Annotated in this window: 99 protein-coding genes, 4 pseudogenes and 1 riboswitch (1 of these 104 running past the window's edge); of the genes and pseudogenes, 71 read left to right on the top strand and 32 right to left on the bottom strand. The window is 37.9% G+C overall.

Features of this window, described 5'->3' with window-relative positions:
- Positions 1 to 105 precede the first annotated feature (105 nt).
- The 3 genes from cas2 to G440_RS0117410 form a co-directional block, all read right to left on the bottom strand.
- Positions 106 to 435, bottom strand: a complete 330-nt coding sequence (gene cas2 / locus G440_RS0117400; protein WP_026452462.1) for a CRISPR-associated endonuclease Cas2 — start codon at positions 433 to 435, stop codon at positions 106 to 108.
- On the bottom strand, positions 426 to 1310 hold the full coding sequence (gene cas1, locus G440_RS0117405; protein ID WP_026452463.1) for a type II CRISPR-associated endonuclease Cas1: 885 nt from the start codon (positions 1308 to 1310) through the stop codon (positions 426 to 428). The genes cas2 and cas1 overlap by 10 nt, the downstream gene beginning before the upstream one ends.
- Positions 1311 to 1776: 466 nt before the next feature.
- On the bottom strand, positions 1777 to 2580 hold the full coding sequence (locus tag G440_RS0117410) for a hypothetical protein (protein ID WP_157418063.1): 804 nt from the start codon (positions 2578 to 2580) through the stop codon (positions 1777 to 1779).
- 1009 nt (positions 2581 to 3589) lie between these two features.
- On the opposite strand from G440_RS0117410, the gene G440_RS0117420 reads away from it, so the two are divergent.
- From G440_RS0117420 to G440_RS0117435, 4 genes are all read left to right on the top strand, one after another.
- Positions 3590 to 4102: an inorganic diphosphatase gene (locus tag G440_RS0117420; RefSeq protein ID WP_026452466.1), complete on the top strand. Its 513-nt coding sequence runs from the start codon at positions 3590 to 3592 to the stop codon at positions 4100 to 4102.
- Positions 4103 to 4855: 753 nt separating this feature from the next.
- A complete protein-coding gene (locus tag G440_RS0117425) occupies positions 4856 to 7363 on the top strand; it encodes a sodium-translocating pyrophosphatase (RefSeq protein WP_026452467.1) in 2508 nt (835 codons plus the stop codon).
- A 122-nt stretch (positions 7364 to 7485) separates the two neighbouring features.
- Positions 7486 to 8751, top strand: coding sequence for an MgtC/SapB family protein (locus G440_RS0117430; protein WP_026452468.1), 1266 nt, complete (start codon positions 7486 to 7488; stop codon positions 8749 to 8751).
- A gap of 80 nt (positions 8752 to 8831) precedes the next feature.
- A complete protein-coding gene (locus tag G440_RS0117435) occupies positions 8832 to 9833 on the top strand; it encodes an App1 family protein phosphatidate phosphatase (RefSeq protein ID WP_026452469.1) in 1002 nt (333 codons plus the stop codon).
- A 113-nt stretch (positions 9834 to 9946) separates the two neighbouring features.
- Here the strand turns inward: G440_RS0117435 and G440_RS0117440 are convergent, their stop codons facing one another.
- From G440_RS0117440 to G440_RS20325, 8 genes and pseudogenes are all read right to left on the bottom strand, one after another.
- Positions 9947 to 10219 (bottom strand): DUF2442 domain-containing protein, encoded by a 273-nt coding sequence (locus tag G440_RS0117440; RefSeq protein WP_034259922.1) that lies wholly within the window; start codon positions 10217 to 10219, stop codon positions 9947 to 9949.
- A gap of 10 nt (positions 10220 to 10229) precedes the next feature.
- Positions 10230 to 10511, bottom strand: a complete 282-nt coding sequence (locus G440_RS0117445) for a DUF4160 domain-containing protein (protein WP_245574888.1) — start codon at positions 10509 to 10511, stop codon at positions 10230 to 10232.
- Positions 10512 to 10674: 163 nt separating this feature from the next.
- Positions 10675 to 12711 (bottom strand): polyphosphate kinase 1, encoded by a 2037-nt coding sequence (gene ppk1, locus G440_RS0117450; RefSeq protein WP_026452472.1) that lies wholly within the window; start codon positions 12709 to 12711, stop codon positions 10675 to 10677.
- A gap of 125 nt (positions 12712 to 12836) precedes the next feature.
- On the bottom strand, positions 12837 to 13193 hold the full coding sequence (locus G440_RS0117455) for a helix-turn-helix domain-containing protein (protein WP_034259924.1): 357 nt from the start codon (positions 13191 to 13193) through the stop codon (positions 12837 to 12839).
- Positions 13194 to 13203: 10 nt separating this feature from the next.
- Positions 13204 to 13497 carry a type II toxin-antitoxin system HigB family toxin gene (locus tag G440_RS0117460; protein WP_026452474.1) on the bottom strand — a complete coding sequence of 98 codons (294 nt, stop codon included), beginning with the start codon at positions 13495 to 13497 and terminating at the stop codon, positions 13204 to 13206.
- A gap of 84 nt (positions 13498 to 13581) precedes the next feature.
- Positions 13582 to 13770 (bottom strand): annotated as a pseudogene (locus tag G440_RS21060) (hypothetical protein); the annotation flags it as partial.
- Positions 13771 to 13913: 143 nt separating this feature from the next.
- Positions 13914 to 14528: a deoxynucleoside kinase gene (locus tag G440_RS0117465; protein ID WP_026452475.1), complete on the bottom strand. Its 615-nt coding sequence runs from the start codon at positions 14526 to 14528 to the stop codon at positions 13914 to 13916.
- 2 nt (positions 14529 to 14530) lie between these two features.
- Entirely contained in the window at positions 14531 to 15331 is an 801-nt protein-coding gene (locus G440_RS20325) for a hypothetical protein (protein WP_051285453.1), read from the bottom strand.
- Between the two features lie 162 nt (positions 15332 to 15493).
- Here G440_RS20325 and G440_RS0117475 point away from each other — a divergent pair, with 162 nt between their 5' ends.
- The 3 genes from G440_RS0117475 to G440_RS0117485 all read left to right on the top strand — a co-directional run bounded on the left by G440_RS0117475 (position 15494) and on the right by G440_RS0117485 (position 20064).
- A complete protein-coding gene (locus tag G440_RS0117475) occupies positions 15494 to 16360 on the top strand; it encodes a GLPGLI family protein (protein WP_026452476.1) in 867 nt (288 codons plus the stop codon).
- Between the two features lie 156 nt (positions 16361 to 16516).
- A complete protein-coding gene (locus tag G440_RS0117480; RefSeq protein WP_026452477.1) occupies positions 16517 to 19276 on the top strand; it encodes a TonB-dependent receptor in 2760 nt (919 codons plus the stop codon).
- 173 nt (positions 19277 to 19449) lie between these two features.
- Complete coding sequence (locus G440_RS0117485; protein ID WP_026452478.1) at positions 19450 to 20064, top strand: DUF4230 domain-containing protein; 615 nt, start codon at positions 19450 to 19452, stop codon at positions 20062 to 20064.
- Here the strand turns inward: G440_RS0117485 and G440_RS0117490 are convergent.
- Positions 20059 to 20364: a rhodanese-like domain-containing protein gene (locus G440_RS0117490; RefSeq protein WP_026452479.1), complete on the bottom strand. Its 306-nt coding sequence runs from the start codon at positions 20362 to 20364 to the stop codon at positions 20059 to 20061. The two genes, G440_RS0117485 and G440_RS0117490, sit on opposite strands and share 6 nt — an antisense overlap.
- A 68-nt stretch (positions 20365 to 20432) precedes the next feature.
- A complete protein-coding gene (locus G440_RS0117495) occupies positions 20433 to 22256 on the bottom strand; it encodes an aromatic amino acid hydroxylase (RefSeq protein ID WP_026452480.1) in 1824 nt (607 codons plus the stop codon).
- A 677-nt stretch (positions 22257 to 22933) separates the two neighbouring features.
- Between G440_RS0117495 and G440_RS0117500 the strand changes: the two genes are divergently transcribed.
- The 16 genes and pseudogenes from G440_RS0117500 (at position 22934) to paaZ (ending at position 36343) form a co-directional block, all read left to right on the top strand.
- The gene (locus tag G440_RS0117500) at positions 22934 to 24007 is read left to right on the top strand and encodes a 2Fe-2S iron-sulfur cluster-binding protein (protein WP_026452481.1); all 1074 of its coding nucleotides are present in this window, start codon (positions 22934 to 22936) and stop codon (positions 24005 to 24007) included.
- A gap of 69 nt (positions 24008 to 24076) precedes the next feature.
- A complete protein-coding gene (gene paaA, locus G440_RS0117505; protein WP_026452482.1) occupies positions 24077 to 25033 on the top strand; it encodes a 1,2-phenylacetyl-CoA epoxidase subunit PaaA in 957 nt (318 codons plus the stop codon).
- A 95-nt stretch (positions 25034 to 25128) separates the two neighbouring features.
- Positions 25129 to 25422, top strand: a complete 294-nt coding sequence (gene paaB, locus G440_RS0117510) for a 1,2-phenylacetyl-CoA epoxidase subunit PaaB (RefSeq protein ID WP_026452483.1) — start codon at positions 25129 to 25131, stop codon at positions 25420 to 25422.
- 25 nt (positions 25423 to 25447) lie between these two features.
- Positions 25448 to 25669, top strand: a complete 222-nt coding sequence (locus G440_RS20330; RefSeq protein WP_245574889.1) for a four helix bundle protein — start codon at positions 25448 to 25450, stop codon at positions 25667 to 25669.
- Positions 25670 to 25912: 243 nt separating this feature from the next.
- A complete protein-coding gene (paaC, locus tag G440_RS0117520; protein ID WP_026452484.1) occupies positions 25913 to 26668 on the top strand; it encodes a 1,2-phenylacetyl-CoA epoxidase subunit PaaC in 756 nt (251 codons plus the stop codon).
- Between the two features lie 200 nt (positions 26669 to 26868).
- Positions 26869 to 27084 (top strand): annotated as a pseudogene (locus G440_RS21545) (four helix bundle protein); the annotation flags it as partial.
- Positions 27085 to 27101: 17 nt separating this feature from the next.
- Entirely contained in the window at positions 27102 to 27602 is a 501-nt protein-coding gene (gene paaD, locus G440_RS0117530; protein ID WP_034259927.1) for a 1,2-phenylacetyl-CoA epoxidase subunit PaaD, read from the top strand.
- Between the two features lie 169 nt (positions 27603 to 27771).
- Positions 27772 to 28548 carry an enoyl-CoA hydratase-related protein gene (locus tag G440_RS0117535; protein ID WP_026452486.1) on the top strand — a complete coding sequence of 259 codons (777 nt, stop codon included), beginning with the start codon at positions 27772 to 27774 and terminating at the stop codon, positions 28546 to 28548.
- 66 nt (positions 28549 to 28614) lie between these two features.
- A complete protein-coding gene (locus G440_RS0117540; protein WP_034259929.1) occupies positions 28615 to 29793 on the top strand; it encodes a 3-hydroxyacyl-CoA dehydrogenase NAD-binding domain-containing protein in 1179 nt (392 codons plus the stop codon).
- A 67-nt stretch (positions 29794 to 29860) separates the two neighbouring features.
- Positions 29861 to 30271 carry a PaaI family thioesterase gene (locus G440_RS0117545; protein ID WP_026452488.1) on the top strand — a complete coding sequence of 137 codons (411 nt, stop codon included), beginning with the start codon at positions 29861 to 29863 and terminating at the stop codon, positions 30269 to 30271.
- Between the two features lie 185 nt (positions 30272 to 30456).
- Positions 30457 to 31308, top strand: coding sequence for a KPN_02809 family neutral zinc metallopeptidase (ypfJ, locus tag G440_RS0117555; protein WP_026452489.1), 852 nt, complete (start codon positions 30457 to 30459; stop codon positions 31306 to 31308).
- A 161-nt stretch (positions 31309 to 31469) separates the two neighbouring features.
- Positions 31470 to 32675: a 3-oxoadipyl-CoA thiolase gene (pcaF, locus tag G440_RS0117560; protein WP_026452490.1), complete on the top strand. Its 1206-nt coding sequence runs from the start codon at positions 31470 to 31472 to the stop codon at positions 32673 to 32675.
- 123 nt (positions 32676 to 32798) lie between these two features.
- A complete protein-coding gene (locus tag G440_RS0117565) occupies positions 32799 to 33044 on the top strand; it encodes a ribbon-helix-helix domain-containing protein (protein WP_026452491.1) in 246 nt (81 codons plus the stop codon).
- A 167-nt stretch (positions 33045 to 33211) separates the two neighbouring features.
- Complete coding sequence (locus G440_RS0117570; RefSeq protein ID WP_026452492.1) at positions 33212 to 33457, top strand: CopG family transcriptional regulator; 246 nt, start codon at positions 33212 to 33214, stop codon at positions 33455 to 33457.
- Positions 33454 to 33786, top strand: coding sequence for a type II toxin-antitoxin system PemK/MazF family toxin (locus G440_RS0117575; RefSeq protein ID WP_026452493.1), 333 nt, complete (start codon positions 33454 to 33456; stop codon positions 33784 to 33786). The genes G440_RS0117570 and G440_RS0117575 overlap by 4 nt, the downstream gene beginning before the upstream one ends.
- Positions 33787 to 33847: 61 nt before the next feature.
- Entirely contained in the window at positions 33848 to 36343 is a 2496-nt protein-coding gene (gene paaZ, locus G440_RS0117580) for a phenylacetic acid degradation bifunctional protein PaaZ (protein ID WP_026452494.1), read from the top strand.
- Positions 36344 to 36608: 265 nt separating this feature from the next.
- On the opposite strand, the pseudogene tnpA reads toward paaZ, so the two are convergent.
- A pseudogene (gene tnpA / locus G440_RS21655) lies at positions 36609 to 37047 on the bottom strand (IS200/IS605 family transposase).
- Positions 37048 to 37230: 183 nt separating this feature from the next.
- A complete protein-coding gene (locus tag G440_RS0117600) occupies positions 37231 to 38199 on the bottom strand; it encodes a bile acid:sodium symporter family protein (protein WP_026452495.1) in 969 nt (322 codons plus the stop codon).
- A 328-nt stretch (positions 38200 to 38527) separates the two neighbouring features.
- Here G440_RS0117600 and G440_RS0117605 point away from each other — a divergent pair, with 328 nt between their 5' ends.
- The 9 genes from G440_RS0117605 (at position 38528) to G440_RS0117650 (ending at position 51175) form a co-directional block, all read left to right on the top strand.
- Complete coding sequence (locus tag G440_RS0117605; RefSeq protein WP_026452496.1) at positions 38528 to 39280, top strand: enoyl-CoA hydratase/isomerase family protein; 753 nt, start codon at positions 38528 to 38530, stop codon at positions 39278 to 39280.
- Positions 39281 to 39359: 79 nt separating this feature from the next.
- Complete coding sequence (locus G440_RS0117610; protein ID WP_026452497.1) at positions 39360 to 39959, top strand: acyltransferase; 600 nt, start codon at positions 39360 to 39362, stop codon at positions 39957 to 39959.
- Positions 39960 to 40068: 109 nt separating this feature from the next.
- Positions 40069 to 41358, top strand: a complete 1290-nt coding sequence (locus G440_RS0117615; protein ID WP_026452498.1) for a dihydrolipoamide acetyltransferase family protein — start codon at positions 40069 to 40071, stop codon at positions 41356 to 41358.
- Between the two features lie 134 nt (positions 41359 to 41492).
- Positions 41493 to 43508: an alpha-ketoacid dehydrogenase subunit alpha/beta gene (locus G440_RS0117620; protein ID WP_051285469.1), complete on the top strand. Its 2016-nt coding sequence runs from the start codon at positions 41493 to 41495 to the stop codon at positions 43506 to 43508.
- Positions 43509 to 43526: 18 nt separating this feature from the next.
- Positions 43527 to 45146 (top strand): tetratricopeptide repeat protein, encoded by a 1620-nt coding sequence (locus tag G440_RS0117625; protein WP_026452500.1) that lies wholly within the window; start codon positions 43527 to 43529, stop codon positions 45144 to 45146.
- Positions 45147 to 45472: 326 nt separating this feature from the next.
- Positions 45473 to 47074, top strand: coding sequence for a T9SS type A sorting domain-containing protein (locus G440_RS0117635; RefSeq protein WP_026452502.1), 1602 nt, complete (start codon positions 45473 to 45475; stop codon positions 47072 to 47074).
- 175 nt (positions 47075 to 47249) lie between these two features.
- Positions 47250 to 47687, top strand: a complete 438-nt coding sequence (locus G440_RS0117640; RefSeq protein ID WP_026452503.1) for a VOC family protein — start codon at positions 47250 to 47252, stop codon at positions 47685 to 47687.
- Between the two features lie 91 nt (positions 47688 to 47778).
- Positions 47779 to 48828, top strand: a complete 1050-nt coding sequence (locus tag G440_RS0117645; RefSeq protein ID WP_026452504.1) for a hypothetical protein — start codon at positions 47779 to 47781, stop codon at positions 48826 to 48828.
- On the top strand, positions 48803 to 51175 hold the full coding sequence (locus tag G440_RS0117650) for a hypothetical protein (RefSeq protein ID WP_026452505.1): 2373 nt from the start codon (positions 48803 to 48805) through the stop codon (positions 51173 to 51175). The genes G440_RS0117645 and G440_RS0117650 overlap by 26 nt, the downstream gene beginning before the upstream one ends.
- Positions 51176 to 51208: 33 nt before the next feature.
- Here the strand turns inward: G440_RS0117650 and G440_RS0117655 are convergent, their stop codons facing one another.
- The 5 genes from G440_RS0117655 to G440_RS21380 all read right to left on the bottom strand — a co-directional run bounded on the left by G440_RS0117655 (position 51209) and on the right by G440_RS21380 (position 55778).
- Positions 51209 to 51820, bottom strand: a complete 612-nt coding sequence (locus G440_RS0117655) for a hypothetical protein (protein ID WP_026452506.1) — start codon at positions 51818 to 51820, stop codon at positions 51209 to 51211.
- 96 nt (positions 51821 to 51916) lie between these two features.
- The gene (locus tag G440_RS0117660; RefSeq protein ID WP_026452507.1) at positions 51917 to 52828 is read right to left on the bottom strand and encodes a hypothetical protein; all 912 of its coding nucleotides are present in this window, start codon (positions 52826 to 52828) and stop codon (positions 51917 to 51919) included.
- Between the two features lie 87 nt (positions 52829 to 52915).
- Positions 52916 to 53455 (bottom strand): DUF4136 domain-containing protein, encoded by a 540-nt coding sequence (locus G440_RS0117665; RefSeq protein WP_026452508.1) that lies wholly within the window; start codon positions 53453 to 53455, stop codon positions 52916 to 52918.
- Positions 53456 to 53523: 68 nt separating this feature from the next.
- A complete protein-coding gene (locus G440_RS0117670) occupies positions 53524 to 55506 on the bottom strand; it encodes a urocanate hydratase (protein WP_026452509.1) in 1983 nt (660 codons plus the stop codon).
- Positions 55507 to 55607: 101 nt separating this feature from the next.
- Positions 55608 to 55778, bottom strand: a complete 171-nt coding sequence (locus G440_RS21380; protein ID WP_169718975.1) for a C1orf53 family protein — start codon at positions 55776 to 55778, stop codon at positions 55608 to 55610.
- A 270-nt stretch (positions 55779 to 56048) separates the two neighbouring features.
- Here G440_RS21380 and era point away from each other — a divergent pair, with 270 nt between their 5' ends.
- A complete protein-coding gene (gene era / locus G440_RS0117675) occupies positions 56049 to 56939 on the top strand; it encodes a GTPase Era (protein WP_026452510.1) in 891 nt (296 codons plus the stop codon).
- A complete protein-coding gene (locus G440_RS0117680) occupies positions 56936 to 57724 on the top strand; it encodes a M90 family metallopeptidase (protein ID WP_026452511.1) in 789 nt (262 codons plus the stop codon). The genes era and G440_RS0117680 overlap by 4 nt, the downstream gene beginning before the upstream one ends.
- Before the next feature lie 40 nt (positions 57725 to 57764).
- Here the strand turns inward: G440_RS0117680 and G440_RS0117685 are convergent, their stop codons facing one another.
- On the bottom strand, positions 57765 to 58256 hold the full coding sequence (locus G440_RS0117685; RefSeq protein ID WP_026452512.1) for a hypothetical protein: 492 nt from the start codon (positions 58254 to 58256) through the stop codon (positions 57765 to 57767).
- Between the two features lie 103 nt (positions 58257 to 58359).
- On the opposite strand from G440_RS0117685, the gene der reads away from it, so the two are divergent.
- Positions 58360 to 59667: a ribosome biogenesis GTPase Der gene (gene der / locus G440_RS0117690; protein WP_026452513.1), complete on the top strand. Its 1308-nt coding sequence runs from the start codon at positions 58360 to 58362 to the stop codon at positions 59665 to 59667.
- 140 nt (positions 59668 to 59807) lie between these two features.
- Here der and G440_RS0117695 read toward each other — a convergent pair whose 3' ends face one another.
- Positions 59808 to 60440, bottom strand: coding sequence for a YczE/YyaS/YitT family protein (locus tag G440_RS0117695; RefSeq protein ID WP_051285454.1), 633 nt, complete (start codon positions 60438 to 60440; stop codon positions 59808 to 59810).
- 618 nt (positions 60441 to 61058) lie between these two features.
- Here G440_RS0117695 and G440_RS0117700 point away from each other — a divergent pair.
- Together G440_RS0117700 and G440_RS0117705 are read left to right on the top strand one after the other, a co-directional pair.
- Positions 61059 to 63833 carry an outer membrane beta-barrel protein gene (locus tag G440_RS0117700; protein ID WP_026452515.1) on the top strand — a complete coding sequence of 925 codons (2775 nt, stop codon included), beginning with the start codon at positions 61059 to 61061 and terminating at the stop codon, positions 63831 to 63833.
- 211 nt (positions 63834 to 64044) lie between these two features.
- Positions 64045 to 65007 (top strand): YheT family hydrolase, encoded by a 963-nt coding sequence (locus G440_RS0117705; protein ID WP_026452516.1) that lies wholly within the window; start codon positions 64045 to 64047, stop codon positions 65005 to 65007.
- 121 nt (positions 65008 to 65128) lie between these two features.
- Here the strand turns inward: G440_RS0117705 and G440_RS0117710 are convergent, their stop codons facing one another.
- The 5 genes from G440_RS0117710 to G440_RS0117730 form a co-directional block, all read right to left on the bottom strand.
- Positions 65129 to 65929, bottom strand: coding sequence for a TPM domain-containing protein (locus tag G440_RS0117710; RefSeq protein ID WP_026452517.1), 801 nt, complete (start codon positions 65927 to 65929; stop codon positions 65129 to 65131).
- 58 nt (positions 65930 to 65987) lie between these two features.
- A complete protein-coding gene (locus G440_RS0117715) occupies positions 65988 to 66449 on the bottom strand; it encodes a TPM domain-containing protein (protein WP_026452518.1) in 462 nt (153 codons plus the stop codon).
- Between the two features lie 73 nt (positions 66450 to 66522).
- Complete coding sequence (locus G440_RS0117720; RefSeq protein WP_026452519.1) at positions 66523 to 67134, bottom strand: LemA family protein; 612 nt, start codon at positions 67132 to 67134, stop codon at positions 66523 to 66525.
- 13 nt (positions 67135 to 67147) lie between these two features.
- Entirely contained in the window at positions 67148 to 67477 is a 330-nt protein-coding gene (locus G440_RS0117725) for a MerR family transcriptional regulator (protein WP_026452520.1), read from the bottom strand.
- Positions 67478 to 67543: 66 nt separating this feature from the next.
- Positions 67544 to 68521, bottom strand: a complete 978-nt coding sequence (locus G440_RS0117730; RefSeq protein ID WP_026452521.1) for a M23 family metallopeptidase — start codon at positions 68519 to 68521, stop codon at positions 67544 to 67546.
- A 258-nt stretch (positions 68522 to 68779) separates the two neighbouring features.
- Here G440_RS0117730 and alaS point away from each other — a divergent pair, with 258 nt between their 5' ends.
- The 7 genes from alaS to G440_RS0117765 all read left to right on the top strand — a co-directional run bounded on the left by alaS (position 68780) and on the right by G440_RS0117765 (position 77963).
- Complete coding sequence (alaS, locus tag G440_RS0117735) at positions 68780 to 71392, top strand: alanine--tRNA ligase (protein ID WP_026452522.1); 2613 nt, start codon at positions 68780 to 68782, stop codon at positions 71390 to 71392.
- Positions 71393 to 71469: 77 nt separating this feature from the next.
- Positions 71470 to 72477, top strand: coding sequence for a GSCFA domain-containing protein (locus tag G440_RS0117740; RefSeq protein WP_026452523.1), 1008 nt, complete (start codon positions 71470 to 71472; stop codon positions 72475 to 72477).
- A gap of 131 nt (positions 72478 to 72608) precedes the next feature.
- Positions 72609 to 73133: a Riean_0653 family protein gene (locus tag G440_RS0117745; RefSeq protein ID WP_157418065.1), complete on the top strand. Its 525-nt coding sequence runs from the start codon at positions 72609 to 72611 to the stop codon at positions 73131 to 73133.
- Between the two features lie 288 nt (positions 73134 to 73421).
- The gene (locus G440_RS0117750) at positions 73422 to 73658 is read left to right on the top strand and encodes a hypothetical protein (RefSeq protein WP_026452525.1); all 237 of its coding nucleotides are present in this window, start codon (positions 73422 to 73424) and stop codon (positions 73656 to 73658) included.
- A 9-nt stretch (positions 73659 to 73667) separates the two neighbouring features.
- Complete coding sequence (locus tag G440_RS20345) at positions 73668 to 75443, top strand: tetratricopeptide repeat-containing sensor histidine kinase (RefSeq protein ID WP_026452526.1); 1776 nt, start codon at positions 73668 to 73670, stop codon at positions 75441 to 75443.
- A 148-nt stretch (positions 75444 to 75591) separates the two neighbouring features.
- A complete protein-coding gene (locus G440_RS0117760) occupies positions 75592 to 76239 on the top strand; it encodes a response regulator (protein ID WP_026452527.1) in 648 nt (215 codons plus the stop codon).
- A gap of 173 nt (positions 76240 to 76412) precedes the next feature.
- On the top strand, positions 76413 to 77963 hold the full coding sequence (locus tag G440_RS0117765; RefSeq protein ID WP_026452528.1) for a M20/M25/M40 family metallo-hydrolase: 1551 nt from the start codon (positions 76413 to 76415) through the stop codon (positions 77961 to 77963).
- 102 nt (positions 77964 to 78065) lie between these two features.
- On the opposite strand, the gene metK is transcribed toward G440_RS0117765, so the two are convergent.
- The gene (gene metK / locus G440_RS0117770; protein ID WP_026452529.1) at positions 78066 to 79319 is read right to left on the bottom strand and encodes a methionine adenosyltransferase; all 1254 of its coding nucleotides are present in this window, start codon (positions 79317 to 79319) and stop codon (positions 78066 to 78068) included.
- Between the two features lie 411 nt (positions 79320 to 79730).
- A riboswitch (SAM riboswitch) is annotated at positions 79731 to 79852 on the top strand.
- Positions 79853 to 79974: 122 nt separating this feature from the next.
- Between metK and G440_RS0117775 the strand changes: the two genes are divergently transcribed.
- From G440_RS0117775 to G440_RS0117820, 10 genes and pseudogenes are all read left to right on the top strand, one after another.
- Complete coding sequence (locus tag G440_RS0117775; protein ID WP_026452530.1) at positions 79975 to 81270, top strand: O-acetylhomoserine aminocarboxypropyltransferase/cysteine synthase family protein; 1296 nt, start codon at positions 79975 to 79977, stop codon at positions 81268 to 81270.
- Between the two features lie 35 nt (positions 81271 to 81305).
- Entirely contained in the window at positions 81306 to 82334 is a 1029-nt protein-coding gene (locus G440_RS20350) for an alpha/beta fold hydrolase (RefSeq protein WP_034259937.1), read from the top strand.
- A 40-nt stretch (positions 82335 to 82374) separates the two neighbouring features.
- Positions 82375 to 83454: pseudogene (locus G440_RS0117785) on the top strand (homoserine dehydrogenase family protein); the annotation flags it as partial.
- 178 nt (positions 83455 to 83632) lie between these two features.
- Positions 83633 to 84067 (top strand): OsmC family protein, encoded by a 435-nt coding sequence (locus G440_RS0117790; RefSeq protein WP_026452532.1) that lies wholly within the window; start codon positions 83633 to 83635, stop codon positions 84065 to 84067.
- A gap of 355 nt (positions 84068 to 84422) precedes the next feature.
- A complete protein-coding gene (locus G440_RS0117795; protein WP_026452533.1) occupies positions 84423 to 85436 on the top strand; it encodes a homocysteine S-methyltransferase family protein in 1014 nt (337 codons plus the stop codon).
- On the top strand, positions 85433 to 86374 hold the full coding sequence (locus G440_RS0117800) for a threonine ammonia-lyase (protein WP_026452534.1): 942 nt from the start codon (positions 85433 to 85435) through the stop codon (positions 86372 to 86374). The genes G440_RS0117795 and G440_RS0117800 overlap by 4 nt, the downstream gene beginning before the upstream one ends.
- 163 nt (positions 86375 to 86537) lie before the next feature.
- Entirely contained in the window at positions 86538 to 89264 is a 2727-nt protein-coding gene (metH, locus tag G440_RS20355) for a methionine synthase (protein ID WP_084426903.1), read from the top strand.
- Positions 89265 to 89403: 139 nt separating this feature from the next.
- Positions 89404 to 90360 carry a methylenetetrahydrofolate reductase [NAD(P)H] gene (metF, locus tag G440_RS0117810; RefSeq protein ID WP_026452535.1) on the top strand — a complete coding sequence of 319 codons (957 nt, stop codon included), beginning with the start codon at positions 89404 to 89406 and terminating at the stop codon, positions 90358 to 90360.
- A gap of 71 nt (positions 90361 to 90431) precedes the next feature.
- Positions 90432 to 91541 (top strand): acyloxyacyl hydrolase, encoded by a 1110-nt coding sequence (locus G440_RS0117815; RefSeq protein WP_026452536.1) that lies wholly within the window; start codon positions 90432 to 90434, stop codon positions 91539 to 91541.
- A 59-nt stretch (positions 91542 to 91600) separates the two neighbouring features.
- On the top strand, positions 91601 to 92353 hold the full coding sequence (locus tag G440_RS0117820; protein WP_245574892.1) for a head GIN domain-containing protein: 753 nt from the start codon (positions 91601 to 91603) through the stop codon (positions 92351 to 92353).
- Here the strand turns inward: G440_RS0117820 and gldA are convergent.
- Complete coding sequence (gene gldA, locus G440_RS0117825; RefSeq protein ID WP_026452538.1) at positions 92340 to 93260, bottom strand: gliding motility-associated ABC transporter ATP-binding subunit GldA; 921 nt, start codon at positions 93258 to 93260, stop codon at positions 92340 to 92342. The genes G440_RS0117820 and gldA overlap by 14 nt on opposite strands.
- Before the next feature lie 245 nt (positions 93261 to 93505).
- On the opposite strand from gldA, the gene G440_RS20360 reads away from it, so the two are divergent.
- The 12 genes from G440_RS20360 (at position 93506) to rlmN (ending at position 107334) form a co-directional block, all read left to right on the top strand.
- Positions 93506 to 94378, top strand: a complete 873-nt coding sequence (locus tag G440_RS20360) for a prephenate dehydratase (protein WP_051285455.1) — start codon at positions 93506 to 93508, stop codon at positions 94376 to 94378.
- Positions 94368 to 95450: a bifunctional 3-deoxy-7-phosphoheptulonate synthase/chorismate mutase type II gene (locus tag G440_RS0117835; RefSeq protein WP_026452539.1), complete on the top strand. Its 1083-nt coding sequence runs from the start codon at positions 94368 to 94370 to the stop codon at positions 95448 to 95450. The genes G440_RS20360 and G440_RS0117835 overlap by 11 nt, the downstream gene beginning before the upstream one ends.
- A gap of 65 nt (positions 95451 to 95515) precedes the next feature.
- Positions 95516 to 96463 (top strand): ribosome small subunit-dependent GTPase A, encoded by a 948-nt coding sequence (gene rsgA, locus G440_RS0117840; RefSeq protein WP_026452540.1) that lies wholly within the window; start codon positions 95516 to 95518, stop codon positions 96461 to 96463.
- An 89-nt stretch (positions 96464 to 96552) separates the two neighbouring features.
- Positions 96553 to 97005 carry a D-aminoacyl-tRNA deacylase gene (gene dtd, locus G440_RS0117845; protein ID WP_026452541.1) on the top strand — a complete coding sequence of 151 codons (453 nt, stop codon included), beginning with the start codon at positions 96553 to 96555 and terminating at the stop codon, positions 97003 to 97005.
- A gap of 62 nt (positions 97006 to 97067) precedes the next feature.
- A complete protein-coding gene (locus G440_RS0117850) occupies positions 97068 to 98969 on the top strand; it encodes a DUF3857 domain-containing protein (protein WP_051285456.1) in 1902 nt (633 codons plus the stop codon).
- A gap of 10 nt (positions 98970 to 98979) precedes the next feature.
- Positions 98980 to 100998 carry a DUF3857 domain-containing protein gene (locus tag G440_RS0117855; RefSeq protein WP_084426891.1) on the top strand — a complete coding sequence of 673 codons (2019 nt, stop codon included), beginning with the start codon at positions 98980 to 98982 and terminating at the stop codon, positions 100996 to 100998.
- The gene (locus tag G440_RS0117860; RefSeq protein WP_026452544.1) at positions 100998 to 101324 is read left to right on the top strand and encodes a nucleotide pyrophosphohydrolase; all 327 of its coding nucleotides are present in this window, start codon (positions 100998 to 101000) and stop codon (positions 101322 to 101324) included. Before G440_RS0117855 ends, G440_RS0117860 begins: the two co-directional genes overlap by 1 nt.
- Positions 101325 to 101567 carry a hypothetical protein gene (locus tag G440_RS0117865; protein WP_026452545.1) on the top strand — a complete coding sequence of 81 codons (243 nt, stop codon included), beginning with the start codon at positions 101325 to 101327 and terminating at the stop codon, positions 101565 to 101567. It begins immediately after the preceding gene.
- Positions 101564 to 102838 (top strand): 3-phosphoshikimate 1-carboxyvinyltransferase, encoded by a 1275-nt coding sequence (locus G440_RS0117870; protein ID WP_026452546.1) that lies wholly within the window; start codon positions 101564 to 101566, stop codon positions 102836 to 102838. The genes G440_RS0117865 and G440_RS0117870 overlap by 4 nt, the downstream gene beginning before the upstream one ends.
- A 320-nt stretch (positions 102839 to 103158) precedes the next feature.
- Positions 103159 to 104214: a tRNA preQ1(34) S-adenosylmethionine ribosyltransferase-isomerase QueA gene (gene queA / locus G440_RS0117875; protein WP_026452547.1), complete on the top strand. Its 1056-nt coding sequence runs from the start codon at positions 103159 to 103161 to the stop codon at positions 104212 to 104214.
- 337 nt (positions 104215 to 104551) lie between these two features.
- The gene (locus tag G440_RS20365; RefSeq protein WP_051285457.1) at positions 104552 to 106210 is read left to right on the top strand and encodes a T9SS type A sorting domain-containing protein; all 1659 of its coding nucleotides are present in this window, start codon (positions 104552 to 104554) and stop codon (positions 106208 to 106210) included.
- Positions 106211 to 106293: 83 nt separating this feature from the next.
- Positions 106294 to 107334: a dual-specificity RNA methyltransferase RlmN gene (gene rlmN, locus G440_RS0117885; protein ID WP_026452548.1), complete on the top strand. Its 1041-nt coding sequence runs from the start codon at positions 106294 to 106296 to the stop codon at positions 107332 to 107334.
- A 52-nt stretch (positions 107335 to 107386) separates the two neighbouring features.
- On the opposite strand, the gene G440_RS0117890 is transcribed toward rlmN, so the two are convergent.
- Positions 107387 to 108193, bottom strand: a complete 807-nt coding sequence (locus tag G440_RS0117890; RefSeq protein WP_026452549.1) for a T9SS-dependent choice-of-anchor J family protein — start codon at positions 108191 to 108193, stop codon at positions 107387 to 107389.
- A 319-nt stretch (positions 108194 to 108512) separates the two neighbouring features.
- Here G440_RS0117890 and G440_RS0117900 point away from each other — a divergent pair, with 319 nt between their 5' ends.
- The 5 genes from G440_RS0117900 to dnaG all read left to right on the top strand — a co-directional run bounded on the left by G440_RS0117900 (position 108513) and on the right by dnaG (position 114463).
- A complete protein-coding gene (locus tag G440_RS0117900; protein ID WP_026452550.1) occupies positions 108513 to 109490 on the top strand; it encodes a polyprenyl synthetase family protein in 978 nt (325 codons plus the stop codon).
- 288 nt (positions 109491 to 109778) lie between these two features.
- Positions 109779 to 110345, top strand: coding sequence for an RNA polymerase sigma factor (locus G440_RS0117905; RefSeq protein WP_026452551.1), 567 nt, complete (start codon positions 109779 to 109781; stop codon positions 110343 to 110345).
- On the top strand, positions 110332 to 111105 hold the full coding sequence (locus G440_RS0117910; protein ID WP_026452552.1) for a hypothetical protein: 774 nt from the start codon (positions 110332 to 110334) through the stop codon (positions 111103 to 111105). Before G440_RS0117905 ends, G440_RS0117910 begins: the two co-directional genes overlap by 14 nt.
- 83 nt (positions 111106 to 111188) lie before the next feature.
- The gene (locus tag G440_RS0117915; protein WP_026452553.1) at positions 111189 to 112271 is read left to right on the top strand and encodes a hypothetical protein; all 1083 of its coding nucleotides are present in this window, start codon (positions 111189 to 111191) and stop codon (positions 112269 to 112271) included.
- Positions 112272 to 112504: 233 nt separating this feature from the next.
- Positions 112505 to 114463 (top strand): DNA primase, encoded by a 1959-nt coding sequence (gene dnaG / locus G440_RS0117920; protein ID WP_026452554.1) that lies wholly within the window; start codon positions 112505 to 112507, stop codon positions 114461 to 114463.
- On the opposite strand, the gene G440_RS0117925 is transcribed toward dnaG, so the two are convergent.
- Both G440_RS0117925 and nadE read right to left on the bottom strand, forming a co-directional pair.
- The gene (locus G440_RS0117925; RefSeq protein WP_026452555.1) at positions 114464 to 115093 is read right to left on the bottom strand and encodes a response regulator; all 630 of its coding nucleotides are present in this window, start codon (positions 115091 to 115093) and stop codon (positions 114464 to 114466) included.
- A 202-nt stretch (positions 115094 to 115295) separates the two neighbouring features.
- A protein-coding gene (gene nadE, locus G440_RS0117930; RefSeq protein ID WP_026452556.1) for an NAD(+) synthase crosses the window boundary here: on the bottom strand, positions 115296 to 115343 show its 3' end. 741 nt of this gene lie beyond the right edge of the window; the window shows 48 of its 789 coding nt (coding positions 742-789); its start codon lies beyond the right edge, outside the window — the gene reads right to left on this strand; its stop codon occupies positions 115296 to 115298.

Here is a 115343-nt window from a genome sequence, read left to right on the forward strand (position 1 = left end):
TTCTTCATAATGTGTAAAAATTTAAAGTTAATAAATAAATAGCGGGGGCCGGCCCCCGCTATTTATTTAACTTACACACTTTATGAGATAGTCCCTTTTTTTGTTTTAAAACAGTTCTAATTGTGCAGGTGGCGGCTCTTTGGGCACTGCGGTCTTGCCCCAAAAATTCATTATATTGCCAAACTGTTTATCGGTAATTCTTAAAATACTCACTTTTCCAAGTGGCGGTAATTGCCTATAAACTCTTTTTTCGTGTACATCTGCACTTTCACTGCTTGCACAATGTCTTATATAAACGGAATATTGCATCATGGCATATCCATCTTTTAAAAGGTTTTTTCTAAAAAGTCCAGCATTGCGTCTATCTTTTTTTGTTTCGGTTGGTAAGTCAAAAAATACAAATAACCACATAATCCTATAGGCATTTAATTCCATAATTTTGGATAGCTAATTTTCTTTGCAGTACCATTATAACATTGCTGTAGAGAAGTTGTAGTTCTAGTAATTGCGACCATCAACGGGCTTTTGGTTGTTTTGAAATATACTGTTTCCGTAAGTATACCCAGCAATGCCAGTTTGATATCTGTGGTAAGCTCCTTTTCTTTAAAGTCGATCATTATCTGCAATACCTTTGCATCCACTATTGGTCTATAAGGCTCCATAATATCGTCTGCCAAACAGAATGCATTGTATTTATTGTGATGATGTATTCCCAAAGTGCAAAGGAGTCCGCTTGCCGCAAGGGAGCGCGCTACCGCGGCTCTCAAAATTATATAGCCGTAATTTAGAAAGGAGTTTGGGTATTCGCCAAAACGTTCTCTTTTGAAATCGAAATCAAAGATATGTTTCCAATAATGTGCAGCTGCAGCACCTTCACGGTTATCGGTGTCACCGCTCAATACTTTTGATTCGTGAAATTTCATTACTTCAAAAGATTTGTCTGATTTTTTCAAAAGTTGGGCTTGGTACTTTATTTTCCTTTTTATTATTTGTTGCCACAACTGTTTTTTTAAAGGTTCGGAAGCTTTTATTTGGTTGCTAAACAATTTTTGTTGGGTGTGATGTCCTTCCAGATTTAAAAGCATGCTTGAGGGCATGTGTTTGGCATCGCAAAAAATCACTGCCACATTATTATCAATAAGTTTATTTAAAGCGGGAATGGAAATATAGATTTCTTGGTTTTCGATCACGACAAACCCGACATCCTCAATGGGAACAGTTTTTTCTCCAGTTTCAATCTTGACCACTAATTGCTCCCATTTTGTGGTAATGGATGTTTTGTTGGTAAAAAAGAGTGTTCGTTTTAACATGCCAGCAAATTTTTCCATTTACAAAAAAGTAACTTCTTTGTTTTGTATGGGATGTGTCTATAAAGGTTAGTCCCCAAATCCAATCCTAAAATTCGTTTCATAATCTTTATGCTTAATTATTTGAAGTTCTAAACTTATAAAAAAATAAATTCATCTCTTTACGGAATCCCGTAAAGACCATTAAATATTTTTTATATATCTTTGGATTACAATTTTGAAAGCAATTCACAATAAGGATTATTCCGTTGTGAAAACATTTAAGCCGCCTCACCTTCCAATGTGGGGCATTTTTTTTGGTTAAATGTTTCACAAGCTCCATAATCTATAATAGATACAGTAACGAGCCAAAACAGTTAGGTTGGTTTTACCACCTACGCTTTAGATTAACGGAATTCAATTCTCTTTCAGTTTTTAGTTCCTAGAAATCCCAGAAGTTCCATTTTCGGTTTCGATTTCGATTTCATTTTCACCCAACCCCCAAAACCCGCATCCCCCTAGCATCCTTCATCTCCAACAACTCCCCGTTCACATTCCTATAAAAAACAACCCCAACCGCACTAACCACCGCCACCGCTTGAGGCATAGCATTAGCTTCAGCCAATCTTAAGCTAAGAGTTACGGACGCAATCATCTTTTGCTTCAAATCAATTGGCTCACTTTCCACAAGGGCGCTAAGGCTTCTGTGTTTTGGCTCCAAGGGCACATATTTGTTTTCATCTGGGCTGTATTCATAATTACTTACGGTAGCAGCACACAAGATAAACTTAAAGTGGGTAGCCTCTTTGGGCGCCGTTATTTGTTCCTTAGGCTTTAGGTTAGGAGAGGTCCAAGAAACCTCGTTTCTGCCTGGGTTTAATGTGGCTTTGTTTTTTATACCACCAATGCTATAGACCAAAGGCCGGGCATTTACAAATTCAAACCCTTCTAGCAAACTGCCGTTTTTACGTATATCCAGCTTCCGTTGTCCACGAATGCCAGTGCCCAAGCCAACAACCAAACGCATCGCGCCACTCAACCTGCCAGAAAAATAGCGATCGCCAAGCTCTTTCTTATTGCGCAAAAAGGCCATCCGCAAAACCTTGGCCGCCATACTTGCCCCGCCAAGTTCCATCATATTGTCCCGCGTACCTTTACTTTTTGGGTGCGTCAAGATGTGATTCTTGCTCACCGTGGCTTTTTGTTTTACGATGGTTCCCTTTTCGTCCTGGCTAAAGCTCAATCCGCCCATGCTGCCAGATAGTTTAAAAAAATCATTCTTTATCCGTGCCATATCAAAGTTTTTTATAAACCGACTCGTGTTACAAAATAGCAGCCACAAGCCGATAATGGGTTCAACAACAAATATAAAATCATACACTCAGATCATCGAGATCCTATGTCTAGCAATTGGGGAGAATAACTTTGGAGATTCAAACGAGCAGATGCAACGTTCTATAATACAACAATTTACTAAAATAACTCAATTTCAGTTGATAAGCAAATCCCAGTTCCAAAAACACCTAAATATCCCCTCGTCAAACGAAAGGACTAATAGAATAGGAAATTAGTATTTAAAGCCAAAATAAAGCCATTCCTTTTAGAAACAAGAAGAAGTTAAACTGGAAATATTAAACCCAAGGTAGCGATTTTTACAACTACAGAAATCTCCATAAACACCGGTGGTTTAATAAGACGATAAGGAATCTTTACAGCAACGAAGGTCCAGGTCAGGTCCGGGTGAGGTGCGGGTAAAGTCCAGATGGGTTAAGGGTGAAATTGCTAAAAAAATGAGGATAATTAAAAAAGCCAAGTGATTTTGACCATATCTATGATAGAACTACTAATATACAAAAAAATCTAATGTTGAACATCTCACATCTAAAATTTCACCTCTACTCTTCACATTCCCCATCCACTCAACAAGTAACCCTCGCTCTCCCAGCAACGCAAGCCTTGATTTAAGTTTTTACATCACAACCGTCTTTGGATTGTATTCCATAGTGCAAAGCCCATAGCCCATAGCCTATCTTGGAGATATCAATCCATTCCGGAAGGAGGCTCTAGGCGCGCGATGTAAGCACCAACCCTTCAAAAAAACAGCATAGACAAAATGAATGAAATCTTTTTTATGATCTCGATTAAGTTAATTGTTTAGACAACATAGATATAAGCCCATTTTAACCGAAAATTACAAAACCCGCAAAATTTTCCAACAACTACCGGCTACCGACTACCAACTACCGACTAAAAATAGTACTTTTGCACCCTCAAAATAAATTACATATTACATAAAAATTATCATGAAGAAGACATTCGACGTACTTATAGAAATTCCAAAAGGAAGCCGTAACAAATACGAATACGATTTTGAATTAAAGAAAATCCGTTTTGACCGTATGCTTTTCAGCAGTATGATGTATCCAGCTGATTACGGTTTTATACCTGAAACCTACGCCCGCGATGGTGATCCATTAGACGTATTGGTGTTGGGTCACGAGCCTACATTCCCAATGTGTGTGATGGAAGTAAAGGCTATTGGTGTTTTCCATATGGAAGATGAAAAAGGACCGGATGAAAAAATTATCTGTGTTCCAGTATCAGACCCAGTTTGGAACCAATTAGACGACTTACAGGATCTGAACCCGCACTTGATAAAAGAGATTGAACATTTCTTTAAAGTATATAAAGATCTTGAAAAGAAACGCGTAGATGTTGGTGGTTGGGGAGATGCAACAGAGGCCATTGAAATTTTTGACCAGTGCATAAAGCGCTATGAAGACACTCCGGAAGTACACGGGCGTTTTAGTATTTAGATTTTAGACGTTAGACTTGAGATGTGAGACTTGAGATTTCAGTCGTTTCATCTTAGGTAATAAAAAGGACATAAGCCGAAGGACGTAAGACGTATGACCCATTCAGGGTTTCGTCTTACGACCTTTCTATTTGTGGGATTGAAAAAATACCTCGCTTCCGTGTGTCCTTCCAATAATTATAAGTCACGAGATTGCGTCTTAACTTTTTATTATATGATGTAGTTTGTTGTAGGGAATTGATATTTGGTCGGTTATATTTATAAAGGTAAAGATATAACTAAACCATTCTTTACTGTTGTTACAAGGTATTCAAAACAGATTGAAAGTCTGTTCCATTCGTGAAGTCTATAGTGCCCTGTTTGCGCCATCAGTTTCAAGAAAAGAATGAACCTACCCAGTTAGCCTAAGGAAGGCAGAGGGGTTCGTGTAAATTAGTGCAATTCGTGGCGGTACTTTGAATGCAAGTAAATCACAACAATACTTTAAAAAAGCTTCTTTGCTTTAAGAGTTATGGACGTTGGAGGCTAGACGAGATTAAAGCTCGATTTTTTACAACTTTTCATATATAACTCAATTTCATTTTTCAAATAACTTTAACTAGTTTGTTCTGTTTTATATTGAAGGAGCTTAGGTCTCAGGGCGCAACAAAATAATTGATTTAACAAACTCGGTGATTTCCTGTTTCATATCCCAATGCATTTCCTTATTTTTGGAATCGAAAATTTACAACCAACCCTTAATCTAAAGAAATTTATGGAATCAATGATGATATACGCGCCAATTGCTATGGCGATACTAGGCTTAATCTTTATGGCCGTTAAACGTTCTTGGGTACTGAAACAAAACCCGGGCGATGGTAAAATGAAAGAAATAAGCGATCACATTTACGAAGGGGCTTTGGCCTTTCTTAATGCGGAATACAGGCTACTTGCCGTGTTTGTGGTTATCGTGAGCGTCGCTTTGGCAGTGGTATCATACATTGTTCCAACAACACATCTATTAATCGTAGTAGCCTTTATTTTCGGAGCTGTTTTCTCTGCCTTGGCGGGAAATATGGGGATGAAAATAGCAACTAAAACAAATGTTCGTACTACGCAGGCTGCGCGTACAAGTTTACCTAACGCTCTTAAAGTATCTTTTGGTGGTGGTACCGTAATGGGCCTTGGTGTTGCAGGTCTTGCAGTATTAGGATTAACAGCCTTCTTTATTTTCTTCTTTCATTACTTTATGGGAGGGGTTTGGACAAACACAATGGATATGACCATTGTTCTTGAAACGCTGGCAGGATTCTCTCTTGGAGCGGAGTCCATTGCCTTGTTTGCAAGAGTAGGTGGTGGTATCTACACAAAAGCTGCCGACGTAGGTGCCGACCTTGTAGGTAAAGTGGAAGCAGGAATTCCAGAAGACGATCCGCGTAACCCAGCAACTATTGCTGATAACGTAGGTGACAACGTAGGGGACGTTGCCGGTATGGGCGCCGATTTATTTGGTAGTTATGTAGCAACAGTATTAGCAGCGATGGTTTTAGGTAACTACGTTATAAAAGATATGGGCGGTGCAATTACCGACGCATTTGGCGGTATAGGCCCAATTTTATTGCCAATGGCAATTGCGGGTGTTGGGATTATTATTTCCATTATTGGAACTCTTTTAGTAAAGATCAAAAGCAACGATGCGAAGGAATCACAGGTTATGGGTGCCTTAAATATTGGAAACTGGACCTCCATTATTTTAGTGGCAATTTCTTGCTTTGCACTATGTCGTTATATGTTGCCAGAAACGATGCAAATGCGTTTCTTCGGTTTGGTTGAGCCGGTTCAAATTACTTCAATGCGCGTGTTTTATGCTACATTAGTAGGTCTTGTGGTAGGTGCCACCATTTCATCGGTAACGGAATACTACACAGGACTAGGTAAAAAACCAATTCTTAAAATAGTTCAACAATCATCAACAGGTGCCGGAACCAATATTATTGCAGGTTTAGCGACAGGGATGATTTCTACCTTCCCTTCGGTATTACTTTTTGCAGGTGCTATTTGGGCGTCCTATGCTTTTGCTGGCTTTTACGGAGTTGCCCTTGCAGCTTCCGCAATGATGGCTACAACGGCTATGCAGCTTGCCATTGATGCATTTGGCCCAATTAGCGATAACGCGGGTGGTATTGCCGAAATGAGCGAGCAGGAACCAATTGTTCGTGAACGTACTGATATTTTAGATTCTGTGGGTAACACCACCGCGGCTACGGGTAAGGGTTTTGCCATTGCTTCTGCTGCATTGACTTCCTTGGCACTTTTTGCCGCTTATGTAACCTTTACAGGAATTGATGGGATCAACATCTTTAAAGCGCCAGTTTTGGCCATGCTTTTTGTAGGGGGTATGATTCCCGTTGTATTCTCTGCCTTGGCGATGAATGCCGTGGGGAAAGCTGCGATGCAGATGGTAAATGAAGTGAGAAGACAGTTCCGTGAAATTCCAGGGATTATGGAAGGTACAGGGAAACCAGAATACGATAAATGTGTGGCTATTTCAACTAAAGCTTCTTTAAAAGAAATGTTATTGCCGGGAGTACTTACAATCGGTTTTCCCTTGGTAATTGCATTTGTACCCATGATTTTTGGAATGAACAATATGGAAATCGCAGAAATGCTGGGTGGCTATATGGCCGGCGTTACCGTGAGTGGGGTGCTTTGGGCGATTTTCCAAAACAACGCTGGTGGTGCTTGGGATAACGCTAAGAAGTCTTTTGAAGCTGGTGTACTGATTGATGGCGAAATGACCTATAAAGGAAGTGAGGCCCATAAAGCTGCCGTTACTGGCGATACGGTTGGAGATCCTTTTAAAGATACTTCAGGACCTTCTATGAATATCCTGATTAAACTTACGTGTTTGATCGGACTTGTGATCGCACCGATTCTTGGAAACCACGATGGTGCTGTGATGGCGGCAGAAACATCTTCCGAAGAAGTTTACTTTATTGACGCCGAAGGAAACAAAACCATTTTGACCGAAAAGCAAATTCAATATATTGAAACTGGAAAGACTATCACAGAAGGTGATAACCTAAAAGATAAGACAGAAACAATGGTTGAAATGTTGAAAAATGACAACAACGATCGAGTAACTGCGAATGTGACTATCACTAAAACAGTTGATGGCGTTGAAACTACTGAAACCAAAACTTTCACCGGCACCGAAGAAGAAGTTCGAAGCCAGTTAAAAGATGTGGAAGGAATGAAAATTAAAATAAAGGATAAAGAGTAGACCCGAAGATAACTTATAATAAACTGTAAATATCCACCTGTTAGGTTTTAAGAATCTAACAGGTTTTTTTATTTTCTTGCCGTAGATTAAAAGCTTCCCATTTTTACTATCTTAGCTGGGCTATGAACTATCCCGATTTAATCACGCTAGGTATTGCCTTTGGTTTGGGTCTTCTCGTTGGTCTCCAGCGTGAAAAAACCGATCATGAAATGGCTGGTGTCCGCACTTTTACCCTTATAGCCATCTTGGGGGTTCTTGCGGGTTTTCTTACAAGAGACTTCGAAAATCCGTTTATTCTGCCTGTTTTTGGTCTTTCCATAACCGGACTTATGTTAATGTCCAATTTTTTAAAAGCGAGAAAAGATCCCGGAACCAGCGTCGGTTTAACTACGGAAGTGGCCGTCTTACTTATGTTTGCCATAGGATCTTATTTGGTTTTGGGAAATCAGATTATCGCGGTAGTAGTAGGCGGATCACTCGCGCTTTTGCTCTATATAAAAGAAACCTTACATAATTTTATTGATAGGTTAAAAGATAAGGATCTTTCAGCGATAATGACTTTTGTTGGAATTTCACTTGTAATTCTTCCCATTCTGCCCGACAAAACTTATGGTCCTTACAATGTTTTAAACCCGCAGGACATTTGGTTAATGGTGACCCTTATTGTTGGCATTAGCATCTTGGGCTATTTTATCTATAAATGGGTAGGGAAAAAAGTGGGGATGGTCTCTAATGGAATTTTAGGCGGAATTATAAGTAGTACCGCAACTTCGGTTAGTTACTCGCGAAATTCCAAGAGCAATAAATCCCTTGGTAAGATTTCAGCTTTTGTAATTCTAACGGCGGTAACGGTTTCAATTATTCGGGTAATTATTGAAATAGGAGTTGTTGTTCCCGAAAAATTAAACGCGGTAATAAGCCCATTTTTGGTTCTCTTCGTCTTTATGGCGCTTTTATCAATTATACTTTTTTATACGACTTCAAAAGATAAAAATTTAGAGGAAATGCCCGAACCTAAAAATCCCGCGCAATTTAAAAGTGCATTTGTATTCGGAATTCTTTATGGACTTATCTTACTGGCCGTTGCATTTACCGAAGAGGAATTTGGCAATAGCGGACTATATATCGTTTCCATTATAGGGGGATTGGCGAAAAAGGATGCTATAACCCTTTCTTTGGCGCAGTCGATAAAGAGCGGACTTGACACAGAATTGGGATGGCGATTGATCATGACTGGAATGCTTGCAAATTTTGCATTCAAAATTGTAATTGCTGCCGCATTAGGATCTAAGCATCTTTTAAAATGGTTGGGAGCTACTCTGTCAATTTCAATTGTTGCGGGACTTTTAATGATGTGGTTATGGCCGGCTTCATGGCATTTTTACTAACTTTATTAGGTTGTCTTCCTAAAGGAATGAATGATTTACCCAAGATTTTCAGAAATATAGGCCTATAATTTATATGCGAAATGAGTATTTTTAAAAAAGACCCCATCCAGATTATTACATTTCGAAGTTATGGCACACAAAATCATTTGTATGCCAAAGGAAGGGCTTTGGAAGATGAAAATATTGATCTTTCAAAAAAGGGGTTTTTTAATTTGTTGTGGAACACTTATAAACGTTTTGAAACAGACCTTATCACGGATGCACAATTAATTCTGACACTTCCTGACGGACGTAAAATTGAAACCGAAACAGATAGCCAAGGTTACTTTTTAATAGATCAAGCCATTGAAAACATCCTTCCTCTGATAGATAAGAATGGCTGTTTGCAATACGAGATTTCTTTTGCTGAAACTTTTCCAAAAAGAAAGATACAGAGCGAAAATAGGTTTAAGGGAGAAGTTTTTATTCCTTCGGAAACAGCTAAATTTGGGGTAATCAGCGATGTTGATGATACCATAATGCATACAGGGCTAACCTCCCGTTTTAAATGGAAGGTGATTAAAAACACCATCTTTAAACGAGCCGAAAAAAGAGTTCCCTTGGAAGGCGCCGCAGATTTTTACCAAATGTTGAAAAAGGGAAAGTCTGCCGATGAAAGCAATCCAATTTTCTACGTTAGTCATGGCCCTTGGAATCTTTATCGTTACTTGGAAGTATTTCTAGAGACGAATAATTTTCCAAAAGGCCCCATTTTGCTTCGCGATTTTGTCAATCCATTTGCCAAAAAATATAAGCCGGAAAAGCCACAGAAACAAAAGGAAATAATCAATATTCTTAAAACATATCCGCAACTCAACTTTATTTTAATAGGAGATAGCGGAGAACACGATCCAGATATTTACACCGAAATCGCCGAAGCCCACCCAGAACGCATCTTGGCAATCTACCTGCGAAACGTAAAACATAAAAAGAAAATGATCCGTGTAAAAGGGCTGTTTAAAGATTATGAAACCGTTCCGGTACTTCTAGTGGAAGATAGCGAAGCCGCGATTATGCATGCAAAAGAGATGGGATTTATTTGAATATAAAACTTTGTGTCCATTGTGCCTCCATCGTGTTCTATGTGGTTTTCAATCATGCTACGATGGCAAATCAAATATATTTTTCAGGAAGTCTTCAGATGTAATTGTAGAAACTATATAGTTGCTTTTTCAAGCTTTTTATTCTGACTGAGCGCAAGATCGTATAAAAACTCTGGTGCGAACCCAAAATCATTTGGCCAAACAATAGTCCAGCTATCTAAGCTGAAATTTTTAAAATAATCTCTATTCTTTAAGGGTTCGAATATTTTTCTAGGATCTTTTAAAATCACACTTTCTAAATCCACAACCCCGCTTTCCCCATTATCGAACTGAATATGAAGTTTAAAATCTTTTAATAATTTTGCATTTACTACGCTAACACTCATGGGTTTAATTTTATTTAAGAGGTTCTATTTTTGAATATTCTCCTGAGTCTTCCATTGAAAGCCAATTTTTCATTAGTTCTTCTCGATGAATCTCTAACCATTCAAAGATTAAGTTCAAAACTCTTTTAGGCATTTTGCCTTCCACAATACCAGCCTCAATAGATACTGTAGCTTTGTAGCCTAGATATTCTGTATGAAAATGAGGTGGATTATGGTCATTGAAGTACATTTTTATAATAATCCCATAAAATCTACAAATCTCAGGCATTATCAAATTTACAGATATTTTCAATAATACATAGAAAGTTTTATAAATCTTGTTGTGTTCGGTCAAAATACACTTATAGCTAAAATATTTTGAACCAATACTTTAGCGAAGCGACCCTTGGTCATTTTCCTTCTATATTCATATTTCAAGTCGTGACTCCAAATAGTCGTGTTTCAAAAAGTCCTTCTTACTGTCTCTCCATAAAATATTCATAAATCGCCAACTGCGACTGCACCGGTTCTTCAGAATTACTCACATATTCATTCCGTTGCTCCGAATCTACAATCCGAGCTTTTACATTATCGGCCAATTCAATGTCTATTAGATCACGAATTGTTTGTTTATGATCCTCGTCCAAAATAGGCGTTACCACTTCAATTCTATGGGTAAGGTTTCGCGTCATCCAATCGGCAGAACCGACGAATATTTTTGTATCGCCATCATTTCCGAAGAGATAAACCCTTCCGTGTTCCAGAAAACGATCTACAATACTGGTTATATAGATATTTTCACTCTGTCCTTCAATTCCCGGAACTAAGGAACACATGCCTCGAATTAATAAACGAACCTCAACCCCTGCATTGCTGGCTTTATAAAGCTCTTTGATCATCCCCTTATCTTGTAGACTATTCATTTTTAGAATAATCAATCCTTTTTTGCCTTCATTGGCGAGTGCAATTTCGCGTTCCACCAAAGCCGTAAAACGTTCACGGGTAGAAAAAGGGGAAACTAAGAGTTCTTTGGTTTTAGGCACAATCATATCGCGCTCCAAAACCATAAACACCTTTTTTAAGTCTTTGGTAATTTTTTTATAACTCGTCATTAGACCAAAATCTGTGTAAAGCGTGGCAGTGTTTTCATTAAAGTTTCCGGTTCCAATATAAGCGTAACGCTTAATTTTATCTTCCACTTCACGTTCGATATAAAGTATCTTGGAATGCACTTTTATATCAGGATAACTATAAATTACCCGCGCCCCGTTTTCTCGGAAAATTGCGCCCCATTTCAAGTTGTTATGCTCGTCAAAACGAGCTTTTACTTCAATAAAAATAGTTACATCTTTTCCATTTTTTGCAGCCAAGGCGATGGCATCGTTTAAAGGCGACTCGGCCGCAGCGCGATAAATGGTCATTTTTATGGTTGTTACCAAAGGATCGCTGGCAGCTTCCTGCATCAGCTTTATCACTGGGTCAAAACTCTGATAAGGATAATGCAACAATTGGTCTTTCTTGTCTATTTCGGCAAAAATGGAATCGCAATTGCTAAGAACAGGATGGGGTAGTGGCGGTAGTTTTTCGTTAGTAAGTTTCTTAGTCGTAGGATTTGGAAACTTCATAAAATCCTTGAAATTATGATAGCGTCCACCCAAAACCACATCCGTGTGATTTACGTCTAATGCCTTTTTTAAAATCTCGCGAAAACTCTCGGGCATTTCGGGATCTATTAAAATCCGTGTCGCTTGCCCTGTATCGCGTTTAGGAAGCGCCGCCTTAATTTTTTCCATTAAGTTACCCGAAAATTCATCTTCAATATAAAGCTCGGCATCTCTTGATATTTTCAGGGAATAGAAAGCTATTTCTTCTTCATTGGAAACTTCTTTCTGCAGATTATACTTCAAAATATCATCAATAAAAGTGATGTGGAACGTCTTTTCATCTTCCGAAGGAAATATAAAAAAACGAGGCTCCGTTTCAGGAATTTCTACCAAAAGGAATTCATCTTTTGCCGTTTGGGCTGCAAGATAAAGCCACTCATTTTCAACAAAAACAGAATGTTTTTCGGTGGTGGAATAGCGTTTAGTTCTGGTAATTGGTTTTAAGCTTTCTTCATAATAGTTTGTCGCGATTTCTTTTTGTTCTTCTGAAAAGTCTTCGAAACCAATTAGATGAATGCCTTCCGAAGCTAATTGTGGAATTATCTCAAGATTAAAGATTTCTCCAAACTCATTTTGCTGAATATCAACCTGCTTTTTTATTTCCTTTAAAACCTTGTTCGGTTTGGTAATGAGTTTTTTTCGAAGTGGTTTTTCTAAATGCTTTATCTGCCGAATATCCGACACCCGAACCCGAAAGAACTCGTCTAAATTCGAGGAAAAAATCGCTAGAAATTTGATGCGTTCGTACAGCGGATTGCGTTGGTCCGCTGCTTCCTGTAAAACACGATGGTTAAAGCGAAGCCACGAAATATCGCGGTGGTAAAATTTATTGTTGTAGAGTGAAGCCATTTTTTTTCTTTAGAAATGCGAGTAAATTTTTAAGTTACTCAGTATTCTTCAAAGAAAACGATTTACGCTAAGAAGTTGCGTTTGTGAAATGTTAAGGTTTCCAGGTATAGACTTTAAAACGAAAACTAACTGTTGAGAATTAGATCTGCATCAATGTTTAGTTTTTTGTGTAAATTTTTAGCCAATTCAATGGTAAGGCTTCTTTTACCATTGAGTATTTCACTAATCCGCGAAGGTGTTGTGCCTAAAATTACCGCTAAATCTTTTTGTTTCAATTTCCGTTGATACATTCTTAGCTCGATCATTTCTTTTAAAGTTTCCGCTTCAAAAGGAAAATTCGCCTCCTCGTAATCTGCAATTTCTGAAGAGATTTTGTCAAGTTCCAAAGCGTCTTTTTCAGCTAAACTTTCAGCCTCTGTCAGTTTTTTAAGCAGAGATTCCATCCGTGAATTTGTAATTTTATATTCTATTGAAGATAACATAACTAAAAATTTAAATGTTTTTTGCGTCTATTTTATCGTAGTCAGCATGAGTACCCAAGAAACGAATATATATTTTCTTCGATACAAAAATGATAATGCATATTAATCTAAAGTCATTTCCCTTGATATTAAAAACATATCTGTTGTTGCCTACATAGTCAACTGAATTAAAATCCATTCTTCCATCATTTAATGACTGCCAATCGGCGTGTTTTGCTATATCATACCAATGCAATAAGGGAATTTTGGCTAGCGGATAATCTTTAGAAAATTCTTTGAGTACTTTTACAGTTACTATTCTCATAACCCAAGTAGTTATAATTCACAAATATAGAATATTATTCTATTAAATAGAAGTTAATTGTCAAATTGGTAATTACTTGGAATGCTTTATCTGCCTAATATCTGAAATGCGTACAGGAAAGAACTCATCTAGATTTGAAGAGAAAATTGCCAGAAATTTGATGCGTTCGTACAGCGGATTGCGTTGGTCCGCTGCTTCCTGTAAAACACGATGGTTAAAGCGAAGCCACGAAAGGTCGCGGTGGTAAAATTTATTGTTGTAGAGTGATGCCATAATTGCCCGCGAAGGCGGGTATCTCTTTAAGTTAAACCTAATTTTCCAAAGAAAACGATTTACACTTAGAAATTGCGTTTGTGAAATGTTAAGGTTTTAGATCAGGCGTCTTAAGTCTCACATCTTAAATCTCACGTCTCATTTTAAAACAACCCGTGCAACTCCGCGTCAATCTTATTGATCACCTCACCCAAATGTTCTGGATCGTCCACAAAATTGATATTGTCCACATCAAAAATAATAAGGTTTCCCTTATCATAGCCGTGTATCCAAGCTTCGTAGCGCTCGTTTAGCCTACTTAAATAATCAATGCTAATTGAGTTTTCGTATTCTCGGCCGCGTTTGTGTATTTGGCTGACCAAATTTGGAATAGAACTTCTTAAATAAATAAGCAAATCGGGACCTTCGGTAACGCTTTCCATAAGATCAAAAAGCGAACGGTAGTTTTCAAAATCGCGATTGGTCATTAAACCCATGGCGTGCAGGTTTGGCGCAAAAATGTGTGCATCCTCATAAATGGTTCGGTCTTGAATAACATTCTTGCCTTTTTCGCGAATATCGAGAATTTGGCGAAAACGACTGTTCAAAAAGTAGATTTGAAGGTTAAAAGACCAACGCTCCATTTGGTTGTAAAAATCGTCTAAATACGGGTTGTCATCGACCTCTTCAAAATGGGGCTGCCATTTGTAATGTTTTGCCAATAAACGGGTAAGAGTAGTTTTTCCAGAGCCTATGTTTCCTGCAATTGCAACGTGCATATTTATTCTTTCTTTGGGATGGTTAGTGTAAAAGTGTGCAAATTTTTGCCGTCATAAATATACAGGAAATCATTGCTAAGCTGCAAATCTTTAATTTCCATTTTTGGTAATTCAAGTTTTGTGGTTTCCCGTAAAGTTTCTTCATTGCGCTTTGCGAAATCGGGAAGGTAATAAAGCGTGTTTTCCTTAAGTGCGATTAAGTTTTCGTTCTGCTGAATTATTTTTTCATAGCCTTCTGAATCAACTTCATTTAAAATACTTCCGTATATATTGAACGCCCGGAGTTTTTTTTCTGTTAAGGTAAAGCAGTAGTTGAAATTGCTAGCCTGCGAAATTAACTTCCCCGGAAAAGGTTGTGAAACCACAGTTTGCAATTTAGCGCCATAATTGTATAATTCTAGCTGTTGGGTATCTACATTAAATAGCCATAGACTTTTATTGCCGGCGTTGGTGGCCGTGCTCACATTCATAAACTGCGGCAGATTGTTGAAGTTGATCCGTTCAATCTCACTGAGCTTATTATCCAACATTACCACGGTATTGGTATCCTGAAAAAACGCAATAACCTTCAACGGATTTATAATATCTACGGAAGTTATCCGCCCCAACTGAAGATCGTTAAAAAGAAAATTACCGTCAGGGCCTTGCTTATTGATAACTCTGTCTTTTATAAAATAGGTGTTTTTATAATTGTCTTTTCCAAGAAACCGGTCCGCATCAAATGCAACTGTACTCACAGGAGTAAGGCTTTGCGCAATGCCGAATTGGCAAATAAGCAGAAAAAGAATGAAAAAATGTTTCATATATTCCAAGTTACAAAATGCGAAGATACCCTTAAACGGAAATTAATGTAACAGATTGTAATTTAATTCGTCTTAGTTGTAAGATCTAATTTTGTTCAATCAAGTTAGATAAATTTTAAACAAATTGATCAATTCATTTTTGGCCTTAACTTTAAATTTTTTATGAAACGATATATCTTAATTTTTATTTTACTTTTCTCTTTAGGAGGTAACGCACAAAACATCAGCGGAAAAGCCTACTACGAATCCAAAACCACGGTAGATTTAGATGCGTTTGATGGCGGTCGTGAAATCCCTGAGGAGATGAAAAAAATGTTGATGAGTCAAGTAAATTCCGCACTTGAAAAAACCTATATTCTCACCTTTAATAAAGACGAATCTATATATAAGGAAGAGGAAAAACTAGATGCCGGCCCGGTAAATCCCGCCATCAAAATGATGATGGGCAGTTTTATTCCGGGGGCTCAATATAAAAATCTTAAAACGGGAGAAATAGTTGAAGAAAATGAATTCTTCGGAAAGCCATTTTTAGTGACGGATTCCATCCAAACCTTGGACTGGAAAACAACCAATGAATCTAAACAAATTGGGCAATACATCGTCTTTAAGGCCACCGCAATGAAAAAGGTAGATCCTAATGATTTCAGTATGGCGCGTCCAAAAAAGAAAAATGACTCTGAGAATTCCGCCGTAAAACAAGATTCTACCCAACTGCAAGACCCGATGGATATGATTGAAATTCCGAAGGAAATTGAGGTGACCGCTTGGTTTACGCCACAAATTCCTGTTAGCAGCGGACCTGGGCAATACGCAGGATTACCGGGACTTATTCTGGAATTAAATGTTTACAGAACTACGCTTTTGTGTTCCAAAGTGGTGATGAATCCAAAAGACTCCGATAAAATTGAACCTCCAAAAAAAGGCAAAGAAGTAACTCGGGCAGAATACATAAAAATAGTAAAAGACAAAACAGAAGAGCTACGTGAAAACTTTCAGAATAGTGGGGGAAGACGAGGAGGAGGGTTTTAAAAAGAAATCGAAATCGAAACTGATCCCGATAGCTATCGGGAGAAATAGAGTTCGAAAACGAAGGTCAAAACTGATAATTATCTGGTTAATTGAGGTTGTTTTGGAACCTTGAACCTGAAACCTGAAATCTTTTTCCTGTGGTAAAACCTTTTTTGAATGAATAAAGTTATTACATTTCTATTTTTGATTGGTTCACTTTCACTCTCTGCCCAAAGCATTAAAGTGAAGGGAACCATTAAAGATAGCATCGGTAATCCGCTGGAGTTTGCCAATGTTATTGCGAGCATTAAGGCTACCGGAGAAACCGAATCTTATGGCATAACAAATTATCAAGGTCGTTTCCAATTAGACCTTCCAAAAGGGAATACATATGTTTTAAGAGCCAGCTTTCTTGGCTATAATACGGAAGAGCAAACAGTAGATGTTTCCAAAGAATCAGAAAACATAGAACTTGATTTCATTTTAAACCCCCAAGAAAGCCAGTTGGACGATGTGGAAATTGTCTATGAAATGCCCGTAACCGTAAAAGGAGATACCATTATTTATAACGCAGATAGTTTTACCAATGGCGACGAACGCAAATTAGGCGATGTGATGAAAAAACTCCCAGGCGTTGAAGTAAACGAAGACGGTGAAATACAGGTAGAAGGAAAAACCGTTTCCAAAGTAATGGTTGAAGGCAAAGATTTCTTTGATGGAGATAGTAAACTTGCCACTAAAAACATTCCTGCTGATGCCGTAGATAAAGTGGAGGTGCTTCGAAATTATAACGAAGTAGACCAAATGCGCGGGCTTGGCAATGACCGAGATAACGTAGCAATCAACATCAAACTAAAAGAAGGAAAGAAGAATTTCTGGTTTGGCGAAGTTACTGCCGGCGGAGGGCTGGCCGATGAATACGGTGATGAAAACGGACGTTATTTGGTGCATCCAAAACTTTTTTATTACAGCCCAAAATACAGCGTCAATATTATAACAGATTTCAACAACATTGGGGAAGTGCCTTTTACTTTTCGTGATTATTTCAACTTTACAGGCGGTTTTAAAAACTTCAATAGAGGTGGCGGAACTAACTTTCGGATCAGCGACAGTGATCTTGGTTTTGCAGTTTCGCAAAATGATCGTGCAAAGGCAATTGACGCAAAGTTTATTGCTGGAAACTTTAGTTATGCCTTAAATGATAAACTGGATATCAGTGGTTTTGGGATTTTAAGTGATAATAAAACGAACATTGTTAACAGCAGTATTAGGCAATATATTCTAACTGGAATCACGGAAAATACAAATGTCGATACAGAACAGCGCAACCAATTAGGAATGCTGAAACTTAGCAGCACCTATAAGCCAAACACAAACTTTCAACTGGATTATGATGCTTTGATAAAAACTTCAAAACAAACTCAGGACGATGCTACGATTTCAATAGTGGGCGGCAATCAAAACGATATTTCCGAAATCAAGGAGAACCAACCTTTTTCCATAAAACAAAGTGCGAATGCCTACTTTACCTTAAACGATAAAAATATTTTTGCAGCCGAAGTACAGCACTTATATCAAAATGAAGATCCATTTTATCGAGCTGTTCAGGATTCCATTCCATTTCGTGGAGTTTTTACCAAAATAGATCCGCTTGATCCATTCAATAGCGAGGCCGATACTTTTTATCCATTGGAACAATCAGAGCGTTATAACATCAATCAAAACAAAACCGTCAAAAGTAACAAGTTGGACGCAAAGGTTGATTACTATTATGTTTTAAATAATTTGAGCAATCTAAATTTCACCGTAGGGACTACTTACAGCAATCAAAAATTTAATTCGGGAATTTTTCAAATTTTAGATAATGGCAATCAAAACCCGTTCATAGAAGAAGAATTTAATAATGATGTTTCTTACACCTTTACAGATGCTTTTTTCGGACTTCATTACAAGTTAAAGTCAGGAAAATTCATATTCACTCCGGGTGTTACACTACACAATTACAATCTTAAAAATGAACAGTTGAGCACAACTTCCACTCAAAACAATTGGATGCTTTTGCCAGATGTAAATGTCGTTTTGGAGTTGAAGAAAAGTGAAAACCTACGATTTAATTACGCTATCACTTCGGAATATAGCGATGTAAATAGTTATGCCGAGGCTTATGTTTTTAATAATTATAACCGACTTTTCCGAGGAAATAGAGAGTTGGAGAATTCGCTTTCACATAGTTATAATTTGACATATTTCAGTTTTAACCTTTTCAACTACACCAATATTGGTGGAAATTTAAGTTACACGAGAAGGTTTGATGCCATTAAAACAAACACAGAATTGGTTGGAATCAATCAGGTTAGTAGTCCCTTAAATTTTGATAGCAACTTTCCAGATGAAACGTTTTCGGCGGTGGGGAGATTTAGTAAAACCATAAAAAAGGTTCAGTTTAAACTGGATGCTGCGGTGTTTTTAAGCAAAACAAACAACACCATCAACAACGAAATACAGGAAAGTCAAAGTCTCACACAGAATTATAACGCGAGTGTACTTTCAAATTTTAAATCGTTTCCGAATTTTGAGGTCGGCTATCGTTTTATAAAAAATGACTACGACAATGGCGGAATCGAGCAGACTTTTTTTACAAATAGATCTTATGCAAACGTGAATCTACGCTTCTTAAAAGACTTCAATCTATTCGCGGAATGGGATTATTACAATTATACAAACGATGCCAAAACGGTAGAAAACACATATTCTTTTTTCAATGCAAATTTATACTATAAACACGGTGAAAGTCCTTGGGAGTTTTCAGTGCAGGCCACCAATATCTTGGATACCAAATCTATAAACAACGACAGTTTTAATGACCAATTTAATACAACATCGCAATATTTCGTAATGCCACGTATTGTAATGTTTGTTATTAAGTATGATCTGTAAATTGACTGCCATCGCAACGCAGTAATCTCAATGAAACGTCATTTCGAGCAAAGCGAAGCAATCTGATGAAATTTTCCGCCGTTATTAAATAATGTTTATTTTTGAACTCCGCTTCATAATCGTAAGCGTCTTATGTCTTACGTCATATAGCGAAGCGATCTTAAGTCTTATTTATGAGAAACATCTTCCTTGGGATTATAATTGCCTTTGTAATAGTTTTCGGACTGCGTTATTGTGAAAACAAGAAAGACAACCGCGAAGTACTTGAAGCAAATACAGCCCTTATTCAGAAAGAATTGAAAAATGTGGGAAAACTTATTGTTACTGAAGGAAGCTACGCGCAGGTGTTTAGCTATAATGATTCCAAAAAATTCTATTTTGACGTTTTATCGGCCCGTAAAAAGGCTTTGATTGTGGTTAATGCCAAAGCTACAATTGCGTACGATTTAAGTAAAGTGCAAACGGAGATTGATGAAAACACCAAAACAGTCCGGATAACAAATATTCCTGAGCCTGAGCTTTCAATAAATCCGAATATTGAATATTATGATATGCAACAGGATTACTTAAATCAGTTTAGCGCCACCGATTATAACAAAATAAAAAAACGTATTGAAAAATCACTTCGGAAGAAAATAGAAGCCTCAGAGTTGCAAACAAATGCTGAAAACCGGTTGATTTCTGAACTTCAAAAAATCTATATTCTTACCAATTCAATGGGTTGGACTTTGGAATATAACGGAAGTCCTATTCAAGAGGAAAATGATTTTCAGAAGCTGAAATTATAATTTTTTACTCAAGCTAAACCAGCCACCGCCGTTCATCGCTTCAATGCCGTTGCTTTTTAAAATCCCTGCAGCACTTGCACTTCGCATGCCGCTGGCACAACAGGTGATTACTGGTTTATCCCATTGTTTTATTTCTTTCAGTTTTGAGGTAAGACTGGGTAATGGAATGTTTTTAGAGCCGGGAATAGCTCCTCCATCATATTCTCCTTTGCCTCGAACATCGAGGATGATAGCGCCACGGCTTTTAAAGTCATCGATTTTCTTTGATTTGTTTCCGAATAAAAAATCTAATAATCCCATATTTTAAGTCGTTTTCACGAATTTTTTTAAATAATAATTACTTTCGGTCAATGAGCGAAGCCGAATTGTTAATTAATTTCTTTTGTTTTTTCGAGTGAAGCCGAACTGTTTAAAAGTTCCAGTCCTCCATCAATTAAATGTGCCACTTTTGGTTTTTCTTCTTTCAAATGTAAAAGATGTTTCAATACTTCTTCAGAAAACCTTGAATCCATTTTTACAACCAACTCATAAATCTCTAAAGGAAGCAGCCAATCTGTTGCATAGTTTTCTTTTAAAGTTTTAAAAATATGTTGAAGTTTTGTCGAATCTAATTCCGAAGAATTACGAATCGCGCGAACTTCTTTATATAGCGCATTCAATTGTTTTTCTTTTTCCGAAAGTTGCACGCGAATAGTTTCACTGTTTGAAACGTGGTTTACCAAATCAAACGAATGATAATCTGCTGCGCCAGCAAAAGCCGAAACAATTTCCTTTCCTACTGCCATATCAAAATCGCCCATTTCTGGAGTGAATAATACTTCATCTTTATATTTTACGGTGCAATCTGTAAACTGGATAAGCATCAATTCACCTCTTAAATTTCGCATTCCAGTAACGTTCAATCCTTCCACGGTTATTCCGCTTTCAAACTCGAACGAAATAGGTTTGCCATCATAAAAACTATAGGCTTGCAAATCGCGTGGTCCCATGTTTTCAATAGAAAGATTGATTCCCTTTAACTTTCCTAGTGGGGAACGAAATCCGTTAGTATGCCTACTTATTCCGTGGCCGATCACTTCCTTTTCACGGTAGCTAAGCGCCGTTCTTCCTTCGGTTTCAAAGTAAACTACTTCGTTGTCCTCATTTTTTATCATTCGGCTAAAATTGCCACTTATCTGTAGCCCGGTACTAATTTCAATAGTGCCGAGTTGTTTAGATTTTATAAGTTTTTTAAGTCCGCGCCAGCCTCCTTTTCGAACGGCCATAGTATTTGCAAATTCCTCCAAAACTTCCTGTAAATACGCGAAATCTGGCGTTACATAGAGTTGGGGTTGCGGTTTCGTGATATCGAAATCTTGATAAGCGGCGTCGATGGAATAAGGGATTTTCTTTACCTCGTGTTTCATACACCAAACACTTTCGCCAATGGAAGAAAGCAATCCTGCCCCGTAGATTTTAGGATCTTTAACGGTGCCAACCAAACCATATTCTACCGTCCACCAATGAAGGTTTCGAATCAATGAAATTTCAGAAGGTTTCACTTTTTTATTTTGAAGTTCTTCAACTCTAGTTTCGGCAGCTTCAATTTTAGACAAATGTTCCTGTTTAGCTGAATTTGCTCCCTCCCCTTTTGGGGAGGTTGGGAGGGGGCTTTCTTTTAAAATGGAAAGTTCGCGAACGGCTTCATACATATCAATATCGTGCGCACTGGAAATGGCTTTGGCACCAACTTCTCCAAAACGCCGTAAATATTCAGCATAATCCGGACTTGCGATAATAGGAGCGTGGCCAGCACCTTCGTGAATAATATCTGGCGCCGGGGTGTATTCTATATTTTCAAGTTGACGAATATCGCTTGCAATCACCAGCACTTTATAGGCTTGAAACTCCATAAATGCATTCGGCGGAATAAACCCGTCAACAGCAACTGCAGCCCAGCCAATTTCTTTCAAAATACGGTTCATTCCGTACATGGAAGGAATATCATCTATGGAAATGCCGGTTTTTTCAAGCCCATTTAGATAACTTTCGTGCGCCACCCGGCTTAAATAATTCACGTTTTTTCGCATTACATAACGCCAGACCGCTTGATTTATAGGCGTATATTGCTCATAATCCTGTGGCTTGATGTACTGTTTTAAATGCGGTGGTAGCCGGTCCAACAATTCGTTGGTTTCAATCTTTTTTTTCATATTTTGAATTAAAATAATGAAGGAATAATACTTTCAATAATTTCTCTCTCTCTTTGGGAGAGATGCCCAACGGGCAGAGTGGGATTCCATAGTTCAAAAGTACTCAGTTTTGTTTTGAAAACGTATCGCTCCCTCCCCTTTTTCACTTGTATCCGACGAGAAAGGCACGATCGAGAGGAATACAGAGTGATTTTTTGCTTTTTCGCAAAAAAATCGGAAGGGGGTTTACCCCGTTTTTCCTTTCATCTAACTGCCTTTGTAATAACTTGATATTTAAGATGTAATATTTATAAGGGTAAAAACATGACTAAACCTTTGCTTACTAATTATTATAACGTTTTCAAAACAGACTGAAAGTCTGTTTCATTCGTGAAATCTAAAGCACCCTTGCGCCTTCATTTTCAAGAGAGTATGAACCTGCACGCCCGGTTTACCCGTAGAAGGAGAGGCGGGATCGTGAGAATCAGTGTAATTCGTGGCAATACTTTAAACCCAAGTTAGATAAAGTTCATAATCTCGGTCTGGGTCGAGTTATGGACTTATGTCTTAAAAGAAAGATATTGTTTAGATTTATAATAAAATCCCTTAAACTTTAAAGGAGGTTGAGGTAAGTGGGTCTTGTTTTGTAAATTGCAGCTTCAACTAAAAACCGTAGTTTTGTTAATCAATATATACACGTGGCGAAATTTCATAAAATAAAAGTAAAAGACGTTTACAAAGAAACCAGCGATTGTTCGGTAATTACCTTTGATGTTCCAGAAGATTTGGTAGAAAGGTTCCACTTTCGTCAAGGACAACATTTAACTTTAAAAGCGGATATTGATGGTGAAGATACGCGCCGTTCCTATAGTTTGTGTTCCAGTCCGGTGGATAATCAATGGCAAGTAGCTGTAAAAACAATTACGGAAGGTAAGTTTTCAAACTTTGTAAATTCAAAATTGCACCCTGGAGATACTTTGGAAGTAATGGTGCCAAGTGGAACTTTTGGGGTTGAAGTGAATCCCGACACCTCAAAAAACTACCTTTTCTTTGCCGCTGGAAGCGGAATTACACCGGTTCTCTCCATGATTAAAACGCATTTGGCATTGGAGCCAAATGCAACTTGCAAGCTGTTTTATGTGAATAGAACCGCCAAATCCATTATCTTTAAGGAAGCATTGGAGCAATTGCGAAACCAATACTTCGGAAGGCTTGAAATTTATTATTTTCTTACGAAGGAACGCCGCGATATTGAACTATTCAACGGACGTTTTGATGACGAGAAAATGGAAGTCCTCGCGAAAAACTTTATCGATATTCCAGATACGAGTGAAGTATTTTTGTGTGGTCCAGAAAAAATGGTAGATTATGTAAGTGAATTTTTGATAAATGCAGGTTTGCCAAAGGAGTTAATTCATTTTGAACTCTTCGTAACTGGATTATCAGAGGAAGATATTAAAAGAGCAGAGCGTTTGGCGAAGCAAAATGTGGAAGGCGTTGAAGTAACCATTGTGGATGCCGGAAAGGAATTCCAATTCACAATGACCAAAGACTTTGATAACATTCTGGATGCTGCTTTGGCTGCGGGTGCCGATCTGCCTTTTGCCTGTAAAGGTGGGGTTTGCAGCACTTGTAAATGCCAAATTATAGAGGGCGAAGTTGAGATGAAAGTAAATTATGCTTTGGAAGACAAAGAAGTGGCCCAAAACTACATTTTAAGTTGTCAAGCTGTTCCTACTTCGGAAAAAGTAAAAGTAGATTTTGATGTTTAATGAATTTTCCTGCAAGGCGTCATTGCGAGGTACGAAGCAATCTCCTTGTAGGTATAATACGATGATATTATGAGCGAAAAAGAAGTAAAAAACCTTGAAGAAATTTTCGAAGCCCGCATCTCGCGCGATGAAAAGATAGAGCCGAAAGATTGGATGCCCGAGAAATATCGAAAAACCCATATCAGGCAAATAAGCCAGCATGCACATTCCGAAGTTGTTGGAATGTTACCTGAAGGAAACTGGATTACCCGCGCTCCTTCGTTGCGGAGAAAAGCAGCGTTGCTTGCGAAAGTTCAGGATGAAGCTGGCCATGGATTGTATCTGTATTCCGCCTGTGAAACTTTGGGTATTTCCCGTGAAGAACTTTATGAGCAACTACATTCAGGAAAAGCAAAATACTCCTCTATATTCAATTATCCAACAATCACTTGGGCCGATATGGGTGCGATTGGTTGGTTGGTAGATGGAGCCGCAATTATCAATCAAGTGCCTCTGTGCAATACTTCTTTTGGACCTTATGCACGTGCCATGGTGCGTGTTTGTAAAGAAGAAAGTTTTCACCAACGTCAAGGTTACGAGATTATGCTTACCCTTTGTCGCGGAACCGAAGAGCAAAAAGCAATGGCTCAAGATGCTTTAAACCGTTGGTGGTGGCCAAGTTTGATGATGTTAGGGCCAACTGATGCGGAATCTGTTCACACCGAACAATCTATGAAATGGAAATTAAAGCGTAAAAGTAATGACGAATTGCGTCAGCAATTTATAGATCAAACTGTACCCCAAGCAGATATTCTTGGAATTACAATGCCAGATCCAGATTTAAAATTCAATGAAGAAACTGGGCATTACGATTTTGGTGAAATTGATTGGGATGAATTCTGGCAAGTGGTTAAAGGCCACGGTCCTTGTAATAAAGAACGAATGAGCGCCAGAGTCAATGCATGGAATAATGGCGAATGGGTGCGTGATGCCGCAATGGCCCACGCAGAAAAGAATGCAAATAAAAAAGTAGCGAAAGCAAGTTAAAAATAGAGGTGAGGTGTGAGTCCCGAAAACTATCGGGAGAGACGTGAGAAGAAGCGTCCAATGTCACACGTCTAATATCTCAAATCTAATATCTTATGTCTGAAAAGAAAAAAAACTGGCCCCTTTGGGAAATTTTTGTCCGTAGTAAAAACGGACTCGAACACCGTCACTTCGGAAGCCTTCACGCTGCCGATGCTGAAATGGCAATGGAAAATGCACGTGATGTTTACACTCGAAGAAACGAAGGAGTAAGCATTTGGGTTGTAGAAAGCAAAAACATTACCGCTTCAAATCCAGATCACAATGGTGAAATGTTCGAACCCGCTCAGGACAAGGTATATCGTCATCCAACCTTTTACCATTTGCCTGACGAAGTAAAACATATGTAGGGAAATCGAAATCGAAATCGAAAAAATGAAAAATTATAACTTAGATAATCGTTTTGAAGATTTCGCAGCTTCCGTAGTCATACTATTTAATTTGCCTCCAAAATCTTTTGCGGCAGATTATTTGGCGAAGCAACTCATACGATCAGCTTGTTCCTCAGCTTTAAATTTTAGAGAATTTGAAGGAGCGGGCTCAGATAAGGATAGAGCAAATAAATTAAGAATTACGCGAGTCTCTAAGAAATTTTAATATTCAGGTTAAAGCGAATTTAATAGATGCCAATAATGTAGAGGCAATAAAAAATGAAAATGACGAACTTATAAGAATCGTTGTTACACTTTTAAAAAAATATAGTTGATTCCCTCAATTTTGATTTTAGAGAATCACGTTAATATTTTAAATAATGCAGTCACTGGTAAATTATTTAAAGCAAATTATAAATAACTAAACCCTTCGATTTCGATTTGATTTTCGATTTCGTTTTCAGAAAAGATGAAACATAACCACTTATACAATTATATCCTAACAATCGCCGACAACTCCCTAATCCTTGCACAGCGATTGGGCGAACTCTGCGGCCACGGTCCAAGTTTGGAAACCGATATTGCGCTGACCAATATTTCATTGGATTTACTAGGTCAAACTCGAAGCTATTATCAATATGCCGCCAAACTTAAAGGCGAAGATAGCACTGAAGATGACATTGCCTTCCTAAGAATTGAGGGAGACTACAAAAACTGTTTATTGGTAGAACAACCTAATACACATTTTGGCTATGTAATTGGGCGTCAATTTTTGTTTGATGTTTACCATTTTATGCTGATAGAAAAATTACAGCATAGCCCAGATGAAACACTAGCTGCTATCGCCAAAAAAGGGATAAAAGAAGTAAGTTATCACAAAAGATTTTCAGGCGACTGGGTAAAACGTTTAGGTGACGGTACTGAAGAAAGCAAGAAAAAAATGCAAGACGCAATCGATGATTTATGGCGATTTACTGACGAACTTTTCTATATGACCGATGTTGAAAAAGCAATGGCGAAAGAAGGGATTGGAATAGACGTTTCAACTTTCAAAGAAAAGTATTACGAAGAAGTTTCCGAAGTTTTAAAGGAAGCAGCCCTTACCGTCCCCGAAAATAAATATTTTAATAAAGGTGGAAAGGAAGGGATTCATACAGAACATATGGGATATATTTTAGCAGAGTTGCAATATATGCAACGTACCTATCCGAATATGCAATGGTAAACAATGTTCAATATTCAACGAACAATTTTCAATTTTCAGAAAAAAAATAAATTATGGAAAGAAAATTTGATTTGGAAGACAGGTTAATTGGTTTTGCAATTTTATGCATTAATCTATTTACGAGAATTGAATATAATTATGCGTTGGATCATTGGTCAAAACAACTTATTCGCTAGACAACTGGCGCAGCGTTAAATTACGGCGAGGTCCAAGGCGCAGAATCCGCAAAAGACTTTATTCACAAAATGGGAATTGTACTAAAGGAATTGAAGGAGTCGAGAGTTAATTTGAAAATTCAAATTGGAGCCGAACTATTAAAAGATATCGAGAACGCTGAAAAAAGCTTGAAGGAGTGTGAAGAACTAGTGGCTATTTTCGCAAAGAGCATAAAAACTGCAAAATCGAAGAAACCCTGAAAATTGAATATTGAAAATTGAGCATTGAAAATTTAAATATTGAGAAGGATTTAATCTCTGTTCTGGAAACCGTTTCAGATCCGGAGATTCCAGTGCTTTCGGTTCTGGCTCTCGGCGTTATTCGTGAGGCAATAGAAGTAGATGGAATTGTAAAAATAAAACTAACCCCAACCTATTCTGGTTGCCCAGCAATGGATGTAATTAGCGATGATTTAAAAGCCGCTTTTTCCGAAATAGGAAAAAAAGCAGAAGTTGAATTGGTTCTTTCTCCAGCTTGGTCCACCGATTGGATTAGTGAGGAAGGCCTACAGAAAATGGAAGAATATGGAATTTCCCGTCCATTGTCAGAATCGCACGATATAGATGTTTTGCTCCACGGTAAAAAACTAGTGAAATGTCCGCAATGTGGAAGTACGAACACACATTTGGTTAGCCAATTTGGTTCTACAGCCTGTAAGGCACTTTTTAAATGCGACGATTGCCACGAACCATTTGATTATTTTAAATGTTTAAAGTAAGACATCAGATTTTAGAAGTGAGAAAGACTCTTATTAATTTTAAACTCCCAACGCTCCTTCCCTTTTCCTTGCATCCGACCAAGGAGGCACGACTGAGAGGAATGCAAAGAATGGCCCACTTCTCCATCGGGGACGGAAGGGATAAAACTTAGATAAAATTTTAATAAAAATGAATATTACCACCCAAATAGAAAACAAAGTAGCAACATTAACGCTTAATAGACCGGAAGTATTCAACAGCTTCAACCGTGAAATGGCTCTCCTTCTTCAAAGTGCACTCGATGCCTGTGAAAAGAATCCAGAAGTCCGAGCAATTGTGATTACAGGAAATGGAAAGGCGTTTTGTGCTGGTCAGGACTTAAAGGAGGTTACTTCTCCAGAACTAAATCCTGGATTTAAAAAAATTCTTGAAGAACATTACAATCCAATTATTACCCGAATCAGAAGTATTGAAAAACCAATAATTGGCGCAATCAACGGCGTTGCTGCTGGAGCTGGGGCGAATATTGCCTTGGCCTGCGACGTGGTGATTGCTTCGGAAAAAGCAAGTTTTATTCAGGCATTCAGTAAGATTGGTTTGGTTCCCGACAGTGCTGGAACATTCTTTTTACCTCGATTGATAGGTTTCCAAAAAGCTTCAGCCTTGATGATGCTCGGTGATAAAGTTTCTGCGGAAGAAGCCGAAAAACTGGGAATGGTTTATAAAGTGGTTTCTTCGGAAGACTTTTCTGAAGAAGTGAAAAATATTGCAAATACAATGGCGAATATGCCTACGAAGGCGCTAGGACTTACAAAGCGTTTGCTGAATAATTCGTTGAATAATTCCTTGGAAGAACAATTAAACTTGGAAAGTAAACTGCAGATAGAAGCTGCTCAAAGTGAAGATTATGCCGAAGGAGTTGATGCCTTTGTGAATAAAAGAAAACCAGAGTTTAAAGGGAAATAAAGTTCCATCGGCACGGCCGAAATACTAACCTCCGAATTTATTTGGAGGGCAGATAGAAAAACAATTATGAAGAAAATAGGAATAATAGGCTCAGGAACAATGGGCGCCGGTATCGCACAAATAGCGGCCACAGCCGGATGTACGGTAAGAATTTTTGATACAAACGAAGCAGCCTTGCAAAAAGCGGAAGCGTCTTTGAAAAAGATAATGGATCGTTTGGTTGAAAAAGGAAAAATCGATTCAGAAGAAAAAGAGCGGATACAGAATAACATACAGTACGTCAATTCTTTAAAAAAATTAAAGGATTCGGATATGACCATTGAGGCAATAGTCGAGAACTTGGATGTTAAAATGAACGTGTTTTCAACTCTTGAAAAATTTGTAAGCGATGATTGTATTCTTGCGTCAAACACTTCTTCGCTTTCAATTGCATCCATTGCATCCTCATTGCAAAAACCAGAACGCTGCATCGGAATTCACTTTTTCAATCCAGCGCCATTAATGAAATTGGTTGAGGTTATTCCGGCAATCCAGACTTCAGAAGAAACCTTAAATATTTCTGTACAAACCATAAAAGATTGGGGGAAAACTGTTGCCGTGGCAAAAGACACTCCCGGATTTATCGTAAACCGAGTTGCGCGGCCTTTTTATGGGGAAGCACTTCGTATCTATGAAGAAGGAATTGCTTCATTTCCTGAGATCGATTCAGCTATGAAAGAAATTGGCGGCTTTAGAATGGGTCCCTTTGAATTAATGGATTTTATAGGAAACGACGTAAACTATACGGTAACGGAATCCGTTTTTGAAGCCTTTTATTACGACCCACGTTATAAACCTTCGTTTACTCAAAAACGTTTTTCGGAAGCTGGCTATTTAGGAAGAAAAAGTGGGAAAGGATATTATAATTATTCCGAGGATGGAAAAATGTCAGTTCGAAAGGATTTGAGAACGGATTCTAAAGAAAAAGTATCGGATAAAATTATTTTTGAAAGAATCCTTGTTATGCTGATTAATGAAGCCGCTGATGCATTATTCTGGAATATCGCTTCCGCAGAAGATATTGATAATGCTATGACGAAAGGCGTTAATTACCCAAAAGGATTGTTAGCTTGGGCAGATGAAAAAGGAATAGATTGGTGCGTTTCAAAAATGGACGCGCTTTATGAGATGTATCATGAAGATCGTTATCGCTGTTCGCCCTTGTTGCGTAAGATGAAGCGTGAAAATAGAAAATTCTTCAATTAAAATAAGATATCTCCTCAGACACTTTCGATAACTATCGAAAGGGAAGGTAAATTTTTAAAACTCTAAAATGGAAGGAAAAGATATTCCGCAAAAAATGCTATCACTAGATTCATTTAGTAAATGGATGGGGATAGAAATACTTAGTTCAGAACTTGGAAAAGTAAAGTTGGGCTTAAAAATCCGAAAGGAAATGCTAAACAGCATGAACAAAGCGCACGGCGGAATAGCATATTCGTTGGCAGATACAGCTTTTGGTTTTGCAGCAAACACGCACGGAAAATATGCAGTTTCTATTGAAACATCCATTAACCACATTGAAGCCTTGAATGAAGGTGATTATTTAATAGCAGAATCTGTAATTGAAAAAGTTGGCAACAAATTAGGGTTCAATATCGTTGAGGTAAAGCGAGGAGACGAATTGGTTGCGCTTTTTAAAGGTGTAGTTTATAGAGCTTCTAAAGTCTGGTCAAACGATTAATCAACAAATAAAACAGTATTGAGGTTGTTGAAGAATCATTTTCTTTTAGGGAGAGTGAAAAAGAATCCTCCTGTAGGTTTTACCATTAATTTTACAAATTCATATTTGATTTTGTTTATTTTTATGAAATTAAAAATGGATAGAATCGAAAACAGTTATTTACATTTATCTAAATTCAAAAATATATGAAATGGCAAGGTAGAAGAAAGAGCGGGAACCTAGACGACCGTCGTGGAATGAGCAAAAGCAAGATGGCAGCAGGTGGTGGAATCGTAGTAACATTAATTGTTCTAGGCTTACAGTTTTTTGGAGGTGATACTGGAAAACAGTTGGCGCCTATAGTTGAGCAAATCGGCAATAGCCAAACCGTCCAACAAACAGAGCAAAGAGAACTTACCGCCCAAGAAAAGGAAATGGGAAGCTTTATGGCTACTGTGTTAGCATCTACCGAAGATGTTTGGGGTGAAATCTTTAGCGAAAATAATATTGGGCAGTATCAAGATCCCACTATGGTCCTGTTTACAGATGCCGTAAGTACTGGTTGTGGAAATGCAAGCTCAGCTTCTGGCCCGTTTTATTGCCCTGCTGATCAAAAACTTTATATGGACCTGGCCTTTTTTGATGAATTAAAAAATCGTTTCGGAGCTAAGGGTGGCGATTTTGCCATTGCTTATGTAACCGCACACGAAATAGGACATCACGTACAAACATTACTCGGTACTTCTCAAAAAGTAACGAAGCTTCAAAGGCAAAATAGAAGTGAAGCCAACAGATTATCGGTAGCGCTAGAGCTTCAAGCCGATTTTTATGCCGGAGTTTGGGCGCATTACAATAAAGAATATTTGGAAGAAGGCGATATTGAAGAAGCCTTAAGTGCTGCTAATGCCGTTGGTGATGATGCCATTCAAAAAAGAACTCAAGGTGATGTTCAGCCAGATAGTTTTACCCACGGAACCTCAGAACAGCGCATGAAATGGTTTATGAAAGGTTATAATAGTGGCGACATTAAACAAGGTGATACCTTTGCCGAAATGTAGGATTATACTGCAATATGAGGTGTGCAGAAGCTGTGGAAGTATTGTTTTCTTTTTGCGATAGCAAAAAGAAAATCATCTTGTAAATTTAAAACCAATAGAAAATTTTAATTTTTAATTAAATACTGAAACTCATTTTTCGATTTCAGTTTCAACTTTAATTTATGGACGCATATATAATAGATGGAATACGAACTCCAATAGGTAGTTATCAAGGAGCACTAAGCACTGTAAGAACAGATGATTTGGCAGCTTTGGTAATTGCGGAAATAGTAAAGCGAAATCCAAACATCCCAAAAGAAGCTTACGACGACGTAATTCTTGGCTGTGCAAATCAAGCGGGCGAAGACAATAGAAATGTTGCGCGTATGGCCTCACTTTTAGCAGGTTTACCAGTAACTGTTCCGGGAGAAACCGTAAACAGACTTTGCAGTAGTGGGCTTTCCGCTATCATCCACGCCAACAGAGCAATTAAAGCCGGTGATGGCGATCTCTTTATTTCTGGCGGTGTTGAAAATATGACACGTGGACCATACGTTGTTGCAAAGCCATCAAAAGCTTTTGGAACAGATTCAAAAATGTACGATTCCAGCTTCGGTTGGCGTTTTGTAAATCCTAAAATGGCAGAAATGTATGGCACTGACGGAATGGGAAATACCGCTGAAAATTTAGTTGAAAAGCATCATATTTCGCGTGAAGACCAAGATTTGTTTGCGTGTAATTCGCAAATGAAAGCTACCAAAGCCCAAGAAAATGGTAGGTTGGCAAAAGAAATTGTTTCCGTGGAAATTCCGCAGCGCAAAAAAGATCCAATTATTTTTAAGAATGATGAGTTTATTAAACCTGGAACATCAAAAGAAATTCTAGCAAAACTGCGTCCCGCCTTCAAAAAGGATGGAAGCGTTACAGCCGGAAATTCTTCAGGATTGAATGATGGTGCCGCTGCAACTATTATCGCTTCAGGTGATGCTGTAAAAAAGTATAATTTAAAACCAATCGCCAGAATTGTAAGCTCAGCAGTCGTTGGTGTAGAACCTCGGATTATGGGAATTGGCCCAGTTGAAGCTTCCAACAAGGCACTTGAAAAAGCTGGTTTGAAAATGGAAGATATGGACGTGATAGAGCTCAATGAGGCGTTCGCATCACAAGCTTTGGCATGTATCCGTGAATGGGGCTTGAAAGACAACGATCCAAGGATTAATCCTAACGGAGGTTCAATCGCAATTGGTCATCCACTTGGTGTTACAGGAGCTCGGCTTGCCTATTCCGCAGCATTGGAACTTCAGCTGAAAAATAAAAAATATGCATTGATTACGATGTGTGTGGGTGTTGGACAAGGCTATGCGGCGATTATTGAAAACGTAAATTAACTTGCAAGCTGTAAGGTGCTGAGCCTATCGAAGTATTGTTTTGTTTTTGCGAAAGTACAAAAGGAAACCTCTTTGTAGGTTTAATGACCAATATTTTTTGTATTTACAATAAATAAATATAATATGGCAACATTCACATCAAGTTTACCAGACGAGCTTCTTGAAAATCTTGCAAAGATGGCGAAGGAGTTAAAAATGCCGAAGAATAAATTAATCGAAAAAGCACTTCAACATTATTTTGAACAAATAGAAAAAGCACAATACGCCAAATCTTTTATGCGAGCTGCAAATGATCCTGAAATGTTAGAATTAGCTGAAGAAGGAATAGAAGATTGGTTTAGAATATTAGTAGAGCTAGAGAACGAATGAAGCAAGGTGAAATTTGGAATGTATTTTTTTAAGACAATCTCTTTCCTGCAAGGTTCGGTGGGCTGAACCTGTTGAAATATTGTTTTCTGTTTGCACTAGCGAAAAACAAAATCTCCTGGTAGGTTTATTGACCAATATGTTTTATATTTACATAAAATAAATATAAAATGGCAACATTCACATCATCCTTACCGGATAAACTTCTCAATGACCTTGCTAAGGCAGCCACAGATCTCAAGCTTCCTAAAAACAAAATTATCGAGAAAGCGCTCAAAATATATTTAGAGCAACTTGAGCGAGCGGCATATATAAAATCGTATAAGCGTATGGCGAAAGACGAAGATATGCTATTAATGGCGGAAGAAGGTATGGCCGATTACCTAAAAACGCTTGAAGAATTTGAAAACAAATGAATCAAGGAGATATTTACGAGGTTTATTTAGATCCAACTATTGGCAGCGAACAAAGTGGTCGACGACCTGCAGTGATAATTTCAGGAAACTTGGTTAATAGTTTGGTCAACACGGTAATAATTTGTCCGCTAACCAGTAAGTTGAAACACTATCAGGGAAATTTAATTGTCGAGCCTACAAGCGAAAATGGATTGCCCCAAACTTCTGAAGTAATGACTATTCATATCCGCTCCATTGCAAAGGAACGACTGAAGACAAAATATGGAAAATTAACTAAACCTGAGTTTAATCAGGTGGTTGAGAGTTTGAATAAGATTATAAGATTTTAAAGAGAATAGGAAATTGGAATGATGTAGGACCATGAAATTTGGATTCCATAAAAAATAAACGATGAAAAAACTACATAATTACGTAACAGGTCAATGGATAACAGGTAATGGCGAAGGCGTGCCGATGCACGATGCCATAACTGGTGAGGTCATTGCGCTATCAGATACAGAAGGTCTCGATTTTGCTGAAATTCTTCAATATGGAAGAACAAAGGGCGATGCGCTTCGAAAGATGACTTTTCAGGAACGCGGGAATATGCTAAAATCCTTAGCCCTTTATTTAACAAAAAAGAAAGCCGATTTTTATGAAATCAGCTATAGAACAGGTGCTACTAAAGTAGATAGCTGGATTGATATTGAAGGTGGTTTTGGAAACTTGTTTGCCAATGCTTCGCTTCGGAAATTATTTCCAAATCAATCCTATCACGTTGAAGGTGACCCAATAGATCTTTCTCGCGGTGGACGTTTTATGGCTCATCACATTATGGTGCCAAAACGCGGTGTTGCCATTCATATTAATGCTTTTAATTTCCCAGTTTGGGGAATGCTTGAGAAATGTGCGGTAAACTGGATGGCAGGTGTTCCGGCTGTGGTTAAACCTGCGACGAACACCTCCTTTTTAACCGAAGCCGTAGTTCGCGAAATTATCGCATCAGGAATTTTACCTGAAGGTGCATTGCAATTGATCTCGGGATCTGCAAGAACTATTCTTGACAGCGTGGAATCTCAGGATGTGGTTACTTTCACTGGTTCGGCAACTACGGGGCGTATGCTAAAAGCACATCCTAGAATTATTAATGAGGCGGTGCCTTTTACAATGGAGGCCGATTCCCTTAATTCATCTGTTTTAGGTGAAGATGCAGTTCCAGGAACTCCTGAATTCGATCTTTTTATTAAGGAAGTTAGAAATGAAATGACCGTGAAATGTGGACAAAAATGTACCGCCATTCGCCGAGTAATTGTACCAGAAAACTTAATTGAAGACGTACAAATTGCGCTTGGAAAAGCACTTTCGAAAGTAACTATTGGTGATCCACGTCTAAAAGAAGTGCGAATGGGCTCTTTGGTGAGTATGGATCAAGTGCAGGAAGTTAGAGAACGCGTTCAAGAGTTGTCAAAAACCGCAAGTATTGTCTATGGCAATTTGGATAAAATCGACGTAATAGGGGCTGATGCTAAAAAGGGCGCTTTCTTAGCGCCGATTTTACTTCGTGAAGATAATCCGTTCGAAAATTTAGCAGTTCACGAAACTGAAGCCTTTGGTCCGGTAAGTACGATTATGCCTTATAAAAATTTAGATGAAGCAATCCTTTTAGCTCAAATGGGGAAAGGTTCCTTAGTTTCTTCTATCGCTACAAATGATGATAAAATAGCAAAGGAATATGTGATTAACGCAGCTTCCCATCACGGAAGAATTTTAGTGCTAAACCGTGAAAGTGCCAAAGAAAGCACAGGACACGGTTCTCCACTTCCGTATTTAGTTCACGGCGGTCCTGGTCGTGCGGGTGGCGGAGAGGAAATGGGTGGAATGCGGGGAATAAAACATTATTTGCAGCGTACAGCCATCCAAGGTTCCCCAACTACTTTAACCGAAATTACAGGAATTTATCAGGCAAATGCAAAATATAAGGAAGCGGCACAACATCCATTTAAATATCACTGGGAAGATATCCAGCCTGGAATGTCCCTAAAAACTCATAAACGCACACTTACTGATTCTGACATTATCAGTTTTGCAAACTTAACTTGGGATCATTTTTATGCCCATACCGATATCACTTCCCTAGACGGAAGTATTTTTGAAAAACGAACCGCCCACGGTTACTTTATAATTGCAGCAGCAGCGGGATTGTTCGTTTATCCAAACAAAGGTCCAGTAGCCGCAAATTATGGTTTGGAAGATTGTCGTTTCCTACGTCCTCTGTATCACAATGACACTATCTATGTGCGATTGACGTGTAAGCAAAAAGTAGATCGTGATGTTGCGTCTGCAGAACATCCCAGTGGAATTGTAAAATGGTTTGTTGAGGTTTTTGATGCTGAGAATGAGTTGGTGGCAATCGCAACCATTCTGACAATGGTTCAAAAGAAACAGGAAGTTTTTGTTGAAATGACTGATGAAAAAATCCAAGAATCTTTAAACAAATTATCAGAAGACATTAAGCCGAAATGGGGTATTATGACCCCTCAAAATATGTTGGAACATTTAGAATACACTTATAGAATTGCCTCCGGTAAACTTCAGGACTTCGAAATTGCTACGCCAGAAAAGATTTTGGAAAAGGTTCACGCTAGTCTTTACAACTATGAGAAATTTCCACATAACACAAATTTCCCAGAATTGGAAAAGGGTAAATTGGATATCTTAAAACATCCTGATTTGGCAACTGCCAAGGAGAAATTTCTTGAGGAAAGAGAAGCTTATAAGGTCTATTTCAAAGAAAATCCCGAAGCCAAGCTAAATAATATGGTTTTTGGGGAACTGAATAAATACGAATGGTATTTGTTGGAAAGAAAACACCTTAACCATCATTTTGAACAATTCGGTTTGATTTAAACCTCAAGTGTCTTGCGGCTAAAGCCTCTGTAAAACTCTATAAACCGTCCGCTAAAGCGGACGGTAAATTAAAGCAAGAGAGTTCAATAAAGGAATTGAGTTTGTTTCAATGAGGGCAAAAAAAATTCTATAAATTCCCGATAATAGTGTAGATCAGAAGATTTTAAAAAATTACCGTAGACTTCAGCTATTACCGTTGGCTTCAGCCAACGGAAATTAGGAAAATTTGGAATTCGGCTTTAGCCGCATAAAAGCCCATCTTTTTTCAATCTTTAACTAATTCCCATCCATATTTCTTCATAAAAATAGCTGTCTCCTCCGAGAAAGACTTCATTCCGTGATGCGCTTCTTGATTTTCGATATATTTTCTAACAGAAAATATGTGGCTTTCACTCACACTAACGGCCCAGTAATCATCCTGCCATACAAATTGATTCTTCAGAAGACCACTTTTATTTATTCAATGAGAGCTTTCGCCTTTAATGAGCTGTACTACTTCACTCATACTTTGATTTCTCCCCAGAGAAATTAGACAATGGGCGTGATCGGAATATCCGCCTACACTATCCAACCAAATATTCTTTCTTTTTGGCATTTTGAGCGATATGTTCAAACATAGTCTCTCGTAATTCCAAGCTTTTGAGAAAAGGCCTTCGATATTTTGTAGAAAAAACCAGATGAACCCAAATTCGTACCCAACTCATATGATACTTTTTTAAACGTTAAAGAACTGAAGATAGGCAAATTATAGATGTTTCAAAATCGGATGCTTATGATTTTTAAAAGTCTTCAAGACAAAAGTCTCAATGATGCGGCTAAAGCCTGTTTAAGATACTTTCCTGAGCCGTCAGCTGAAGCAGACGGTGATAAAAGAATTGCCGTTGGCTTCAGCCACCGGATCGCTTTTTAGTAGCAATGATACTGATAACTAATATCTGAAAAGCGTGATAAAACATTAAGGGTAAAAGGATAATTCCTACAATACTGGTTTGCCCAAATAAAGCTTCAGAAAAAACCGTTCCGTGGACCAAGGATTTTTTCGTGCCACAAAATTGATTTGTAATCTGATCTGCGTGATTAAATTTGAAAATTTTCCCAAACCATCCAGTAAGTGAGTAAACAATGAAGAATAATAGTAGAACCAAGGCTACCATAATACTCATTTCCATTAAGCTTACACTGGAAAAAATCTTATCTTCAAACGACTTTACAAAACTTTTATAAATGATTAAAAGGATAATAAATTTATCAAATAGGTTTAATTGTTTTTTATGTTTTTGCGCCCACATTCCGAGGAATTTTCGCAGTAAAAGTCCTAGAATCAAAGGAATTACAATTTCAGAAATCAGCTGGATATAGATTGATGAGAAATCGAATTCAACTTCGGTTTGTTTTATAAATGGCATCATCCACAATGGCGTTATAATTATTCCAATAATTCCTGAGATACTAGCATTAAAAATTGCAGCTGGCAAATTCCCTTTTGCCATAGAAACCAGAACTACAGAAGAAGATACAGTTGATGGTAAAGCGGCCATAAATAAAAATGCCAACCAAAGAATTTCATAAGACGTGTCTTTAAACAATGGAAAAAACGGCAGAATAAGAAGTGGGAATAATATAAATGTTGAACTCTGCACTGAGAGGTGTAATTTCCAGTTTTTAAGTCCGTTTTTGATTGCTTCGGAATTAAGACTCAACCCATAGAAGAAGAAAATAAATGAGATTCCGAGGCTGCTGATTAAATTCATCGGCACAGGACTATCTGATGCTCCCAGTTGAGGTAAAAAATACGCGATAGCAATACTTATTACGATGGCAATTACAAATGAATCTATCTTAAACTTCTTAAACATCGGGCAGTTTTTTCGTCAAAGATATACGGTATATGACGTTTTAAAAAGTGAGAACAGATAGAAATTTATTTTTAAAATTACAGTGGCTTCTTATTTAATTATAGAAATCGCGAAGTCAGCTCAAACTCAAAGTTAACCTTCTTATAAAAGCCAGTTTTGAGCCTTATAATTGCAAAAAGTTGGTTTATTTTGTAGAACCATAAAAGTCAATTTAGAAATGGGAGGAATTTATGGATTTGATTGGTTAAAGTACCCAAATCAAAAGGAAAAGTCTTTTATATTGAATAAATTGTAACCAAATAAAAAATCGTCAAAAGGACGAATATATATGAACGAAGCATACGTAAAACAAAACACAGAAAACGGAATCGCCACCATCGAATTTTTCCATCCGGCGCACAATAGCCTGCCTGGAGAAGTATTGGCGAATCTTGCAAATACAATTACAGAAGCTGGAAATGACGATGCTATAAAAGTGATTATTCTGAAAAGTGGTGGCGACAGAACTTTCTGTGCCGGTGCTAGTTTCACTGAACTTATAAATATCAATGATGCCGAAACTGGAAAAGTCTTTTTCAGCGGGTTTGCAAATGTGATCAATGCTATGCGCAAATGCCCTAAATTCATCATTGGGAGAATTCAAGGGAAAACCGTTGGTGGCGGAGTAGGTGTTGCTTCGGCGACCGATTATTGTATGGCGACCAAGTTCGCTGCAATTAAATTAAGTGAATTGAACATTGGGATTGGTCCTTTTGTAGTTGGTCCTGCAGTTGAACGAAAACTTGGCACCAGTGGCTTCAGTCAGATAGCAATTGATGCCAACAGTTTTTACGAAGCCGAATGGGCAAAACATAAAGGACTGTACAATCAGGTTTATGACTCGGTAGAAGAATTGGACGAGGCGGTTCAGAAATTTGCTGAAAATCTTTGTAATTATAATCCCGAGGCGATGAAAGAAATGAAAAAAGTATTTTGGAGTGGTACGGAAGATTGGGATGGATTGCTTGCGGAAAGAGCAGTGATTTCGGGGAGATTGGTGTTGAGCGATTTTACGAAAGAAACGTTGAAACGCTTCAAATAATGAACACCGAATTACGAGTAGTGAATGATGAAGTATTTCTGAGTTCGATATTCGAGATTCATTATTCGATATTAAAATTATGATTTACAGTTTCAAAGGCCACATCCCCGTAATTCACGAATCTAGCTTCGTACACCCATTGGCGGCTGTTACGGGAAATGTAATTATTGGTAAAAACTGTTATATTGGGCCAGGAGCAGCCATTCGCGGCGATTGGGGAGAGATTATCCTTGAGGATGGAGTTAATGTTCAGGAAAACTGTACTGTTCATATGTTTCCAGGAAAAAGTATCGTGTTAAAGGAGAGTGCTCACGTAGGTCACGGTGCAATAATTCACGGTGCTAATCTGGGAAGAAATTGTCTGATTGGGATGAACAGTGTAATAATGGACGATGCCGAAATTGGTGATGAATGTATTGTTGGCGCAATGAGTTTTGTAAAAGCCGAAGCGAAGTTCCCAAAACGAAAATTAATAGTTGGCAACCCGGCAAAAGCTATTAAAGATATTTCTGATGAAATGATAGCGTGGAAAACGGCAGGGACGAGATTGTATCAGCAATTGCCAACGGATTGTCACGAGAGTTTAAGGGAAGTCGAGCCGTTACGAGAAATTCCGAAGAATCGACCAATTCAGGAAAATTTTTATAAAACCTTGGAGGAGTTCAAGGGAAAAGGATAGTTGAAGTTGCGATATTTATTTGTAAATAACTAAACTCTCTGCTCCTTCGCATCTTTGCAATAAATCATTCAACGTAGAGGCGCAGAGGTCGCAAAGAAAAAAGAAAATAATGAACAAAATAGAATTCAAAATGCCCAAAATGGGCGAAAGTATCACCGAAGGAACCATTATTGAATGGCGCGTAAATGTAGGCGATTCCTTTGAAGAAGGTGATGTACTTTTAGAAGTGGCTACTGATAAAGTGGACAATGAAGTGCCTGCGCCAGCCGCAGGAAAGATGATAGCGCATAAGTTCAGTAACGGAGATGTAGTCCCAATTGGCGATGTGATTGCTATTTTGGAATTTTCTGAAAATGGAGTTCAGGAAAAAACTGTTTCAAAAACTTCGGAGACAAAGAAAAAATCCAAACCTTCTTCTTCAGTTTCGACTTCAACTTCAACTTCGACTTCATCTTCAAAGTCCTTCAAAGTAAATGAAAACATTTTCATATCTCCTTTAGTAGATGCCATTGCTCGAAAGAACCACATCAGTTATGAAGAACTAGCCAGGATTCCCGGAACGGGGAAAGATGGTCGTTTGCGAAAAAGCGATGTTTCTGAATATATAGAAAGCGGTCGTCCCTTTAAATTTGCGCAAGCTGTTTCAGAACCTTCAGGATTTCAAGTTCCCGATCTAAAATTCGACAAGGGAAAAGGTAAAATTGTGGAAATGGACCGAATGCGGCAAATGATTGCGGACCACATGGTTTTTTCCAAACATACATCTCCTCACGTAACGGCATATGTGGAAGCAGATTTAACGGATATGGCGGTTTGGAGGAATAAAAATAAAGTGGCTTTCCAAGAGAAACATGGCGAACGCTTAACCTTTACACCTCTTTTTGTGGAAGCCGTTGCAAAAGCGATTAAGGATTTCCCAATGATAAATTCTTCCTTAGATGGAAAAAATGTTATTGTAAAAGAGGAAATAAATATCGGAATGGCAACGGCCTTACCTTCAGGAAACCTAATTGTTCCAGTTGTAAGGAATGCTGATAAAAAGAATTTAAAGGAATTGGCATCAGCTACCAACGAACTTGCGGGAAAAGCTCGTGACAACAAATTAAAGGCTGACGACACTAGTGGTAGTACTTTTACAATAAGTAATGTAGGTACTTTCGGAAGTTTAATGGGAACACCAATAATAAATCAACCAGAAGCAGCGATTTTGGCCGTTGGAGTTATCAAAAAACGTGCTGAAGTAATGGAACGTGAAGATGGCGATACCATTGAAATCAGACAAATGATGTATCTTTCTCTTTCATTTGATCATAGGATAGTTGATGGATATTTGGCAGGTTCTTTTTTGAGAAGGATTGCTGATTATATGGAGCAATTTGATTCCAATAGAAAAATTTAAACTTAATAAGACCTAACAGGTTTTTGAAACCTGTTAGGTCTCTACAAAATATAAAAATTCGTGAATTCGTGGTTAAGAAAATAAACAAAGATATACTCAAAAAAGCCTTCAAAACCCTCGTTACTGCAAAAGCAATGACAGAGGTTTATGAGGAAAACTTCAAGGCCGTTTCAAAATATGTTCATGCAACCTCGCGTGGGCACGAAGTGATACAGATTGCCGCTGGAATGCAGTTATTGCCCCAAGATTATGTATTCCCATATTATCGGGATGACTCAATCTTGCTATCAATCGGAATGACGCCTTATGAATTGATGCTACAGGTTTTAGCAAAAAAAGATGATCCATTTTCTGGCGGACGTACCTATTATGCCCACGCCAGTTTGCGTGATGATGATAAACCAAAAATCCCACATCAAAGTTCTGCTACGGGAATGCAAGCGATTCCTGCAACTGGTGTTGCACTAGGGTTTTGGTATAAAGAATCCCTCGACTCCGCTCAGGAACCGGTGTCCGAGCGGAGCCGAGGACACGAAGCACCAATTGTAGTTTGCTCCCTTGGTGACGCCTCCGTTACCGAAGGAGAGGTTGCTGAAGCCTTTCAAATGGCGGTTTTAAAGAAATTGCCAATACTTTATTTAGTTCAGGATAACGGGTGGGATATTTCTGCAAATGCAGCTGAAACCCGAGCTCAAGATGCTTTTGAATACGCAGAAGGTTTTAAGGGATTGGAAGCGGTGACTATTGATGGAACCGATTTTGAAGAAAGTTATAACACGCTTCAAGATGTGATTTCAAAAATACGAACTGAACGTAGACCCTTTTTGGTACACGCAAAAGTTCCGTTGTTGAACCATCATACCTCTGGAGTTAGAATGGAGTTTTATCGCGATGATTTAGAGGAGGCTAAAAGTCGCGATCCATATCCAAAGTTGAAGAAACTACTACTGGATAATGGATTTAAAGAGAAGGAACTCGGGGAAATCGAAACTGAAATTGAAATTGAAATCGAAAACTCACTCAAGCGCGCGTTTGAAGCTGAAGATCCGAAGCCTGAAGATTTATTTACGCACGATTTTGCTCCAACGGAAATAACCGAAGAAGTTGGTGAGAGAAGTCCAGCTGGAGCCGAAAAAGTGGTAATGGTAGATTGTGCGCTATCTGCTGTTGAGGAAATTATGCGGAAGCATCCGGAAGCTCTTTTATACGGGCAGGACGTGGGACGAAGATTGGGTGGAGTTTTCCGAGAGGCCGCAACTTTAGCTGAAAAATTTGGCGATAACCGCGTTTTTAATACGCCAATCCAAGAAGCATTTATCGTAGGAAGTACCGTTGGAATGAGTGCTGTAGGTCTAAAACCTTTTGTTGAGGTTCAATTTGCCGATTATATTTGGCCCGGACTCAATCAACTTTTTACAGAGGTTTCACGAAGCTGTTATCTCTCTGAAGGAAAATGGCCAGTCTCCATGGTTTTGCGTGTGCCAATCGGTGCGTATGGCAGCGGAGGACCTTATCATTCATCTTCGGTTGAAAGTATAGTCACGAATATTCGTGGACTCAAGATTGCGTATCCCAGTAACGGAGCCGATTTAAAAGGTTTGCTAAAGGCAGCCTACTACGACCCCAACCCTGTTGTGATTTTTGAACATAAAGGTCTTTATTGGAGCAAAGTAAAAGGAACCAAAGGTGCAACATCCGTAATGCCTGCGGAAGATTATATTTTGCCTTTTGGAAAAGCTTGGGTTTTACAAGAAATCTGGAAAAAGGAAGAGGAGGAAACGCTTTCTATTATCACTTACGGAATGGGCGTGCATTGGGCGATGAATGCTTCCGAAGAACTTGGAATGCAAGATAAAATTGAGGTTGTTGATCTTAGAACACTTCATCCGTTAGATTATGAAACGGTTTTTAAATCGGTTAAAAAATGTGGAAAATGTTTGGTTGTGACTGAGGAACCTTCTGAAAATGGATTTAGTAGAGGGCTTCAGGGCAGAATTCAAGAAGAGTGTTTCCAGCAGTTGGATGCACCAGTAATGCTGATTGGTTCTGAGAATATGCCTGCAATTCCATTGAATTCAACTTTGGAGGAGACTATGATTCCTTCAACCGAAAAAGTTAGGCAGAAGATCAAACAATTACTAGATTATTAGTTTTTGTATCTTCGGGCTGTGCGTGATTACAAATTTTACATATCATTTGTACTTTTATTCGGATACCATTTTGGCTTTTCGCAGGAAAAAGTTTCGATACTGGTAGATAGTTTGGCCAAGGTTTCATCGCCTGCCGCAAAATCTGTTTTAAGCCTTAAAGTTGCTTCAGCCCTGGCGGACGAAGATTGGGAACGCGCCCGGTATTATATGGACATTGCAAAGGAAAATGTAATGGCGGCCAATTCGCCACAGGTTTTGGCGGATTTTTATAAAACCGTGGGCGGTATTTATTCCGATAAGGATGCTTTGGATATTGCTTTGGAAAATTACCTGAAAGCCTATTCATTTTATGAAAATCGAGCTCCTTCCGAAAAATTCAAATTGGAAAATAACTTGGCCATCGTTTACGCCCGCACGGGCAATCAAGAAAAGGCACTTCAATTTTTCAAAAAAGTTTACCAATACCAGCAAAAACTAAACGATACGTTAAACCTTGCCTCTATTTTGAACAATATGGGAAGGATTTGGCTGGATAAAAACGTAGATTCCTCGCTTTTTTATTTCAAGAAATCACTTCGTTTGGCGAAAGAAATAGATAATCAAAATTTGAAATTTTTCCTCTATACGAATTTGGGAAAGGGATATATACAAAAAAGGGATTTTGAAAACGCCAGAAAACACTACAACTTGGCTATTTCAACAATTACTCCCGCCACTGATGAGGCCGACGAGGCTTGGATTTATGATGAATTTTCAGAATTTTATTTAAATCGGGGAATTCCCGATTCGGCCAGCTATTATTCTGAAATGGCGGTAACGCTTTTAGATAGTGTTGCTCCTTTTGGTTTTGAGCAATATCGAGCGGTGGGCCTTCTCTATAAATCATTTTTGGCGCAGGGTGAATATGAAAAGGCATCAAAATATTTTGAGAAATACACCAATATTTCAGATACTTTGAACCTTGAGGATAAGCGTGTAAATGTTGAAAAATTACTTATTGGTGAAGAATATCGGAACAAAGAAAAAATAAAAGAATTAGAGGAAAGCAAAAAGCAATCTCGGAATTATATAATTTTTCTGGTACTTCTCGCAATCCTATTAATTTTAGGAATGATGTTGTATCGTTTTCGAAATAAGTTAAACCGCGCAGCGCTCGAAAAGCAATTGGCCACAGCGAAACAAAAGGAACTCAACACTAACCTAGAGTTGAAAAACAAGGAATTGATTGGCAAGGCGATGATAGAGATGCACCGCACCGAAATAATCGAAGAAATTCTGAATGACTTAAAAGAAATAAAACTTAAAGCGGCTAAGAAGGAAACCCAAAACGCCATAGACTATATTGCCAAACGCCTGAAACGAGATACTTCAAGCAATGTTTGGGAAGAATTTGAACTTCGCTTTGAACAAGTACATGAATCGTTTTACAAAAATCTTACAACAAAACATCCAGATTTAACTTCGCGCGACAAACGGTTATGTGCTCTTTTAAAACTTAATCTTACTTCAAAAGAAATTTCACAAATAACGGGACAGTCTTCAAAATCTGTGGAAAATGCGCGTACACGACTTCGGAAAAAGCTAGATATTACCAATTCTCATACAGATTTGTCTGCATATTTATCTAGCTTCGGATAATTTGATTTCCATTCTTTTTCAAACATTTTGATATTTAAATATCTTAAAAACAATCATTTAAAATAAATTGAGTGGTAATGCTATGGTTGTTTATTTGGGTTGAGTGTTTTTGATAGGGTGAAAAATTATACACAACAAAAACTAGACAATACTTTTGAAAAAGTTTTTAATCCGAAACCTGTAATGAAAAACAAATCAAAACAAAAATCAACCTTGGAAAAAATGTTGGAAAATAATTCTGACAAAAAGAACGCCCTCAAAAAAATTATTAAGGAATTGGATAAAAGCAAAAACACAAACAATAATTAAAACTAAAAACACTCATTATGAAAAAACTATTTACAATTATTTGCTTTTTAACTGTGTTCATCGCAAATGCGCAATGGACCACAGACACTGATGCCAACACACTTGTAGCAGAATCTGGTGAACTCGATGTGCAGGCAAAAGGAACTTCTGACGGACAAACCTATGTGGTTTTTTGGAAAAATGTGGGAGCTCCTAACAATATTGAACTCCGTTTACAAATCATGGATACCGATGGCAACCAAAAATTGGGAGCTGACGGAATGCTTGTAAGCGATCAGTTACCAATGAGTTCATTTACTGTAATTATGAATACTGTCGTGGATACTTCAGACAATCTTTACATTGGCGTTACGGGAACGGGCGATTTTTCAGCCTATGCATTCAAACTGGATACTAATGGTAATCATTTATGGGGTGCAAATGGTGTGAGTTTGGGTTCTGGCGTTCCGGTGTCCATTTTGCCATTGTCCTCGGGAGATGCTATTGTATCCTGGCGCGATTCGGGACCAGCCGTTATGCAAAAATTTGATGCCAGTGGAAACCCTGTTTGGCCCAGTACAAAAACGATTGGCACCAGTAATTCTCAAGTTGCCAATCTTTTTGAATTGTCCAACGGTGATTATGAAGTGGTCTTTCATAGTCTTTTAAGTGGCGTAAACTCAAACTTGTATGCCCAACGGTATGACGCAGATGGTGACCCAGTATGGTCAAATGCCGTACAACTTGCAAATGGACTCACTGCATTTAACCGCTCTTATCCAGGTGTTCAGGATGGCGATGTGGTCTATATGGGCTATTTTTCCGCGGCAAACAATCGCTTTGATTCCTACTTACAGCGCATAGATCCAGACGGAACGTTGCCTTGGGGCATAAGCGGTTCAGACTTCGATACAAATCAGACCGATTATGAAATGGAAACTGAGATTGCTTTTCAATCGGGTTCAGACTATGTTTGGTCAATTTCCACATATAGAGATCCTTCACAAAATGAGCGCGGGGAATATGTCCAAAAATTTGATAAGGAAACGGGTGCACGTGAATTGACGGAAAACGCTAAGATGGTATTTCCTATTGGTTCTGATAAATCACATGCGGGGTCACTTCGCCTAAGAAACAGCAATCCACTTTTCTTGATGGAAGAAGGGGAAAACAACGGAGTTTCGCCAACTACCCTAAATGCTGTTTATCTTGATGAAAATGGCGATTTTGCTTGGACAGAAGAAACCCGTCCAATGGCTACTTTTGCAGCTGACAAGGCACGCGTTAATTTTACCCAAGAAGGAAATATGCAAAACGTAGCAGTTTTTGCTGAAGATAAAGGAAACGGCATGAAAATCTATGCCCAAAATATTATAGATGATACCGCTGGGATTGAAGAATATTCAGACGTTTCATTAAATTTTATAAATCCTATGGAAGATGAAATGATTTTGAAAAGCAATTCAGCAATCGATTCAATTACAATTTTCAATGTTTTGGGGCAACAACTATTCAATTCAAAATACAATGGTGAAAACTCAATAAAAATCAATACGCAAAACTGGAATTCTGGAATTTATTTTATGAATGTTTCCACAAGTCAAGGAATGAAAACAGGAATAAAGCTGCTTAAAAAATAAGCTTATATTTATCTCCAATTGCTGAAAGTGTCCTCCTATAACAAGGAAGACACTTTTTATTTACAACGTCTTGAAAAAATATTTATTTATTAATTTCTTTCCCTATGGCAAGAAGATACTTATGATTTTACCGTAATTTTATTTTCATAATCAACATCTTAAAAATTCAATCATTATGAAAACTGTAAACCCATATTTAATGTTTAATGGCAATTGCGAGGAAGCATTTAATTTTTATAAATCTGTTTTTGGCGGTGAGTTCGCTCATTTAGGACGTTTTTCTGATATTCCTGAGAATGAAGAAATGGAGTCAATGCCCAAAGAAGAAGGTAATAGAGTTATGCACGTTAGTTTGCCAATTAGTAAAGAAACAGTTTTGATGGGTAGCGACTCCCATCCAAAGATGGGTAACGTAACTTCTGGCTCAAATATGTCTATTGCCATTGGTGCCGATAGTAAAAAAGAAGCTGATCAGTTGTTTAACGGACTTTCAAAAGACGGCAAAATAACGATGCCTATTGCAGATACTTTTTGGGGCGATTATTTTGGAATGTTTACAGACAAATTTGGTTTTGAGTGGATGGTGAGTTTTGATAAAAGTAAAAATATGTAAAAGGATGTGGAATATATAGGGGGTTGGCAACAACTATAAATGCATACTTTGAAAAAAGGAAACATAATATTTTATATCTTTTGAGATAGTAATGAAGAAAATCACCGCATTCATTTTTTGCTTTATAGCACTTTGTGTTCTTCAGTCCTGCAAGCAAAGTGAAGCAAAAAGTGTTTCCTTCTATCATTGGAAAACTAAATACTCCATTGCGGAACCTGAACGGGATTTGTTGAAAAAAGCTAATTCTGAAAAGCTATATCTACGATTTTTCGATTTAGTTTATAGTCAGGAAGAAAATCGAGTTTTGCCAACTGCTACGCTTCAAGTGCCAAGAGTTGATTCCATCTTGACCTTGCAAGTAGTTCCTGTTATTTATATTACGAATGAGGTTTTTCAGAAAGAAACGAAACCTTCCCAACTTAAATTCATTGCAGATCAAACCTTGCGCAAAATACTTCGACTTAAAGAGAAGCATTTTAAGAAAAACACAAATTTTCCAGAAATTCAGATTGATTGTGATTGGACAGTAAGTACGAGAGAAGCGTATTTCACTTTTTTAGAAGAATTGCAAAAGAGTGAATTGCTGAGTCAATTCGAAAGAAATCCCATTAAATTTTCTGCCACCATTAGGCTTCATCAAGTGAAATTTCCTGAAAAAACGGGAGTTCCACCAGTAGATAAGGCTACGATTATGTTTTACAATGTTGGTGATTTAGGCTCAATAGAAGAAACCAACTCTATTTTAAATATCGAAAAAACTTCTTCATACCTATCCAGACTGCACAAATATCCGCTGGAATACAACGTGGCTTTACCCATTTTTGGTTGGGGCGTACTGTATCGCGATAATCAATTGGTTGGAATTTTATCTGATATAGACGAAAAACAACTCACTGAGAATTTTACAGTTTCAGATAAAGAAAATTGGTTTGTAGCAACAACTAACACTTATTTAAATGGAAGTTTTGTTTATAAAGGAGATGAGCTACGAAAGGAAAACGTCACGTTATCAGACTTTAAAAAGCTTCAGAAAATGGTTTCTAAAGCTGCGGGTCGAGAATATTCTGTAATTTTATATCATATAAATTCCGCCACCCTTCAAAATTTAGATATAAATGAACTTTTGGAAACCATACGCTAGTCTTATTTTATTTGCCACTGCAATCTCTTTCGGTGCTGAAAAACCTAATGTTTTTTGTGGTTATGCTCCGGAATATGAAGATCTTTATTATCCCATAATTGATCAGAAGATAGTAGGCGACCCGTCGCTTTATCCGTTTTTAAACTGTCCTTGGAGCACGTTTTGTGAAAGCCCCGGAACCTTAACGGCTACTCAGGAAAATCTGGAAGATTGGCGTAAGTTCTTCGGAAAAAATTTAAGTGAAGAAGTTCTTTATCAGCTTATTTATAAAGAAACTCCGGATTGGTATCAAAAGCTTGATGACAATGAATCTAATGTTGCTGGTGGAATATTGGCAAATAAAATCAATAAAAATCTTCAGAAACCATTTGCTAAATATATGTTGTTAGCAAAACAATGTGAAGGGATAAGTAGTAACAAAAGCGGTGGAAATGGCTGGTATCAAGGAGAGGAGAATGATGGTTATGACAAGAAACCTGAGTTATTGGAACTTGCATTAGAGCGCTATAAAGTTGAAACCAACCCTTTTTTAAAAAATAGATACGGCTATCAAATCGTTCGCTTGGCGCATTATTTAGGAGAAAATAAAGCGGCATTAACCTATTTCGATAATTTCCTCCAACTCGATTCAAAAACTCCTTATGTCTATTATCTCGCACTGGAACAGCGTTCAGGCGCTGCTTATAACTTAAAAGACCTTAAGGAAGCGACGAAAGGTTTTTTAAAAGTTTATACAAAAGTTCCATCGCGTCGCGAAAGTTGCGCCCTAAGTTTGAGATATATGGATTGGTCCGATCCTCAATTGAGCGATAATTTTTTTGCTGATAATGGATATGCCGATTTGGAATCTTTTTTCAAATCCTATTATTTCAACGGCAGTGTTTCTCGAGAGATGCAGAAGCTGCAAGATAGAAACCCAAATTCTCCATATCTGGAAGTGCTTGCAATACGAGAAGTTGACAAACTACAGAATACTTTATTCAATGATCATTACAACGGATGGACTGGACATTCTGAAAAGGATAAATCAGATAATTCCCAAACTTTGCAAACCCTTCAGAAAATTGCAAAATTACAAGTTGAAAATAAAGATGTTGAAAGAAAAGATTTCTGGAGAATTGTGCTTTCATCGACATATTTGAAAAATGATGATTATAAAAATGCCACATTATATGCTTCTGAAATTTCCAAGAAAAGTGAAATGTACGTCCAAGCTAAACTTTTGGCTTCTTCCATTGAGATTCTGCAATTAAACTCTATTGACAGGCGAGAAATCGGAAAGCTATTTAAACAATTGAAGTCAGACAAACAACTTCACGAATCACGGCCTTTGACAGCGTTTTTCTTCAATTCTATTTCAGATTTATACAAGAAGAACGACAACTTGGTTGTTTCGCTTTTGGGTAGTATGAATTATGGCGGAGAAAGCTATCAATACTCTTGGAAACAGGCGAAAACTGACTTGGGAAACCATTATAAATTGCATTATAAAAATGAATTTGTTGAAGATGATATTATTAACAAACTTCAAGACTTTATTGATCTTCCCAATAAAACTGATTATGAAAAACTAATAGTTTCTAAACTTCAGAGCAGTCCGAAGGACTATGTAAATGAACTTCGGGGTACCTGGTATTTTCAGCAAGACCAATTGGATGAAGCGATTTTCTATTTTAAAAAGATTGAGAACCCAAGCATTTTTTATAGAGAGGATATTAGACCAGAATTATTCGCTGGAGCTATTCGAGAATATTTCGACACTCCTTTTATTCAACAGTCAGATAAAATGTATTTAAAATATAAAGGTCTTTTTTCTGATGATATATCAAAGGTTGAACGGGATGAAACCTATCCAGACAATAAACTGAAGCTGGCTCAAACTTTTAAAAAGCTAGAGGAATTGGCAATAAGTAATCCAGAGAATGCTGCCGACTATTTCTATATGCTTGGAAATGCTTGGTATAATACAAGTGACCACGGTTGGTTTTTGAATGCGTTGCAATATTTAGGAAATAATGAACGCAATCACGTTTTGAACTATGATTATTATTCCGAAGGAGAGCAGAAAGGTGATCATTCAGAATTTGTGAGGAATGCCACAAAATACTTTGAGAGGGCCGTAGATGCTGAGGGTAGTAAAGAAACAAAAGCTAAAGCCATCTTTATGCTGGCCAAAACCAATTATTGCTTTACGCAGGAAAGAAACGCAGATTATAAATATAGAGTAGAGGTTTGCGGCGATCATAAGAATTATTTCGAAACTCTCCATACTGATTATTCCGATACGGCTTTTGAAGCACAAGTGATTCGGGAATGCAGTTGGTATAGGAGTTTTATGGAAATGTAAGAACTCTCTGCCTCCAAAAAATAATTTTGGGTTTTATTGTTTAACTAGACCTGGATAAAACGTGAGGTAAAATTGCGCTGGGCTGGTTCCTTTTTCGGTAATTACAATGCCGTGACACTTTTGATCTTCTCCCACTTCAAAACTAATTCCTTCGTCACTGGAAAAGAGCGTGTAGTTTTTTCCTTCAAAAAGGAATACTCCAATTTTATTGAGTTTAAAATTCTTTCCAATTTCAGATAAAGTACTGTTCACTCCAAAACCTTGCTCGGTTTTAAAATCAGGAGACAAGCTACGGATTGCTTTAATTCTAGAGAAATCTTCCACGCCCATCTTAGTTGTGGTGTAGATGCTTAATAGGTTTTTTGAGCCTTCGTACCAAGTAGAAACGGCTTTCCCCATAGCAGCGTCGCCAGAATCGGGTTTGCCAAGACTGTCGAGTACCGCTGTTGCATTTTCATTCAAAATGATAGCTCCGAGTCTTTTTCCAGGGATTATTTGATTCCCGTAGTTCTGATTTATTGATTCTGTTTCAATGGGTTGTTGCGAAGTCGGTTCATTTTGCTCAATATTCTCCTCCGTCTTTTTGGGTTCTTCTTTGCAGCTGATAAGGGAAACTATAGAAAGCAATAAAATCAATTTTTTCATAATGAAATCATTTAAGAGTATTGAAAAATACAAAAAAAGTAAGATTTCATTTTTGTGAAACCTTACTTTTTATTTATGATATTTATGAGATTCTATTTAAAAATAAAAATACAGACCTGCATTTATGTAATGCGTATCAATAATCAAAGGAACTTCTTTTCCATCCCCTATAAATGAAAGATCATTTTCATATTCGGGAATATAGCTCACTATTATTCCAAGTGATTTTTTATCATCCAAAGAAAAAAGAACACCTACTTTGGGGATCCAAAAGGCGCTGCCTACTGTCCGTTTTATTTTGTAGTTGTTATAAGAGCCTTTGTAATGATCACGAACAAGGCCTACTCCTACACCAATTAGTGGTTGTATAGATCCCTTTTTATTAAAGTGGTATTCGGCACCTAAACTTCCTCGGTACGAATTCTTTTTAAAGTTTGTATTGAAAGGTGAATTGTCAAAATCTTTATCGCCTGAAAACGCGGTATTTACTTCAATGGTGAAGTATAAGTTTCCCTGTAAACTCCCAGTAAATCCGGGTGTTGCGGCCAGACCAAAACCCAATTGTCCCTGTGTCAAGTTTTCGTAATCGTCCAGATTGAAATAACTAATTCTATTTAAAGAAGCACCAATGCTTGCGAAAAGTTTAAACTGATCACTTTGAAAGTTTGCGGCTTGTTTAACCTCTTTCTCGGTAGGTTCAAATGGCGCGTAGTCACAATTATTATAATCTTTTACGGTTTGCACCAAATTTGATTCGGTTATTTGCCTCAAATTAAAAACAGCTTGTCGTGTTTCTTCACATTCTTTAAATAGAACTGCGAGTGTTCCTTGCAGATGCTCTTCAACATTGGGTCTAATGTCAATTTTCTTTACCGTCCCGTCTTCTTTTTTTATTTCGTAGACACCATCTTTTAGCTTGGTCAAAGTAGCTTGACCCGCAACAAGTTCTTGGGCCTGCATTCCGAAACTGGCCAATAAAGCCAGTAGCAATAGTTTTAATGATTTCATACTTTTTCTTTTATATTATTTTTTAAATCGGTCGAGGTCGATTTTTCAGAAGAAGGTGATGTTAGTTATTGGTTAAGGGTTTAGATTTTATTTTTTAATGCTTCCAGGCGGATATTCCGCTAGAATCTTTTTCACGATTTCACGAATGCGCTCTTCCTTTTTTTCCATATTGCTGGTTATTAAGTCAGCATTACCCATTCCTTGCCAAACCAGATTGTTGGTTTTAGCATCTATCAAATCTATGTAAAGCGTGCCTTCCGTGGATTGTGAAACACTGCTTCCTCCATAATAACCTCCGTAGTACCAAGGATTCCATCCCCAGCCGTAGCCAAAACTATTGTTGTAAACATCAACGCGTTGGCGCTCTTTGGTGAAAATACTGACCAAGAGAGAAGGTTTGTCAGATTTAGTCATTCCTTTTGCGGTTAATTCACTTTCAATAGCGCGAAGAATTCGTTTTTTGTCGAGGTCGTTAATTTCAGCTTTATCAATTCCCGGTTTGAAAAACGCAAAGGAATTGAACTGATTAAAATTTACTTCTTTATCGTAATCCGTCGCCACACGAACGGTGGTGCAGGATGCGAATACAAAAAGCAATAATAGTGGTAAAAATTTAAGTGCCTTCATAATGCAATTTTTTAAGTTGAAACAAATGATCTAGCATTTGCGATTTTTCCTATAAAGTTAAAGAAAAATTAGTTGAAAAGTGTATCGTCAACGAAATTTGGAAGTGTAACTTTTAAATGTGGATTATTTTCCATCGCACGCTTTATTGCGAAAACAGCCTCGTCATTCCGTGCCCAACTGCGTCTTGCAATTCCATTATTTACATCCCAGAAAAGCATATTTTCAAGACGTCGTTGCGCATCTTTACTACCATCAAGAACCATTCCGAAACCGCCATTTATCACTTCGCCCCAGCCAACACCACCACCGTTGTGGATACTTACCCACGTTGCACCACGGAAACTATCGCCAATTACATTTTGAATTGCCATGTCTGCCGTAAATCTGCTGCCATCATAAATATTGGAGGTTTCGCGATAAGGAGAATCCGTTCCAGAAACATCGTGATGATCGCGACCCAAAATGACCGGTCCAATTTTTCCTTCTGAAATTGCTTTGTTAAAAGCCGAAGCAATCTGAACACGTCCATCAGCATCTGCATATAGTATGCGAGCTTGCGAGCCAACAACCAACTTGTTTTCCTGAGCACCTTTTATCCAAGTGATGTTATCCTGCATCTGCTGCTGGATTTCTTTGGGAGAATTTTTCATCAAATCCTCCAATACTTCACAGGCGATTTCATCTGTTTTCTGAAGATCTTCCGGTTTTCCTGAAGCACAAACCCAGCGAAAGGGTCCAAAGCCATAATCAAAACACATCGGTCCCATAATATCCTGGACATAGGATGGATATCTAAATTCCTTGTTTTTTTCTTCTGAAAGCACATCGGCGCCTGCACGGGAGGCTTCTAAAAGAAAGGCATTTCCATAGTCGAAGAAATACGTGCCTTTTGCTGTATGTTTGTTAATTGCTTCCACTTGACGCCGCAAGCTTCTTTGCACTTCTTTTTTGAATTGTTCGGGATCACTAGCCATCATTTCGTTGGATTCGTCGTAGGTCAATCCAACCGGATAATAACCACCAGCCCAAGGATTATGTAGGGAAGTTTGATCGCTTCCCAAATCTATTTTGATGTTATCCTCTGCAAATTTTTCCCAGACATCCACTATATTTCCATCGTAAGCAATAGAAACTGTTTCTTTATTTGCGGTTGCTTGTTTTACGCGTTTTGAAAGTTTGTCCAAATCTGAAATAACCTCGTCAACCCAGCCTTGACTGTGTCTAGTTTCCGTAGCTCTTTTGTTTACTTCGGCACAAACGGTTACACATCCAGCGATGTTTCCAGCTTTAGGTTGTGCGCCGCTCATTCCACCAAGACCAGCGGTTAAGAACAATCCTCCTATAGCTTCTTTTTTAATTTTTCTAAAACCGTTTAAAACGGTAATCGTTGTACCGTGAACAATTCCTTGTGGACCAATATACATATAACTTCCCGCTGTCATTTGTCCGTATTGGGTTACGCCAAGGGCGTTGAACTTTTCCCAGTCGTCTTGACTTGAGTAATTCGGAATCATCATTCCGTTAGTAACAACCACTCTTGGTGCCTCTTTATGCGAAGGAAATAAACCCATGGGATGACCAGAATACATCGCCAAGGTTTGCTCATCAGTCATGTCTGAAAGATATTTCATCGTCAATAGATACTGCGCCCAGTTTTGGAAAACAGCTCCGTTTCCGCCATACGTAATAAGTTCGTGCGGATGTTGTGCAACGGCATAATCCAAGTTGTTTTGGATCATCAGCATTATTGCTTTTGCCTGATTGGATTTCCCTGGATATTCGTCAACGGGACGCGAATACATTTTGTATTCGGGACGTAAGCGATACATATAAATCCGTCCGTATTTTTCCAGTTCTTCACGAAACTCGGGTAGGAGTGTGGCATGGTCTTTCGGTTCAAAATATCGAAGTGCGTTGCGAAGTGCAAGCTCTTTTTCTTCTTTTGAAAGAATATCTTTCCGCTTTGGAGCGTGGTTGATGGATGAATCAAAAGCTTGTCTCTCCGGAAGTGTGGAAGGAATGCCTTGTTGTATTTGTTGTTTGAAGTTCATGTTTTTTAATTTTTTCTCAGTTTCCCCTTCCTGCGGCAGGCAGATCTGTGCCTCTGTGGTAAAAGATTCACACATCAAAGACACAGAGAACACAGTGGTTTTTATTGATGTTTTCCTGTCTTTTTATTAAAACTGTACGGGCAATGCCTACAACCACTTTCGCAGCAATAACCGCGTTTTAGGTGATATTGTTCTGTAAAACACTTATAGCCTTCGGGCGTCAGGTAATAATCGCCTTCTTCGAGCTCTATTCTTTTCTTTGGAAATAACATATTGCAAAAGTAAGGATTTCAACGATGAAAGTTTAAAAATGAATTGGAATCCATGGTTTCGGGATTTAAGCTTTAAATTTGTAAACTATTTTGTAGAATAATGTGGAAATATTAAAGAGAAATAGAAATCTTCATTTTTTTGCCTCTGTCCTAAAGGATGAAAATGAAGATTTTTATGATTTTCATTTAGGGTTAGGGTACAAAATCATAGAAATCTGAATTCCACATTATTCTACAACAAAACCAATTTGCAAAACCAATTCCATAGAAATGACAAAACATAAAGCCGGATTCGTAAATATAATAGGAAACCCCAACGTGGGCAAAAGTACGTTGATGAACGCTTTTGTTGGCGAACGACTTTCCATAATTACTTCAAAAGCACAAACCACGCGCCATAGAATTCTTGGTATCGTGAATGGTGATGATTTTCAAGTGCTTTTAAGCGATACACCAGGAATCATAAAACCTGCTTATCAATTGCAGGAAAGTATGATGGATTTTGTGAAATCTGCTTTTGAAGATGCCGATATCCTGTTGTACTTGGTAGAATTAGGTGAAAAGGAATTGAAAGATGAAGCCTTCTTCAACAAAATAACCAATGCTAAGATTCCTGTTTTACTTCTGATAAATAAAATAGATATAGGCAATGAGGAATTGCTTTCCGAAGCACTTCAACTTTGGCAGGAAAAAGTACCGAATGCTGAAATTTTTGCAATTTCAGCACTTAAAAATTTTGGCGTTCCTGAAGTTTTTAATCGAATTATTGAATTGCTTCCAGAATCGCCCGCCTTTTATCCAAAAGATCAATTGACGGATAAACCCGAACGTTTTTTCGTAAATGAAGCCATCCGTGAAAAAATATTAATTCACTACAAAAAAGAAATTCCATATTCCGTAGAAATCGATACAGAGGAGTTTTTTGAAGATGAAAATATCATCCGAATCCGAAGTGTAATTATGGTAGAACGCGAAACCCAAAAAGGAATTATCATAGGCCATAAAGGTTCCGCCTTAAAAAGAGTGGGAACGGAAGCGAGGAAGGATCTGGAAAAATTCTTTGGAAAACAGATCCACTTGGAGTTATACGTTAAAGTGAATAAAAACTGGCGAAGTGATGAAAGACAGCTACGCAGATTTGGTTATAACAATAAGCAATGATATATGTAATTCTCTTTATTGTGCTGCTTGTCTTCGGTTTTTATGCTTTCAAGCTAAATAAGAAACGTCCTGTGGAATCTTTTCCAGAAAGCTGGAAATCACTTTTGAGTGAAAAGGTTCTTTTTTACAGAGAACTTTCTACTTCGGAACAAAAGCGTTTTCGTCAGCGTATGATGCAGTTTTTAAGTGAAGTTTATATTGAAGCAATTGATATAGAACTTGAAGACTTAGACAAGGTCCTCGTTGCCGCCAGTGCGATAATTCCCGTTTTCGGCTTTAAGGAATGGCATTATAACAATCTTAGCGGCATTATTATTTATCCAGATAATTTTAATGGCGATCTTGAGTTTGAAACACAAGATGGAAGGCGTGTTATTGCTGGTCTAGTGGGTTCAGGGAGGTTTGAAAAGCAAATGATACTTTCCAGAAAAGCACTTAGGTACGGATTTGAAAATGATACCGATAAGGGGAACACTTCAATTCATGAATTTGTGCATCTAATAGACAAAATGGATGGTGAGGCCGATGGGATTCCAGAACGCCTTCTTCAACGTCAATATATTACTCCGTGGTTAAAATTAATGCATGAGGAAATGGAAGCTATCAACGATAATAAATCTGATATCCGTGAATACGGTGGCACGAGCGAAGTTGAGTTTTTAGCAGTAGCTTCGGAATATTTCTTTGAACGCCCAGATCTCTTCCAAAGAAAGCATCCAGAGCTTTATGAAATGCTTAAGAAGTGTTTTCAGCAAAATCCAGCGATGAAAAGCACCAAAAGTTGAAATTCCAAATTTCAAAAAACAACTTTTTGGAATTTAGTTTTCACCCAATCGTTTGCAGCATAAAATAATACAGCTCCCGCATGCCAGGTTTTCCTTTTTTCTTTCCAGCGGCTCCGGCAAAATAGAGCAGAATCCAAATTAAAATCAAAGCGATTGCAATTCCAATCTGAAGACCGATGGAATTATCTAAGCTGTATCTGGTGTAAATCCAGGTGGCATTGACCATAAATAGGATGCCTACGCCTACATGAAAAAACATAAACATGGTCCATATAGTAGGGTTTGGCCCAAAAAAGCCGTGGAGCGAACAAGAGTTGTCAGATTGCTCCGTTATTTCCAAATGTAACTGTGGTGACCAAAAATGCTGTTGTTGTCGTGGCAGTTTTATAAATATATGATCGTCTATACAGGATACTATATAGTTTTTCTGATCTGACTTTACTTTTGCGAAAAGTGCCAGTACTTGACTGCAATCTTGCGCTAGTTCTATTTTAAAACGAGGCCTTAATACTATTTGGTTGGAAATTGGCATTGCTATATTTGTTGTTTAAAGCGGTTAAAATACTATTTTTTCTGCCAACTAAAAGCTATTTTTGCATCGACCCAGCAAATTTTGGGTAACGCCTAAAATATAGATTATGAGCATTGTTGCCGTTGTAGGAAGACCGAACGTGGGGAAATCCACTTTTTTCAATAGATTGATTCAGCGTCGTGAGGCCATTGTAGATGCCGTGAGCGGGGTGACTCGTGACCGTCACTATGGAAAAAGTGATTGGAATGGAAAGGAATTTTCGTTGATTGACACAGGAGGATATGTAAAAGGAAGTGACGATGTTTTTGAACACGAAATTGATAAACAAGTTGAACTTGCAATTGACGAAGCAGATGCTATCATCTTTATGGTTGATGTGGAAACTGGCGTTACCGGAATGGATCAAGATGTTGCAAAACTACTTCGTCGTTCAAAAAAACCTATATTTTTAGCTATCAATAAAGTCGATTCGGCCATGCGTGTGAATGACGCCTTGGAGTTTTATTCACTTGGCTTTGAAAATCAATACACCCTTTCAAGCATGAACGGTAGTGGAACAGGGGAGTTGTTGGATGACCTTATAAAGGCCTTGCCTGATACTGAAGAAGAAGATACCAGCGAGCTGCCACGTTTTGCTGTTGTGGGCCGTCCAAATGCTGGGAAATCATCTTTTATAAATGCGTTGATTGGAGAGGATAGGTATATTGTAACAGATGTTGCAGGAACTACGCGCGATAGTATCGACACTAAATACAACCGTTTCGGATTTGAATTCAACTTGGTAGATACTGCCGGAATTCGCAAGAAAAGCAAGGTAAAGGAAGATCTGGAATTCTATTCCGTAATGCGAAGCGTTCGTGCTATTGAGCATTGCGACGTTATTCTTTTAGTTTTTGATGCTACTCGTGGTTTTGACGGACAGGTTGAAAATATTTTCTGGTTGGCGCAACGCAATAATAAAGGGATTGTGATTCTTGCAAACAAGTGGGATTTAGTAGAAGAAAAGGAAAGCAGCAGTGTAAAGGATTATGAAAAGTATATCCGGGAGCAATGTGAACCTTTTGTAGATGTGCCAATTGTTTTTATTTCTACACTTACCAAACAACGTCTTTACAAAGCCATTGAAACCGCCGTTGAGGTTTACAAAAACCGAAGCAAAAAAATAAAGACCAGTGAGCTGAATGATGTAATGCTACCTATTATTCAAAACCAACCACCACCAGCCTACAAAGCGAAGTACGTGAAAATAAAGTTCTGTATGCAGTTACCTACTCCTTATCCAAGTTTTGCGTTTTTCTGTAATTTGCCACAGTATGTTAAAGATCCATACAAGCGTTTTATTGAAAACAAACTAAGGGAGAATTTCGATTTTAAGGGTGTGCCTATTACAGTTTATTTTAGAAAGAAATAAATCATTAAAATAAAAATGACTTAAGACGAAAAGACTTAGGACATAGGACGAATTGGTTTTGAAAAAATGTTTCTTTAAGTAATGTTGTTCAGTTCTACGGCTGCCTGTTGGCAGGTTTTTCGTCCTATGTCAATTTATCTTCAACCAAGTTTTGTTCTCAAACGCGTAAAGAACTTGAGTGAAAATTGAAAAATTGGACTCAATATAAACGTGTAGATAAAAGTTACCCAAAAAACCGGACCTCCCAGAAGAAATCCAATAATCAGTACGATGCTTTCTACTATAATTCGTGCTTTACTAACGGATAATCTGAATCGCTCCGACATTGAAAGCATAAAGCCATCTCGTGGACCAGCACCAACTCCGCCGGCTACGTACATACCGCCACCAATACCGATCAGTAAAATTCCCAAGAGTAATAAAAGATAGTCGGTCCAATTGTTACTTGCATCTGGCAAAATGTCTATCCATAGGAAAAAATCCATAATTGGACCAATGAGTAATGCATTTAAAAAGGTGCCAATATTGACATATTTCTTACTGACCAGCAATGATATTCCTATTAGAATCAGCCCAACTATAATACTCCAAGTACCAATACTAAAACCAAAATGTTCAAAGAGTGCCACATTTAAAACATCCCACGGATGCAATCCCAGATGCTTCACCTTTACGGAAACAGCCACTCCCAGTCCAAAACAAACCAGACCGGTAAAGAAAAATGCATAACGAATACTGTTATGTCGCCAGGATTTTGAGGTTTGAACTTCCATTTAATTGCTGAGAAAAATTAAGTGCGCAAACTACGAAAATCGGGAGGGAATTGAAGGGGAAATGAATTTTAAATAGTACCTCTCGAAGCAGTAAAATTTCTATGCACATTCATTAAGAAGCCTAAAATAGACTTAAGGCGGTAAGACCTAGGGTATAAGACAAGATAGGAGCTAAAAAGCCATTCTATTTAAAAAGGGATGTAGTCCTACTTCTATCATCTAACTTCTTCCGCAACAACCTTAAAACTAATGCGTTTTGTGTATAAGGATAAAGATATGATTAAATCAATCTGTATTAATGTTACAAATTACTTCAAAATAGACTGAAAGTCTGTTTCATTCGTGAAACTCAAAAAGATGCAGATTGCGCCTCAGTTTTCAACGAACCAGGAAATTAGTGAAAATTTGTGCCATTCGTGGCAGTACTTTTAGTCCAGATTAAATAAAGCTCGAAATCTATAGGGGAACCGAGAGAAGGACTTACGTCCAATTAAAACCTGACGTTACGAACAATCATAAATCAACTTTATTTCAAACAAAATTTCTTTTAAAAACCGTCGAGTGATTTTTTACCATATTTTTCGTTTCTTTATAAAGTGATAATTCCATTAACTTCTAATGAAACAAATTCTTTCTGTTTTTCTGGTTTTCTTAATTTCAGCAAGTTCCTTCTCCCAAAACTTTAAAGTTAGCGGTACCCTAATAGATAAGGAAACGCGTGACCCACTTGAAGCGGCAACGGTTTTTATGGAAACCTTGAAAGACAGCACCTTGATTACCTATACTATTACGAATAGAGATGGAAAATTTGTTTTGGAAGGGAATACTTCGGTTAAAAAAGCGCGTGTTAATATCAGTTTCGTCGGTTACGAATCTTTTCAGAAAGAAATAGATTTGAATAAACCTGTTCAGGATTTAGGGAGTATTCCCATTGCCGTATCTGTTGCAAGCTTGGATGAAGTAATTGTAAAATCGCGTGCTCCCGTAACCATCAAAAAAGATACTTTGGAATTCAACGTGGCTTCTTTCAAAACAAAAAAGGACGCAACAATTGAAGATTTATTAAAAGAATTACCCGGAGTGGAAGTGGATCCCGATGGAAAAATAAAAGTGAACGGGAAAGAGGTGAAAAATGTGATGGTTAACGGAAAACCTTTCTTCGGAGACGATCCAACAATTGCTACCCGAAACTTGACAAAGGAGATAATCGAGAAGGTACAGGTGATGGACACCAAAACCAAGGCCGAAGCATTTACAGGCGAAACTGGCGACCAAGATAGCAAAACCATTAACCTTACAATTAAGGAAGAAAATAATAAAGGTATTTTCGGAAGAGTAGCTGCCGGTGGTGGTACGGATAAACGTTTTGAATATGCCGGTCTCTTTAATTATTTCGATAACGATAGACGATTGAGCGTCTTGGGAGGTGGAAACAATACAAATTCTCCAGGATTTAGTTTTGGTGAAATTCAGAAAATGTTTGGAGGTGGGGGCAATATGTCAATGAGCAGTACGGGCGCTTTTTCAATAGACGGACGTAGTTTTGGATATGGCGAAGGCATTGTAAACAGCCGGATTGCCGGTGCCAATTATGCCGATGTAATTAAAAAGAAAACTGACGTCACTGCCAATTATTTTTACTCTGGAAGTAGTTCGTATAGTGATTCCAAAATAGAGCGGGAAAATATTTTGCCAGATCGTAGCTATTTTACCGATATCGACAAAACTAGCGATAGTGAAACAGACAGTCATACAGTCAACTTAGGTTTTGATATTAAAATTGACTCCACATTTCTTATCAATATAAAACCGACGCTTTCCTATAATAAATTGAAGGGCAATAGGCAGAATGAATCGGCTTCTATGGATGAAGATCGTGTGCTAACAAATTCCGCCAATGCAGAGAGCTCAAATGATATGGAGAGCCGAAAGTTTGAAAATATAATGGATTTTACAAAGAAATACGGGAGTGGAGGTGGATTTGTCAAGTTTAATTTCACTAATGAATGGAACAATACGGAAGCGGCGGATTATCTTTTAAGTGAAACCCTAATTTATGGAGAAACACCTTCAGCGGAGATAAGAGATCAATATACCGATTCCAAAAATGATGCTACTAAATATGTTGCGAGTGTCACTTATAGAACGCCACTTTTCCCTGAGAAATTATTTATGGATTTAAAATATCACTATGATTTTAAACAGAATCTAAATACTAAAACGGTTTTTGATTTTGACGAATCAAGGCAGAACTATTCCCTTTTCAATACCACTTTGAGTACGGATTATACTTTTAAAAATACTAGAAGTATCCCGTATGCCTCGCTTGTTTTTAAAGCTGAAAAAATCTCATTGGAAGGAGGTGTGGGGTATGTTTTTCAAAAACTTGAAGGAAAGGATGGGTTGCGACCTGAGTTGAAAGTGGACAACCGGTTTGAAGCATTCCAAATGTACGCGCGCGGAAATGTTAACTTTTCTTCAACGGCTCGGCTATATTTGGGCTACACGCTTCGCAATGAAGCACCGCAAATTGAGCAGTTGCTTCCAAGTACCGATGTGTCTGACCCACTCAACATTATTACCGGAAATCCTGATTTAAAGCCGGTAAACTCACATTCCCTCTATCTGAATTTCAATAATTATAACTTCCAAAAAGGCGTAGGCTATTACGCATATTTAAATGCTGAAATTGATGAAAACGCCGTGGTGTCGCAGACTATTGTTGATGAAAATAACATTCGACAAACTACTTATGCCAATGTAAAAGGTGCGTATAACATTTCGGGAAGTCTTTCTGCAAATAGAAAATTTGACTTGGACAGTTTAGTGAGTATCAAGCCTAGAATTGGGGTTTGGAGCAATTATTCCCAAGACATCAATTTTAGCAATGGAATTGAATACCAAAGCCACAACTACTCTATAACCCCAAATATGGGACTAAGCTTATCTTGGCAGAAAATTTTGGATATTAGAACAAGTTATTCAGTTAGAATCGGTAAAAACAGTTTTGAAAACAATCTTTTCGAGGATCGAAACTACATAAGTCATTTCGCAAAACTTGGAACGAGCCTATTTGTGCCAAAGAATTTTGAATGGAGAAACGATATCGATTTCAGTTATAATCCCGATATAGCTGAAGGTTTCCAGAAGAGTGCTTGGTTTTGGAACAGCACGCTGGCCTATTCAATGTTGAAGGAACAAGGAACCTTGACGTTGAAAATTTACGATTTGCTAAACCAAAATACCAATGCCCGCAGAACGTCTTCAGAAAACTTTATTCAGGATAGCCAAAGCACGGTTTTGCAACAATATTTTATGTTGAGTTTTAGCTATAAGTTTAATACTTTGGGAAGTAAAGGCGATACAGGAGGTAGTCCTTTTCATTTTGATTAGAAATCGTTGACTTTGGCTTTTTACAATACACTTTTAAATACGCTGAAAAACCTGCTTCTGTACGTGATCTTCATTCCTGAATACTGCTCTCGCTTTCTATTGGCTATTATAAGGTAATTCCATATTTTTTCGCTACTTTGGATACTGACAAATTCAAAAGTCTCTTGTCTTTTGAGAAAGAATGTCTATAAACTCTTTAAGGTTCAGCATTATGCCTTATATAAATAATTCATCTTACGAAACTGATTTGATTTTCCATAATGGTCATATTTCTACTATTTATGCGGGAATCATTAGAAAATTAGACGCTCCAGACTATAAGCGAAAGCGATTGCTTTTACCTGACGGCGATTTTTTATTGTTGGACTATGTGGTGAAGGATCCAAAAAAAGCGATTATAATCTGCCACGGTTTGGAAGGGGATTCACGTAAAAACTACAACAATGCCTGCGCCAATTTTTTTATTGAAAAGGGCTATTCGGTATTTGCTTGGAACAATCGTAGTTGCGGGGGTGAAATGAATTTGCTGCCTAATTTATACCACCATGGTTCCATTGGCGATTTGGAAGCTGTAATAGATCACGTAATAGCAGAAGATGTTGACGATATTTTCCTAGTTGGGTTTTCCTTGGGAGGAGATCAAATCCTGAATTATCTGGGCCGAAAAAATGCTTCTGATAAAGTAAAAGCAGCTGTAGCAATTTCTGCACCTTTTCAATTAAAATCCAGTGCCGAGAAAATCCAGAGTGGGATCAGTAAAATTTATTTAAGCCGTTTTATTCGAAAGATAAGAACGAAAATCCAGTATAAATCACATCAATTTCCAGGTTTGGTTTCACAAGATGTGTCAAAAAACATTAGAAGTTTTGAAGATGTAATTGATCGGTTTATAATTCCTATTCACGGAGGATATACCGATCTCGCAGATTATTATAAAAAGGCTTCTCCAGTATATTCTGTGGATGGCATAGAAATTCCCGTTTTGGTAATCAATGCGTGGGATGACCCCATTTTAGGGACGGAAGATCATCCTGTTGCCATGGCCAAAGAGCATAAGTATCTATTTCTAGAAACACCCCATCACGGAGGTCATTGTGCCTTCCCCTTGAAAATTTCTAAACATCCATATTCCGTAGTTCGAGCATTTGAATTTTTTGAGGAAATGAGAAATTAGGACTCTAAATAGTGCCGTTATTGCGTTATTTCAGACCTGCAAAAACCTTAGAACCCTTGTAGGAAGAATTTCTTTAGAACGGTCTACTGAATACTGATCACTGACTACTGTATACTTTTTTCTACCAGCCTCCAGAAGCACCACCTCCACCAAAGCCGCCGCCACCGAAACCACCGCCGAAGCCGCCACCGCCTCCGCCGAAACTTCCGCCGCCGCCAAAGCTGCCGCCACCTCCGCCAAAGCCACCACGGCCAAGGCTACTGAGCACAATCATATCTAGCAGACTCCCACCTCCTCCACCTTTTCCGCCTTTACCACCTTTTTTTATTAGGGCGATAATAATCATGATAAAGATGAAAATGATAAAAAACGGTATACGTGTCTCTTCCTTTTTTCCAAAATCACGGTCTTCTTTGAATTCACCTTTTAAGGCAGCGAAAATAGCATCGCTTCCCTTGTCAAGGCCAGCGTAGTAATTGTCTTGTTTGAATTCGGGAATCATAATTCGATTTATGATTCGCTCAGACATTAAATCGGTAATTCGATATTCAATTCCGTAACCAGTGTTTATGTCTACTTTTCTATCGTCTTTGGCAAGGGTTATTAGAATTCCATTGTCTTCCCCTTTTTGGCCAATTCCCCATTTCTGACCCCATTCTGCACCCAGCATCGAGATGTCTTCCCCATTTGTAGAACCAATAATGATACAAACAATTTGAGTGGAAGTAGAATCTGCATAACGAATCAATTTACCTTCCAACGCAGTTTTTTGCGTAGGTGTAAGCAAGTTTAAATAATCATAAACTGAAGTTTCCTTTGATGGTTTTGGCGGAATTTCATACTGTGCCGAAACACTTTGGGAAATAAGTGTTACTGCAATTAATAAAAATAGAATTTTATGTTTCAGAAAGAAATGTTTCATTGAAATTATTTACTGGATACTGCTACTGAACACTGAACACTGAACACTGAGCACTGAATCATCCTACCGAAATATCATCTGGCAGTTCATTTTTATCGTCTTTTTGATAAGGGAAATGCTTTTTTAACTTTTCCCCAGCCTTCAAAATTCCGTCCACCAAACCTTGTTTCATATCTCCATTTTTAAAATGCTTGATAATAGTATCTTTGGTGCTTTCCCAGAAATTTTGACCTACAACATCATTGATGCCTTTGTCGCCCATTATTACGAGCGTTCGGTCTTCAACAGCCACATAGATTAGCACGCCGTTACTCTCTTTTGTGTTGTTCATATGAAGTACATCAAAAACTTCAGCGGCGCGATCAAAAGCATCTATTTGCTTCTTTGGCTCTTCCGTAGAAATCGAATTAGCTTCTAGATGTACGCGTATTTCTCCTGAAGTGTTTTTTTCAGAAATACGAATAGCTTCAACAATAGCAGTCTCTTCTTCCGAAGTAAGAAAATCTTCAACTTTAGACATGTTTATACTTTTTTAAAATATTCTTGAGCTGAACATACTGCCAACTGCAACTCCCGATAGCTATCGGGACTGATTACTTATTCTCGTCTTTTCCGAAGTCAAAATCTACTTTCGGAGCGTTTTCACTACCTGCATCTGCTTTGAAATAAGCTTTTTCGTGGAAGCCTAACATTCCTGCAAACAGTTTGGTGGGGAACTGATTTAATTTCGTGTTCAATTCTTTTGCTGCGCCATTAAATCTGTTACGCTCCACGTTTATACGGTTTTCGGTACGCTCCAGTTCGTTGATTAATTCCTTAAAATTTTCGTTTGCTTTTAAATCTGGATACCTTTCAAAAACGGCTAACAAGCGTGAGAGAGCAGAAGTAACGCCAGCCTGGGCTTGTTGAAATTGAGCTAATTGTTCTGGGGTAATATTAGAAGGATCAATATTAATAGAAGTAGCTTTACTTCTAGCTTCCGTTACAGCGACCAAAGTTGATTGTTCAAATTCGGCATAACCTTTTGCGGTACTTACGATATTTGGGATAAGATCTGCACGACGTTGATACGAGCTTTCTACATTTGCCCATTGCGCTGTGGCATTTTGATCAAGTACTACAAGTTTGTTGTTCAGGCTGGCCATATAGGCGCCGATTAGTAAAATAATACCGAGAATAATAATTATGGGTAACCATTTTTTCATGATGAGGTTGATTTTAGAGTTGTTCTTTTATTTTTAAAAGTTCTGCTTTTACAGATTCCAATTTACGGATAATCTCAAATTGGTCCAGTGTTTTTTGTTTGTTTTCCTTTAAATGAATTTTTGCGCCTTCCAGTGTAAAACCGCGCTCTTTTACAAGGTGATAGATAAGTTCCAGGTTTTTTATGTCCTGAGGTGTGAACTTCCGGTTGCCCTTGGCGTTTTTTTTAGGCTTTATTGCGTCAAATTCCTTTTCCCAAAAACGTATCAGCGAAGTATTCACACCGAAAGCTTCGGCTACTTCACCAATACCATAATATAATTTTTCGGGTAAGTCTATGTGCATTTTTAATAATTATAAATTCAGAATCATTAGCTGTCCTCAATATTCTCTACTACGCTAGATTCTGAATTAATCCATAGATTGGTTTTCTTGTTGTGATATTTTCAACATTTCGGCAAATTCTTCTGCCGACAAACTTCCATAATAAAAGTTTATTGGGTTAATACGCTCACCATCCTTAAAAACTTCATAGTGGCAATGCGGCCCCTCACTTCTTCCAGTGCTGCCTACAAAGCCAATAACATCGCCACGTTGCACTTTTTGTCCGCGTCGAACATTGTATTTATACATATGCCCGTAAAGACTTTCATAACCGTAACCGTGATCTATCACCACGTGGTTTCCGTATCCTGTTGCAGTATTGTCTGCACGTGTAACCACGCCATCCCCAGTGGCATAAATTGGAGTTCCTCGCGGGGCGGTAAAATCCATGCCGTAATGAAACTTTTTAGCCTTGGTGAAAGGGTCGGTTCGATAACCGTAACCTGATGCAACACGCGTCAAATCTTCATTATTTACTGGTTGTATTGCTGGAATCGCGACCAGAAGTTTTTCTTTTTCTTCCGCAAGTTTAGCAATTTCATCTAAAGATTTCGATTGAACCACAATCTGTTTTGTCAAAATATCGAGGTTGCGAGAAGCACTTATAATAAGTTTTGAATTTTCGAAGCCTTCTAAATCCTTATATCGATTGATACCTCCAAAACCTGCTTTTCGCTGTTCATCTGGAATTGGGTTTGTTTCAAAATAGACACGGTACAAGTTATTATCTCGATCTTCCACTTCAGAAAGAACTGCCTGAGCTTGCTCCATTTTTCTGTTTAAAAGATCAAACTGCAACTGCATATTATTTAGCTCCCGCTGTAAAGATAACTCTTTGGGCGTTTGTACTGAGGGAAGGTTTATATAAACCAATAGCAACAAAAAGCCACTCAGGAACATGCCCAAAAGGCTTAAGGCGAAGATCTTTAATTTTCTTCCCTTTTTCTTTTCAATTTTTTTATACGAAAGTGTTTCACTATCGTAGTAATATTTAAGCTTAGACATGCGTTAAAAAATTGCTATTTTTGCGCCTTGCTAGTTTGCGCAAGGTAAAGGTAACGTTTTACAAATATAGAAATTGTTTACTACTGTGCCCAAACCTTTATTTTAGCATAAATTTATAATAATTGAAAAATCCTTTTATGAACCTGACAGTTACAGGGGAATGTTTACAAAGGATGTTTTAGGCCAGTACTGCCGTTCTCCGGACTTTTTGCTGAACGCTGTAAATGCAAGATCATAAAAAAATAATACTATAAACACATGAAGTCAAAGGAAATACGTTCCCAATTTTTAGAGTTTTTTAAGTCGAAACAGCATCTTATCGTTCCGTCGGCGCCCATGGTTGTAAAAAATGATCCCACATTAATGTTCATAAATAGCGGAATGGCGCCATTTAAAGAATATTTCTTAGGAAATGGAAAGCCAAAAAGCAAGCGTATTACCGATTCGCAGAAATGTCTTCGCGTTAGTGGAAAGCACAATGATCTTGAAGAAGTGGGGATGGACACCTACCACCACACCATGTTTGAAATGCTCGGAAACTGGAGTTTTGGCGATTATTTTAAAAAGGATGCAATCGAGTGGGCGTGGGAACTCTTGACTGAAGTTTATAAAATAGATAAAGACATTCTCTACGTTACCATTTTTGAAGGTGATGAAAGTGAAGGTCTAGAGCGCGATACGGAAGCTTATGATCTTTGGAAAAAATTTATTCCCGAAGACAGAATCTTAAACGGTAATAAAAGTGATAATTTCTGGGAAATGGGCGATCAAGGCCCATGCGGACCTTGTAGTGAGATTCACGTAGATATTCGTTCTGCCGAAGAAAAAGCTAAGATTCCAGGAAAAGATTTAATAAATAATGACCATCCGCAAGTTGTGGAAGTTTGGAATTTGGTTTTTATGCAGTTCAACCGAAAGGCCAACGGTAGTCTTGAAAAATTAGCTGCGCAGCATGTTGATACGGGAATGGGCTTTGAGCGCTTGGCTACGGTTTTACAAGATAAGCAGAGCAATTATGACACAGATGTTTTTACGCCGCTAATTCGAGAAATTGAAGCGATATCCAATTCAAAATACGGAAAAGACGAAAAGAAGGACATTGCAATCCGTGTTATTGCGGACCACGTTCGTGCGGTTGCTTTTTCAATTGCCGACGGTCAATTGCCGAGCAACACTGGCGCTGGTTATGTAATACGAAGAATTTTAAGAAGGGCAATTCGTTATGGATTTACATTTTTAGATAAAAAGGAGCCATTCATTTATAAATTGATTGAAACCCTTAGCGCGCAAATGGGCGAGGCTTTCCCAGAGTTGATTACTGAAAAAAATCTGATTACAAACGTAATTCGCGAAGAGGAACAATCTTTTTTACGTACACTGGATCAAGGTTTGGTGTTACTGGGAAATATTATTGAAGCTGCCGATTCAAAAGAGATTTCTGGTAAAAAAGCCTTTGAACTTTATGATACTTTCGGTTTCCCCATAGATTTAACTGCTTTAATTCTTCGGGAACGCGGATATTCCTTGAATGAGAAAGAATTTGATAAAGAACTTCAGAAACAAAAAGAACGTTCCCGAGCCGCGACTAAAGTGGAAACGGGAGATTGGATTGTTTTGGAAGAAGACGATATAGAGGAATTTGTGGGCTATGATACTTTAGAGACGCATGTGCGGATTACGCGCTACCGAAAAGTAGAAAGTCAAAAGGATGGCGAAATGTTCCAGCTTGTTTTTAACTTGACTCCCTTTTATCCCGAAGGTGGAGGTCAAGTAGGCGATAAGGGTTATTTGAAAGCTGCAGATGGAGGTGTGACTTATATTGTTGACACCAAAAAAGAAAATAATTTAATAATCCATTTTACAAAGACACTACCGCGAAATCTCGAAAATACTTTTCTAGCTGTAGTTGATGAAAAACAGCGAAATAGAACTGCTTCAAACCACACCGCAACACATTTATTGCACCAAGGTTTGCGAAATATTCTTGGCGAGCACGTTGCGCAAAAAGGAAGCATGGTCCACAGTCGTAATTTGCGTTTTGATTTTTCACATTTTGCGAGAGTTACGGATGATCAACTAAAAGAAGTAGAGGATTTCGTAAACGCACGAATTCGCGAAGGAATTTCTTTAGAAGAAAGGAGAAATATTCCGTTTCAGCAAGCTATAGATGAAGGGGCCGTTGCACTTTTCGGAGAAAAATATGGCGATGCCGTTCGAACCATTAAATATGGAAAATCAATGGAACTATGCGGTGGAACGCACGTGCCCAATACAAATGATATTTGGCATTTCATTATTACTTCCGAAGGAGCCGTTGCATCCGGGATTAGAAGAATTGAGGCAATAACTGGAGATGCTGCAAAACAGTATTTTGTTGATAGAAGCGAATCTTTTGCATCCCTTCAAAAAGCGCTTAACAATGCGAAAGATCCCGTGAAAGCTGTAGAAAGTTTACAAGAGGAGAACAGCAGTCTGCAAAAACAAATTCAGCAGTTGTTAAAAGACAAAGCAAAGAATTTAAAAGGCGATCTAAAAGCTGAAATCGAGCAAATAAACGGTGTGAATTTCTTAGCTAAAAAAATAGATTTAGATGCTGGAGGAATGAAAGATTTAGCTTTTGAAATGGGAGGTGAAACTGAAAATCTATTCTTGGTTTTTGGAGCCGAGCACGATGGAAAAGCTTTATTAGCTTGCTATATTTCAAAAGAATTGGCGGCTGAAAAAGATTTTAATGCCGGAAAAATTATTCGTGAACTGGGCAAATATATCCAAGGCGGCGGCGGCGGACAAGCTTTCTTCGCAACGGCTGGAGGTAAAAACCCCGCAGGAATTGATGAGGCTTTAAATATAGCTAAGGACTTTTTGAATTAACTCTGTGCCCTCTGTGTCTCTGTGGTAAATATTGCACCACAAAGGCACTGAGAACACGGAGATTTGTAAGAAAAACCATGAAACTCCAAACCGAAATACCTTTATCTCCCGAAGAAAATCAAATAGATTACTCTTCAAAAATCCTGTTGCTTGGAAGTTGTTTTTCAGAGAATATTGGAGCGAAGTTGGATTATTTTAAGTTTCAGAATATTCAAAATCCATTTGGAGTTATTTTTAATCCGGTGTCTATTGAAAAATTGATAGTTAGAGCGATTGACAAGAATTCTTTTTCCGAAGAAGACATCTTTCAACATAATGGAATTTGGAAATGTTTTGAAGCGCACTCAGAGCTTTCTTCATTGGATAAAAATGAATTTTTAGAGAATTTAAATTCTGCTTTAAAAAACCTTCGAGAAGCACTTTTCTCTTCCACTCATATTATATTCACTTTTGGGACTTCTTGGGTTTATAAGAATTTGGATGCTTCGGCTCCGCTCGGCAACCGTGCCTCGGCTTCGCTCGGCAACCGTATTTCGGCTCCGCATAGCAATCAAAAAATAGTAGCCAATTGTCATAAACTTCCACAGAAAAATTTTCAAAAGGAATTGCTTTCCATTGAAACCATTTCAAAAAGTCTTCAAAATATATTCGATAAAACTTCAGAAGTAAACGCGAAGGCTGTTATAATAAATACTGTTTCGCCAGTTAGGCATGTTAAAGATGGTTTTGTTGAAAATACACTGAGTAAAGCGCATCTTTTTTCTGCAATCCACGACTTTAAAAATCCGCGATCCTTCTATTTTCCTTCTTATGAAATCGTGATGGACGAGTTACGCGATTATCGTTATTATTCAGAGGATCTACTTCATCCCAATAAAACTGCTATTGAAATTATTTGGCAGAAATTTTCAAAAGTGTGGATTTCTTCTGAAACAGAATCCTTTCAGAAAGAAATTGCTTCTATTCAAAGAGGTTTGCTTCACAAACCTTTCAATCCTGAAAGTGAGGAGCATATTCAGTTTGCAAAAACACTTCAAAAGAAAATTGCTGTGATTCAGCAGCATTTCCAGGATATTAAATTTTAGAATCTCATACCCCCTTTGCGGGCTAGGGGGAAAAATACGTCAATTGCCCTATTGTTAACTGTTTGGTTTTGGGGCAATTTTGTTTTCAATAACAATCGAAACCCAAAAAGGGTGACTAAAAACCAAATATTATGAAAATATTCAACAAAACAATTTTAGTGTTAATGGCAGTAGTTGCCATGAGTTTTACTTCTTGTAGCAAAGATGATGATGGAGGTTCGGATCCAGATGGCGGAACGGGTACTTTTTCAGCTAAAGTAAACGGAGATTCTTTTATTTCATTGGATGGAACAGTTACTGGCCAGATTACACAAGCTGGTCCAACAAAAGTTTTTGCTATTAGTGCGGGAACTATGCAATCTGAGAATTTGCAGATGGTTGTTACCACTTTTGATGGGGTAGGAACGTACGATCTGAATTTTACAAATGTTGGAACCTATAGCTATTTACCGGATCCTAGCAATCCAGATCCAAGTACAGTAGTGATTTTTAGTACTGGCAACGGTCAAGCCTCTAACGGACAGCTTAAAGTTTCGAGTTTTGAAGGTAATATTGCAAAAGGAACCTTTAGCTTCTCTGCCTATAACTTAGAGAACCCGTCACAATCAACTTCGGTAACAGATGGAGAATTTAATATAGAAATGACTATGAATTAAATCCATCTTTATCAATAAAGAGAAAAATATTAATTTGGGTTTTTTTAGAGTAGAGGAATTCTTTATGACAAAGCAGACAGCTATTCATATTTGTCTATGATCTTAAGATCTAAAAAAATCTGCTACCTCAATATTTTTTCAGACCCCAAATGAAGTGAGGAGCATTTGTGGTACCTAAGACCCCATTGTTCAACTTTGGGGTTTTTGATTTTTTATAAATAAGGCAATTGCCCTATTTGACCGAAGATGAAATAGAATTATCTTTAAGCGTTTAAACTAAGTCCAAAAATGTATTTAGAAATTATCATAGCCCTAATTCTAGTGCTGTCTGTCTTGGGGATTTGGTTATGGTTTTTTAAGAAAAATGGAGCCTTACTTTATCTTCATAACCAAAATATTTTGGATTTAGAAAGTAAAATTTCCAAGAACCGTTTTCAGATTAATAGTAGAAACTCAAATCTTAGCAAATATCACTTTTTAAAATACAACTTAAATGAGGCTTTGGTTCGTCAAATGGAAATCTAGGTATAAATTATGAAACGATTTCTGCTCCAAATAGTTGTTTTTCTTATTTTCACGATTTCCTTTTCACAGGAAAAAAAAGTGATTGATTCCATTAATAATCTTTATGTTCAAGGGCTTAACATACCCCAAGACTCCATTGTTTCTTTGTTTCAAAGAAATTTAAACAATGCTGAAAAAATCTCATACGAACTTGGAATGGCAGATGCATATTCCCAGCTCAGCTTGGTTTATGGATACCAAGGAAAATATGAAGAGAGTACTAAAAATTCGATTAAAGGAATTAAGCTGTATGAAAAACTGAATCAACTGGACAGGGTTGCAGACTATTATGCCGAAATGGGATATGCAATGAAATACCGCGATTTAGAACTGGGCCTTTATTATATGCAGAAAGGGAAAAATATAGCGGAGGCCAATGATTTTAAAAATGAGCTTAAGGATATTTATAACAACTACGGCGTTTTAAAAGAAATTAATAACGAGTTAGACAGTGCGCTGTTTTACTTTAACAAAGGCTTAGATATAAAACTGAAATTGAACGATACCATTGGTGTTCCATATAGTTGGAGCAATATGGCTGGTGTGTATGGATTACAAGAAAATTTTTCAAAATCGAGAGAGTTTTTCAATAAATCACTTCAACGAAGATTAGTTTGGGCAGATTCGTTGGGAATCGCTGAAAATTACACCCAATTGGGGGAGGTTTTTATGGCAGAGAAAAAATGGAAAAATGCCATCCCGCTCATGCACAAATCACTTCCGATCTCATTGAAAAAGCGATATCAAAATCTGACGCAGTATAACTATAAAATGCTTTCAGATATTTATAAAAAACTAAGGAATACCGATTCGGCTTTGTATTATTTTGAGCAATATTCTGTTGTAAAAGATAGCGTTCACGGTATAAGAGTACAAGAAAAAATTGCAGCGCTAAACATTGAGTTTGAAACAGAAAAGAAGCAAAATGAAATTCTTTTACAGAAAACAGCATTGGCAGAAAAGGATCTGGAAGTAAGACGAAAGAACACTATTATATTTGGTAGTTTGGGACTGGCTTTAGTTCTTGGGCTTTTGGGGTATCTGCTTTATAATCAACAAAAACTAAAAAACCGACAGCTTCAGAAAGAGAGCGAGTTAAAATCGGCCTTGGCAAAAATTGAAATACAGAATAAACTGCAGGAGCAACGTTTAAGGATTTCCAGAGATTTGCACGATAATATTGGAGCACAACTCACTTTTATCATATCCAGTATTGACAATCTTAAATACGGATTTTCAGATATTGGTGAAAAACTTGGAAACAAACTTAGTAGTATCAGTACTTTCACTTCACAAACTATTTATGAATTGCGGGACACTATTTGGGCAATGAATAAGGAAAGCATCACTTTTGAAGATTTGCAGGCTAGAATTGCTAATTTTATTGAACACGCAAAGAACGCTTCCGATTCAACGGAGTTTTCATTTAATATTGATGAAAGTGTAAATGTTGCGCAGGTTTTTACTTCTGTTGAAGGGATGAATATTTACAGAATTATTCAAGAAGCTGTAAATAATACATTAAAATACGCTTCCGCAGATGAAATTGAAGTCAATATTTCAGAAAAACAAAATCAATATCTTATCGAAATTATTGACAATGGGATTGGTTTTGATCAAGATTCCGTTGAAATGGGTAATGGTCTTAACAATATAAAAAAACGCGCCCGAGAAATTAGAGGAACACTTGAAATTATTTCGATATTGAGTAAGGGGACGAGAATAATTCTATATGTTCCAAAATAGTCATCCGTACTGAACTTCCGTCTTCCGTCATCAAGCATTTTGCTTTGTTCTTTTTTCTTGCGTCTATAATTATACGTCATTTGCCCTATTTCAGCTATAATTCTTAAATTGTATTTTTAGTATCTTTAACTAATCTAACCAAACTGAAATGTTACATATCGCAATTGTAGATGATAACAGTTTCTTAATTCACGCCATCAAGGAAAAACTCTCTTTTTTTGAAGATGTTTCAGTAAAACACACTTCATTAAACGGTAGTGAACTCCTCACAAAATTAGGCGAAAATCACAACTTGGATTTAATTTTGATGGATATTGAAATGCCCGTTCTCAATGGCATTGAAACCACACAAATTGTAAAACAGAAATATCCACACATCAAAATAATTATGCTTACGGCTTTTGATAATGATGAGCATATTTTCAATGCGATAAAGGCCGGTGCTGATGGTTATTTATTGAAAGAAATCAATCCAAAGGATCTGTATAATGGAATACGAGAGACCTTAAATGGCGGGGCGGCCATGAACCCATCTATTGCAATGAAAACTTTAAAACTGTTAAGAAATCCTATTGATATCCAAAATTTACGTGATAAAGAAGAAATTTCACTTTCCAATCGTGAAGTTGAGGTTTTGGAACAATTGAGCAAAGGTTTGAGCTATACTTTAATTGCCAAACATCTCTTTCTTTCACCCAGCACCGTCCGCAAGCACATTGAAAATATCTATAGAAAATTACAAGTTCACAGTAAGATCGAAGCGGTGCAAAAGGCAAAAAATCACAATATAATTTAGTCACCGTCGATTGTATCCCAATTTCGAACTGAAATTTTTTGGGTATGGAAATCTTGTTTCGAATTAAGCATTCGTGTATTCGTGGTTTGCTTAGAAAACTTTTCTTACTCAAAAAATATAGTGTAATTTTACTTTTCACTTCATATTAATTCTATTACATCAAACCCCACATTATGAAAAAACTATTTGCGTTTAGTCTCGCCTTTCTTTTTATTTCTACATCTTCAATTTTTTCACAAGAAAAAAATCAAGTCGTTGATGGAATTGTGAAGGAAGCTTATGAAAACTCACATCTCAAAAATCTTGCTCACGAATTAATGGACGATATAGGTCCACGATTAGTTGGTACACCTCAAATGCAAAAAGCAAATGATTGGGCGGTAGCCAAATATAAATCTTGGGGCATTTCTGCGGAAAATCAACAATGGGGCGAATGGAAAGGCTGGGAGCGAGGCGTTACCCATATTGATATGGTTTACCCAAGAGTACAAACTTTAGATGGAACGCAGTTAGCTTGGAATCCTGGAACTTCTTCAAAAGGAGTAACTGCAGAGTTAGTTGTGCTTCCAGAGGTTAAAAATGCAGATGAATTTAATAAATGGCTTCCTACAGTTAAAGGGAAGTTCGTTATGATTGGAATGAAAGAAGAAACCGGTAGACCGGATTACAACTGGAAAGAATGGGCAACGCCAGAATCGTTTCAGAAAATGAAAGATGAGCGAACTGCACAAGTTAATGCTTGGAATGCTAATATGAGAAATATGGGCTATACCAAAAAGAGTATTGTTGAAGTCCTCGAAAAAGCAGGTGCAGCAGGAATTGTAGATTCATATTGGTCTAAAGGTTTTGGAGTAAATAAAATATTTGGTGCACAAACCAAAAAAATTCCCACTGTAGATATTGAATTGGAAGATTACACGATGCTTTACAGAATGGTAGAACACGGAGACAAACCGAAAATACACGTGGTTGCAGAATCTAAAGATCTAGGCATAGTACCCACCTTTAACACGATTGCTGAAATTAAAGGAACTGAAAAGCCAGAAGAATATATAATTCTTTCTGCGCATTTTGATTCTTGGGATGGTGGAACCGGTGCTACCGATAATGGAACTGGAACTTTGGTTATGATGGAAACTATGCGAATCTTGAAAAAATTATATCCGAATCCTAAACGTACAATTATCGCCGGACATTGGGGCAGTGAGGAGCAAGGTTTAAATGGTTCTTTGGCTTTTGTAGAAGATCATCCCGAAATTGTAAAAAACATTCAAGCAGTATTTAATCAGGACAATGGTACCGGACGAGTTGTAAAAATCAATGGTGCAGGTTTTTTACATTCTTATGATTATATTTCACGCTGGCTATCTGCCGTTCCAGATACAGTAAGCAGACATATTGAAACTACTTTCCCAGGATCACCGGCCAGTGGCGGATCAGATAATGCTTCTTTCGTTATGGCTGGAGCTCCAGCTTTTGGTTTAAGTTCTTTAAGTTGGGATTATTGGAACTACACTTGGCATACCAACCGCGATACCTACGACAAGATAATTTTTGACGATGTACAAAACAACGTTATTCTAACCGCGGTAATGACGTATATGGCTTCGGAAGATGAAGCATCAACATCGAAGGAGCAGATTATTTTGCCGATTGATAAGAAAACAGGAGAACCTGGTAAATGGCCAACACCTAGATCTCCAGAGCGTAAGGGTGGAATGTAAGTAAGGTTAATCACCAAAAAACAAATCCCAAATTCCAAAAGGTTATTTTTTGGAATTTGGGATTTGTTTTTTGGTATTTATTTGATGATTGGTAATTGTAATTTATAGCCCAAAAGCTTTTTTCACTTCGTCAAGCCTATCCAATTTCTCCCAAGTGAAAAGCTCGACTTCTTTTGTAATTTGGCCATTATATGGACTTTCAAAAGTTTTTGTAATCACTTCTGGATTTCTACCCATATGGCCGTAAGCTGCTGTTTCAGAATAAATGGGATTTCGAAGTTTTAATCTTTTTTCAATCGCGGCAGGGCGCATATTGAATATTTCCGAAACCTTTTTGGCAATTTCACCATCAGAAAGATTTACATTTTTAGAATTGTATGTATTTACCAAGATAGACGTGGGTTCCACAACGCCAATTGCGTAGGAGACCTGCACCAAAATCTCATCTGCAACACCTGCCGCAACAAGATTTTTGGCGATGTGTCTAGCGGCATAAGCCGCACTTCTATCAACTTTACTTGGATCCTTACCACTAAAGGCACCACCACCGTGAGCTCCTTTTCCGCCGTAAGTATCTACAATAATCTTTCTGCCCGTTAATCCCGTATCTCCGTGTGGCCCGCCGATCACAAACTTTCCTGTTGGGTTTATATGATAAACAATGGCATCATTAAACAATTTCTGAACGTAATCTGGAAGTAGCTTTTTTACCCTTGGAATTAAAATTTCTTCAATGTCTTTTTTGATTTTTTTCAGCATTGGTTCATCTTCATCAAAATCGTCGTGTTGGGTTGAAACCACAATCGCAACAATTTTCTGAGGCACATTATCGTCGCTGTATTCTATGGTCACCTGACTTTTTGAATCTGGGCGCAGGTATTTTATTTCGTCGTCCTCTCTTCGAAGGGACGCCAATTCAATCATTATTTTATGCGAAATATCCAAAGCCAAAGGCATATAATTTTCGGTTTCCTTTGTGGCGTAACCGAACATCATTCCTTGATCTCCTGCTCCTTGTTCCTCCTTGTTTTCACGGTCAACACCTTGGTTGATGTCTTGCGATTGCTCGTGGATAAGTGAAATGACGCCGCAAGAATCACCGCTGAATTTATAGGCACCTTTTGTGTAACCTATCTTGTTGATTACGTCGCGCGCAATAGTTTGTACGTCAAGGTAGGTATTGCTTTTCACTTCGCCAGCTAGAACAACCTGTCCAGTGGTTACCAAAGTTTCGCAAGCTACTTTTGATTCAGGATCGAAAGCTAAAAAATTATCTAAAAGCGCATCGCTAATTTGATCCGCAACTTTATCTGGGTGTCCTTCAGAAACACTTTCCGAAGTAAATAAATAGGCCATAAACTGTGTTTAAAATTTTGTAAAAACTGTACACGACCTAAGACGAAATGACTTAAGACGTACGACTAAAAAAAATTCAAAAAGTATTTAGTCTTAAGTCCTACGTCAAGCAGTCGTAAGTCATTTTTAAGAAGATTTGACGGTCGCGATCAAGGGAAGTTTTCACTGCCTTTAGCATTTTTATCCCGTTTTTTCGATCGTTGAGTGGAGTCGAAGCGGTGGGATCTCATCCTCGGTAATTCCGATTCTGAAGAGGTTGCAATCAGTCAAATCTTTCCTCTTAAATTGTCTTGGCAAAAGTAGAAAAATTAAATGAAATTCAATTTTATTTAAAGTTTTTTGACAAAACATTAGGTTATTAAATTTTTCTGACGCTATATTTGCACTCACAAAGTTCAAACCTTTATTGAAATGTTATCAAGAAAGGCCGAGGGATTAGACCCTATGACGCCTTAGCAACCCTTTCTCCGGAATGAAGGTGCTACATTCTACAACAATTCTGATTTTTTTTTAGAATTGACGATAGATAACGACAAGACAATTTCTTTTCTGAAATTGCTTTTCATTTATTCTTTTTAACATTTTTCTATTTTTTCGCTGCGGCGGATTGATCTTTTGTTTTAATCTTTTTTATTAACTCAAAAAAACTAGAAAAATGAGTACACAAAACAATTTCGCAACAAACTTGTTGCACGCAGGACACGATGTAACCGCTACCGGAGGCACCCGAGCGGTGCCAATTTACCAAACTTCAAGTTACGTTTTTAAAAACAGCGACCACGCTGCAAACGTGTTCAATCTTTCGGAGCCCGGATTTATCTATTCACGCCTAAACAATCCAACTTGTGATATTTTGGAAAAACGTTTGGCAGCTTTGGAAGGAGGTATCGGTGCCGTTACTACAGCCTCTGGCGCATCTGCTATTTCCACTGCATTGTTGACATTACTTCGCGCTGGCGATCACATTGTAGCATCCAGCAGTTTATATGGCGGAACTTTCAATTTACTGAATGTTACTTTACCGCGTTTGGGAATTACAACCACGTTTGTAGACGGTTCCGATCCCGAGAATTTTGGAAAAGCCGTTAAAGAAAATACCCGCGCCATTTTTATCGAATCTCTTGGAAACCCGAAGTTGGACGTTTTGGATATTGAAGGAATTGCCACTGAAGCGAAAGAAAATAAAATTCCGCTAATTGTTGACAATACAGTCGCTTCGCCCGCTTTGTTGAATCCAATTGCTTATGGTGCAAACATTGTAATCCATTCGCTTACAAAGTACATCAACGGAAACGGTACAACTCTTGGCGGCGCAATTATTGACGCTGGCAATTTTGATTGGACCAATGGAAAATTCCCTGAATTCACCGAACCTTCCGCTGGCTATCACGGACTGGTTTATTCCGAAGTCTTAAAGGGAGCCGCTTTCATCGCAAAAGTACGTCTTGAAGGACTTCGCGATTTTGGTGCGGCATTGAGTCCGTTTAGTGCTTTTCAAATTATTCAAGGTTTAGAGACTTTGGAAATTCGAATTAAAAAACACAGTGAAAACGCCTTGAAATTCGCTAAATGGCTTCAGGGTCGTGAAGAAGTGGCTTGGGTAAATTATCCTGGTTTAGAAGATAATCCATATTTCAGCGTTGCGCAAAAATACCTTCCCGAAGGACAAAGCGGTCTGGTTACTTTCGGTGTTAAAGGTGGTTTTGAAACTGCTAAAAAAGTAGTTGATAACGTGAAATTATTTTCACTTCTGGCAAATATCGGAGATACAAAATCCCTGATAATTCATCCCGCAAGTACTACGCACCAACAATTGAGTGAAACTGCTCAAGCTGCCGCAGGTGTGAGTCAGGATTTGATACGGCTTTCTATCGGACTAGAAAATATTGAAGATCTAACTTCAGATTTGGAACAAGCTTTCAAAAGTGTTTTTAAGGAACAGCTGGTTTAATATAGAATTTTGTCTCACGTCTCATCTCTAAAAAAATGTCTCACATCTCAAGTCTAACAATACCAGATTACACCACCCAAAGTGGCTTCCAATTCAAAAATCTACCATTAACTTATCAAATTTTTGGGAAGGAATTGGGTACGGCTCCCGTGGTTTTGGTAACGCACGCGCTTACTGGAAACAGCAATGTATGTGGCGAAAATGGCTGGTGGAAATCTTTGATTGACTCTGAAAAGTGCATTGATCTTGATCGATATACCATTCTTTCTTTCAATGTTCCGGGAAATGGCTGCGATGGTTTTCTAATTGAAAATTACGAAGACATTAGTATTTATGATGTGGCACAATGGTTTTTGATTGGGTTGGAACAACTTGAAATACCGTCGGTTTTTACGGCAATCGGCGGTTCATTAGGGGGAAGCATTCTTTGGCAAATGGCAGTTTTGAAACCTAATCTGTTTCAGAATTTTATTCCTATTGCAACTGATTGGAAAGCTACAGATTGGGTAATCGCTCAATGTAGAGTCCAAAAGCAGATTTTAAATAATTCTGAAAATCCTGTTCACGATGCTCGTGTTCATGCAATGACTTTCTATAGAACGCCGCAATCTTTTAAGCAGAAATTTAATAGAAGTTTGAAGCAACTTGAGAATATTTATAATGTAGAAAGTTGGTTGCTTTATCACGGCGAAACATTGAATAAGCGCTTTAAGTTACAAGCCTATAAATTGATGAATCACTTACTGATGACCGCAGATTTTGAGACCGAAAATCACTTTTATGATTTAGCCTCAAAAATTGAAGGAAATATCTACTTAATAGGAATCGATAGCGATGGATTTTATTTAAATGAAGAGATAAAAGAGACTTATTCATTATTAAAACCTAGAAAAAACAACGTGCATTTTGCCGAAATAAATTCCATTCACGGACACGATGCATTTTTAATAGAATATAAACAATTGGCGGGAATTCTGAACCCCATTTTTAATTCAGAAATCGTACCTGCTGATTGGCAGGAAATTACAAAAACAACAGAATATGAGCACGCAAGTATTAGATAATCCGGTTTTAAGCCGAATTGACTTAAATAATATAAAAAAGAAAAAAATAAACATCGCCATTTTCGGTCACGGAAATGTGGGCAGGCATCTGGTAGATCAAATAATCTCTTCAAAGGAGGAAATCTCAAGAAGACGCGATTTAGACTTGAATATTTTCGCGATTGCAAATTCAAAAACCGTGTTGCTTCAGCAAAAGGGGTTAAAGAAAGATTGGCTGGAAGAAAAGGCCGAATCTGGACAGTCGTATAATGTGCAGGAAGTAATCTCTTTTGCTAAAACCAAAAACCTTCAAAACCTGATTTTGGTAGATAACACTGCGGATGCTGACTTTGTCCACAATTATTCAACTTTTGTTGAAAACGGGTTTCACTTGGTTTCTTCCAATAAAATCGCCAACACTTTGGATTTGGGATTCTATAAGGATCTTCGCGAAAAACTGACTTTAAAAAAACGTCAGTATTTATATGAAACAAATGTTGGCGCAGGGCTTCCGTTGATAGATACGATCAAGCTTTTACACCTTTCGGGAGAAAACATTACACGGATTCGAGGTGTGTTTTCAGGATCTTTGAGTTATATTTTTAATACTTTTTCTGCAGAAGATAGATCGTTTAGTTCCGTTTTAAGAACTGCAATTGATAAAGGATTTACAGAGCCAGACCCGCGCGAAGACCTTTGTGGTAATGACGTTGGACGCAAATTGCTTATCTTGGCTCGTGAATTGGATTTGCACAATGAGTTAGCAGATATTTCCATTCAAAACTTGATTCCAAAAGATTTACGCAATGTTTCCAAAGAGGAGTTTTTGGAGCGTTTAAAGGAATTGGACGTTCCATTTCAAATCAAAAAGAAGAACCAAGCAAAGGACTCTGTTTTTCGCTATGTTGCAGATTTGCACGGCGATTTGTCTAAAGAAACAGGTGCGCTTTTAGATGTTTGTTTAGTGTCTGTTCCAAAAAACAGTATGTTGGGCGCTTTAAAAGGTAGCGATTCTATTTTTGAAATATACACTGAATGTTATGGCGATAATCCAATCGTTATCCAAGGAGCCGGCGCGGGAGCAGCGGTTACTGCTCGCGGAGTGTTTGGAGATATTTTGAGAATAAGCGACAAAGATTAAAACAAATGAGACTTAAGACCGCTGCGCTATAGGACGTAAGACATAAGACAAGAAAATTTAAAAATATTAATTAGTCCTACGTCTTATGTCCTACCGTCTTAGGTCATTTTTTTAATGGACGCTCTATACATTACCGTTCTACGTCATTCCAAAAATAATTTTAAAAAAACATATAACTATGAAAGTTAACTTAGAAAGAAAAAACGACAAGTATCTATTTGAAGCCAAAGGCGCATCTGGTGTTCCAGTCTTAATAGATAATAAAACCGACGAAGCTTCAAGAGGAGCAAGTCCAATGGAATTAATATTAATGGGCGTTGGGGGTTGTAGCGCCATAGATGTTGTTTCAATATTAAAAAAGCAACGTCAGGAAATTACTTCCTATAAAATGGAAGTGGAAGGCCAAAGAAAAGATACCGGGGATGCAAAACCTTTTGAAGCAATTCACGTAAACCTTCATCTGGAAGGTGAAATTGATGAAGCAAAAGCTATCCGTGCAGCAGCTTTGAGTTTTGAGAAATACTGCTCTGTTTCAATAACAATGCAGGCTTCGGTAAAAGTTACGTATAGTATTGTTCTCAACGGAAAGTCTTTAAATGTATTGGATATATAAGAAAAGACCTAAGACTTAAGACCGCTGGCTCCTCCGCTAGCCTACTACGCCGAAGTGGCTACGAAGGCCGTAAAGCTTCTGAGGCACGCGGACGCTTTAAGACGTAAGACGCTGACTCGGGTCCGTCTGAGATTGCGAACCTTATCTACCCTTACCTTTATGAAAGCGCCCTTTTTCTTTGCGAACTCTGCGCCTCAGCGGTGAGCTTTTTACCGCCAAGGCGCAAAGAACGCAGAGTTTTAAGAGTTTTTAATTTAGTTAGACAATGGACAAAAAATTAGTCCTACGTCATCCTGATAAATAAAAAACAGAGATCTTTTGGAATACCTTATAGTTCTATCAAAATATCAAAACAATGAATACAATTCAAAAAGCATTACAAGACCGAATACTAATCCTTGATGGTGCAATGGGCACGATGTTGCAGCGTTATAAATTTTCAGAGGAAGATTTTCGTGGCGAGCGCTTTAAAGATTTTCATAAATCGGTGAAAGGGAACAACGATTTAATTTCACTTACACAACCGCAGGCAATCGCTGAAATTCATTCAAAATACTTTGCGGCTGGCGCTGATATTGCAGAAACCAATACGTTCTCTAGCACCACGATAGCAATGGCAGATTATGATATGCAGGATTTGGTTTACGAATTAAATTACGAATCCGCCAGAATCGCAAAAAAAGTAGCTGAGGAATTCACGAAAAAGGAACCGAACAAACCTCGTTTTGTAGCCGGTGCAATGGGCCCTACCAACAAAACGGCAAGTATGAGTCCTGATGTAAACGATCCTGGGTTTCGTGCTATTTCCTTTGAGCAATTACGGGTTGCATACAGACAACAAGCTGAAGCTTTGATTGATGGTGGCGTGGATCTTCTCTTGGTTGAAACCATTTTTGATACGTTGAACGCCAAAGCAGCACTTTTTGCAATTGACGAAATAAAGGAAGAGCGAAACCTCGATATCCCGATAATGATAAGCGGAACAATAACCGATGCTTCGGGAAGAACCCTTTCTGGACAAACGGCCGAAGCATTTTTGATTTCAATTTCACATATTCCACTGTTGAGCGTAGGTTTCAATTGTGCTTTGGGCGCCAAACAACTCACGCCCCATTTGGAAGTGATAGCAAACCGCACCAATCTTGCCGTGAGCGCCTATCCAAATGCCGGATTACCAAACGCTTTTGGAGAATATGATGAAAGTCCGGCGCAAATGGCAGAGCAGGTAAAAGAATATTTAGAAAAGCAGTTGGTAAACATAATCGGTGGATGTTGCGGTACAACCCCCGAACATATAAAAGCCATTGCGGAAATCGCTTCCCAATATAAACCAAGATCTGTTTTTCAAACTAAAAATCTAGCAGTATGATTCCCACAAAAAGAGAAGTTGAAGCAGCTTGTAACCGCGTAAAACCTTATGTTCACAATACTCCGGTTTTAAAATCATCTTATTTAAATGAACTTTCTGGCGCCGAAATTTTCTTTAAATGTGAGAACTTTCAAAAAATGGGAGCTTTTAAAATGCGTGGCGCAACAAATGCTATTTTACAGCTTTCCGAAGCCCAGAAAAGGGCCGGAGTTGTAACACATTCCTCAGGAAATTTTGCGCAAGCCTTGTCCTTAGCGGCGAGAAATCTGGGTGTAAAAGCGTACATCGTAATGCCTGAAAATGCACCGCAAGTAAAGAAAGATGCTGTTAAAGGTTACGGTGGGATTATTACTGAATCGGAATCCACGTCAACCGCTCGTGAACAAGAAGCTGAGCGAATCCAAAAAGAAACTGGGGCAACTTTTATTCATCCGTCCAACGATAAAAATGTGATTCTTGGCAATGCAACTTCGGCAGCAGAATTGCTTGAATCGCATCCCGATTTAGATTATGTTTTTACTCCTGTTGGTGGCGGCGGATTACTTGCTGGAACTTCACTTTCAGTAAAGTATTTCGGTGCTAGTTGTAAAACTATTGGAGGTGAACCTTTTGAAGTTGATGATGCTTTCCGAAGTCTTCAATCTGGAAAAATAGAATTAAACGACACTGCAAACACCATTGCCGACGGGTTAAAAACCTTCCTGGGCGATATCAATTTTCCAATAATAAGAGAATTGGTTTCAGAAATAATTAGGGTTGAAGAAACTGAAATTATTGCGGCAATGAAACTCATTTGGGAACGGATGAAAATAATTGTAGAGCCTAGTAGCGCGGTCGCCTTAGCAGCTTTACTTCGAGATAAAGAAAGATTTAAAAATAAAAAAGTAGGAATAATCCTTTCCGGTGGAAATGTGGATTTGAAGAATTTACCGTTTTGACCCCCAGCTTCTAGAGGGGAACTTCAAATAGTCCCTTTAGGGTTGGGTAATAAAGAAAATTGGTCTTATAGAAATTACCATTCTAAAACTTTGCGTTATCTGCGCCTTTGCGGTGGAATAATTTACCGGAAAGGTGCAAAGAACGCAGAGAGAAAAATATACAATGAAAAACAAAAATTATCTAAAATTATCAGGCTTAGAGCCGCTTATCATAACTCCTGAAAGCAATTTCATAAACGTGGGAGAGCGCACTAATGTTGCTGGTTCAAAGAAATTCCTTCGGCTTATAAAAGACAGAAATTTTGAAGAAGCCCTTTCCGTGGCTCGGGAGCAGGTTGAAAATGGCGCGCAGATCATCGACATAAATATGGACGATGGATTGATTGATGGGAAAGAGGCGATGGTGAAATTCCTGAATCTCGTAATTGCAGAACCGGATATTTCTCGAGTTCCAATTATGATCGATAGTTCTAAGTGGGAAATAATTGAAGCCGGATTACAGGTGGTGCAAGGCAAATGTGTGGTGAATTCTATTAGTTTAAAAGAGGGTGAAGAGGAATTCATCCATCACGCAAAATTGATAAGGCGCTATGGCGCTGCTGTGATTGTAATGGCTTTTGATGAAACAGGACAAGCTGATAATCTTAAACGCAGAATTGAAATCGCCAAGCGTTCGTATGATATTTTGGTGAATCAAGTGAAATTTGCGCCAGAAGATATCATTTTCGATTTAAACATTTTTCCTATTGCAACGGGAATGGATGAACATCGAAAGAATGCAATCGATTTTATTGAGGCCACGCGTTGGGTTCGTGAAAATCTACCGTATGTGAGCGTGAGTGGTGGAGTTAGTAACGTTTCTTTTAGTTTCCGTGGGAATGACCCAGTTCGGGAGGCGATGCATTCCGTTTTTTTATATCACGCAATTCAGGCTGGAATGAATATGGGCATTGTCAATCCTACTATGTTGGAGATTTACGATAATATTCCAAAGAATTTGTTGGAGCACGTTGAAGACGTAATGTTCGACCGCCGTGATGATGCCACAGAGCGTTTGCTGGATTTTGCCGAATCAGTAAAAGGAAGTGCGAAGGAAAGTAAAAAAGATCTTTCCTGGCGGGAGGAACCTTTACAAAATCGAATAACTAGAGCCTTGGTAAAGGGAGTGGATGAATTCATTCTTGAAGACATTGAAGAAGCTCGCCAACTTGCCCCCAAGCCTATTGAAGTAATAGAAGTGAACCTAATGACCGGAATGAATGTGGTTGGCGATCTTTTTGGAAGTGGAAAAATGTTTTTGCCACAAGTTGTGAAGAGTGCGAGGGTGATGAAAAAAGCGGTGGCATATTTACTTCCGTTCATTGAAGAGGAGAAATTGAAGAATCCGCAAGTTGATGATTCAATAAACGCTGGCCGGATATTAATGGCTACTGTAAAAGGAGATGTTCACGACATAGGAAAAAACATTGTAGGCGTTGTTTTGGCTTGCAACAATTATGAAATCATAGACTTGGGCGTGATGGTTCCGCCAGAAAAAATAATTGCAACTGCGAAAGAACGAAATGTGGATGCCATTGGATTAAGTGGGTTGATAACGCCTTCCTTGGACGAAATGGTTTTTTTGGCAAAAGAAATGCAGCGACAAAATTTTAAGGTTCCTTTATTAATTGGAGGCGCAACAACTAGTAGAGCGCATACGGCAGTAAAAATTGATCCGGAGTACGAATGTGCGGTTGTTCATATAAACGATGCTTCACGTGCGGTGACAGTTGTTGGAGATTTGCTTAAAAAGGAAACTTCAGGAGCTTATAAAGAAAACTTAAAAAAGGAATATGACGATTTCCGAGTAAATTTCCTAAAACGTCAAAAAGTAAAAACCTACTTGCCTATTTCAGAAGCAAGGAAAAACAAGTTTCAAATTGATTGGAAAACGTCTGAAATTACAAAACCGAAACAATTGGGTGTTCACAGCCTGAAAGATTTCGATTTAAACCTCTTACGCGATTATTTAGACTGGACCCCATTTTTTAGAAGTTGGGAGTTACACGGAAAATATCCAGGCATACTGACAGATGAAGTGGTGGGCGAACAAGCCACCGAATTGTTTGAGGAGGCGAAACAAATGCTCGATAAATTAATTTCAGAAAAACTATTAACAGCTCGTGCGGTTTTTGGAATTTTTGAAGCCAATACCGTAAATGATGATGATGTAGAAGTAAGCCTCCCAGCCCCCAAAAGGGGAGCTCATTTCACAAAGAATCTCTCAACAGTTGGGGACGGGGAGATTTTCAGAACTCTCCGCCAACAATCCCAAAAAGCAAAAGGTAAACCCAATATTGCTTTAGCAGATTTTATTGCGCCTAAGGAAACAGGAATTCAGGATTATATGGGCTGTTTCTGTGTGAGTACCGGTTTTGGAACTGCGGAATTAGCGACCAAATATGTGGAGAATCACGACGACTATAATGCTATTATGGTTAAAGCGCTGGCGGACCGCTTGGCGGAGGCTTTTGCAGAATATTTGCACAAGCAAGTACGAACAGAATATTGGGGCTATGCTACCGAAGAAAATCTTTCTAACGAAGATCTCATTTCAGAAAAATACAAAGGAATCCGTCCCGCACCTGGGTATCCTGCTTGTCCCGATCATTTGGAGAAACAAACTATTTGGGAGCTTTTAAAAGTAAAAGAAACCATAGATGTAGAACTAACAGAAAGTATGGCTATGTGGCCAGCGGCATCTGTTTCAGGATATTATTTTGGCAATCCGGAAGCGCGTTATTTTGGCGTTGGAAAAATTAAGACAGACCAAATTGAAGATTTCGCAAAGCGGAAAAATATGAATTTAGATGAAGCCACAAATTGGCTGAAACCAAACTTAGCCCCCTAAATCCCCCGAAGGGGGACTTTTATAAACGGAATGAAAATAAAGATAAAATGATAAGGAAATTAAAATTCAAAAGTTTAACCGCCACTATTCCCCCTTCGGGGGCCAGGGGGCTATTCCTCCTTCGGGGGCTAAGGAGCCTATGAAAGTTACAGAACACATAAAAAACGGCAACGGGAAAACACAATTTTCGTTCGAGATTTTACCGCCTTTAAAGGGTGAAAATATACATTCCATTTTTGAAAATATTGATCCATTGATGGAGTTTAAGCCACCTCATATCAATGTTACTTATCATCGTGAGGAATACATTTATAAGGAATTAAAAAACGGTCTGCTTGAAAAGAAGATTGTCAGAAAACGACCAGGAACCGTTGGGATTTGTGCCGCAATCCAAAACCGATATCAGGTGGATGCCATTCCTCATATTCTCTGTGGAGGTTTTACTAAAGAAGAAACAGAGAATTTTTTGATAGACCTTCAGTTTTTGGGAATCCAAAACGTTATGGCTTTAAGAGGTGACGCTGTTAGAAGTGAAACCTATTTCACCCCTGAAAAGAACGGTCATAAATACGCTGGCGACTTGGTTTCGCAAATAAACTTTATGAACAAAGGTTGCTATCTTGAAGAGGAACTTCAAAATACATTTCCAACAGATTTTTGTGTGGGTGTTGCGGGATATCCCGAAAAGCATATGGAAGCGCCAAGCAGTGAAAGTGATATCCATTTCCTGAAGAATAAAATAAAAAATGGAGCGGAATATATTGTGACACAGATGTTTTTCGACAACGAAAAGTATTTCAAATTTGTGGAAAAATGTAGGGCAGAAGGCATTAATGTTCCCATCATCCCGGGTTTAAAACCAATTGCAGTGAAGTCTCACCTCAATTTAATTCCGCATAGATTTAAGGTAGATTTGCCGGATGCTTTGGTTAAAGAGGTGGTAAAGGCAAAAGACAACAAAGCCGTTCGGCAAATTGGAATTGACTGGTGCGTGCAGCAAAGCAAGGAACTCACAAAAGCTGGAGTGCCGTTTCTGCATTATTATTCAATGGGAAAAAGCAGCAATATTAAAAAAATTGCATCCCAAGTATTTTAATTGGAAAAGAAAATAAGTGCTTTCCAACAATGTTTCGAGATTAGTTTATCTTTACCGCCGTTGAAAAAAATATGAAGCACTTTCTTTTTCTATTCACAGCATTCCTTTTAAGTTTTCCACTCTTTTCGCAGGAAAAGGAACTGAAACCTGTTTCCCTTGAAGCAGATTTTTTCTATGGAAGTATTTTGGAACACAATCCGGATATTCAGCATTTAATTACTGGGCATCCTACCGGGCTTATTCTTTCATATAACAGAAAGTCTTATGGCTTTAATGAATGGCAGCGACGCTATAATAATCCTGATTGGGGTTTTACTATGGCATTTCAAAATTTGCACAATGAGTTTTTGGGGACGGCCGTGAGTGCTTATGGTCACTATAACTGGTATTTTCTAAAAAGGCACCTAATGCTTCGTGTTGGCCAAGGAATAGCCTATGTTGACAGTCCTTTTGATACAGATACCAACTATAATAACAACGCATACGGAAGTCATTTTTTAAGTTCCACCTTTTTAAAGGGAAATTTTGTACGTGAGAATTTGTGGAAAGGTTTAGGCTTTCATGCGGGGTTTACTATTATCCATTACAGTAATGCAAATTTTAAGGCGCCAAACAACAGCACTAATACCTTTGCGCTGAATGCTGGACTTAGCTATCAATTGGATTATAAAGAATTTCCTGAAATTATTCAAAAGGAAGATTCTCTTAGTAGAACGCACGCGGAAAGATTTAAATATAACCTTGCTTTTAGAACCGGGATAAACGAAAGCGATGTCGTTGGTCTAGGCCAAGAACCCTTTTATGTGATTTCGGCTTTTGTTGATAAACGTATAAATTATAAAAGCACCTTCACTGCTGGGGTAGATGTTTTTTTCTCCACATTTTTAAAGGAATTAATCACGTATCGCTCCATTGCCTATCCAGAAGATGGACTTTCGGGCGACGAAGATTATAAACGGGTTGGTGTTTTTGTAGGTCATGAATGGCGTTTTAATAAAGTTGCATTTGTTAGCCAACTGGGTTATTATGTGTATTGGCCCTATGCTTTTGAAAACAGGGTTTACAATCGTTTGGGACTGAAACGCTATTTCTTTAACGACAAGATATTTGCAGCCATAACCGTACATGCGCATTGGGCAAAGGCGGAAGCAGTAGAGTTTGGAATTGGATACAGATTGTAAGTTCCCCTCGATCTCTTCCTACGGCAGCAAGCCCAACGGGGGAATATGAAATTTTTGATATGATGAAAAATATAGTTTACGTTGCGTTTATCTTTCTTTTTCTAGGATGTAGTTCTGACAAGAGTTGGGATTGTGTCCAAAAAGCCGGGAATATTGTGCAAACGGAAATTTCCGTTCCTGAATTCACAAAAATCCTAGTTTGGGAACGCACAAAACTTTTTGTACAACAAGGCGATGTACAAAAGGTGGTAATTGAATCTGGTGAGAACTTAATGAGCGATATTGAGGTTTCAGTTATGGATGGTCTGCTAGAAATTCATAATAATAACGCCTGCAATCTCGTTCGCGATTATGGCTTGACAAAGGTTTATGTAACAACACCGAACATTACAGATATTCGCAGTAGTACTGGATTGGCTGTGGAAAGTATAGGTGTATTACGTTTTCCAAGTCTTAGCATAACTTCCGAAGATTCTCAGATTGAGGATCAGTATCACGTTGATGGTGATTTCAGACTTAATTTAGAGGTGGAGAACTTAACAGTGACAGCCAATGGACTTTCTAAAATCTATTTAGAAGGAAGTGCAACCAATGCTGTAATGGGGCTATATTCTGGTGATTGCAGAATATACTCCGAAGACTTGATTGTCCAAGATTTAATGCTTTACCATAGAAGTACTGGTCCTATGGTTGTTAATCCACAGCAATCCATTAAAGGAGAAATAGTGAGCCTGGGGAATGTGATTTCAAAAAACAAACCGGCAATTATTGAGGTAGAGGAATTATATCGCGGGAGACTTATTTTTGAATAGTCAGTTCAGAAAACAACTTCTCCAGGGTAGTATTCTTTTGATGGAGCTGAAGAATTTTTAATCCATTATCGTGAGCGAAATCGAAAACTTTCCCTCTCATATCCTGTTCCGTTTGAAAATATAATTGGTAAACAAAACCCACAGAGTTTTCCACTTTATCAATTTTAGGAAGTCTTTGTAGTGCAATTTCTTCTACTCGGTAATCAAACTCCACTTCAATAATTTGCTGCTTGTTGTTTTTTAGCTCAGAAAGCTTTTTGTCCAGAACAATTTCGCCTTTGTTTATAATTATTACGCGGTCGCAAATAGCTTCCACTTCCTGCATAATATGTGTAGAAAGCAGGACCGTTTTTCCTGCCTGCCCGTTTGGAAGGTCCTTTCCTACGTCTTTGATTAATTGCCTAATTTCAATCAACTGATTTGGATCTAAACCTGTCGTAGGCTCATCAAGAATCAATACTTCTGGATCGTGCAGAAGCGCATTTGCAAGCCCAACACGTTGGCGATACCCTTTGGAAAGTTGCCCTATTTTCTTGTTTGCTTCAGACGATAGTCCGGTTTTTTCTATCACGTCTTCAACTTCAGATTTCGGAATATTATAAATTCCTGCATTGAAAAGTAAATATTCCCGCACGTACATATCTAGATAAAGCGGATTGTGTTCAGGCAGATATCCAACGCTACTCTTTACGTCAATGGCTTCCTTAGTAACATCATAACCATTTACAATAGCAATCCCTTCCGAAGCGGGAAGAAAAGTGGTCAAAATCTTCATCATGGTTGATTTTCCGGCACCGTTAGGACCTAGAAAGCCAACGATCTCTCCTTTCTCAATTGTAAAGGAGACATTGTTTAATGCTTTTTGATCACCGTAAGTTTTAGTGATGTTTTCTACGTGTATTGACATATTTTCAGAAGTTGAACAAAGTTAAGCAAATAAAAAAATGAAAAAAGTCTTTTCGGTTTTTAATAAATGTTTACATTAGCAATCTATTAATATCACAATGAGCACAATTTTTACTTTTAACAACTTTTGGTTTTTCTATTTTAAAGATAGAACCGGGATTGTTATATAGTTAATCGAACCATAAAACATTTAAAGTCCCGGAAATTTTTTCCGGGACTTTTTTTTTAACCTAAATCTTCAATACTATGAGCATTAAAATAGCTATTCAAGGAATAGAATCTTCCTTTCATCACCTTGCCGTACAGAAACTTTTCCCAAACAACAACGTAACCTTGATGCCTTGTGATAGTTTTGATAAAGTAACAGGAACTATCACAGATTTAAGTGCAGATTTTGGAGTGATTGCCATTGAAAACTCGATCGCAGGTTCCATTTTGCCAAACTATACTTTGATAGATCGTGAAGATCTTCAGATTTTGGATGAGGTTTATCTAAACATCGATATGTATGTTATGGCTTTGGAGGGCGAAACCCTTCATACCATAGACGAAATCCATTCCCACCCCGTGGCGTTGCAACAATGTAAAGATTATTTAATGCGCGTTCAGCCACATTGTAAGATCGTGGAGGGTAAAGACACTGCTTCTGAAGCGAGAAGAATTAAGGAAGGAAATCTAAAAGGAGTGGCTACAATCGCCGGGAAACAGGTTGCCGAACGCTACGGACTAAAAATACTTGACAGTCATGTGCAAAGTTTGAAAGAAGATAAAACAAGATTTGTGGTTTTGGGCAGAAAAACTGAAGCTTCGCCTATTGAGGCCAATAAAGCTTCCCTAAAGTTTATCTTGGACCATGAGGTTGGCAGTCTGTCTAACGTCTTGCAACTGCTCAATACTTTCGGTATTAACTTGACTAAAATTCAATCGCTGCCCATTCCTGAAAAGCCGTGGGAATATGCTTTCTTTGTAGATGTTCTTTTTGAGGACCAGGAACTTTTTTCTGAAGTAATCTCGATGCTTGGCAAAACCGTAAAAGAATTAAAGATTTTAGGCGTTTACAAACAGAACCTTGAAAACACACCTAGTAATCTTTCTAAAAATTTAGTGAATGGAAAATAGTAAATCATTAGGCAATTGGCTCAATACCATGAAGCTTGCACACCCTTTGGTTATTGCAGGACCTTGCAGCGCAGAAACGGAGGAGCAAGTATTAAAAATAGCACATCAGCTTAAAGAAACCGATGCTACAGTTTTACGTGCCGGAATCTGGAAACCAAGAACACGTCCTGGGAATTTTGAAGGCGTAGGTGCTTTGGGATTGAAATGGCTTCAAAAAGCAAAACAGGAAACTGGATTGATGATTGCAACCGAAGTTGCAAACGCAAATCACGTAGATCTAGCCTTAAAACACGATATTGATATTCTATGGATTGGCGCCCGCACAACTGTTTCACCTTTTATAGTGCAGGAAATTGCAGATGCCTTAAAGGGAACTGACAAAATTGTATTGGTCAAAAATCCAGTGAATCCTGATTTAGCATTGTGGTTGGGAGCTGTGGAACGATTTTATGAATGTGATATAAAAAACTTGGGCGTAATTCACAGAGGTTTTTCCACCTATGAAAAAACGCGATACCGCAACAATCCCGAATGGCAGATCCCGATTGATCTTCAGAATAAATTTCCAGATTTGCCGCTTATTTTAGATCCCTCACACATTGCGGGACGAAGGGATATCATTTTTGATCTGTGCCAAACCGCACTCGATCTAAACTATGACGGGTTGATGGTAGAAACACATTTTGATCCAGATAACGCCTGGAGTGATGCTGCACAACAGATCACGCCTGAGACATTAGATCAAATGACGGTAGATTTAAGAATTAGAAAGCAAGAAGGGGATGCGGTTGAGTTTAAAAACAAGCTAAGCACTTTGCGAACTAGAATTGATGTTTTAGATCATCAATTGATTGATTCTTTGGGGAAACGTATGAAAATAGCCGATGATATTGGTGCGCTGAAAAAGAAGAACAACGTCGCCATTCTGCAAACAAAACGATGGAACGAGATTTTAGGGAAAATGATTTTGGAAGGAGATGAAAACAAACTGAGCGAAGAATTTATTTTGAAGATTTTTAAAGCAATCCATCAGGAATCTATTAGTCATCAGAAAAAGGTGATTAATGATTAGAGTCAAAAGTATTATTAAGTACTTTCGTAATTCTTGAAACTTTGAACATTGAACTTTAAATTAAAATGAAAGGTCTTGTCTATAAATCTACCGGAAGCTGGTATTCCGTTAAAGCTGAAAATGGAACTTTTTACGAATGTCGTATAAAAGGAAAATTCCGAATGGGTGGTATTAAAAGTACGAACCCTGTAGCGGTGGGAGATCACGTAGATTTCGACATTGATAAAAAAGGCGATGACACTGTTGGGGTTATTAAACATATTGATCCGCGCGATAACTACATCATCCGGAAATCTGTGAATCTTTCTAAACAGACCCACATCATTGCGGCAAATATAGATGTGGCTTTTATGTTGGTCACTTTAAACAATCCGCCAACATTTACCACTTTTATCGATCGATTTCTGATTACAGCGGAAGCATATCATATTAAAGCAGTTTTACTATTTAATAAAATTGACACGTATAATGAAGATGAACTCCTAGAAATAAAATTTCTTGCTGCTACCTATCGAAAAATCGGGTACGAATGTATCGGTATTTCTGCTATTACAGGAAAAAATATTGATAAAGTAAAGCTCTTGATGAAAGATAAGGTTACCATGTTTTCAGGCCATAGCGGCGTGGGAAAATCTACCTTGGTAAATATCATTGAACCGGGCTTAGATCTAAAAACCTCGAAAATTTCTGATCAGCATTCACAGGGACAACACACAACCACTTTTGCCGAAATGTACGATCTCTCCTTTGGCGGACAAATTATAGATACGCCGGGAATCAAAGGTTTTGGTGTGGTGGAAATAGACAAAGAGGAACTGGGGGATTATTTCCCTGAATTTTTTGAGCTAAAGGAACATTGCAAATTCAATAATTGTCTGCATTTGGAAGAACCCCAATGTGCAATAAAGGAAGCGCTGGAAAATGAAGAAATAGCTTGGTCCCGCTACAAAAGTTATTTGCAGATTTTAGCAGGGGAGGAAGAACATTTTCGGAAGGATATATATGAGAAATAGAAACCAAATCTCAAATAATAAATCCCAAATTTCTGAAATTGAGTTTGTTAATACCACAATAAGCAATCGCCAATAAATAATAATTCCAGATGCGAGCATTAATCCAAAGAGTAAAAGAAGCATCCGTAACTATAGATAGAAGAATCTATTCCGAAATAGGACAGGGACTGCTCATTTTATTGGGAATTGAGGCTGAAGATACCCAAGAAGACATTAACTGGTTGGCGGGAAAAATAGCTCGTTTACGGATATTTTCTGATGAAAACGATGCGATGAATCTTTCCGTGCAGGATATTGATGGAGACTGCATGGTTGTAAGCCAATTTACACTTCACGCAAGCACAAAAAAAGGAAACCGTCCTTCATTCATCCATGCTGCAAAGCCCGAAATTGCTATTCCTCTTTATGAAAAGCTTCTACTTCAAATTGAAAATGAAACAAATAAGAAGGTTAAAACAGGATGTTTTGGAGCCATGATGGATGTGGCTTTAATCAATGACGGACCCGTTACCATTTGGATAGATTCAAAAAAGAGGGAATAATCTCTTAACTTTTTTTTAACCTTTCGAAATTTTTATATCTTGTGAAGCGATAAATAGATTTCATGAACAAGATTTTTTGCTTGGCATTTCTACTTTGCTCAGCTCCTATATTTGCCCAAAAGGACTATTCTTTAACTTCTATAAATAAGGAGCTAAAGGAAAATTCCAATAGTATTTTGATTGATGAATTGGTTGAGATAGACGTGAGCGACATCAATAAAATGAAAACTAAGACACATCGTGTAGTGGCAGTTCTCAACAAAATGGGTGACGGTGATACCAATCTTTTCGAATTTTATGACACCAACTCTCGTGTTAAAAATGTTGAGGTTCGTGTTTACAATGTCTTTGGTAAAGAAATAGACCGCTTCAAGAAGAAAAATTTTTTGGATGTAAGCCGTACGGGTAATAATATGTACGTAGATTCCAGAATGCTTTACCTAAATTATACACCAACAACCTATCCGTATATTGTAGTTTTTGACAGTGAAACTGAAACTGGTGATTCCGCTCACATCAGTCCTTGGTATCCTCTTGGCGGTTATGCAGAGAGCACTCAGAAAAGTGTTTTAAAAGTAACATTTGATCCTGCCAACAAACCGAAATACAAAGCTCAGAATCTAGAAGGTCATGACATCAGTATCTCTGAAACACCAGAAGATATAACCTTTAGCGCTTCTAACCTTAAGGCAATAAGATACGAAGAACACAGCCCTTCAAAAAGCAAAATTCTTCCTCATGTAACGGTGGCTCTTAATTCCTTTAAACTAAAAGGAACTTTAGGTTCTGGCAAGGATTGGCAAGAATTTGGAAGTTGGATGAATACGAGTCTACTTTCAAATGTAAATGAGCTTCCCCAAGGTACAGTTTTAAGAGTAAAAAGCTTGGTTGCCAACGAAACCACCAACGAGGCGAAAGCGCGAAAAATTTATCAATTTGTACAAGATAAGGTTCGTTACATCAGTATTCAAATTGGCATTGGTGGTTGGAAACCTATGCTCGCTACAGATGTGGATAAATTGAGTTATGGCGATTGCAAAGCCTTGACGAACTATACAAAATCGCTGTTGGACGTAGTTGGCGTTCCTTCCTATTACACTGTTTTGTACGGTAGTCATGCGGAAAGAGATATAATTTCAGACTTTACTTCTTTACAGGGAAATCACGTTATTCTGGGGATTCCTGATGGCGATGAAATAACCTGGCTGGAATGTACAAGTCAAGACACACCCTATGGCTATATCGGTAGTTTTACAGATGATAGAGATGTTTTGATTATAACCCCAGAAGGAGGAAAGATTTCACACACAAAAATCTATAAGACAGAAGAAAGCCTACAAAATAATGCTTCAAAAGTAAAAGTTAATGCGGATGGAAGTGTGACTGCTATTTTCGAAAGTATTTCTGAAGGACTTCAATATGAAGATAAGTATTTACTTCCGAAGAAAAAGAGGGAAGAAGTGGACGAGTACTACAAAAACCGCTGGAGCCATATCAATGGGTTTTCAGTTGACAATTTTGAATTTAAGGACGACCGGGAAAATATTTCTTTTTCTGAAAAGGTGGTATTAACGATACCGAATTATGCAAACCCTGTTGGCGAAGATTATCTTTTTTGCGCAAATATCTATAGTCAGAACATCTACATTCCACCGCGAATTGAAAACAGAAAGCAAAATCTTTATATAGGTTATGGATATTTGGATATCGACAGAGTTGAAGTCGAGATTCCTGAAAACTTTTCCATAGAGACGCTGCCAGAGTCAAAGGTTTTGGAAAATAAATTCGGAAAATATGAAATTACCTTTAGCAAAACTTCTGACAACATAATGACTTACAGTCGAAAACTTCGTATGGAAAAAGGCGAATACCCACCAGAGGAATATGAAAATTACCGTGATTTCTTACGGTCAATTTCACGGCTTGACAAAACGAAGATTCTCTTAAAACAAAACGTACAATAAATAACCATTAATGATGAAAACGAACATACTTACAGTAATTATAATTTTATGTTTTGCAAATGTTTCCGTAGCACAAAAATATAAATTTGGAAAAGTCTCCAAAGCCGAATTAATTGAAAAAGAACACGCTACAGACCCAGAAGCTAATGCAGCCGTACTTTATAGAGAAATTAAAACATCTTTTGATTATAATAGTGGCGAAGGCTTTTATTTGACCACCGATGTGTTCGAACGAATAAAAATTTACAATAAGGAAGGTTTTGAATGGGCCACCCAAGAGATAGACTTATACCAATCTACTAGTGGTCCAAGTGATGATGTCGCTGGACTTAAAGGATATACCTATTATCTGGACAATGATGGGAAGATGCAAGAGGTGAAATTAAAAAATGATGGAGTTTTTGATGTTGTTGCCAACAAATATTTGCGCAAAACTAAGTTTACTATGCCAGGTTTGCGTGAAGGTTGCGTCATTGAATTCAAGTACACAGTAAAATCACCTTTTATTGGTAATATTGACGAATTTAAATTCCAGGAAACCATTCCTGTAGATAAAGTAAGTGTGCGGTTTTCCGCACCGGAGTATTTTTACTTTCAAACCTACCAAAACGGCTGGATTCCGTATAATATTGAGAAAGGTAGTAAAGAACGCCGCATTATTTTGGGCATGGAAGGTAAATTTACGGGCAGTGGAATTAGGACCAATCGAAAGGTAAAAACAAAAGAGATCACTTTCCAAGAGAATATTTTTAATATAGATATTGAAAATGTTCCCGCACTAAAAGAGGAGGCTTATGCCGGTAATATCAACAATTACGCAACTTCAATAAGATTTGAACTCTCCTATACAGATTTTCCCGGATCAACCATGGATGTCTATTCCACTACTTGGGAAGCGGTTTCAAAAACCACTTATAACAACCTTGAAGATGATTTGGATAGAAAGGGCTATTTCGAAAGTGAGCTGGCAACCGCAACCAAAGACGCTAAAACGCAAGACGAAAAAATACTGGCCATCTATAATTTCGTTAAAAATAAAATGAATTGGAACGGTAATGGCGGCTATTATTCCCGCGACGGTGTAAAAGATGCCTATAAAAAAGAAGTTGGCAATGCCGCAGATATCAACTTAATGCTAATTGGGATGCTTCGTCAGGCAGGGTTAAACGCCAACCCCGTTCTGTTGAGCACCAAGACTCACGGAATTCCCTTATTTCCAACCCGAAATGGGTTCAATTACGTTATTGCGGCAGTAGAGCGCTCAAACGATGTCGTGCTTCTTGACGCTACCGATAAAAATGCAGCTATAGGAATTTTAAATCCGCAGTTAATCAATTGGCAAGGAAGATTAATACGTAAAGATCGAAGTTCTGATTGGGTGCCGTTAACACCAAGTGCCCCTGCTACGCAAAGCTCGTTAGTCAATATTGATTTTAAGGATGATTTCTCTATTTCCGGTAATTCACAAAATAGATTTACAGGACATTACGCGTGGAAATATCGTAAAAATTATACGGATTTGAACGCTGATTCAGCCAGAAAAGAGTTGGAGAAGGAAATGCCACAAACCGAATTATCTGAAGTTAGCTTTGAAAATTTAGAGAAAAGTCAACAGCCTGTCACCTTAATTTATAACTTTGAAGCATTTGATATGGCAGAAGATGTAAGCGGTAAAATTTATTTTTCACCTATGGTATTTTTATCTGAAAAGGAAAATCCGTTTAAACTGGAAGAACGATTATACCCTGTAGATTTTAGCTATGCCCGAAAAGACCGATATATTGTAACAATCAATATTCCGGAAGGATATAGCGTAGCGTCATTGCCCGAAAACGCAGTGTTTAATTTGGGTGAAAATACTGGAAGTTTTCGTTATCTTATCTCACAAGCTGGTAATAAAGTGCAGCTTTCGGTGGAATTTGCAATTAACAAAGCATATATCACAGCCGATGAATATACCGACCTTAAAAAATTCTATGAACTTTTAATAGCGAAGGAACAAGAAAAAGTTGTACTTTCAAAAGCATAATGGATATAAAAAACGCACAAGAAGCAGTTGATGCTTGGATACAGGAACACGGAGTTCGTTATTTTAACGAACTCACCAATATGGCCCAGCTCACAGAGGAAGTTGGTGAGGTGGCCCGAATAATCGCGCGCCGATATGGTGAACAAAGCGAAAAAGAAAGTGATAAAAATAAAGATTTGGGGGAGGAGCTTGCAGATGTTATTTTTGTCGTGCTTTGTCTAGCCAATCAAACAGGTATTAATCTTGAAGAAGCTTTTGAAAAAAAATTGGATCTCAAGACGAAACGTGATCACGATAGGCATCACAACAACAAAAAACTTAAGTAAATGTTTAAAAAAGTAATTAATACTAAGGGGTTTTGGAAATCGGTAATCTCATTGGCGCTTTCATTCGCTATTCTTTTTGCTTTTATAAAATTTGCCATTGAAGGTTTTAAACTTGCCTATTTCACTGAAAGAAATCCGCTACTTTTTATCCTCACACTTCTTGGGGCTGGTTTTGTTTATGGCTTTTTTGTTAGCTTCGGAAAATTTAGGGCGAAGTTGAAGGAAAAAGAGTCCAGACAATGAAAGTTATTCTTAAACGAGGTGCTTTTCCGAAGAAGAACGTGAAAATCAATATCGGCGGTTCTAAAAGTGAATCGAATAGATTATTGATTCTTCAGGCGCAATTCCCGGATATTTTCATTGAAAATCTTTCGGACAGTGATGATACTAAAGTGCTTCAAGAGGGTCTCAAAATTTCAGATGGAATTGTTCACGTTCACCATGCAGGAACCGCAATGCGCTTTCTTACCGCATACTTTTCAGCAAAAGATGGCGTGGAAATCACCCTTAACGGAAGTAAGCGAATGCAAGAGCGACCTATTTCGATTTTAGTAGATGCCTTAAAAAATTTAGGTGCCGACATTGAATATCTTAAAAACGAAGGTTTTCCGCCGTTAAAAATAAAGGGTAGAAATCTTCAGGAGAAAGAAGTTGAAATAAACGCGCATGTTAGCAGTCAATATATTTCGGCATTAATGCTCATTGCGCCCATGCTTCCTGAAGGTTTAAAAATCACTTTAAAAGGGGAGGCTACTTCGGTTCCTTATATAAAAATGACACTTTCACTTTTAGAGAACTTAGGAATTGAGGGAGTTTTTAAGAAAAATACTATAACAGTTTCCAACCTGCCGCAAGGCAAGACTTCAGTAGAAAAAATTCAGAACACCAAATTAACAGTAGAATCTGATTGGAGTTCGGCTTCCTATTTTTACAGTTTAGTAGCACTTTCTGAAAATTGCGAAATGACTTTAGGTAAGTTTTCCGAAGCCGTTTCCGCTGGCAGCCAGGAAAGTTTACAGGGGGATTCTGCTTTGGTGCAGATTTATGATGCTTTGGGAGTGAAGACTGTGTTTGACGCTTCTGATAAAACCATTTCACTTTCAAAAAAGAATATACAATTGCCAGATTCTTTACTCCTCGATTTATCGAATACTCCAGATTTGGCGCAAACAATTGCTGTAACCTGTTTCGGCTTGGGAATAGGTTGCAAACTTACCGGATTACACACATTGAAAATTAAGGAAACGGACAGGCTTTTGGCTTTAAAAAATGAATTGGAGAAGTTGGGCGCTACAATTCAAGTGGATCTAAATTCCTTACATCTTGAGAAATCTTCGCAGATAAAGTCTGAACAAATTATTGAAACCTACCAAGATCATAGAATGGCGATGGCTTTTGCGCCACTTTCCTTAAAGGCAAACCTCATCATTAATGATGCAGAAGTGGTTTCAAAATCATATCCAAATTTCTGGAAAGATATAGAAAAAACAGGTGTTGCTTGTGAATTCTCTTAAAAACTATCTTTAATAAGCACAGTAAAATAGACTGTTAAATGAATGAAACTTGCGCTTTGAACGATAAGGAGAAAATAAACCCTCATTTACTTGACAACGCCTATCTCCAAGTTGTATCTTTGCAGCCGCGTACGCCGAAGCCTTTGGTGAAGGTGAGCCTTTAAAAAATGACTTAGGACTTTATGACCTAAGACATAAGATAAAATATTTTGGAATAGGTTTCTTTAGAAATCGTGTATGTTCTACATCTTATGTCTTTTCGTCTTATGTCGGATTTTAAGTTATTTAAGAACAATCTTTTAATACACACAAGACTAATTATGGGAAAAAAACTTTCAAATTTCAGCTTTGACCTTCCACAGGAATTATTGGCGGAATATCCGGCACCAAACCGTGATGAAGCCCGCTTAATGGTGCTGAATCGAAAAACCAAGACTATCGAGCATAAAATGTTCAAAGATATCATTGATTATTTTGAAGAGGACGATGTTTTGATAACCAACAATACCAAAGTTTTTCCAGCCCGTTTATTCGGAAACAAGGAAAAAACAGGTGCGCGTATTGAGGTTTTTCTTTTGAGAGAATTAAACCCAGAAACCCGTCTTTGGGATGTTTTGGTAGATCCCGCACGAAAAATTAGAATTGGTAACAAATTGTATTTTGGTGATGACGAAACATTGGTTGCTGAGGTGATAGACAATACAACTTCTCGTGGAAGAACGCTACGTTTTCTTTTTGATGGATCGTATGAAGAATTCCGCAACAAATTGACAGAATTGGGCGAAACGCCACTTCCAAAGTATATAAAAAGAGAGGTTGAGCCAGAGGATGCTGAGCGCTATCAAACCGTTTTTGCCAAGATAGAAGGAGCCGTAGCAGCACCTACAGCAGGCTTGCACTTCTCAAAGCATCTTTTAAAGAGACTTGAGATTAAAGGTGTAAAAACGGCTGAAGTAACCCTTCACGTGGGCTTAGGAACTTTTAGCGCCGTTGAGGTTGAGGATCTTTCAAAACACAAGATGGATTCTGAGGAAATGAGTATTGAGCAACCTGCGGTAGATATTATTAACACAGGTATAAAAAACAAAAAACGTGTTTGCGCCGTTGGAACAACTGCTATGCGCGCAGTGGAAAGTTCGGTTTCTACAAACCATACACTAAACGCTTATACGGGGTGGACCAATAAATTCATTTTTCCACCTTACGATTTCAGTATTGCAAACGCTATGATAACAAACTTTCATACGCCTAAATCTACCTTGTTGATGATGGCTTCTGCTTTTGCAGGACATGAATTTATCAAGGAAGCCTATGCTGAGGCGATTAAAGAAAAATACAGATTTTATACTTACGGTGACGCCATGTTGATCATCTAAGAAACTTTTACATAAAACCATAAAAATCCTGATGCGAATCAGGATTTTTTATTTTAAATTCTTTACAGTTTTAAAACCCTAATTACATAGGATGATAAAACGTAGGATTTAAGACAGCATAGTATATTAATATTTTTAAAAAAACCAATCTGGTCGCTGTCACGGGAATCAAGACTTTTGTTTTTTTCTCACGTCTCACGTCTCACCACTTCAAGTCTCTTCTTCTTTAATTTAATTCGTTCTAGGTGGTAATAGAAATTTTAAGCCTTTGGTTTTCACATGTCAAAATAAAAAATTACCTTAGACATCCTTAAAGTAATTCCAATCAGCTGTTTGAATGAAAAAAATTACACTTTTCTTCATAGTTTTTTTTATCTGTTTTACCACCTTTTCTCAAGGAGGTGGCGGTGATATACCTGAAAGCTGGGATTTGAATTTAGAAGTATTACCGGCCGTTGTAAGTCTTCCCCCTTTAAATTTTGAAGCAATAATTCATCAAGATAGCATTAATGATCTTGATAAAAGCATGCCCTGGCGTTACGGGATTGAAAGAACAGTAGATCTCGATATGCAAAGTGGTGGTCTGTGGACCGATTTGCCTAACGGCGGAAAAATTTGGCAAGCGACGATCCAATCACCAGAAGCCTTGAATTTAAGTGTAAATTTTGATGATTTCTTCCTGCCTGCAGGATCACGACTTCAATTATTCAATAATGATCGCACCGATATTACTTCAACATTTACCAGCAAGCAGAATAGAGAAGAAAGACAATTGGGCACTTGGTTTGTAGAAGGTGATATTATTTGGATAGAATATTATCAGCCCCCAAGAACGCAAGTTTCGCCGCGGCTTCATTTAACCAGTGTGATCCACGGTTATAGAATGGGAAGGATAAATGCAATATTTAATGCGCAGCGGGGTTTTGAAACTTCTGGGGATTGTAATTATGATGTTAACTGCCCCATTGGAGATGATTTTGACCAAAAGAAAAATTTATTGAAGAAAGCCGTTGCGTTGCTCAACCTTGGCAATGGTCATTTGTGTTCCGCAGCGCTAATTAACAACGCTTTAAACAATAAAACCCCCTATCTTTTAACCGCAAACCATTGTTTGGAAAACAGCAATCCCGCGCTTTGGAACGTTCGCTTTAATTGGGTAAGCCCTACGCCTGTATGTGGCACGGGAGAAGATAGTGGCGATTTACAAACAAATTTTACCATGAGCGGCGCAACCTTAAAAGCAAAGAATAGCTTGAGTGATTTTGCATTGGTAGAGCTGTTTGAACCTATCCCCGAATCTTGGGATGTCGCTTTTGCCGGATGGGACAATTCTGATGTTAATCCGTTATTTGAAGTGGGAATCCATCATCCAAACGGCGATATTATGAAAATATGCCGTGATGATTCCGGAGCAGAAAAAATAGATGCCAACGGTACCAAGGTTTGGCTTATCGGTGGCGGGGCACACGGAACTGGAAATGGATGGGAGGTAGGCACTACGGAAAGTGGCTCTTCGGGATCTCCTCTTTTTAATGAGCAAGGAAAAATTATCGGACAATTATACGCGGGCCAATCTGCCTGTGTTGGTTTGGAAAATAATCACGATTATGATATTTATGGAAGGTTTGGCGTTTCCTGGAATAGTGGAAACTCCCCCGAAACCCGCTTAATGGATTGGCTGGATCCTGCAAATACAGGAATTACTCATATTGAAACCCTTCAGAATTTATTGAACGTTCCAAACTTTCAACTTATTGGGGAGCTTAAAATCTATCCCAATCCCGCGAGTACCATAATCACAGTTATGAACAATAGATACCCTCATTTATCTTATGTGTTTTCAAACGTAATGGGCCAACGAATCCATTCCGGTTCGCTTTCTAACACCATGAATACCATTCCCGTTGATAATCTTTCGGAAGGAGTTTATTTTCTCCATTTAACAGATGAAGACAGTCAGGATTCCATTACAAAAAAGATATTGATTAAAAGATAAACAGCATAGCTATTCTAAACCTAAAGCGTCTATTCTAACCCAGAAAGGCGCTTTTTTACTTTTAAATAAAGTAATTTTGCAGCATGATTTCAGATAAAAAAGACATACGCGCCCTTTCAAAAGAAGAACTTCGAAGCTTTTTTGTTGGCATTGGGGATAAGGCTTTCCGCGGAACGCAGGTCTATGAATGGTTATGGAGCAAAGGCAGTCATAGTTTTGACGATATGACCAATATCTCTAAGGAAACACGGGCGCATCTAGATGAAAACTTTGTTATAAACCATATTAAGGTGGACCACTTTCAGAAGAGTAGTGATGGTACAATCAAAAATGCCGTAAAGCTCTTCGATGATTTCGTAGTGGAATCGGTTTTGATTCCTACCAAAAAAAGAACCACAGCTTGCGTATCATCCCAAGTAGGTTGTAGTTTGGACTGCACATTCTGCGCCACCGCAAAGTTGAAACGAATGCGAAACCTAAACCCAGACGAAATCTATGACCAAGTAGTTACCATAGACAGGGAAAGTCGTTTATATCACGATAAGCCGCTTTCTAATATTGTTTTTATGGGCATGGGTGAACCTTTGATGAACTATAAAAACGTTTTGGCTTCCATAGAGAAAATCACTTCAGATGAAGGATTGGGTATGTCTCCAAAACGAATTACGGTTTCCACTTCCGGAGTGCCAAAAATGATTAAAAAATTAGCCGATGATGCAGTGAAATTCCATCTGGCTGTTTCCCTTCACTCCGCAATTCAGGAAACAAGGGAACAGATTATGCCGTTTGCCAAAAACTTTACTTTAGTTGATCTTCGGGAAGCATTGGAATATTGGTACAGTAAAACCAATCGAAAGATAACTTACGAATATATTGTCTGGAAAGGGATAAATGATACGTGGAAAGACATTGAGGCATTAGTCACTTTTTGTAAATATGTGCCCTGCAAAATAAATATTATAGAGTACAATCCAATTGACGACGGCCATTTCCAGCAAGCCTCCACAACAGCGATTGATGATTATATAGAAGCCTTAGAACACAATCGTATTCCAGTTACCGTACGTAGAAGTAGAGGGAAAGATATTGATGCTGCCTGTGGCCAGTTGGCTAACAAACAATAAAAAAAGAGCGGCCAAAAGCCGCTCTTTTCAATTCAATATTAAAAAACTTAAATTAGTTTTTTACGATTTTAAAACTTTTAACAGCACCTTCTATAGAAACAGTAGCGATGTAAACGCCAGACTGAAGTCCAGAAATATTAAGAGATTCGTTATTGCTATTTAGTTTTTGGGAAACAACTTGTTGTCCCAACATATTGTAAAGAGCAATTTTTTCCATTGAAGTATTTGAAGAAAGAATCAATTGGTTGTTTGAAACAAAATGTTTGAAGCCTTTGAATTCATTAGTTCCAACAGCCAAAACTCCTGATACCATAACATCATCTATAGAAAGGTAGTCCATATCAGTTACATCATGATGTCTGAAAGCTATATAAATGGTCTCACCACTTAGGCTTGAAAGATCTAATTCACGTTCAAATTGAGTTCCCATGTCACTCGGATCATCGTAAACTTCAGTAAAAGTAACGGTAGCATCTTCTAAGTCAGCAATATCACTGCTTGTGCCAACGTAAACACTGTAATTTTCATTATCCCATTCCGCGGCTGCAGCTTGAACCTTCCAAGATAATTGAACATTGCCACTAGCAGTTGTTAAATCAATTGCAGGAGAAACAATCCAGTTATCTGGAGTTAATGGGGCGGTTTGCCAAGATCTTGAAATTAAAGAAATTGGAGTAACTGGATTTCCGCTAGCATCTGTAACAGCGAAAACATCAGCCCAGTTATTACCGTCACCATCCTCGTCGTAAAGAGTCCAATCTGAAACATCTTCTTCATTAAAATCATCTGAAAAGAAGACTGTTTGTGCACTCATAGCAAAGCCAGCAAATAATGCGGCCAAAAATGTAATTTTTTTCATTTTAATAATTATTAGGGGTTAAAAATATATTTCCAAAAATAGAGTTTAGTCTTGATTATGATGTTGTTTCTCTAGAGTTTAACGCGTTTTTTGATATTCCCAGAAATATTTAAAAACGCTAAGAGACTCTTGCTTTTATTATCTGCTTTTTTAACGAAATTCATTTTCTTTCTTGAGTTTATTTGCATATTATCCAATTATACCCAAAAACGCTGTTCGTAAAGTTCTCTTAAACTCTTTATATTTTGTTGAAATCAATCTATTCTACTTTCATACTTGCTTAAATCTATCACTCAAATTTAACTATCTTTGAACCTTTATGAAGATAGTTTCACGCATCAAACTTCCCATTGAAAAAGAAATGGAGCTTTTTGAAAAAAAGTTCTCTGCTTCCATGTCTTCAAAAGTTTCTTTGCTGAACAGAATCACGCATTATGTTGTAAACCGAAAGGGTAAACAGATGCGCCCTATGTTCGTCTTTCTCATCGCAAAAATGACTGGAAATGGCGAAGTAAACGAACGCACCTACCGCGGAGCTTCGGTTATCGAACTGATACACACAGCGACATTAGTGCATGACGATGTAGTGGACGACAGTGATCGGCGTCGCGGCTTCTTCTCCATCAACGCACTTTGGAAAAACAAAATCGCCGTGCTTGTTGGCGATTATTTACTTTCAAAAGGATTGCTGCTTTCCATAGATAACGACGATTTCGATCTTCTGAAAATAATCTCAGTTGCCGTTCGTGAAATGAGTGAAGGCGAATTGCTTCAAATTGAAAAAGCCAGAAGATTAGATATTACCGAAGAAGTCTATTTTGAAATAATCCGTCAAAAAACCGCGACGCTTATTGCCGCGTGTTGTGCCATGGGGGCTCGCTCAGTAATGGCTCCAGATGAAGAGGTTGAAAAAATGCGAAAGTTCGGTGAGCTTATCGGTACGGCTTTTCAGATAAAAGATGATCTTTTTGACTACGGAAACGAACACATTGGGAAACCTACCGGCATCGATATCAAGGAACAAAAAATGACGCTACCTTTAATATATGCGCTCAATAATTGTACTTCCGAAGAAAAAAAGTGGATTATCAATTCCGTTAAAAACCATAACAAGGACAAGAAACGCGTTAATGAAGTTATTGCTTTTGTAAAAAATAATGGCGGTCTGGATTATGCGGTTCAAAAGATGAAGGAATATCAACAGGAAGCGCTTGTTCTTCTGGAAAACCATCCCGCTTCGCCTTATAAGGATTCACTGGAGCTAATGGTGAATTACGTTATCGACAGGAAAAAATAGTGTTCAGTATTCAGTGGTCAGTATTCAGTGTTTTATCATTCAATATTGAGCAATTTAATTCCAATCAATGGTTGCTGTCATTATTCCGCGTTTCTCAACCGTTTGCTGCGAAGTAAGTTCGTGATCCGTAAAATTGAGACTTGAATGATTTTAACCACAACCTGAAACTTGAAACCTTTGTCCGCCGAAGCTTAAGCGTAGGTGGATGAAACTTTTTTCTTTTCCAGACAACCATTTCTTAAAAGTCTGCGTCTATATAAATAGAAGCGTCTAACAGCGAAGCCTATTTTGAAAATTATATCACTACATAAAAACTATTCAAAACTTATTGAGAAAGCATCCAAAGGCGATCGCCGGGCGCAACATCAGTTGTTTGAAATGTTTTCGCCAAAAATGCTGGGCGTTTGCAGACAGTATCTGAAAAACAATGATTTGGCCGAGGAAGTGATGCTTTCAGGATTTCTGAAAATGTTTAAGAATTTAAACAATTTTAAAAACGAGGGCAGTTTTGAAGGATGGATACGAAGAATAATGGTGAATGAATCTATTTCACAACTTCGGAAAGATAAAAAGCTGCATTTCATTTCAGAAACTGAAATAGAAAACACGCAAGAACATTCCGCATACATTGAAACCGAACTGGAAGTAAATGAAATACAGAAAATGATTGATTCCCTTCCAGATGGTTACAAAACGATTTTTGTGCTCTATGCAATAGAAGGTTATAAGCACAGCGAAATTGGCGAGATGCTTCAGATAAGCGAAAACACTTCAAAATCACAACTTTTTAAAGCACGAAAAATGCTTCAAAACAGAGTTAAACAACAAAATAATATTAGTTATGGCTCCTTATAAATTAGAAGATAACATACGCGAAAAGCTGGAGGCGAGGGAAATTAAACCTTCTGCAGGGGCTTGGGAGAAATTGGAAACAAAATTGAACGCTGAACAGCCTAAAAAGAAAAATGTGGGCTGGTATTATATGGCTGCAAGTTTTGTGGGAATCTTAATCTTGGCTTCTGTCTTCTTTAGCCAAACCCCTGATGAACCAAAATCTCAAATAGTAAAGGAAACTATTGAACTGAAAACCCCTGAAAGTAAATCTGAAATAGTTACTGAGAATTCTGAAGTTGTAGATATTCTTTCTGAAGAAAACAATGCAGAGAAAGATAATACCGAAGCTAAGAAAAACGATAACAGGAATCCGTTAAAACCAGTTCCACAGAAAAAAAGTCCGGTGGAGCGAAAGTATGAAAGGGATAAAGTCATTGCCAAAACTACGGATCAAGAAAAGCAGTCTCCAGATTCAGAAACGCAAATCGCGAACGAGGAAGACGCACTTTTCAATCAAAAAATAGACGAAGTAGTAGCCTCCGTAAAGAATCTTCAAGAAAATAACAATGAAGTAACAGCAAGAGAAGTGGAGCAACTACTTACCGATGCTCGCCGTGATATTCAAGCCCAACGGATTCTTAAAACCCCGAAGGTAGATGCAACTGCACTCCTCCAGGATGTGGAATGGGAACTCGAAAAAAGCTTTAGAGATAAGGTTTTCGATGCGCTAGGTGAAGGATTTAGGAAAATAAGAACTGCCGTTATCGAAAGAAACGAATAGGGATTTTTCAATGTTCAATAATCACTTTTCAATAAACAATAAACAATAAACATTCATCATCATCAATCAAAAATCGAACACTTATGAAAACATTAATCACGTTATGTTCAGTTCTTACAATTTGGGTATTATCTAGCACTTATGTCTATGCACAGAAATACCCCGATTGGACAAAAGCTGAGATTGAAAAGCTTGATTCTTTAAAGGAAAATATAGTTCTAGAAGAAAAATCCAGTCTAAAGGATAAAGTCGAAAGTATAAACGTCCGTTTACAAAGCGGTGCACTTTCAGAAGCCGAGGCCGAAACCTTAAAACAGGAAGCGGCAGAAAAACATGCTCTTAACATTGAAAACCGCATGGCAATCGTGAATAATCAACTGGCTTTAATAGAACGGAATGGCATAGACTCTACCAAAATTCACGGGAGTAGTATTATCATCGGTTTGGGTGATAAAGATTTAAATAATTCTCGATTATGGGGAGTGCAGGTAAAGGAAGGCTCTGTTAAAAAAAATGTAAAATATGATAGACGTACTACTTCTGGAGCAGTGGTTGCATTTGGGCTTAACAACGCAATTACAAAAGGTGAGTCCTTGGAAGATTCCGACTTTAAAGTAGCAGGAAGTCGTTTCTTTGAGATGGGTTGGGCTTGGAAAACACGCGTTTTCAAAAACTCGAACTGGTTGCGGGTTAAATACGGCATAGCTCTTCAGTTTAATGGTCTGAAGCCAACGGATAATCGTTATTTTGTAGATGCTGGTGAAGCAACCGAACTGCAAACCTATCCGCTAAATCTTAAAAAGTCAAAATTACGAATGGATAATCTGGTTATCCCTATCCATTTTGAATTTGGTCCTTCAAGAAAGAACGAAACTGAAGAATATTTCAGATATTCAACTGACAATCATTTTAAAGTAGGGATAGGAGGATATGCCGGTATTAATTTAGGTGCGCGCCAAAAACTGAAGTTTAAAGAAGACGGCGAAAATCAAAAACAAAAACTGAAAGCCAACTATAACACCAACAATTTTATTTATGGTCTTAGCGCTTATGTGGGATGGGGAGCCGCTTCACTTTATGCAAAATACGATCTAAACACTATTTTTAAAAATAATCCAATAGACCAACGAAACATTTCTCTCGGTGTCCGTTTTGATATAGATTAGCCAAAAATCCATTCATTATTCGTTTGTTTATTTAACCTGCAAGGTTTCCCCTTCGTCCTTAGACCGCGTGTCGCTGAAGCTTTACGGCCTTCGTAGCCACTTCGGCGTAGTAGGCTAGCGGAGGCACAAGCTTTTTTCTGCGAAGAAGGAAAACTTGTGGGTTTTTCGTTTTTAATATTCCTATTTTTGCAAAACGAATATCAGATAAACACAAATCCTGAACTTAGCATAATTTGATCTCCAGAACAACCATAGACAACGTTTTTGAAACCGCTCGCGTTGAGGAGGTGATAGGCGATTTTGTACAGCTAAAGAAATCTGGAAGCAACTACAAAGGCCTCAGCCCATTTACGGATGAGCGCTCCCCGAGTTTTATGGTTTCTCCTGTTAAGCAAATCTGGAAGGATTTTAGTAGCGGAAAAGGAGGGAATGTGGTTTCTTTCTTAATGGAACACGAACATTTCACATATCCAGAAGCCATAAAATTCCTAGCAAAAAAATACGGAATTGAAATAGAGGAAACGGAGCAAACCCCTGAGGATAAGGAGCAGGCAAACGAACGTGAAAGTCTTTATTTAGTTAGTGAATTTGCAAAGGATTATTTCCACAACACCTTGCTAAAAACAGAGGAAGGAAAAGCAATTGGTCTTTCCTATTTTAAAGAGCGCGGTTTTACTGAGGAAACCGTCAAGAAATTTGAGCTCGGTTATTCCCCAGATTCTTGGGATGCATTTACCAGTCACGCAATTAAAAAGGCCTATAAACTGGAGTTTCTTGAAAAAACGGGATTGTCCATTGTAAAAGCGGAAAAACAATTTGACCGTTTTAAAGGAAGGGTGATGTTCCCAATTCGTAGTATGAGCGGACGAACCTTGGGTTTTGGCGGACGAATTTTAACTTCAGATAAAAAAGCGGCGAAGTATCTAAACTCTCCTGAGAGCGATATTTATCATAAAAGCAAAGTTCTCTATGGAATTTTTCACGCCAAACAAAGCATTGCTAAAGAAGACAATTGCTATTTGGTGGAAGGCTATACTGATGTTATCCAATTTCATCAAACAGGCATACACAATGTGGTTTCCTCTTCTGGAACGGCTTTAACCTCGGAACAGATTCGTTTAATAAATCGGCTTACCAAAAATATCACCGTTCTTTTTGATGGCGATGCTGCCGGACTTCGTGCATCTCTACGAGGAATAGACCTGATTTTGGAACAGGGAATGAATGTGAAAATTTGCACCTTCCCAGTGGGGGAGGATCCCGACAGTTTTTCGCGTAAAAATTCCTTGGAAGAACTGACGCTATATTTAGAAGAAAACGCCAAAGATTTTATCACCTTTAAAGCTTCTTTGTTAGCTTCCGAAGCAAAAAACGATCCTATAAAAAAAACGGAGACCATTCACGACATGGTCAATAGCATCGCAAAAATTCCAGATGTAATAAAGCGGGAGGTTTATGTGAAGGAATGTTCCCGAATTATGGATATTTCGGAGCAGGTACTTTTTAATACGCTTGCCCAAATATTTCAGAAAGATAAAAAAGAGGCTTCTAAAAAAGATGCTGCACCACAAGAGGCATTTCAGATTGTTCCTTCAGAAAAAAAGGTTGAAAAAGTAGATGTTCAATTTCAACTAGAGCAAAAAATAATAGAATTGCTATTGCTTTATGGTGGTTTGGAAGAGAATTTTGAAGAATTAATCATGGATGTCGACGAAAAGGGAGAAATCATCTTTAATCCTGAAAAACATAAGGCGCGCGTTTATGAAAAAATTTACCTCGATCTTCAGGACGACGAAATTGAGTTTACCAATACAGAATTTAAAGGGCTTTATCTTGAACTGATTTCTCGTTTCAACCTAGACCCAGAGGCGAAAGCTGAAAATTTTATAAATGATCTTGAGCCGGAGATGGCTTCTGCCGTTACAAATGTTTTGATGGAAGAGGAGCGTTATCTGCTTCACGATTGGGAACGCATGGAAATCTATGTAAAAGTAAAAAAACAGACGATCGCCCAAATAGTGAGCGAAACAATATTAAGCCTTCGGCGACATCTTGTTTCACAAAAAATAAATGAACTTTCTGAAACGATTCGGCTGGATGGGGCTATTGAAAAAGAGTTAATTTTACAGGAAATAATTGACTACATTAGTCTAAAAAAAGTGCTTTCTAACCAGTTGAACCGGGTTCTTTAGTTAAAATTGAAACATACGCGCCTGATTGAGCAATTCGGCCAAACTGTTTGCATTTAATTTTTTTAGAAGTCTTGTTTTATAAGTGCTCACGGTCTTTTCATTTATCTCTAATAAGACTGAGATATCTTTATTCCGTTTGCCACTGGATAGTAAATTAAGAACCTCGATTTCTCTTGAAGATAATTTTTTATAGCTCCCCACAAGGCTCTTATCATTTATTGAATTGCTGTTAAGAGCAAGAGCTAGTTTCTCATCTAAATATACTCCGCCTAAAGCGATTCGTTTTATGGCTTGGAGAAATACTTCCTTTGTTGCTGTTTTTGAGATATAGCCAGCAGCTCCTGATTTTATGGAACGCAGGGCATAGATCTCCTCTGGATGCGTTGAAAATATAGCGATTCGAGTTCTAGGAAATTCTTCACGTATCTTTTTTAGCGTTTGAAAAACTGTTATATTGGGTATATTAATTTCCAAAATCAGAATGTCTGGGCCCTCTTTTTGTAGACAGGACTCTATTTCAGGCCCACGACCTACTTTTCCCACTACTAAATATTCATTTGTACTTTTAAGCAAAACTTCCACGCCATTTGCTGTCAAAGGATGATGATCAGCAATTACAACTTTTTTCATCTTAATGATTTTAAAATATTAATTTAAAAATCGGAGCTACGATTTCCAATCACAAGAAGAAATTGCTCTTGAAATTTGATTTTAGGTAACCAATTTGTTTGGAAAATGTAATATTAAGACTAGGTTTTGAATTAATGAAATTTTAAGTTGAAGAATACTTAATCTTTCGCTTAAGAGTTAAAAATTTCGATAAATGACAATTTTACTTTAATTCCTCTGGAATGTTGCAAACTGGAATTGGAGCTACTTT

The sequence above is a fragment of the Aequorivita capsosiphonis DSM 23843 genome (genome assembly GCF_000429125.1).
Taxonomy (GTDB): Bacteria; Bacteroidota; Bacteroidia; order Flavobacteriales; family Flavobacteriaceae; genus Aequorivita; species Aequorivita capsosiphonis.

Bases quoted from the DNA above. Each gene is read 5' to 3' on its own strand.
- paaZ (WP_026452494.1), top strand. From the start codon at position 33,848: ATGAAAAAACTACATAATTACGTAACAGGTCAATGGATAACAGGTAAT.
- G440_RS0117420 (WP_026452466.1), top strand. From the start codon at position 3,590: ATGAAGAAGACATTCGACGTACTTATAGAAATTCCAAAAGGAAGCCGT.
- G440_RS0117740 (WP_026452523.1), top strand. From the start codon at position 71,470: ATGAAACTCCAAACCGAAATACCTTTATCTCCCGAAGAAAATCAAATA.
- G440_RS0117640 (WP_026452503.1), top strand. From the start codon at position 47,250: ATGAAAACTGTAAACCCATATTTAATGTTTAATGGCAATTGCGAGGAA.
- G440_RS0117430 (WP_026452468.1), top strand. From the start codon at position 7,486: ATGAACTATCCCGATTTAATCACGCTAGGTATTGCCTTTGGTTTGGGT.
- G440_RS0117745 (WP_157418065.1), top strand. From the start codon at position 72,609: ATGAAAATATTCAACAAAACAATTTTAGTGTTAATGGCAGTAGTTGCC.
- alaS (WP_026452522.1), top strand. From the start codon at position 68,780: ATGAAGTCAAAGGAAATACGTTCCCAATTTTTAGAGTTTTTTAAGTCG.
- G440_RS20350 (WP_034259937.1), top strand. From the start codon at position 81,306: ATGTCTCACATCTCAAGTCTAACAATACCAGATTACACCACCCAAAGT.
- G440_RS0117655 (WP_026452506.1), bottom strand. From the start codon at position 51,820: ATGAAAAAATTGATTTTATTGCTTTCTATAGTTTCCCTTATCAGCTGC.
- G440_RS0117475 (WP_026452476.1), top strand. From the start codon at position 15,494: ATGAAACGATATATCTTAATTTTTATTTTACTTTTCTCTTTAGGAGGT.
- G440_RS20345 (WP_026452526.1), top strand. From the start codon at position 73,668: ATGAAACGATTTCTGCTCCAAATAGTTGTTTTTCTTATTTTCACGATT.
- G440_RS0117910 (WP_026452552.1), top strand. From the start codon at position 110,332: ATGGCTCCTTATAAATTAGAAGATAACATACGCGAAAAGCTGGAGGCG.
- G440_RS0117410 (WP_157418063.1), bottom strand. From the start codon at position 2,580: ATGGCACGGATAAAGAATGATTTTTTTAAACTATCTGGCAGCATGGGC.
- G440_RS0117730 (WP_026452521.1), bottom strand. From the start codon at position 68,521: ATGTCTAAGCTTAAATATTACTACGATAGTGAAACACTTTCGTATAAA.
- G440_RS0117695 (WP_051285454.1), bottom strand. From the start codon at position 60,440: ATGGAAGTTCAAACCTCAAAATCCTGGCGACATAACAGTATTCGTTAT.
- rsgA (WP_026452540.1), top strand. From the start codon at position 95,516: ATGAAAGGTCTTGTCTATAAATCTACCGGAAGCTGGTATTCCGTTAAA.
- paaB (WP_026452483.1), top strand. From the start codon at position 25,129: ATGTCTGAAAAGAAAAAAAACTGGCCCCTTTGGGAAATTTTTGTCCGT.
- G440_RS0117435 (WP_026452469.1), top strand. From the start codon at position 8,832: ATGAGTATTTTTAAAAAAGACCCCATCCAGATTATTACATTTCGAAGT.
- G440_RS0117605 (WP_026452496.1), top strand. From the start codon at position 38,528: ATGAACGAAGCATACGTAAAACAAAACACAGAAAACGGAATCGCCACC.
- paaC (WP_026452484.1), top strand. From the start codon at position 25,913: ATGAAACATAACCACTTATACAATTATATCCTAACAATCGCCGACAAC.
- metK (WP_026452529.1), bottom strand. From the start codon at position 79,319: ATGGCCTATTTATTTACTTCGGAAAGTGTTTCTGAAGGACACCCAGAT.
- G440_RS0117700 (WP_026452515.1), top strand. From the start codon at position 61,059: ATGAAACAAATTCTTTCTGTTTTTCTGGTTTTCTTAATTTCAGCAAGT.
- G440_RS0117750 (WP_026452525.1), top strand. From the start codon at position 73,422: ATGTATTTAGAAATTATCATAGCCCTAATTCTAGTGCTGTCTGTCTTG.
- G440_RS0117900 (WP_026452550.1), top strand. From the start codon at position 108,513: ATGAAGATAGTTTCACGCATCAAACTTCCCATTGAAAAAGAAATGGAG.
- G440_RS0117545 (WP_026452488.1), top strand. From the start codon at position 29,861: ATGGAAGGAAAAGATATTCCGCAAAAAATGCTATCACTAGATTCATTT.
- rlmN (WP_026452548.1), top strand. From the start codon at position 106,294: ATGATTTCAGATAAAAAAGACATACGCGCCCTTTCAAAAGAAGAACTT.
- G440_RS0117485 (WP_026452478.1), top strand. From the start codon at position 19,450: ATGAGAAACATCTTCCTTGGGATTATAATTGCCTTTGTAATAGTTTTC.
- gldA (WP_026452538.1), bottom strand. From the start codon at position 93,260: ATGTCAATACACGTAGAAAACATCACTAAAACTTACGGTGATCAAAAA.
- metF (WP_026452535.1), top strand. From the start codon at position 89,404: ATGAAAGTTACAGAACACATAAAAAACGGCAACGGGAAAACACAATTT.
- G440_RS0117600 (WP_026452495.1), bottom strand. From the start codon at position 38,199: ATGTTTAAGAAGTTTAAGATAGATTCATTTGTAATTGCCATCGTAATA.
- G440_RS0117775 (WP_026452530.1), top strand. From the start codon at position 79,975: ATGAGTACACAAAACAATTTCGCAACAAACTTGTTGCACGCAGGACAC.
- G440_RS0117425 (WP_026452467.1), top strand. From the start codon at position 4,856: ATGGAATCAATGATGATATACGCGCCAATTGCTATGGCGATACTAGGC.
- ppk1 (WP_026452472.1), bottom strand. From the start codon at position 12,711: ATGGCTTCACTCTACAACAATAAATTTTACCACCGCGATATTTCGTGG.
- ypfJ (WP_026452489.1), top strand. From the start codon at position 30,457: ATGAAATGGCAAGGTAGAAGAAAGAGCGGGAACCTAGACGACCGTCGT.
- era (WP_026452510.1), top strand. From the start codon at position 56,049: ATGACAAAACATAAAGCCGGATTCGTAAATATAATAGGAAACCCCAAC.
- G440_RS0117650 (WP_026452505.1), top strand. From the start codon at position 48,803: ATGAACTTTTGGAAACCATACGCTAGTCTTATTTTATTTGCCACTGCA.
- paaA (WP_026452482.1), top strand. From the start codon at position 24,077: ATGAGCGAAAAAGAAGTAAAAAACCTTGAAGAAATTTTCGAAGCCCGC.
- G440_RS0117610 (WP_026452497.1), top strand. From the start codon at position 39,360: ATGATTTACAGTTTCAAAGGCCACATCCCCGTAATTCACGAATCTAGC.
- G440_RS0117870 (WP_026452546.1), top strand. From the start codon at position 101,564: ATGAAAGTTATTCTTAAACGAGGTGCTTTTCCGAAGAAGAACGTGAAA.
- G440_RS20360 (WP_051285455.1), top strand. From the start codon at position 93,506: ATGAGCATTAAAATAGCTATTCAAGGAATAGAATCTTCCTTTCATCAC.
- G440_RS0117865 (WP_026452545.1), top strand. From the start codon at position 101,325: ATGTTTAAAAAAGTAATTAATACTAAGGGGTTTTGGAAATCGGTAATC.
- G440_RS0117925 (WP_026452555.1), bottom strand. From the start codon at position 115,093: ATGAAAAAAGTTGTAATTGCTGATCATCATCCTTTGACAGCAAATGGC.
- G440_RS0117565 (WP_026452491.1), top strand. From the start codon at position 32,799: ATGGCAACATTCACATCAAGTTTACCAGACGAGCTTCTTGAAAATCTT.
- G440_RS0117680 (WP_026452511.1), top strand. From the start codon at position 56,936: ATGATATATGTAATTCTCTTTATTGTGCTGCTTGTCTTCGGTTTTTAT.
- G440_RS0117760 (WP_026452527.1), top strand. From the start codon at position 75,592: ATGTTACATATCGCAATTGTAGATGATAACAGTTTCTTAATTCACGCC.
- G440_RS0117860 (WP_026452544.1), top strand. From the start codon at position 100,998: ATGGATATAAAAAACGCACAAGAAGCAGTTGATGCTTGGATACAGGAA.
- G440_RS0117570 (WP_026452492.1), top strand. From the start codon at position 33,212: ATGGCAACATTCACATCATCCTTACCGGATAAACTTCTCAATGACCTT.
- G440_RS0117490 (WP_026452479.1), bottom strand. From the start codon at position 20,364: ATGGGATTATTAGATTTTTTATTCGGAAACAAATCAAAGAAAATCGAT.
- G440_RS0117480 (WP_026452477.1), top strand. From the start codon at position 16,517: ATGAATAAAGTTATTACATTTCTATTTTTGATTGGTTCACTTTCACTC.
- G440_RS0117915 (WP_026452553.1), top strand. From the start codon at position 111,189: ATGAAAACATTAATCACGTTATGTTCAGTTCTTACAATTTGGGTATTA.
- G440_RS0117855 (WP_084426891.1), top strand. From the start codon at position 98,980: ATGATGAAAACGAACATACTTACAGTAATTATAATTTTATGTTTTGCA.
- cas2 (WP_026452462.1), bottom strand. From the start codon at position 435: ATGGAATTAAATGCCTATAGGATTATGTGGTTATTTGTATTTTTTGAC.
- G440_RS21380 (WP_169718975.1), bottom strand. From the start codon at position 55,778: ATGTTATTTCCAAAGAAAAGAATAGAGCTCGAAGAAGGCGATTATTAC.
- G440_RS0117535 (WP_026452486.1), top strand. From the start codon at position 27,772: ATGAATATTACCACCCAAATAGAAAACAAAGTAGCAACATTAACGCTT.
- G440_RS0117495 (WP_026452480.1), bottom strand. From the start codon at position 22,256: ATGAAAAAAAAGATTGAAACCAACGAATTGTTGGACCGGCTACCACCG.
- G440_RS0117815 (WP_026452536.1), top strand. From the start codon at position 90,432: ATGAAGCACTTTCTTTTTCTATTCACAGCATTCCTTTTAAGTTTTCCA.
- G440_RS0117795 (WP_026452533.1), top strand. From the start codon at position 84,423: ATGAATACAATTCAAAAAGCATTACAAGACCGAATACTAATCCTTGAT.
- G440_RS0117440 (WP_034259922.1), bottom strand. From the start codon at position 10,219: ATGAGTGTTAGCGTAGTAAATGCAAAATTATTAAAAGATTTTAAACTT.
- G440_RS0117725 (WP_026452520.1), bottom strand. From the start codon at position 67,477: ATGCACATAGACTTACCCGAAAAATTATATTATGGTATTGGTGAAGTA.
- G440_RS0117460 (WP_026452474.1), bottom strand. From the start codon at position 13,497: ATGAGAATAGTAACTGTAAAAGTACTCAAAGAATTTTCTAAAGATTAT.
- G440_RS0117645 (WP_026452504.1), top strand. From the start codon at position 47,779: ATGAAGAAAATCACCGCATTCATTTTTTGCTTTATAGCACTTTGTGTT.
- G440_RS0117635 (WP_026452502.1), top strand. From the start codon at position 45,473: ATGAAAAAACTATTTACAATTATTTGCTTTTTAACTGTGTTCATCGCA.
- G440_RS20325 (WP_051285453.1), bottom strand. From the start codon at position 15,331: ATGAAACATTTTTTCATTCTTTTTCTGCTTATTTGCCAATTCGGCATT.
- G440_RS0117665 (WP_026452508.1), bottom strand. From the start codon at position 53,455: ATGAAGGCACTTAAATTTTTACCACTATTATTGCTTTTTGTATTCGCA.
- G440_RS0117685 (WP_026452512.1), bottom strand. From the start codon at position 58,256: ATGCCAATTTCCAACCAAATAGTATTAAGGCCTCGTTTTAAAATAGAA.
- G440_RS0117705 (WP_026452516.1), top strand. From the start codon at position 64,045: ATGCCTTATATAAATAATTCATCTTACGAAACTGATTTGATTTTCCAT.
- G440_RS0117575 (WP_026452493.1), top strand. From the start codon at position 33,454: ATGAATCAAGGAGATATTTACGAGGTTTATTTAGATCCAACTATTGGC.
- metH (WP_084426903.1), top strand. From the start codon at position 86,538: ATGAAAAACAAAAATTATCTAAAATTATCAGGCTTAGAGCCGCTTATC.
- G440_RS0117850 (WP_051285456.1), top strand. From the start codon at position 97,068: ATGAACAAGATTTTTTGCTTGGCATTTCTACTTTGCTCAGCTCCTATA.
- G440_RS0117835 (WP_026452539.1), top strand. From the start codon at position 94,368: ATGGAAAATAGTAAATCATTAGGCAATTGGCTCAATACCATGAAGCTT.
- G440_RS0117660 (WP_026452507.1), bottom strand. From the start codon at position 52,828: ATGAAATCATTAAAACTATTGCTACTGGCTTTATTGGCCAGTTTCGGA.
- G440_RS0117455 (WP_034259924.1), bottom strand. From the start codon at position 13,193: ATGTTATCTTCAATAGAATATAAAATTACAAATTCACGGATGGAATCT.
- G440_RS0117465 (WP_026452475.1), bottom strand. From the start codon at position 14,528: ATGCACGTTGCAATTGCAGGAAACATAGGCTCTGGAAAAACTACTCTT.
- G440_RS0117715 (WP_026452518.1), bottom strand. From the start codon at position 66,449: ATGTCTAAAGTTGAAGATTTTCTTACTTCGGAAGAAGAGACTGCTATT.
- dtd (WP_026452541.1), top strand. From the start codon at position 96,553: ATGCGAGCATTAATCCAAAGAGTAAAAGAAGCATCCGTAACTATAGAT.
- G440_RS20330 (WP_245574889.1), top strand. From the start codon at position 25,448: ATGAAAAATTATAACTTAGATAATCGTTTTGAAGATTTCGCAGCTTCC.
- G440_RS20365 (WP_051285457.1), top strand. From the start codon at position 104,552: ATGAAAAAAATTACACTTTTCTTCATAGTTTTTTTTATCTGTTTTACC.
- G440_RS0117890 (WP_026452549.1), bottom strand. From the start codon at position 108,193: ATGAAAAAAATTACATTTTTGGCCGCATTATTTGCTGGCTTTGCTATG.
- G440_RS0117615 (WP_026452498.1), top strand. From the start codon at position 40,069: ATGAACAAAATAGAATTCAAAATGCCCAAAATGGGCGAAAGTATCACC.
- G440_RS0117790 (WP_026452532.1), top strand. From the start codon at position 83,633: ATGAAAGTTAACTTAGAAAGAAAAAACGACAAGTATCTATTTGAAGCC.
- G440_RS0117670 (WP_026452509.1), bottom strand. From the start codon at position 55,506: ATGAACTTCAAACAACAAATACAACAAGGCATTCCTTCCACACTTCCG.
- G440_RS0117710 (WP_026452517.1), bottom strand. From the start codon at position 65,929: ATGAAACATTTCTTTCTGAAACATAAAATTCTATTTTTATTAATTGCA.
- G440_RS0117620 (WP_051285469.1), top strand. From the start codon at position 41,493: ATGACAGAGGTTTATGAGGAAAACTTCAAGGCCGTTTCAAAATATGTT.
- G440_RS0117800 (WP_026452534.1), top strand. From the start codon at position 85,433: ATGATTCCCACAAAAAGAGAAGTTGAAGCAGCTTGTAACCGCGTAAAA.
- G440_RS0117720 (WP_026452519.1), bottom strand. From the start codon at position 67,134: ATGAAAAAATGGTTACCCATAATTATTATTCTCGGTATTATTTTACTA.
- G440_RS0117540 (WP_034259929.1), top strand. From the start codon at position 28,615: ATGAAGAAAATAGGAATAATAGGCTCAGGAACAATGGGCGCCGGTATC.
- G440_RS0117765 (WP_026452528.1), top strand. From the start codon at position 76,413: ATGAAAAAACTATTTGCGTTTAGTCTCGCCTTTCTTTTTATTTCTACA.
- cas1 (WP_026452463.1), bottom strand. From the start codon at position 1,310: ATGTTAAAACGAACACTCTTTTTTACCAACAAAACATCCATTACCACA.
- queA (WP_026452547.1), top strand. From the start codon at position 103,159: ATGGGAAAAAAACTTTCAAATTTCAGCTTTGACCTTCCACAGGAATTA.
- pcaF (WP_026452490.1), top strand. From the start codon at position 31,470: ATGGACGCATATATAATAGATGGAATACGAACTCCAATAGGTAGTTAT.
- G440_RS0117820 (WP_245574892.1), top strand. From the start codon at position 91,601: ATGATGAAAAATATAGTTTACGTTGCGTTTATCTTTCTTTTTCTAGGA.